The sequence below is a fragment of the Persicitalea jodogahamensis genome (genome assembly GCF_014651615.1).
Taxonomy (GTDB): Bacteria; Bacteroidota; Bacteroidia; order Cytophagales; family Spirosomataceae; genus Persicitalea; species Persicitalea jodogahamensis.
In genome coordinates this window covers 172,633-287,975 of the sequence record NZ_BMXF01000006.1, presented here as the reverse complement: position 1 = coordinate 287,975, position 115,343 = coordinate 172,633, and the positions used below count along the sequence as shown (strand labels likewise).

The 115,343-nt window shown below is 52.0% G+C and carries 86 protein-coding genes (2 of these 86 only partly in view); 55 read left to right on the top strand and 31 right to left on the bottom strand.

Annotated elements, in window-relative coordinates; all coding sequences use genetic code 11:
- From IE117_RS23695 to IE117_RS23675, 5 genes are all read right to left on the bottom strand, one after another.
- Positions 1–955, bottom strand: partial view of a SusD/RagB family nutrient-binding outer membrane lipoprotein gene (locus IE117_RS23695; RefSeq protein WP_189568072.1) — the 5' portion only. Its footprint begins 602 nt before the window's first position; the window shows 955 of its 1,557 coding nt (coding positions 1–955); the start codon lies at positions 953–955; the stop codon falls past the left edge of the window.
- An 89-nt stretch (positions 956–1,044) separates the two neighbouring features.
- Positions 1,045–4,149, bottom strand: coding sequence for a SusC/RagA family TonB-linked outer membrane protein (locus IE117_RS23690; protein ID WP_189568070.1), 3,105 nt, complete (start codon positions 4,147–4,149; stop codon positions 1,045–1,047).
- A gap of 286 nt (positions 4,150–4,435) precedes the next feature.
- Positions 4,436–5,188: a succinate dehydrogenase/fumarate reductase iron-sulfur subunit gene (locus IE117_RS23685; protein WP_229581383.1), complete on the bottom strand. Its 753-nt coding sequence runs from the start codon at positions 5,186–5,188 to the stop codon at positions 4,436–4,438.
- A gap of 86 nt (positions 5,189–5,274) precedes the next feature.
- Positions 5,275–7,260, bottom strand: a complete 1,986-nt coding sequence (locus IE117_RS23680; RefSeq protein ID WP_189568063.1) for a fumarate reductase/succinate dehydrogenase flavoprotein subunit — start codon at positions 7,258–7,260, stop codon at positions 5,275–5,277.
- Positions 7,261–7,346: 86 nt separating this feature from the next.
- Positions 7,347–8,132, bottom strand: coding sequence for a succinate dehydrogenase cytochrome b subunit (locus tag IE117_RS23675; protein WP_189568061.1), 786 nt, complete (start codon positions 8,130–8,132; stop codon positions 7,347–7,349).
- Positions 8,133–8,454: 322 nt separating this feature from the next.
- On the opposite strand from IE117_RS23675, the gene IE117_RS23670 reads away from it, so the two are divergent.
- The 5 genes from IE117_RS23670 (at position 8,455) to IE117_RS23650 (ending at position 18,237) form a co-directional block, all read left to right on the top strand.
- Positions 8,455–11,352 (top strand): T9SS type B sorting domain-containing protein, encoded by a 2,898-nt coding sequence (locus IE117_RS23670; RefSeq protein WP_189568059.1) that lies wholly within the window; start codon positions 8,455–8,457, stop codon positions 11,350–11,352.
- A gap of 190 nt (positions 11,353–11,542) precedes the next feature.
- Positions 11,543–13,012: an NADP-dependent isocitrate dehydrogenase gene (locus IE117_RS23665; protein WP_189568057.1), complete on the top strand. Its 1,470-nt coding sequence runs from the start codon at positions 11,543–11,545 to the stop codon at positions 13,010–13,012.
- A gap of 163 nt (positions 13,013–13,175) precedes the next feature.
- On the top strand, positions 13,176–15,203 hold the full coding sequence (locus IE117_RS23660) for a CHU_0125 family OmpA-like outer membrane integrity protein (protein ID WP_445482619.1): 2,028 nt from the start codon (positions 13,176–13,178) through the stop codon (positions 15,201–15,203).
- A 154-nt stretch (positions 15,204–15,357) separates the two neighbouring features.
- Entirely contained in the window at positions 15,358–16,719 is a 1,362-nt protein-coding gene (locus IE117_RS23655; protein ID WP_189568055.1) for a M23 family metallopeptidase, read from the top strand.
- A 75-nt stretch (positions 16,720–16,794) separates the two neighbouring features.
- Positions 16,795–18,237, top strand: a complete 1,443-nt coding sequence (locus IE117_RS23650) for a DASH family cryptochrome (protein ID WP_189568053.1) — start codon at positions 16,795–16,797, stop codon at positions 18,235–18,237.
- Positions 18,238–18,304: 67 nt separating this feature from the next.
- Here the strand turns inward: IE117_RS23650 and IE117_RS23645 are convergent, their stop codons facing one another.
- Positions 18,305–19,714 carry an SGNH/GDSL hydrolase family protein gene (locus IE117_RS23645; RefSeq protein ID WP_189568051.1) on the bottom strand — a complete coding sequence of 470 codons (1,410 nt, stop codon included), beginning with the start codon at positions 19,712–19,714 and terminating at the stop codon, positions 18,305–18,307.
- A 395-nt stretch (positions 19,715–20,109) separates the two neighbouring features.
- Between IE117_RS23645 and IE117_RS23640 the strand changes: the two genes are divergently transcribed.
- Together IE117_RS23640 and IE117_RS23635 are read left to right on the top strand one after the other, a co-directional pair.
- A complete protein-coding gene (locus tag IE117_RS23640; RefSeq protein ID WP_189568048.1) occupies positions 20,110–24,849 on the top strand; it encodes a YCF48-related protein in 4,740 nt (1,579 codons plus the stop codon).
- Positions 24,850–24,881: 32 nt separating this feature from the next.
- Entirely contained in the window at positions 24,882–28,229 is a 3,348-nt protein-coding gene (locus IE117_RS23635) for a M43 family zinc metalloprotease (RefSeq protein WP_189568046.1), read from the top strand.
- 178 nt (positions 28,230–28,407) lie between these two features.
- On the opposite strand, the gene IE117_RS26605 is transcribed toward IE117_RS23635, so the two are convergent.
- Both IE117_RS26605 and IE117_RS23625 read right to left on the bottom strand, forming a co-directional pair.
- Positions 28,408–28,911 (bottom strand): Riean_0653 family protein, encoded by a 504-nt coding sequence (locus IE117_RS26605; protein WP_374757976.1) that lies wholly within the window; start codon positions 28,909–28,911, stop codon positions 28,408–28,410.
- 165 nt (positions 28,912–29,076) lie between these two features.
- Entirely contained in the window at positions 29,077–29,538 is a 462-nt protein-coding gene (locus IE117_RS23625) for a peptidase associated/transthyretin-like domain-containing protein (RefSeq protein WP_189568042.1), read from the bottom strand.
- Between the two features lie 347 nt (positions 29,539–29,885).
- On the opposite strand from IE117_RS23625, the gene IE117_RS23620 reads away from it, so the two are divergent.
- The 12 genes from IE117_RS23620 to IE117_RS23565 all read left to right on the top strand — a co-directional run bounded on the left by IE117_RS23620 (position 29,886) and on the right by IE117_RS23565 (position 43,656).
- Positions 29,886–30,467 carry a LemA family protein gene (locus IE117_RS23620; protein ID WP_189568040.1) on the top strand — a complete coding sequence of 194 codons (582 nt, stop codon included), beginning with the start codon at positions 29,886–29,888 and terminating at the stop codon, positions 30,465–30,467.
- Positions 30,468–30,663: 196 nt separating this feature from the next.
- The gene (locus IE117_RS23615) at positions 30,664–31,104 is read left to right on the top strand and encodes a TPM domain-containing protein (RefSeq protein ID WP_189568037.1); all 441 of its coding nucleotides are present in this window, start codon (positions 30,664–30,666) and stop codon (positions 31,102–31,104) included.
- Between the two features lie 8 nt (positions 31,105–31,112).
- Complete coding sequence (locus IE117_RS23610; RefSeq protein ID WP_189568036.1) at positions 31,113–31,895, top strand: TPM domain-containing protein; 783 nt, start codon at positions 31,113–31,115, stop codon at positions 31,893–31,895.
- Positions 31,896–32,112: 217 nt separating this feature from the next.
- On the top strand, positions 32,113–32,898 hold the full coding sequence (locus IE117_RS23605) for a rhomboid family intramembrane serine protease (protein ID WP_189568034.1): 786 nt from the start codon (positions 32,113–32,115) through the stop codon (positions 32,896–32,898).
- Positions 32,899–32,980: 82 nt separating this feature from the next.
- Positions 32,981–33,898 carry a rhomboid family intramembrane serine protease gene (locus tag IE117_RS23600; RefSeq protein WP_189568032.1) on the top strand — a complete coding sequence of 306 codons (918 nt, stop codon included), beginning with the start codon at positions 32,981–32,983 and terminating at the stop codon, positions 33,896–33,898.
- Positions 33,899–33,924: 26 nt separating this feature from the next.
- Positions 33,925–34,269 carry a four helix bundle protein gene (locus IE117_RS23595; RefSeq protein ID WP_189568030.1) on the top strand — a complete coding sequence of 115 codons (345 nt, stop codon included), beginning with the start codon at positions 33,925–33,927 and terminating at the stop codon, positions 34,267–34,269.
- A 66-nt stretch (positions 34,270–34,335) separates the two neighbouring features.
- Positions 34,336–36,288 (top strand): 1-deoxy-D-xylulose-5-phosphate synthase, encoded by a 1,953-nt coding sequence (dxs, locus tag IE117_RS23590; protein WP_189568028.1) that lies wholly within the window; start codon positions 34,336–34,338, stop codon positions 36,286–36,288.
- Positions 36,289–36,649: 361 nt separating this feature from the next.
- Entirely contained in the window at positions 36,650–38,545 is a 1,896-nt protein-coding gene (locus IE117_RS23585; protein WP_189568026.1) for a coiled-coil domain-containing protein, read from the top strand.
- A 1,448-nt stretch (positions 38,546–39,993) separates the two neighbouring features.
- On the top strand, positions 39,994–40,626 hold the full coding sequence (locus IE117_RS23580; protein WP_189568024.1) for a tetratricopeptide repeat protein: 633 nt from the start codon (positions 39,994–39,996) through the stop codon (positions 40,624–40,626).
- A gap of 76 nt (positions 40,627–40,702) precedes the next feature.
- Positions 40,703–40,843 carry a hypothetical protein gene (locus IE117_RS23575; protein WP_189568022.1) on the top strand — a complete coding sequence of 47 codons (141 nt, stop codon included), beginning with the start codon at positions 40,703–40,705 and terminating at the stop codon, positions 40,841–40,843.
- Positions 40,844–40,994: 151 nt separating this feature from the next.
- Positions 40,995–42,722 carry a helix-turn-helix domain-containing protein gene (locus IE117_RS23570; RefSeq protein ID WP_229581374.1) on the top strand — a complete coding sequence of 576 codons (1,728 nt, stop codon included), beginning with the start codon at positions 40,995–40,997 and terminating at the stop codon, positions 42,720–42,722.
- Positions 42,723–42,924: 202 nt separating this feature from the next.
- Positions 42,925–43,656: a LytR/AlgR family response regulator transcription factor gene (locus IE117_RS23565; RefSeq protein WP_189568018.1), complete on the top strand. Its 732-nt coding sequence runs from the start codon at positions 42,925–42,927 to the stop codon at positions 43,654–43,656.
- A gap of 17 nt (positions 43,657–43,673) precedes the next feature.
- Here the strand turns inward: IE117_RS23565 and IE117_RS23560 are convergent, their stop codons facing one another.
- Positions 43,674–45,650, bottom strand: a complete 1,977-nt coding sequence (locus IE117_RS23560) for a sensor histidine kinase (protein ID WP_189568016.1) — start codon at positions 45,648–45,650, stop codon at positions 43,674–43,676.
- A 438-nt stretch (positions 45,651–46,088) separates the two neighbouring features.
- On the opposite strand from IE117_RS23560, the gene IE117_RS23555 reads away from it, so the two are divergent.
- The 13 genes from IE117_RS23555 to nuoK all read left to right on the top strand — a co-directional run bounded on the left by IE117_RS23555 (position 46,089) and on the right by nuoK (position 61,890).
- On the top strand, positions 46,089–46,562 hold the full coding sequence (locus tag IE117_RS23555) for a T9SS type A sorting domain-containing protein (RefSeq protein WP_189568014.1): 474 nt from the start codon (positions 46,089–46,091) through the stop codon (positions 46,560–46,562).
- Positions 46,563–46,963: 401 nt separating this feature from the next.
- Positions 46,964–47,470, top strand: coding sequence for a YybH family protein (locus IE117_RS23550; protein ID WP_189568012.1), 507 nt, complete (start codon positions 46,964–46,966; stop codon positions 47,468–47,470).
- A 387-nt stretch (positions 47,471–47,857) separates the two neighbouring features.
- Positions 47,858–50,008 carry a DUF8693 domain-containing protein gene (locus tag IE117_RS23545; protein ID WP_189568010.1) on the top strand — a complete coding sequence of 717 codons (2,151 nt, stop codon included), beginning with the start codon at positions 47,858–47,860 and terminating at the stop codon, positions 50,006–50,008.
- A 66-nt stretch (positions 50,009–50,074) separates the two neighbouring features.
- Complete coding sequence (locus IE117_RS23540) at positions 50,075–52,159, top strand: T9SS type A sorting domain-containing protein (protein ID WP_189568007.1); 2,085 nt, start codon at positions 50,075–50,077, stop codon at positions 52,157–52,159.
- 257 nt (positions 52,160–52,416) lie between these two features.
- Positions 52,417–52,800 carry a T9SS type A sorting domain-containing protein gene (locus IE117_RS23535; RefSeq protein WP_189568005.1) on the top strand — a complete coding sequence of 128 codons (384 nt, stop codon included), beginning with the start codon at positions 52,417–52,419 and terminating at the stop codon, positions 52,798–52,800.
- A gap of 255 nt (positions 52,801–53,055) precedes the next feature.
- Positions 53,056–55,167, top strand: a complete 2,112-nt coding sequence (locus IE117_RS23530) for a bi-domain-containing oxidoreductase (RefSeq protein ID WP_189568003.1) — start codon at positions 53,056–53,058, stop codon at positions 55,165–55,167.
- A 78-nt stretch (positions 55,168–55,245) separates the two neighbouring features.
- On the top strand, positions 55,246–57,087 hold the full coding sequence (locus IE117_RS23525; protein ID WP_189568001.1) for a heparinase II/III family protein: 1,842 nt from the start codon (positions 55,246–55,248) through the stop codon (positions 57,085–57,087).
- 7 nt (positions 57,088–57,094) lie between these two features.
- The gene (locus IE117_RS23520) at positions 57,095–58,318 is read left to right on the top strand and encodes a glycosyltransferase family 4 protein (RefSeq protein ID WP_189567999.1); all 1,224 of its coding nucleotides are present in this window, start codon (positions 57,095–57,097) and stop codon (positions 58,316–58,318) included.
- A 101-nt stretch (positions 58,319–58,419) separates the two neighbouring features.
- A complete protein-coding gene (locus tag IE117_RS23515) occupies positions 58,420–58,869 on the top strand; it encodes a methylglyoxal synthase (RefSeq protein WP_189567997.1) in 450 nt (149 codons plus the stop codon).
- Between the two features lie 44 nt (positions 58,870–58,913).
- Entirely contained in the window at positions 58,914–59,573 is a 660-nt protein-coding gene (locus IE117_RS23510) for a thioredoxin family protein (RefSeq protein ID WP_189567995.1), read from the top strand.
- A 101-nt stretch (positions 59,574–59,674) separates the two neighbouring features.
- A complete protein-coding gene (locus IE117_RS23505; protein WP_189567993.1) occupies positions 59,675–60,985 on the top strand; it encodes a 4Fe-4S binding protein in 1,311 nt (436 codons plus the stop codon).
- A gap of 60 nt (positions 60,986–61,045) precedes the next feature.
- Positions 61,046–61,579 (top strand): NADH-quinone oxidoreductase subunit J family protein, encoded by a 534-nt coding sequence (locus IE117_RS23500; protein ID WP_189567991.1) that lies wholly within the window; start codon positions 61,046–61,048, stop codon positions 61,577–61,579.
- Complete coding sequence (nuoK, locus tag IE117_RS23495; protein ID WP_189567989.1) at positions 61,576–61,890, top strand: NADH-quinone oxidoreductase subunit NuoK; 315 nt, start codon at positions 61,576–61,578, stop codon at positions 61,888–61,890. The genes IE117_RS23500 and nuoK overlap by 4 nt, the downstream gene beginning before the upstream one ends.
- 34 nt (positions 61,891–61,924) lie before the next feature.
- On the opposite strand, the gene IE117_RS23490 is transcribed toward nuoK, so the two are convergent.
- The 5 genes from IE117_RS23490 to IE117_RS23470 form a co-directional block, all read right to left on the bottom strand.
- The gene (locus tag IE117_RS23490) at positions 61,925–62,695 is read right to left on the bottom strand and encodes a hypothetical protein (RefSeq protein WP_189567987.1); all 771 of its coding nucleotides are present in this window, start codon (positions 62,693–62,695) and stop codon (positions 61,925–61,927) included.
- Positions 62,696–62,826: 131 nt separating this feature from the next.
- Positions 62,827–63,291: a c-type cytochrome gene (locus IE117_RS23485; protein WP_229581372.1), complete on the bottom strand. Its 465-nt coding sequence runs from the start codon at positions 63,289–63,291 to the stop codon at positions 62,827–62,829.
- A complete protein-coding gene (locus IE117_RS23480; protein ID WP_229581369.1) occupies positions 63,288–64,583 on the bottom strand; it encodes a PQQ-dependent sugar dehydrogenase in 1,296 nt (431 codons plus the stop codon). Before IE117_RS23480 ends, IE117_RS23485 begins: the two co-directional genes overlap by 4 nt.
- A 135-nt stretch (positions 64,584–64,718) precedes the next feature.
- The gene (locus IE117_RS23475) at positions 64,719–65,837 is read right to left on the bottom strand and encodes a carboxypeptidase-like regulatory domain-containing protein (protein ID WP_189567985.1); all 1,119 of its coding nucleotides are present in this window, start codon (positions 65,835–65,837) and stop codon (positions 64,719–64,721) included.
- A 3-nt stretch (positions 65,838–65,840) separates the two neighbouring features.
- A complete protein-coding gene (locus IE117_RS23470) occupies positions 65,841–67,301 on the bottom strand; it encodes a hypothetical protein (RefSeq protein ID WP_189567982.1) in 1,461 nt (486 codons plus the stop codon).
- Positions 67,302–67,740: 439 nt separating this feature from the next.
- On the opposite strand from IE117_RS23470, the gene IE117_RS23465 reads away from it, so the two are divergent.
- The 10 genes from IE117_RS23465 (at position 67,741) to IE117_RS23420 (ending at position 80,432) form a co-directional block, all read left to right on the top strand.
- Positions 67,741–69,099, top strand: coding sequence for a vanadium-dependent haloperoxidase (locus IE117_RS23465; protein ID WP_189567980.1), 1,359 nt, complete (start codon positions 67,741–67,743; stop codon positions 69,097–69,099).
- Between the two features lie 78 nt (positions 69,100–69,177).
- On the top strand, positions 69,178–70,398 hold the full coding sequence (locus tag IE117_RS23460; RefSeq protein WP_229581366.1) for a serine hydrolase domain-containing protein: 1,221 nt from the start codon (positions 69,178–69,180) through the stop codon (positions 70,396–70,398).
- Between the two features lie 63 nt (positions 70,399–70,461).
- Complete coding sequence (nuoL, locus tag IE117_RS23455) at positions 70,462–72,495, top strand: NADH-quinone oxidoreductase subunit L (RefSeq protein ID WP_189567978.1); 2,034 nt, start codon at positions 70,462–70,464, stop codon at positions 72,493–72,495.
- A 48-nt stretch (positions 72,496–72,543) separates the two neighbouring features.
- A complete protein-coding gene (locus tag IE117_RS23450; protein ID WP_189567976.1) occupies positions 72,544–74,214 on the top strand; it encodes a complex I subunit 4 family protein in 1,671 nt (556 codons plus the stop codon).
- A 347-nt stretch (positions 74,215–74,561) separates the two neighbouring features.
- Entirely contained in the window at positions 74,562–75,599 is a 1,038-nt protein-coding gene (locus IE117_RS23445; protein WP_189567974.1) for an alpha-E domain-containing protein, read from the top strand.
- 90 nt (positions 75,600–75,689) lie between these two features.
- Positions 75,690–76,424, top strand: a complete 735-nt coding sequence (locus IE117_RS23440) for a proteasome-type protease (RefSeq protein WP_189567973.1) — start codon at positions 75,690–75,692, stop codon at positions 76,422–76,424.
- Entirely contained in the window at positions 76,421–77,266 is an 846-nt protein-coding gene (locus IE117_RS23435) for a transglutaminase family protein (RefSeq protein WP_189567971.1), read from the top strand. The genes IE117_RS23440 and IE117_RS23435 overlap by 4 nt, the downstream gene beginning before the upstream one ends.
- A 60-nt stretch (positions 77,267–77,326) precedes the next feature.
- A complete protein-coding gene (gene glmM / locus IE117_RS23430; RefSeq protein WP_189567969.1) occupies positions 77,327–78,727 on the top strand; it encodes a phosphoglucosamine mutase in 1,401 nt (466 codons plus the stop codon).
- A 124-nt stretch (positions 78,728–78,851) separates the two neighbouring features.
- Positions 78,852–79,211 carry a hypothetical protein gene (locus IE117_RS23425; protein ID WP_189567967.1) on the top strand — a complete coding sequence of 120 codons (360 nt, stop codon included), beginning with the start codon at positions 78,852–78,854 and terminating at the stop codon, positions 79,209–79,211.
- Between the two features lie 72 nt (positions 79,212–79,283).
- A complete protein-coding gene (locus tag IE117_RS23420) occupies positions 79,284–80,432 on the top strand; it encodes a cysteine desulfurase family protein (protein WP_189567965.1) in 1,149 nt (382 codons plus the stop codon).
- Between the two features lie 5 nt (positions 80,433–80,437).
- Here IE117_RS23420 and IE117_RS23415 read toward each other — a convergent pair whose 3' ends face one another.
- Positions 80,438–81,019 carry an NADPH-dependent FMN reductase gene (locus tag IE117_RS23415; protein WP_189567963.1) on the bottom strand — a complete coding sequence of 194 codons (582 nt, stop codon included), beginning with the start codon at positions 81,017–81,019 and terminating at the stop codon, positions 80,438–80,440.
- A 342-nt stretch (positions 81,020–81,361) separates the two neighbouring features.
- Positions 81,362–82,717: a DUF1593 domain-containing protein gene (locus IE117_RS23410; protein WP_189567961.1), complete on the bottom strand. Its 1,356-nt coding sequence runs from the start codon at positions 82,715–82,717 to the stop codon at positions 81,362–81,364.
- 522 nt (positions 82,718–83,239) lie between these two features.
- On the opposite strand from IE117_RS23410, the gene IE117_RS23405 reads away from it, so the two are divergent.
- Positions 83,240–84,571: a DUF6973 domain-containing protein gene (locus IE117_RS23405; protein ID WP_189567959.1), complete on the top strand. Its 1,332-nt coding sequence runs from the start codon at positions 83,240–83,242 to the stop codon at positions 84,569–84,571.
- Between the two features lie 15 nt (positions 84,572–84,586).
- Positions 84,587–84,997, top strand: a complete 411-nt coding sequence (locus IE117_RS23400) for a hypothetical protein (RefSeq protein WP_189567957.1) — start codon at positions 84,587–84,589, stop codon at positions 84,995–84,997.
- A gap of 83 nt (positions 84,998–85,080) precedes the next feature.
- On the opposite strand, the gene IE117_RS23395 is transcribed toward IE117_RS23400, so the two are convergent.
- Complete coding sequence (locus IE117_RS23395; protein WP_189567955.1) at positions 85,081–85,695, bottom strand: IMPACT family protein; 615 nt, start codon at positions 85,693–85,695, stop codon at positions 85,081–85,083.
- Entirely contained in the window at positions 85,685–86,902 is a 1,218-nt protein-coding gene (locus IE117_RS23390; RefSeq protein ID WP_189567953.1) for an MFS transporter, read from the bottom strand. Before IE117_RS23390 ends, IE117_RS23395 begins: the two co-directional genes overlap by 11 nt.
- 69 nt (positions 86,903–86,971) lie before the next feature.
- On the opposite strand from IE117_RS23390, the gene IE117_RS23385 reads away from it, so the two are divergent.
- From IE117_RS23385 to hemC, 6 genes are all read left to right on the top strand, one after another.
- On the top strand, positions 86,972–87,415 hold the full coding sequence (locus IE117_RS23385; protein ID WP_189567951.1) for a hypothetical protein: 444 nt from the start codon (positions 86,972–86,974) through the stop codon (positions 87,413–87,415).
- Between the two features lie 155 nt (positions 87,416–87,570).
- A complete protein-coding gene (locus tag IE117_RS23380) occupies positions 87,571–88,677 on the top strand; it encodes a cytochrome-c peroxidase (RefSeq protein ID WP_189567949.1) in 1,107 nt (368 codons plus the stop codon).
- Between the two features lie 38 nt (positions 88,678–88,715).
- Positions 88,716–89,510 (top strand): MbnP family protein, encoded by a 795-nt coding sequence (locus IE117_RS23375; RefSeq protein WP_189567947.1) that lies wholly within the window; start codon positions 88,716–88,718, stop codon positions 89,508–89,510.
- A 47-nt stretch (positions 89,511–89,557) separates the two neighbouring features.
- Complete coding sequence (locus IE117_RS23370; protein WP_189567945.1) at positions 89,558–90,580, top strand: cytochrome-c peroxidase; 1,023 nt, start codon at positions 89,558–89,560, stop codon at positions 90,578–90,580.
- 2 nt (positions 90,581–90,582) lie between these two features.
- Positions 90,583–91,494 carry a hypothetical protein gene (locus tag IE117_RS23365; protein WP_189567943.1) on the top strand — a complete coding sequence of 304 codons (912 nt, stop codon included), beginning with the start codon at positions 90,583–90,585 and terminating at the stop codon, positions 91,492–91,494.
- A gap of 85 nt (positions 91,495–91,579) precedes the next feature.
- Positions 91,580–92,527, top strand: a complete 948-nt coding sequence (gene hemC, locus IE117_RS23360; RefSeq protein ID WP_189567941.1) for a hydroxymethylbilane synthase — start codon at positions 91,580–91,582, stop codon at positions 92,525–92,527.
- Between the two features lie 112 nt (positions 92,528–92,639).
- Here hemC and IE117_RS23355 read toward each other — a convergent pair whose 3' ends face one another.
- From IE117_RS23355 to IE117_RS23345, 3 genes are all read right to left on the bottom strand, one after another.
- Positions 92,640–93,947, bottom strand: a complete 1,308-nt coding sequence (locus IE117_RS23355) for a TolC family protein (protein WP_189567939.1) — start codon at positions 93,945–93,947, stop codon at positions 92,640–92,642.
- Positions 93,948–94,040: 93 nt separating this feature from the next.
- A complete protein-coding gene (locus IE117_RS23350; protein ID WP_189567937.1) occupies positions 94,041–95,648 on the bottom strand; it encodes a DHA2 family efflux MFS transporter permease subunit in 1,608 nt (535 codons plus the stop codon).
- 25 nt (positions 95,649–95,673) lie between these two features.
- Positions 95,674–96,720, bottom strand: a complete 1,047-nt coding sequence (locus IE117_RS23345) for an HlyD family secretion protein (protein WP_189567935.1) — start codon at positions 96,718–96,720, stop codon at positions 95,674–95,676.
- Positions 96,721–96,930: 210 nt separating this feature from the next.
- On the opposite strand from IE117_RS23345, the gene IE117_RS23340 reads away from it, so the two are divergent.
- The gene (locus tag IE117_RS23340) at positions 96,931–97,425 is read left to right on the top strand and encodes a MarR family winged helix-turn-helix transcriptional regulator (protein ID WP_189567933.1); all 495 of its coding nucleotides are present in this window, start codon (positions 96,931–96,933) and stop codon (positions 97,423–97,425) included.
- Between the two features lie 127 nt (positions 97,426–97,552).
- Entirely contained in the window at positions 97,553–99,022 is a 1,470-nt protein-coding gene (locus IE117_RS23335) for a M48 family metalloprotease (RefSeq protein ID WP_189568101.1), read from the top strand.
- Between the two features lie 83 nt (positions 99,023–99,105).
- Here IE117_RS23335 and IE117_RS23330 read toward each other — a convergent pair whose 3' ends face one another.
- The 4 genes from IE117_RS23330 to IE117_RS23315 form a co-directional block, all read right to left on the bottom strand.
- Entirely contained in the window at positions 99,106–99,579 is a 474-nt protein-coding gene (locus IE117_RS23330) for a hypothetical protein (protein ID WP_189567931.1), read from the bottom strand.
- A 176-nt stretch (positions 99,580–99,755) separates the two neighbouring features.
- Complete coding sequence (locus IE117_RS23325) at positions 99,756–100,910, bottom strand: 2-isopropylmalate synthase (RefSeq protein ID WP_189567929.1); 1,155 nt, start codon at positions 100,908–100,910, stop codon at positions 99,756–99,758.
- Between the two features lie 330 nt (positions 100,911–101,240).
- Complete coding sequence (locus IE117_RS23320; protein ID WP_189567927.1) at positions 101,241–102,308, bottom strand: mannose-1-phosphate guanylyltransferase; 1,068 nt, start codon at positions 102,306–102,308, stop codon at positions 101,241–101,243.
- Between the two features lie 44 nt (positions 102,309–102,352).
- Positions 102,353–103,390 carry a DUF3089 domain-containing protein gene (locus IE117_RS23315; protein ID WP_189567925.1) on the bottom strand — a complete coding sequence of 346 codons (1,038 nt, stop codon included), beginning with the start codon at positions 103,388–103,390 and terminating at the stop codon, positions 102,353–102,355.
- Between the two features lie 172 nt (positions 103,391–103,562).
- Between IE117_RS23315 and IE117_RS23310 the strand changes: the two genes are divergently transcribed.
- The gene (locus IE117_RS23310; RefSeq protein WP_189567923.1) at positions 103,563–106,616 is read left to right on the top strand and encodes a carboxypeptidase-like regulatory domain-containing protein; all 3,054 of its coding nucleotides are present in this window, start codon (positions 103,563–103,565) and stop codon (positions 106,614–106,616) included.
- A 201-nt stretch (positions 106,617–106,817) separates the two neighbouring features.
- Complete coding sequence (locus IE117_RS23305; protein ID WP_189567921.1) at positions 106,818–107,153, top strand: translation initiation factor; 336 nt, start codon at positions 106,818–106,820, stop codon at positions 107,151–107,153.
- Here the strand turns inward: IE117_RS23305 and IE117_RS23300 are convergent.
- Both IE117_RS23300 and IE117_RS23295 read right to left on the bottom strand, forming a co-directional pair.
- Complete coding sequence (locus tag IE117_RS23300; protein ID WP_189567919.1) at positions 107,150–107,629, bottom strand: hypothetical protein; 480 nt, start codon at positions 107,627–107,629, stop codon at positions 107,150–107,152. The genes IE117_RS23305 and IE117_RS23300 overlap by 4 nt on opposite strands.
- A 157-nt stretch (positions 107,630–107,786) precedes the next feature.
- Positions 107,787–109,031 (bottom strand): ABC transporter permease, encoded by a 1,245-nt coding sequence (locus IE117_RS23295; RefSeq protein WP_189567917.1) that lies wholly within the window; start codon positions 109,029–109,031, stop codon positions 107,787–107,789.
- Positions 109,032–109,201: 170 nt separating this feature from the next.
- On the opposite strand from IE117_RS23295, the gene IE117_RS23290 reads away from it, so the two are divergent.
- Positions 109,202–110,269 carry a TerC/Alx family metal homeostasis membrane protein gene (locus IE117_RS23290; RefSeq protein WP_189567915.1) on the top strand — a complete coding sequence of 356 codons (1,068 nt, stop codon included), beginning with the start codon at positions 109,202–109,204 and terminating at the stop codon, positions 110,267–110,269.
- An 82-nt stretch (positions 110,270–110,351) separates the two neighbouring features.
- Here IE117_RS23290 and IE117_RS23285 read toward each other — a convergent pair whose 3' ends face one another.
- The 4 genes from IE117_RS23285 to IE117_RS23270 all read right to left on the bottom strand — a co-directional run.
- Entirely contained in the window at positions 110,352–111,395 is a 1,044-nt protein-coding gene (locus IE117_RS23285) for an isoaspartyl peptidase/L-asparaginase family protein (protein WP_189567907.1), read from the bottom strand.
- Positions 111,396–111,527: 132 nt separating this feature from the next.
- Positions 111,528–113,201 (bottom strand): amidohydrolase, encoded by a 1,674-nt coding sequence (locus IE117_RS23280; RefSeq protein ID WP_189567905.1) that lies wholly within the window; start codon positions 113,199–113,201, stop codon positions 111,528–111,530.
- Between the two features lie 240 nt (positions 113,202–113,441).
- Positions 113,442–115,157 (bottom strand): GMC oxidoreductase, encoded by a 1,716-nt coding sequence (locus IE117_RS23275; protein ID WP_189567903.1) that lies wholly within the window; start codon positions 115,155–115,157, stop codon positions 113,442–113,444.
- An 11-nt stretch (positions 115,158–115,168) separates the two neighbouring features.
- Positions 115,169–115,343, bottom strand: partial view of a hypothetical protein gene (locus IE117_RS23270; protein ID WP_189567901.1) — the end only. Its footprint extends 530 nt past the window's final position; the window shows 175 of its 705 coding nt (coding positions 531–705); its start codon lies off the right edge, out of view; it ends in the stop codon at positions 115,169–115,171.

The following is a 115,343-nucleotide window of genomic DNA, read 5'->3' as shown; positions in this document are numbered from 1 at the left end:
TCACCCAGGTAGACTTATCGTAAGGATTACCCAGACCGCCTATGATAATCATCTTGCGGGGGTCATTGTACTTATCCATAAAATCTACGAGCGTCTTGCTCACTCGCGCATTGTTGTCGCCACCGCCACCAGCAGCATTAGACAGAGCCAGCGAAGTACCGTTGTAGTTGATTCCACCACCCGTGCCCAGCACCTGCTTCATGAACGCATTGGAAGCGTTGGAGTCGATCCCTCCTTTGCTGGCCGCTTCAGTAAACACGGTTTTGGCCGTAGCCGCATCCACGTTACTCATCCGCAGGGCGATGCGCATCAACAGCGAGTTGGCAAACTTGCGCCACTTGTCATAGTCGCCCTTGTAAAGTACATCCTGATCGCCCAAGGCTCTGGCCGAAGGCGAGAAAGCATCACGGGCTGTTTTGATATCAGCCACGAGCATCGTGTACACATCCTTCTGAGCATCGTATTTAGGGAACCAGTTTTCGGCACCCACCAGCCCGCGGCCCGCCTGAGTGTATGGAATATCGCCATAGATATCCGTCATACGGTGCAGCACGAATGATCGCATAATCGAAGCGGCGGCAAAAGTATTGGCCGATTCGGGCTTTCCTTTCGTCTGATCCACCACCTGTGTGAGCGTCTTGATGGAACCGGGATAATTGGCTTCCCAGAAAGCACCGCTGTACTGGGCGTTGTAATAGTACTTATCCCCGCTCCAGTAGCCTGCCAGTGTGGCGTTGTGCTGGATCATCGTAGAGCTGTAAATCAGGTTCGTGCGCCACGATTCGTAACGGTCGCCTGCCACCTGAAGCATTCCGAGCGAGAGCAGGTAACGCTGGTCTATATCGGTCGAAGCATTCTTGTTTACATTCAGGTCCAGCAACTTCTCATTGTCGCAGGAGTTGAGCGTCAGCACCGACAGGAGTGCCAAAACGGTTGTCTTTATATGTTTTTTCATAATCAATTTTTGATTAGAGTAAATGGCGTACTGAGTGTTTCAATGCAGCGTATTTTGTCTTCCGCCATTCACTGATTCAGGATTCAATACTAAAATGTTGCCGATAAGTTAAAGCCCAGATTCCGAGTGGTAGGCAGCGCAAAGTACTCCAGTCCCTGAGAGTTACCGCTGGCGGTGTAGCCGCTTTCGGGATCAACGTTCGGAACACTCGACCACAACAGCAACAGGTTGCGGCCTACCGCCGAAAACTTCAGGGTGCTGATGGGCGTTTTGTCCAGCCAACGCGCAGGAATGCTGTAGCCTACCGATAATTCCCTTAGTTTTCCAAACGAGCTATTGTAGACAAAGTTTTCCGTAATCTGCGTGTAGTAATTATAGTAGTTCTGCAGCTTGTCACGCTCAATCGTCCACGTATTGGCTTCCCCGGTTTCAGTCACTCCCGATACGGTCAATGGTGCATCCCGACCGGGCAGGGTCCCCTTGTGCAGACCAACACCATAGAGGCCGAGGTTGGTACCCGACATCATGCTGCCGCCCTGGCGCAGGTCGATCAGGAAACTTAGATTAAAGCCTTTATAGGTAAAGCTGTTGCTAAATCCTGCGCTGATCGGATGACGTCCCAGAGCGATTTGCTGGAAATCGCCGCGAACCGGAAATCCGTCTTTGTCGTAGACCTTCTGTCCATCGATTTCCTTTTGCTTATAACCCGCTATGACACCCAGCTGCTGGCCGACATAGTGACGGATACGCTCCTGCCGCGAACGAGCCTCGTCAAGGTTCAGGAATTCGATGGGGTCACCCGCTGCGTTGGTGCCCAGGCTTACTACATTTGAAATGTTCCGGGCAAAGTTCAGGGTCATGTCCCAGGTGAAGTCGGTTTTCTTTATGGGAGTACCTTTCAGCAGGATTTCAATACCCTTGTTGGTCAGCTCACCAATGTTGATTTGAGTGCTGCCATAGCCCGAAGTACCTGAAATCGAAGTGTTCAGAATATCATCGTTGGTGTTACGATTGTACAGGGCAAGGTCCAGTCCCAGGCGATTCTGGAAGAAGCGCAAATCGAAGCCAATTTCCGTTTCCGTGGAGATGTAAGGCTTGAGGTTGGCATTAGGGATTGAACCATTGTTGATCGCACCCAAAATAGCCCCGTCGTGCTGGTACCCCCGCAGACCATAAGTCAGGTTGTTGGAATACGGATCGGGTGCACCGCCGCCCACCTGGGCCCAGGAAGCGCGTACTTTACCAAAAGTGAGCCAGTTGGGCATTCCCTGAATGGCTTCCGAAAACACAAAGCTCAGACCAGCTGAGGGGTAAGTGACTTCGTTGTTGCCGCGCGAAAGCGTGGAGAAGTGGTCCTGGCGGGCCGTCACATTCAGGAAGAGGTAGTTATTGAAACCGATGTTGGCCGAGCCAAAGATTGAGTTGATCCCGTACTCAGACAGACCGTAACCATACGTTTGGTTAGCCACATTGTTGACACTACCAAAGAACGGTATATTCAATCCGTTACCGCCAATACGGGCATCTTCCGTAGAGCGCCGCATCCGGTTGCCTCCCAGAAGAATGTCCGCCGAGAACTTGCCGAAAGTTTTGTTGGCTCCAATAAAGAGGTCAAGGTTGTTTTCCTTCGTCGTCCGGTTGGTGATATTGTAGTCTCCCGTGGTCTTGTAGGCTGTGCCGTAAGGTTCCGACGACTCGAAGCGGCCTGAGATGTAGTCCGTTCCGATGCGCCCCTGCACATAAAGCCAGTCCGTAATATTGTATTTCAAAGAAGCGTTTCCGAAAAAACGGTTCTTGCTGTCAAGCCGCAGGAACTGGTAAGCCGCCCAATAAGGGTTCGTAGCGTACACATTGCTTTGGTATCGCCGTTCGGTACCGTCGTCGTTCGCTCCCAGTTTGTCTGTGGTACCTCTCATATCCGTAAAGCTGATATTGGGTGCCTTGGTGATAACCGTGTAGTTGGCGTTACCGGGCGAATCCGACAGGCGCGGCCGGTTCTTAGCACTTTCGGAGGTGTACTGGCCGGTAGCAATCAGTTCGAGTTTTCCGAATTTGCCATTCATACTCCCATTGAAAGTAGTGCGATCGAAACCGCTGTTTGGCAAAATGTCCTGGTTGCGGAGGTCGGAGGCAGAAAAGCGGAAACTACCCAGCTCATTGCTACCCGCCAGGGCCAGCGTGTTCGTCCAGGTGCTACCCGTACGGTAGAAATCGTTAAGCCCTTCGCCAGTGGCGCTGTATGGCCGCGTTTCACCATCAAACTGGATCACCGGAGATCCGTCGAGTTTAGCGCCCCAGGAGCTGTTGCCGTTTTCGAGGGCTTCCACTTGCGTGGTGGGCTTGACGCCCATAGTACCCGTGCCGTACTGCTGCTGCAGATCAGTAAGGTCAATGGCCCGGTTGGCTGTATAGTTGGAATTGAACGATACGCCCAATCCTTTCACGCCCTTGCCCGTCTTGGTGGTGATCAAAATCACACCGTTGGCCGCACGCGAACCGTACAGGGCCGAGGCAGTATTGCCTTTCAGAACGGAGATGGTAGCGATGTCATCAGGGTTAATGGATGAAAGGCCATCGCCGTTGTCATTGCCACCCCACATACCCGCGCTTCCCTGGTTGGAGTTATCCATAGGTACGCCATTGATCACGTATAGTGGCTGGTCATTTCCACCCAGCGAAGAGCCACCGCGAATAACTACCCGGCTTGTTCCTGCTGCGCCCGTAGTGGGTGAGGACACATTGACACCCGCAATCTTGCCCGTCAGGGCGTTACCGACGTTGATCGTCCGCGACTCAGTGAGTTGGTCACCACCGATCTGCGTGACCGAGTAACCAAGAGCCTTCTTCTCTTTTTCCATACCGAAGGCCGTCACAACTACTTCTCCGAGCAGATTATCGTCGGGAATCAATTCCACATTGATGACATTACTGTTGCCCACCGTGACATCTTTCGGCTGGTAGCCGATATAGCTGTAAGTAAGCGTCGTGCCCTTATTCGCCACGATGCTGTACTCGCCCTTATTATTGGTGGTAGTACCCCGAGTCGTGCCTTTTACAACGATGTTGACTCCGTAGAGTTCGCCGGCCCCCGACTCATTCACTTTGCCCGTAATCGTCATATCCTGTGCAGAAACAACGGTTGAACAAAAGGCCAGCAGCAACATGATTTTACAGTGCTGTAGTACTTTTTTCATAAAATAATTGATTGGTTGTAAAATATTTGTTAAAAAATCACATATTTCAAATATAACGTTTTTCTGTGAACGTACTACAATCAATTTTTAATAATTATTAATTAATAAATGAGTTAACCGTCAGTTACTTACCAAAAAAAGCCGCTCCAATGAGCGGCTTTTTTTGGTAAGAATAAGTATATCAGCAAGTACCAGGAAGCAATCGATACGACTACCCTAAGGCAGGAAAAAAGCTGGTCCGGATGATCAGCTCCCATACTAAAAGAGCACGTACCCTACCGCGTCACTATACCCGGCTGGAAGTCAACTTTGCTCCCAAGTACTCCCGGTTCATGCGGGCAATGTTTTCCATCGAAATCTCCTTAGGGCATTCGGCAGAACAAGCTCCTGTGTTGGTGCAGGCACCGAAACCCTCGGAATCCATTTGGGCTACCATTTTCTCGGCCCGAAGCTTACGCTCGGCCTGCCCCTGTGGCAAAAGGGCAAGCTGCGAAATTTTAGCCGAAGTGAAAAGCATGGCCGAAGCATTCTTACAAGCCGCTACGCAGGCACCACATCCAATGCAGGCCGCTGCCATGAAAGCCTCGTCGGCATTTTCCTTGGGAACGGGCAGGCTATTGGCGTCGCGGGCGTTGCCGGTATTAACCGACACGAAACCACCCGCCGAGATGATGCGGTCGAAGGACGAGCGGTCCACGACTAAATCCTTCATGACCGGAAAAGCCACTGCCCGCCACGGTTCCACCACAATGGTGTCGCCATCGCTGAATGAGCGCATGTGCAGCTGGCAGGTCGCCACACCCGTGAGCGGCCCGTGGGGACGCCCGTTGATGTGCATGGAACAGGAACCGCAGATCCCTTCGCGACAATCGTGATCGAAGGCGATGGGCTCCTTGTTTTCATGAATCAACTGCTCATTGAGGACATCGAACATTTCCAAAAAGGACATATCCGGCGAAATACCTTCCAAAGCATACGTTTCGAGGCTGCCCTCGCTGTCTTTATTTTTTTGCCGCCACACTTTCAGCGTGAGGCTCATATTTTCTGCTGACATTTATTTGGGGGGTTAAAAGGTTAAAGGTCAAACGACGTTTTCCGATATTCCGAGTCTAACCTTAAGCTCATTTACTTGTAGCTGCGCTGGGCAATTTTGATATTTTCGTATTCCAGTTCTTCCTTGTGAAGCTGCCAGTTGCTTTCGCCGTTGTATTCCCAGGCCGAAACATACATGTAGTTTTCGTCATCGCGGGTGGCTTCGCCTTCTTCGGTTTGGTACTCTTCGCGGAAGTGACCACCACAGGATTCGTTGCGATCAAGCGCATCCTGACACATAAGCTCACCCAGTTCCATGAAGTCGGAGACGCGGCTCGCCTTATCCAGTTCGGGATTCAACTCATCGGCACTGCCCATCACCCGCACATCTTCCCAGAACCTTTTCCGCAGAGCTCTGATTTCGAGAATGGCGCTCTGCAGATCCTTGGCGTTACGGGCCATGCCGCATTTGTCCCACATGATCTTACCCAATTCCCGGTGAAAATGCTCCGGAGAGGTTTGCCCTTTTACTGAAAGCAGTTTGGCGATTTTGTCCTTCACGTCTTTCTCCGCCTGTACAAAAGCCTCATGGTCGGTCGGTATTTCTCCGGTACGGATTTCTCCGGCCAGATAAGAACCTACCGTGTAAGGAATCACGAAATACCCATCAGCCAGTCCCTGCATCAGGGCCGAAGCGCCGAGACGATTGGCACCGTGATCGGAGAAATTAGCCTCGCCCAGAGCGTATAGACCCGGCACGGTAGTCATCAGGTTGTAATCTACCCACAGGCCGCCCATGGTGTAGTGGACAGCGGGATAAATCCGCATCGGCACTTCGTAGGGGTCCTCACCCGTGATTTGCTTGTACATGTCAAACAGGTTGCCGTATTTTTCTTTTACGACATCCTTCCCCATTTCCCGAACCTGCTCGTCTGTGGGGTTAATGATATTGTTTTTATTGGCCTCGCCTTTGCCATAGCGTTCGATGGCCGAGGCATAGTCGAGGTACACCGCCATCTTGGACGGGCCCACACCGTAGCCCGCATCACAACGCTCTTTGGCGGCACGCGATGCGATGTCGCGTGGTACGAGGTTACCAAAGGCCGGATAGCGGCGCTCCAGATAGTAATCGCGCTCGGCTTCGGGGATTTGGTTGGCCGGGCGGTTGTCGTCTTTCTTCTTAGGTACCCATATGCGACCGTCATTCCGCAATGACTCCGACATCAGCGTCAACTTCGACTGATGTTCGCCGGAAACGGGAATACAGGTAGGGTGAATTTGTGTGAAACAGGGGTTGCCAAAAAATGCGCCCCGTCGATGCGCCTTCCAGGCGGCGGTCACGTTGCAGCCCATCGCGTTAGTCGAAAGGTAGAATACATTGCCGTACCCTCCCGAGCAAAGCAGCACTGCATGGCCGGAATGTCGCTCGATTTCACCCGTAACCAGGTTGCGGGCAATTATCCCCCGGCACTTGCCGTCAATTTTGACGACGTCCAGCATTTCGTGGCGCGTGTACATCTGCACGGCCCCAATACCTACCTGACGCTGCAACGCCGAATACGCGCCCAGCAAAAGCTGCTGCCCGGTCTGTCCGGCCGCATAGAAAGTACGCTGCACCTGCACGCCACCGAAAGAGCGGTTGGAGAGCAGTCCGCCGTACTCGCGGGCAAAGGGTACGCCTTGCGCCACGCATTGGTCGATAATGCTGCCTGACACCTCGGACAAACGGTAAACGTTGGCCTCGCGTGAGCGGTAGTCGCCGCCTTTTACAGTGTCGTAGAAAAGCCGGTAGATCGAGTCACCGTCGTTTTGGTAGTTCTTGGCAGCGTTAATACCACCCTGAGCCGCAATAGAGTGCGCCCGGCGCGGTGAATCCTGAAAGCAGAAAGCTTTTACCTTGTAGCCCATCTCGGCCAGCGAAGCCGCTGCCGAAGCACCGGCTAAACCCGTACCGACCACGATTACCTCGATGCGGCGCTTATTGGAAGGGTTCACCAGCGGAACCGACGACTTGTACTTGGTCCATTTATCTTCTATCGGACCAGCGGGGATTTTAGAATCCAGTTGGGGAGAAGTCATATTTAATTTTGAATAAGTGAATGTCGGAATGTCGGAATGAGTGAATGTCGGAATATTATTATTCACCCATTCCGACATTCACTCGTTCACAATTGTTTCAGAAAAAAGTAAACCGGCATGGCGGCGAAGGCGATAGGGATAATGATGGCGAATAGCCACACGCCCAGGAAATTAAACAAGGGGTTGTACTTGGGGTGATTGGCACCAAGTGTTTGCCAGGCCGAGCGGAAGCCATGCACCAGGTGAAAGGACACCGCCGCCATTCCAAGGATGTAGAACAGCACCAGCAACGGATTGGCAAAGGATGACTCAGCTTCCTGGTACAGATCTTTCACGATTACCGTCTTGCTTTTGTTATCGTCGCTCAGTCGTTCCTCAATTTTACTATTGAGCATAAAACCGTCGGGCATCTGGCGGGTATCGATGATCGTGCCTTCCGACAAATCGATCGTATATTCCTTGAAAGGCAGGTGCCCGAACTTGTATTCATACCAGAAATCGCCCATGTGAACTACGAGATAGACCAGCAGAACCGTACCCAGTATGCCCATGTTGCGGCTCGCCCAGGTACTTTGATTATTGACTTTGGCGTACTTTTTTGCCCGTGCCTTCTGGTTAATGTAAGCCAGATACAGGCCATCGAAGGCATGGATCAGAATAAAAGCGTACAAGCCGTAAGAAATCGTTTTGATGAATGGATTCGTGGTCATGAACACCGTATAAGTGTTGAAGGCCAGCCCTTCGTCAGATTTGAACAGCTGTAGGTTCCCGATCATGTGAACAATCAGGAAAGTGCATAGAAAAAGGCCCGTAAGAGCCATAATCAATTTCTTGCCAATAGAACTAGATAACGTTTGGGTAAGCCACGACATAACAGAACGTGTTGGATTTTAGAGTAAATATTGGATACTGCCTTAACCTGCCAAAGGTACGCGACAAAGGATTGTGAGACAATAAAAGCGATTTCATTTTGTGGTAAAGGCAATTATTTATAATGATTTTAAGTTTTTTTGCCGCTGTCCATTTTCAACATTTTGTGCAAAAAAATGTTTGGCCTTAACTCAATATCGGCTATAAATCATTACCCGTCGTTCAAAAAGCTTACCTTCAAGCCTGAAAAAGGCAGGCAACACACCGTTTTTTCCATCTTTTTCGTTCAAGTCTATACTTAATCAGACCAAGCAGCCCTAATCCATGCGCTCAACAATACGCCCGATACTCTTTTTCTTTTTGCTCCTTCTCGCCGCAACCCAGGCTCACGCTACTCACGTGCGAGCGGGCGAGATTACCGCCAGGCGCATCTCCACAACTTCCCTGACCTACGAAATCACCTTCACGGGCTATTTTGATATGGAAAACGGTAAGGCTGCCGCTGATGCCCAGACCGACATCAAGGTATTTGTCGGTACGGTGGGGCCAATCAGTGTTCCCCGAAAACAGCCTATCACCAACATCGGTAATAACACGACTAAGAACGAATACTCTTTTATTTACACCTTTCCGGCACCTGGTCGCTTCAATATCTCGACTACACTCGATAATCGCAACAACAACGTTCTCAACATCGGCCCCAAGCCCACGCAGGAGCTTAATTTTTTCGTAAAAAGTACCTTGGTTATCAGCGCCGGCCTTGGCCAGAACCGGACGCCTGTCATGCTCAACGCACCCATCGACCTGGCTGCTGTGGGCCAGCGCTACATTCACAATCCGGGTGCTTTCGACGCCGACGGCGATAGTCTGGCCTATCGGCTCGTCACTCCCCAGGAAAGCGAGGGCAACAACGCTAATGGTAAGGATCTACTGTATGTAGATCCCAACAAAGTGCAGCCGCTGGGACCGACCGAGAACGGTGCTTTTCCTTCCACGTTCAGCATCGATGCCATCACGGGCGACCTGGTGTGGGACGCGCCCTTTGTGCCGGGCTTTTACAACGTGGCTTTTATTGTGGAAGAATGGCGTAATGGGGTCAAAATCGGGGAAATTACCCGAGACATGCAGATTATCGTGGTGGAAGCTAACAACGATCGTCCCAAACTCGACTCGATTCCCGACCTCTGCGTGGAGGCCGGAACGCTCATCCAGCAAGCCATCAGGGCTGTGGATAAAAATGGCGATCCCCTGACCCTCACGACCAGCGGCGGCGTGTATCGCAGCGACCTGATCGACCCTCAACTGGCGCAGTTTATTGCGGCCTCGCCCAACCCGGCGGGCCAGGCCAGCGGCGTGTTCCGCTGGCAAACGGGCTGCAACCATATCCGTCCGGAGGCTTACAGTGTACTGTTTAAAGTGGAGGATAGCCCCCGTGCGGGCTTTCCAAACCCCAGCCTGTTCCGCAAATTGGCGGATATCAGAACTTTCCGGATAAAGGTTTACGGACCACGTCCCAAGAATGTGCAAGCCACGCCCACGACCGACGCAGGCGGGCGGGCCTTCCGCGTGACCTGGGACCCTTACGCTTGTCAGGTACCGGGTGCCCAAATCGTGGTATACCGCAAAGAAGGATGTTCTGACTACCAGCCCGATCCGTGTAGTCCTGGGTTGCCCGCCACGCTGGGATACACAGAGGTAGGCCGCGTCCCCGTGACCGCAACCAGCTTCGTGGACAGCAGCAGCACCAACCCGCTACGGCGTGGTGTGAAGTACAGCTACCGACTGGTGGCGGAATTCCCGCGCCCCGGTGCACCTATCACTGAACCCGGCTACCTGAATGGCGGCGGCACGAGTATACCCTCCGACGAATTCTGTTTGGATTTGCCTCTTTTGATTCCGGTTATCACGAACGTAACGGTTGACTCGACCAGCACCACCAGTGGCCAGATTTCGGTAAAATGGACACGCCCGATCGGCCTGAATCCCAGCCAGATAAACGGTCCATCGCAGTACAGGCTTTCCCGTGCAACGGGTCTGAACGGTACTAACTTCACATTGATCACTACCATTAACACGCAGCTTCAGCCCGGCGTGGCAGATACGATTTTTGTAGATAAAAACCTTAATACGACGGCTAACGCCTACCGCTATCAGCTGGAATACTTCTTTACCAATGCCAACGGTACTCTCGAAAAACTGGACACTAGTGAGCCCGCCAGTAGCGTCCGGTTGACGCAGGGACAGGCTGAATCGAAAATTGTGCAGTTGGAGTGGGTAGCGAATGTTCCCTGGAGCAATAACAACCAACGGCACCGGATTTATCGTGAGGTGCGGGGCAGGCCCGGTACCTACAACCAGATTGCCGAGGTGGCGGTGCAGGATCCGCGCACCTTTATTTATCAGGACGACGGTACGGACAAATATGCCCTCGATGGCACCGTCAACGTTACGTTGTCTGCCGATTCGACTTATTGCTATCGGGTAGAGACGGTGGGTACTTACGGCAACGACCGCATCAAGCCCGCGATTTTGCTGAATTTCTCGCAGAAAATTTGCGCCACTCCCATCGATACCATTAAGCCCTGCCCGCCTGTGCTGAGTCTCGACACGCTGGACTGTAGTACGATTGCTCCCGACGCTTACTGCAACCAGACGACGTTTACCAACAACCTGTCGTGGACGTATCCTGCCAAGAATGCGCAGGGCGGCGATTGCGACCCGAACATCGTAGAGTACAGAATATATTACGCCCGCTTTGCCGACGAAACTCCGGCGTTGCTTGCGTCCGTCGTACCACCGCCTACACCACCTGCCACAAACTACGCTCATACCGGACTCAGCTCGTTTGCGGGATGCTATTACGTGACGGCTGTGAACCGATTTGGAAACGAAAGTGCGCCGAGCAATCTGGTCTGTAAGGATAACTGCCCGCAGTTCGTGATGCCCAATGTCTTCACGCCCAACAACGATGGCAAGAACGATACCTTCCAGCCCCTGAATTGCCCCAGTTTCGTTGAGAGTGTTACATTCCGGGTCTTTAACCGCTGGGGTGTGAAGGTATTCGAAACTACCAATGCCGATATTAACTGGGACGGCACGTCCAGCGATGGCCAGGGCTTACCCGCCGGACAGTACTTTTACGAAGCATCCGTCACTTTCCAGTCGGTAGTGCGGCCGGGCCAGCCAGTCGCGTTGAAAGGCTGGGTTCAGCTGCTGCGGTAGTAGTTTCAACCAATGAATGACGGAATGAATCCTTATCAAGAGGGTTTGTTCCGTCTTTCTTTGGTATACTAAGTACCTAATCTCAATTTTGAGAAATTGAATAGATGTAATGAAATCATAATTTTTCAGTGAGTCCCTCTTTCACTGTTTTCCCATAACCAATTGCCTTTATCACTTACCACAAATCCGAATGATCTCAACCAGTAACCCTATTTCAAATACAAAAGTAACCGTCGCTTATGGCGATGGCATCGGTCCCGAAATCATGGATGCCACCCTCCGCATCCTTGACGCTGCGGGCGCGAAAATTGAGCCGGAAGTCATCGAAATCGGCGAGAAAGTATATAAGAGCGGCAGTAAGGCGGGTATTCAGCCCAGCGACTGGGAATCACTTCGCCGGAATAAGGTTTTTCTGAAAGCCCCGATCACCACGCCACAGGGGGGCGGCTACAAGAGTTTGAATGTGACGGCCCGCACCACGCTGGGGTTATTTGCCAATGTACGGCCCTGCATGGCGTACTCGCCCTACGTCGAAACCAAGCACCCATTGCTGGATCTTGTCATCATCCGGGAGAACGAGGAAGACCTCTACACGGGCATCGAGCACCGGCAGACTAACCAGATGACCCAGTGCCTGAAACTGATTTCGCGGCCCGGCTGCGAGAAAATCATTCGCTACGCCTTCGAGTACGCCCGCGCCTACAACCGCCGGAAGGTCACCTGCCTTTCTAAGGACAATATCATGAAAATGACCGACGGGCTGTTCCATCGCGTATTCGACGAAATCGCTGCCGAATATCCCGACATCGAGAAAGAACACTGGATCATCGACATTGGCTCGGCCCTGCTGGCCGACGAGCCGGAGCGTTTCGGCGTAATCGTGACGCTGAACCTCTACGGCGACATTATTTCCGACATCGCGGCCCAAATCGCCGGATCGGTTGGTATGGGCGGTTCGGCCAACGTGGGAGACCAGTGCGCCATGTTCGAAGCCATCCACGGCTCGGCACCCGACATTGCCGGGCGCGGCATTGCCAACCCATCGGGACTGCTCAATGGAGCCATTATGATGCTCGTCCACATCGGCCAGGGCGAAGTAGCCGCTCAAGTTCATAACGCCTGGCTCAAAACCATTGAGGATGGCATTCACACGGGTGATGTGTATCAGGAAGGTGTGAGCAAGGAGCGTGTAGGCACCAAAGGCTTTGCCGACGCGGTCATCGCGCGCCTGGGCCAGACACCGGAGCATTTCAAAACCATCAGCTACGCTGCCGCCCCCAAGCCGATCCATATCAGCTCGGCCAGCCAGACCCCGCAAAAGAAAGAACTGGTAGGCGTGGATATCTTCCTGGATTGGAACGAAGGCACCGCCCGCCAATTGGGTGACGCAATTTCCGCCTTATCAGATTCACCCCTGGAATTGAAAATGATCACCAATCGTGGCGTAAAGGTCTACCCTGACGGCGTACCGGAAACCTTCTGCACCGACCATTGGCGTTGTCGTTTTAAGGGCAAAGCGGGTTTGGATGGAGCTCTTGATAAAACGACAATCTGGAAACAGCTCGCATTATTGAACGAAAAGGGTTTCGACACGATTAAAACCGAAAACCTCTATACTTTTGACGGAGAAGTGGGTTATTCTCTGATGCAGGGGGAATGACTTCAGGGGGCAGTTTGACGTGGAGCGTGCTTCTGACTGACTACCCGCTACACCATTGCTATGTTTCCGAAAAGCCGAAAGCTGTTAACCCGCAGCCGATGGCCTGTTTCAATTTTTCCCAAAAAAAATCGTTAGTTCAACGTAGAATTTCCTTAATGAACTTATGAATAAATATTTGAACAAATCCTTTTCGGGGATCGCATTGGTTTGCTTCTGCCTTCTGCTGCAAGCTTGCAACCCCACCATGCAGGCCTATAAAAACGGGGTCAAGCGGTTTGACAACGGAGAATATGACCTGGCCTTGAAGGATTTCCAGAGGGCTGCCGAAGGCAACTACGATCCCGCACAGACCAACTACTTCATCGCCGAATCGTATCGCCTTTCTAACCGTTATCAGGAGGCCATTCCCTACTATAAGAAAGCAATGGAAGCGGGCACTACCGACCCCAACGCCCGTTTTCAGTACGCCTACGCATTAAAAGCTTCCGGCCAGTACGACGAAGCCAGACAGGAATTTGCGCAGTTCACCGAAAACCAAACGGCCGACAAAACCCTGAAAGAGCGGGCCGCCCGTGAGGTGGAGACGTTGAAAATCACTGACCTGATCAAACAAAAAAAGGCGGAGGTGACAGTCCTGGATATGCCATTCAACACGCCCGGTGCCGAGTTTTCGCCAACCATATTAGGCAATGAACTGGTCATGTCGGCTTCCAAAAAAGAGAAGATTTACAAAAATAACGGTCAGGCCATGCTGGGCCTCTACAAAGTAAACATTGGCGAGCAACCCAGCGAAGCCAGCAGCAGCCCGACTCTGTTTAGTTCTACTATTTTTGCTGAGGAAGCCAACGAAGGCTCCCCGGCTTTCTCGCCCGACGGCAAGACACTCGTATTTGCCCGTGGCAACACCGGTAAGCGCAAAGGCGCCGTGGATGTGGATCTGTACATGAGCCGCCTCGTGAACGGTCAATGGACCGAACCCAACTACCTGCCCGTGAACGACTCACTAGCCTGGGATGGCTCCCCGGCTTTCTCGCGCGATGGCAAGACGCTGTACTTCGCCTCCAACCGCGCAGGCGGGGCCGGTGGCATCGACCTGTATCGTACCAATATGGATGCCTCAGGTCGTTTCAGCAAACCCGTGAATTTGGGCAAAGACATCAATACTGCCGGTGACGAAATGTTTCCTTATGTGTCGCCTGACAATAAATTGTACTTTGCCTCCGACGGACATCCCGGTCTGGGCAAACTCGACCTTTTTGTGGCTACGCGTTCGCAGGGAATCATTTCCATCGAGAACATGGGTATTCCTTTCAATACTCCCCAGGACGATTTCGGGCTGGTATTCATGGAAGATCAGGAAAATGGTTTCTTTGCTTCCAACCGCCCCGGCGGCAAAGGCGACGACGACATCTATTTCTTCTCTAATCCCGTGGTGGAAGAAGTCGATTCGACTATCCTGGCGCAGAACGATCCCACGAGTCCGCTGAATCCCAATAATCCGCTTTATATCAAGGGAGAACGCAAGGTAGTACGGTACTTCCTGGCGGGTACAGTGCTGACTAACAACGCCACGCCCGCCCCGATCGACTCTGCCAAAGTACGCATCCTGTCGGATAGTGCGGATGTGGAGCTGGCGCAGTTGACGACGGGCGACGCAGGAAATTTTGGCCGCTACAATTTGGAAGAGGGTAAAGACTACGTACTTCTGGTGGAGAAAAAGGGCTTCATTTCCAAGCGCGAGCCCTTTTCGATGGATGGCAAGAGTATCCCGCCGATTTTCCTCAACAAGGTACTTACCGACACGACTTACCGCGTCACGATCAAACTCGACGACCTGGAACTGAACAAGACGTTCACGCTGGAGAATATCTATTACGACCTGGATAAGTACGACATCCGGACTGATGCCGCCGTCGAGTTGGATAAATTGGTGCAAGTCCTGAAAGACAATCCGACCCTTAAAATCGAGCTTGCCTCCCACACCGATGCCCGTGCCACCGACGCTTACAACGACAGGCTCTCGCAACAACGGGCACAATCGGCCGTAAACTACCTGATTTCAAGGGGGATCGATGCCGACCGCCTTACCGCCAAAGGATACGGCGAACGGCAGCTCATCGTGCAGAATGCCAAGACTGAAGAAGAACACCAGCGCAACCGCCGGACAGAGTTCACGGTATTGAGTTACTAAGTCAGGATTCTTCGTTTTCCCGAAGCAAAAATGTCTTGTTTGAAACAGCCCTCGTCCCAAAAGGCGAGGGCTGTTCATTATTTATCATGCATGAAGGCACGAAGTTTTTTGGCAAAAAACGTACTCCTATTCGTCTTCAATCTACAACTGTCGAATGAAAAATTACTTTTTGAAACACCTTCTGCTGCTTCTCTTCGCCGCGCTGCTGACTTCCTGTGAAGTTTTCGGCCCCGGACAGGGAATTTTCACCTCTTCCTCGCCGCACGAGCAATACGAACGATCTCTGAAAGCGGCTAATCTGGACGAAACCGCGCTGGGATCGCAGTGGATCGCGGCTTCCGAACGGTCCTTACGGGACTCGCTGCTCATCACACTGCCCTATCGCGAGAGCGGGTACTTTCCGGCGCAGTCGCCGCTGGCCGTCGGCTACCGCATTCAGGCGGAGCGCGGCGATGTGTTGTCCATAGAAGTATCTGTGCAGGGCCGAGCAACTGGCGATACAACGGGCCGGAACCAGACGAAGGTTTTCGTGGATGTTTTTGAACTGGACGATCAGCGGAAACCATCGCGGGTACTTTCAGCCAAGGCCGATACAACGGGTTTGCGCTGGGAAGTCAAGCGCAGTCGCACGCACCTCATTCGCGTTCAGCCTGAGCTATTGAGGAGCGGGCGGTACACGCTTTCTGTTACGCGTGAGCCGCTGCTTGCTTTTCCGGTAGAGGGCCGCAACAGCAAGCAAATCAGCAGCTTTTGGGGAGCCAACCGCGACGGCGGACGGCGCAGCCACGAAGGAGTGGATATTTTTGCCTCACGCGGTACGCCCGCCCTGGCGGCTATCGACGGTTTCGTGTCGCGGGTAGGCACCAACGGCCTAGGTGGCAATGTCATCTTCCTTTCCGACCAATCTCACGGCCTGAACCTTTATTACGCGCATCTGGACAGCTTCAATGTCACATCGGGCAAACGGGTTAAATTAGGTGACACATTGGGCTTTGTGGGCAACACGGGCAATGCCCGCACTACCGGACCGCATTTGCACTTTGGTATTTATCAGTCGGGTGGTCGGGGAGCCATCGATCCGTTACCCTTTATCCGGTTGGGGTTGGGCGAACCGAAGCAAAAACTACCTGATGCTGACGAACTCGGCGACACCGCGCGCGTCGTTACCAATACGCGGCTGCGACTGACTCCCGAGAACAAATCTGAAACTGTCGAATCGCTGGACAGAAACCAGGTTGTTTTGGTTCTGGGGGGCTCCGGCGGCTGGTTGCGGGTCAGGACACCCGGCGAAACCGAAGGCTACTTGCCCGCATCGGCGGTTCGCGACATTGGTCCATCCATTCGCAAAGCGAAACTTGCCCCTGCCACGCCCATCTACGATGAAGCCTTCCCTGACGCGGCGGTATACCAGGTCCTGAACGAATCAGCCGTCCTTACTGTCCTGGGCACGAGCGGCGATTTTGAATTAGTGGAGCTGGACAAGGCCGGAACCAAAGGCTGGATCAGGAAGGAATGAAACGAATACTGTATGTTTGTGGCTTTTCCGGAAAAAGCCTGTTACTGCACACAACTTTCAACTGTACGCTTATAAATGAAACGCTTCATTTACTGGTTTCGAAACGACCTGCGCCTTCACGACAATGAGGGCTTGTTAAAAGCCACTCAAAAAGCCGACGAAGTACTTCCCGTTTTTGTTTTCGATCCAAGATTATTTGGCAAAAATTCGCTGGGCTTTCGCAAGACGGGCGTTTACCGCGCGCGGTTTATCATAGAAAGCGTAGCTGACCTCCGCGCTTCGCTGCGGAAAGCGGGCAGTGACTTGTTGGTGCGAGTCGGTGAACCGGAGCGGGTACTGGCCGAACTGGCTCAGAACTATGATGTAGACGAGCTGCACCTCAGCAAAGAAATAGCCCAGGAAGAGACCGATGTGGAGTCGTCGCTGAGTAAAAGGCTTAAACAGCTGAACGTGGACATGGCCTTTACCTGGATGTCCACGCTATACCACGTACGCGACTTACCTTTTGCGATCAACCGATTGCCCGACGTATTTACAGACTTTCGGAAGGTAGTTGAGAAGAACGCGACCGTGCGACCCACGGTGAGCACCCCCGAAGGGGTTGAACTACCTCGAGCCGACTATGAAGCGGGTGAGATTCCTACGCTCGAAGAACTCGGCTTTGCGGAAGAAGAAATAGTAGACCTGGATCCAAAAGGTGTGCTCGACTTCCAGGGCGGCGAAACGGCCGGTCTCCGGAGACTGCATGATTATTTATGGGAAAGCGATAATATTGCTTCTTACAAAGAAACTCGCAACGGGATGCTGGGGCCCGACTATTCCTCCAAATTTTCGGCTTGGCTGTCCCTGGGCTGCCTGTCGCCCCGGCGCATTTACGAGGAAGTGAAGAAGTACGAAGCCGAGCGCACGGCCAACGACTCGACTTACTGGCTGATTTTTGAACTACTCTGGCGGGATTTCTTCCACTTCGTGATGCTGCGCTGGGGGACACGTCTTTTCAAGCCCTCCGGCCTGAAACTGGAGAAAGACAAGCGCTGGCGGCACGACCGCGACCTTTTTGAAAAGTGGAAAACGGGCCAGACCGGCGTTCCCTTTGTAGATGCCAATATGCGTGAGATCGTCGCGACGGGCTTCATGTCCAACCGCGGGCGACAGAATGTGGCCAGCTTTCTGGCCCACGACCTGGGCCTCGACTGGACCTGGGGCGCGGCCTGGTTCGAAAGTCTTCTCATTGACTACGATGTGTGCAGCAACTGGGGCAACTGGAACTACGTAGCGGGTGTCGGTAACGACCCGCGTCAGGACCGCTACTTCAACCAATATTCCCAGGCCACGCGCTACGATGCCGAAGGCGAATACGTAAAGTACTGGCTACCCGAACTGGGTAAAGTACCCGCTGACAAAATTCACCGGGTTTGGCAACTCACGCCCGATGAGCAGCAGGAACACGGAGTTATTTTAGGGAGAGATTATCCGTTGCCAATCGTTGAGGCGGATAAGTGGTTGAAACAGAAATAAACTAGCTGTCTCTGGGTTCCTGGCGCTAGGCATACCAGCCGCAATGAACCGAGCTGCTTGCATTGGCTCAAAAACATTCTTCTGCATTTTCCAGCCCCATTGCCTCGCGGTAAACAGGATCGTTGAGTATTATATTGGCCACCAGCTTTTCGCCTTTGGCAGAGAAATGCCCATCACATGGGATATAAAAAGAAGACCACTCTTTTGGTCCCAACCTGTGAACAATGGGCAAAATATTGATATAGGTTGCCCCATATTTATGGCAGAGCGTCTGGATTTTCGGCGAAAAATCATCTTCGGGTACTTTTTCGTAAGCGTATACGTCGGATAAGACAGGCATACCCAACAGAATCACCTTTTTTCCCTGAGTAGCTTTAAGCAACTCTTCCAACGAATGGCCGAATGCTGCCCAGCGACTCACAAAGGATTTACTGGCGAAACTATTCATCGGTTCGAGGTGGCTATTTGCAGATTTTCTCACCCAGTTCATAGCATAGGCATATGCATAGGAATTCAAGGTAAGTTCCGCCGCAATTCTTTTGCCCCACGGCATGGAGTGAAACACCGAATCTACGGATTCCTGTACCTGGGCGGGTCGCTGTCTGTTGACTGGCGCTGCTACTGACTGATCAATATTTTTCAGTGAATATTTAAGATTCAGATCAGGCAGGTTACCTTCCCAGTAGGGACGATAGATCGGATAGCGCAGCAGCCCAGTTTTCGCAGCCTCCGAATAATCCTCAAAGTCATTAGCCGGAAGCAAGGCAACAATTACTACCTCATGCTCAAACTGCCGGGCCAGGTATTTATAAGTCAGGTAGTAGTTAATCGGGCTAGTGCCGTTGATTCCGAAATTGAGGTGTTCACGACCCGTTTTGGTTTCCAGCAAATTAGAATAGCGTAAAGGCGCATCGACCATGTAGCCTTCCATGAAAGAGTCGCCCAGCAATACGGCCCGCACGGTAGATCCGGGACTAGCGAGCTGTCGCTCGGCATCCCGCATCCCGTAGGAATTACTAGTCAATAAAACAGAATCGCCGTTGCAGATAGGCACCCGAATCGAACTGTTTGGTAAGCGCCAGCGGCCAAATTCGGGGCTGATATCCCCCCAAAATTGTTTTTCGTACGACACCCAGTTTTTGTTGAGCCTGACCCGAGAGTGAAAGGGCGGCGGGGCATCTGTAAGCCCCAGATTAATCAGGCCAAAGCAAATAGTCTCGGCCAGTACCCAGAAAAGCAACAGTCCGCAAACAGAGGCAGATCCATTGGCCAGCCAGCCGTGCCTGGAACGTGTCCCCAACGTAGCAGCAGCCAGCAGCCCGACACCCACCAGCAGGTACTTAAGCAATGTATCCAGATTGATGTCGCCTACTAGTGCGTCATCATTGCCAAATTGTGCATCATACCCACGAAACAGGGCCCAAATTACGATTAGACTACCCGCAAGGGTTGCCCAAAATTTCATCACTTTTTTCATAATGGGTGGATATAGTTAGTGAGTAATTTCTACTCCCGGGTTATAACCAGAACGTCGTCTGGCCCATTTTATCATGCTCAACACCTGGAAGTAAGTTGTGAGTGATGTATTTTTTGCGGTTCGCGTTCTGCACATTGAGCAACACCATCAACGCCATGTTGCACGTGAATGTGGGGATATACACAAACTAAAAACTACTGCCAGCGAAGCAGAAGGGCTGGGTTAGAAAATCATTTGGGGCAGTATGCATACTTCACCGACAGGCAAAGCAGGGAAGTATTAAAACGGGTGAAAAATAAAAACTTACCTTTTTAACCTTTCAACTATTAAGGGGGATATTGTATCTGTTGGGCATTGTATTATTTTTACTGCATCTATCCCTCAACTCCTTACCCATGAAGCACCTGCTACCCATCCTCTGCTTTGTACTCGCCAGTTTTGGCATTCAGAATGCACAGGCCCAATTCTCCGTTGACGGCCCCGAAACCATCTGCACGGGTAGTTCAGCTACCCTCACTACTACCAATTGCGGCGGCACAATAAAATGGTCCACGGGCGCGACCACAGCTAGCATCACAGTCAGCCCCACTGTCACGACTACCTACTACGTCACCTGCACGGTGGGCAATAGCATTACCACAGGTAGTCTCTCGCCCATCGTAGTGCCGGGACTGCAACTGAACTCCGATGTTGGCAGTTGCATTACCGATAAGGCTACGCTCAGCGTTACTGGCGTGCCTACGGGCAGCAATCTGCGTTGGGAGCGGGACGGGGTACCTATTCCCGGCGCAAGCAGCAGTACCTACATCGCCACCCAGCCCGGTACTTACACCGCTAAATCCGATACCCCAACCTCCGCCTGGTCGTGGCAGAACCTGCTGCCCGATGGTGAGGATTTCAACGATATATTCTTCCCTACCGATTTCATTGGCATAGCCGTGGGAGATTATGGCAAGATCGTGCGGACGACCGACGGCGGGCAGACGTGGAAGAAAATCGCCGCCAATGAAAGCTACAATTTCGTTTCGGTGCATTTTGTCAATGGCACCACGGGCTGGCTTATCGGGCAGGATGGGCAAATCCTCAAAACCACCGACGCAGGGCTCACCTGGACTGCATGGCACCAAGGCGGAACCTACTACGGACTGAACGATATTTTTTTCACAGACCCGAATCACGGCTGGATAGCCAATAATAACGACAATCGTATTCTCCGCACTACCGATGGCGGCGTGAGCTGGCAGCCCTACCCTGTCGGCATGTTCGGATTGAGGGGCGTGCATTTTACCGATAACAACAATGGGTGGGCGGCTGGTTTTAACCTAAGAAAAACTACGGATGGCGGCGTGACCTGGAACACCGTGAACTTCGGAAGCGGTAATGGTTTGTCCGACGTTTTCTTCCTGGATTCTTCCAGGGGCTGGATCGTCGGCATTAACAATGTGATTTATAGAACTACCGACGGCGGCAATAACTGGACTTCTCTGAGCAGTTCTTTTCCAGCGGCGACCAATTTCAACAGGGTATTCTTCACGGATGAAAACAATGGCATTCTGCTTGCCTGGAACGGCATTTATAAAACTACCAACGGTGGTAATTCCTGGACTCTGACCGACGCTCCCCCAATCGGTGCCCTGGCGGTTTATATGCGTAGTCCCAACCGGGCCTGGGTAGCGGGTCATTTGGGCCGCCTACTCACCGGCTCCTCCGGCTCCTCGGGCTACACCTGGAAAATTACGCGCGGCGAAGGCATAGGAACCGACCAAACCTACAGCGGGAATGTCCCGGCTATGGATTTCGTGAATGCTAATTTGGGCTGGACAGCCAATAGCAATGGTTTTCTGATGAAAACTACCAACGGCGGGAAAGTGTGGATGAACACTTCGTTGAAAAATGTCTATGACGTTGACTTTGTGGACATAAGTACGGGCTATGCTGCCGCCAAAAGAACCAATGGTACATCTTTGGCCATTTACAAAAGTCTCGACGGAGGAAATTCGTGGAATTCCATTTACAACCTCCCCAACGGCGATGCTGCCAGTATTCAGTTCGTGAACGGTAGCATGGGTTGGGCCATCGTTGGATATAATAGCGCTGACGTTTACCGCACGACAGATGGGGGAAGTACGTGGAGTGCGTCCTCTCCGGGGTTCAATGTGAGTAAAGTGTTCTTCGTCGATGCTTCCAACGGTTGGGCAGGTGGAGCCGACGGTAAGATAGCCAAAACAATCAACGGCGGACTGACTTGGACAGATGTGAACGCCGGAACGGAATTTGCAAATAATTACATTGATAAGATATATTTCAAAGACAGCAATGTCGGTTGGATCATGGGATCCAAGTGCCGAAAAACCACCAACGGTGGCCTGACCTGGTCGGATAATATCGTTGGTGGGTACAGCGTTGCTGTGCCCTTCAACAGCATCAGTTTCTATGATGCCGACCATGGCATTGCCTTAACGCGTTGGCGTAACCCCAGCGGGGGTATGTTCTACTTCAAAACGTCGGATGGCGGCCAAACCTGGACTCAGCAAGTACTGCCAAGCAGCATTAGCTTCGGGAAGCTCGTCATGATCGATGCCGCCAACGGCTGGGTAACCAACGGGCAGGGCGGCATTATACATTACGCTGCCCCCACGGCTACCTGCGCCGCCAGCGTCACGATCCGGCAGAATTTGCCAGGCCCAACGGTCACGGCCTCCACGCACAATGCGCTCTGCGAAGGCGAAAGTATTACCCTCGCTGCCACTGGCTGCCCGGACGCCCTGAGCTGGTCCGACGGCAGCATGGGTTCTTCCATTACCGTTACGCCTTATTCCTCCACAACTTACACCGCCTTTTGCGATGCAGGCAATGGCTGCAAAGGTGCGACCTTCACGGGCGTGGCGGTGATTCCGAAGATTCGATTGGATACAGCTTCTCTGGAGAGTTGCCACCGCACTACACTTATTCCAGATAATGTATGGCCAGGCATGGACATCAACTGGATGAAAGACGGACAATTCATCTACCGTTCCTACACATCCAGCCAAATAGCCAATGGTTTTGTAGCGCCGAGTGCCGGCGCCTACACCGCCGAGGCAATCGTAGCGGGGGCCTGGGCGTCGCAGACGGGGGTGTTCACCAACGCGGACTTACTCGACATCGCGTTTCCTTCCGCTTTGGTAGGTTTTGCCGTAGGCAAGCTAGGTACTATTCTTAAAACGACAGATGGAGGAACGAGTTGGAAAACGCTACCTAGCGGAACGACTGGACTTTTGCGGCGGATTCAGATGCTGAATCCTTCGACAGGCTGGGTGGTTGTTACCAATTCCTTAATCAAGACCACTGACGGCGGCAGCACCTGGTCGTCTCAAAAAATAAGCGGGATACCTAATGCTTACATTTACAGCGTTGCTTTTGCCAACGACAATCAAGGCTGGGTAAGCGGTAATTTTGGAAACTCCCCAATCGCCCATACCACCGATGGAGGAAGCACCTGGGTATTGCAGCACTCGGTGGGTAGTACTGTTCAGGATATATATGCCATAAGCGGAACGACAGCTGTGGCGGTCGGCAACCAGAATTTGATCTTGAAAACGACCGATGGCGGCACGACTTGGCGAAAGATCGAGTCAGGCCTTAGCAATCCTTCGAACATCGTGCTCCGCGATGTTCATTTTACCGACGCTGCCCACGGCTGGATCGTGGGAGACCAAAATACGATCTTGAGCACAGCCGACGGGGGAGAAACTTGGCAGGCGCAAGTTTCTCCCCCGCTCAACGGTGGTACTTTCGATCAGGTGCAGTTTGTGGACAATCAAAATGGCTGGATTCGTGATACTTATAATTATCGCAACATCATCACGACCAATGACGGGGGGCAAACGTGGGCAGTAAAGTCTAATTTAAGAGAACTGGGGTTCTCGAACGTGAACCGTATTTTTGCCAAAAGCCCTACCGAAGCACTTTTCGTGGGCAACGCGGGCCTGATTGCTCGTACGACTGATGCTGCAACAACCTGGCAGGAGGCAGGTAGCCCCTTATCCAAAAACAGTAATAGTGACGTATATTTCGTCAACGATACCCTTGGTTTTGTTACGGCTGGGGAAGGATTACTGCTCCGAACTACCAATGGTGGCAAGAACTGGCAGACCACTAAACTCGAATTCGGCAATTACTTTTCAGGTAATGACATCTTCTTTTTCAACACGACCCATGGCTGGATCGTAGGGAGCAACAAGCAGTTTTTGCGCACTACCGATGGCGGGATTACCTGGACAGGCCAGCAGCTACCGGACAATGTGTATCTCACCCAAGTTTTGTTCACCAGCACTACTACGGGCTGGGGGATAGGCTACAGTAACAATTTTTTCAAAACCAACGACGGCGGCTTGACCTGGCTAAAGCAGGAACTACCCATCCCCATCTCCCTTACGGGTATGTCCTTCATAAGCAATAGCCAGGGTTGGCTCTCGGGTGGTGAGCAACTGCTCACCACCAACGACGGCGGAGCTTCCTGGACTTCTCAACCGATAACGCCGAACTTCCGCGGCAGATCGGTATCGTTTGTCAGTCCCACGAAGGGATGGGTAGTGGCGGAAAATTCAGAAATCGCCTACCGTACCGCCGATGGCGGACAAACTTGGAATTCGTTTAAGATCGACTCCGCGAGTTACCTCGTCCCCCGGATGGTAAAATTTGTCGATGAAAACACGGGCTTTGTATTAACCGATCAGTACGTGTTTGTCACCCACGACGCTGGCACTACTTGGAAAAGAACCTATACGTACAACAATACCGTGAGCTACAACAGCGGAGTCGGAGCCTCCTTCCCGAATGCGACCCACGGCTGGGTGGTAGGGGTAGATGGTAGCATCCTTTCCTACCATCCGGCTGCTGCTCCCTGCCCGTCGAACCCTATACTGGTTCAGCCACAGAGTGCAGAACCATTGAGTACTCTCTCCTCCGGCGACTGGCGTACGCCCGTAGTGTGGTCTTGCGGTACGGTACCTACCGCTCTGGATGATGTGCGCATCAATAATGGTCACACTATCACGCTACCTTTCGGCTACTCCGCCAAAGCCAAAAGCGTAGAGTTACGCGGGCAACTGCAGTACAATACCAACGCAGGCTTGCAAATGGGCCAGGACTAATTTCTTTGCACAAACCTTTACTGACCCTCTCCATGAAATACTTCTCGCTCTTCCTGTTGGCTGGCTTCACCACAGTAGCCGCCGCCCAAACGCCTGTCGCCCCCGACTCCCTGCCGCGCTGCGGCGTAACGAGTTCCTTTCTGGAAAAGAACATCGACCCGCAGCTACTTCAGCAAATGAACACCCAATGGCAGGCCAATAGCAAAAAAAGCAAAGCAAACGGGCGACTTTCAGCCGACGACCCGGTGCTGGTCGTGCCCGTGATGTTCCACATTGCGCACCTAGGTGAGGCGGTGGGCGAGGGGTCTAATTTGTCGGAGGGAAGGATTCAGGCAGCTCTGGCGGCTTTGAACAACATCTACCGGGCGCGGGGACAGTACGCCGACGCCAACGACACGCGCATTGAGTTCGTTCTGGCCAATTGCTCCGGCATCGACCGTGCGAACGCTTCCAGCGTGCCTGATTTTATAAACAAAGGGGTGATTTACGGGGGGAGCAATCAGCAACAGGTCAAAGATATCTTCGGCCCTTATCAAAACAAGTTCATCAATATCTACGTGAGCCACATGATGACGGGTGCCGGGGGATATGCCTACTATGGCGGCGATATGTTCATAACGACGTATGGCTTACCGAATAAGGGCAATCAACCGGAAGGAGTGCGTCTTCTTGCTCACGAGCTGGGACATTCTCTTTTTCTCGACCATACCTTTTCTGGTGATAACTCTTGCCTGGGCTGCTCGAATGACAACGTGGCTTGCCCGGCCAACGGCAACCCATTCAATAATGGAGACCAGGTAGCCGATACTCCTCCTCACCGGGTCTATGACCTGAACTACTTTACACCCGCTTACGCCACAAATCCCTGCACTAACGAACCCTTTGGGCTTGATTTGGTCAAAAATCACATGGCTTACAATACCGACGCGAGGCGCTTCTCGCCCGGTCAAATCGCCCGGATGAGGTTTTTCCTGGAAAACTATTTGGGTTACTGGCGCAATTCGGACGCCGTTCCGACTCCCAACAATCAGATTGCCCTTTCGTCGGTGCCGGCCAACGTGTGTGTCGGCACTCCGGTGGCAATCAGCTACGACAACAATTCGGGTAGCAGTAGCCCCACTCTGCTAATCCAGAAAGGTGAGGACATCGTTTACTATGTCGATGCGACTTCCAGTCCGGCAAATTTTGAATTTCCGAAGTATCGAAACGGCTTCATAAGGGACGATTACAAATTGGAAAACGGTACTGATTACCGTGTACAGGTCGCGGCGGGCTGCAACAGTAGAACCTCAGACAGCTTCAAAGTCAAAAACCTTAGCCAATACACGGCTTTAATCGTGGGGGCAGACGGAAATAATTTTCCCAACTCCGGCTCCAATCTTTATCTCTATCCCTGTACATCCTCTTCGCTTACGCTCAAAGCTAAGTTCACCTTCACCGTTCAGGGAGTTACCCACACAGTTCCCGACTCCGAACTTTCGGCCTATAACTTTCAATGGACCTATAATGGAAACCCCATTCCCGGTGCTACCGGAAGTACCTTTGTTGTGACCAGCAATAGAAGCGGGGGAAGCTATCGCTATTCGGCTACCGGAGCCACCTGCCCCGGTCCGATCAACTCCTACACTACTGCCAATGTTTATCCCTCTACTTCTGCCTATAATTTCACGAGCGATTGGGACGGCAGCTATTCCCCACCGCGCAGCCAGTGCGAAGGTAGAGCGGTGATGCTTTACGCGGGCTACGTCAGTAATTCAGCTACCTATGACTGGTATCGGGATGGTGTTCTGCTGCCTGGCGAAACGTCCCGTACGCTCTCCGCCACCGCCACGGGAACCTACAAAGTCGTTGCCCGCGACGGGTCATGCAGCGTGAATTCATCCGCCCTGGATGGTATTAGCCTTCATTTCGGTACTTTGTTAGAAAATAGAATTATCATCAATAGCGGTGACAGCACAATTTGTAGTAGAACTGACCTGGCCTCCACTGCCACCCAGCCCAACCAAGGTTTTTCGTACCAATGGTTGCGTAATGGGAGCAATATTCCAAATGCCACTGAATCCTACCTTACAGCCTCGACAGCAGGAATTTACAGCCTCAGGCTTACGCAAGGCAACTGCCAGTCAGTGAGCAACGGCATCGACCTCAAAAAAGGGAGCAAGCAAGAGAAGCCAATAATTACGGGGCCGAAATCATTTGTGAATGGCCTTACGCACTACCTGTACGTTGAAAATATCAATAATGTCGGCATCGAATGGTTCAGGGACGGGCAGCCCTTGACAAATAATCTGTACACCCACCTGGCGGTTTCCAGTTCGGGAGTGTACACCGTCCGTAAAGGCTATAACGAATGCGTTATTGAATCCGACCCGTTCGTAGCGAATTTTGGATCGACGATCACCCCCCAAATTGAGTCAAACGATACCGTTTATGTCGCGTGTAATGACCAGTCTTCCTATTTGTACCTGCGTTTCAAGGATCGCTATTACGAGAATTCTGTGGGTTTGACTTTCCGATGGATAAAAGACGGGAACGATCTGCCGGCGGATCAGGCAACAGGTACATACTACTACCCAAAAGAACCTGGGGTGTATCGGCTGCGGGTCACCAAAGACGGAAATTCCGGACTTTCAAATCCAATCACCGTTACCACTACCAGTGACCGCACCGTTAAACTCACGGCTGAACAAGGTGTTTTATCGACTTGCAGCGGTAATGTGGTTAAACTGATTTTTCCAGAAGTTGGAAACTATAATATCCCCCTTGTCTGGAAAAGGGACGGGGTCGTCCTCGCAAACCAGTACAGATCGAAGTTAACGGCCTACGAGTCGGGTAGCTACACAGCCACCTACCAGGGCGACGGCTGCACCGTCACTACCGATCCGCTGCCCGTGACAATCGGCAGTGGAGCCACTTCGGCCACCCTCAGCGGCGACTACGCCATACGCACCGGAGAGACCGCCAACCTACTCTTGACCGCACCCGCCGGACTGAGTTACTTCTTCAAATTATCGGACGGCAGCGAATATAAAGGTCAAGGAGCTACTACACTGATCCCCAAAAGTCCCAACCTCTCCACAACCTACACGCTCACCGGCTTTGGAACATACTGCGGCCTGGGCAACGCCTCCGGCACTGCCCAAATCGATGTGACCAAATGCCCTGAAGGCACAGTCAATACCACACTTGCCACGGGTTACTGGGACACGCCCGCCAATTGGAGTTGCGGTTCGGTGCCGACGGTACTCGATCTGGTGCGCGTCAGTGCGCCGCACACGATTTATTTGCCGATGAATTATGGGGCAAAGTCCAAAAGTGTCGAGTTGCTGGGGAATATTTTGCAAGAAGCCAATACGATACTGCGGATGGGGCAGGAATAAATGCCAATAAATCAATCAGCAGGGCAGGTTAACCAAAAGATGGCGATCATTACAAACGGCTGCTTCATTTGCAGAATGCAGTCCCCTCTAGAAGATCACGTCCAACGGTGAACTTATCGACCACACCAACCCTACAAATAAGACCAATCCGTAGATAGTTTTCATTTGTCATCCAGAATTAGAGTGTAATAGAATTTATGTCAAACCTACCATCGGTGACCCTGACGGTGTCCCCCGTAGAACTGGCGGCTATGAACTCGAAGGTACCGGAGATTATCCCGGTGAGCGTGTCGGCCTTCGTGATTGTAACACGCCCCGTGTGGCGCGAGGAGGTGGAGTGAATCAAGTTGCCCACTTGGTACATACCGTAATCCTTGGCTAGGATCGTAACAGGCATAACTTGCGTGTCTAAGTTAAGCAGGTGTTCTCCAACCTCTATGTCCTCGAGGTGAACGTGTACCCGCTTTTTATCATTATCCCTGGTGCGAATCCATATGCCTACGCTCCTTGGGGTAGTTAAAACTCTGTAAAATCCACCTTCGATAGGCTTGACAGATGAGAAGAGCACTCCGCCTCTCTCTGGCACCCAAGGCTTGCCATTGATTTTGCAGCCAAAGGTATTCTTACCTTCCTGCGTGGCTTTGGGTAAGGGATCTTTATCCTCTTTAGTGCAGCAAGCCATCAGCAACCACAGGGCGGTCAACAGCCAGAGTCTCCACGAAATCGGTCTGCGCTTCATAGTAGTTTAGGGATTAAAGGGTAGTAAGTACGGTCATTACAAAAGACTGATTCATTCGAAGGACGCAGTCTTCTGCGCAAGGCTACGACTATGATGTTTTTTGAAAGCTTATTTTGGCAGCAACACGAAGTCATACTTGGTCTTTCCTCCCAGAGTTACTGTGCAGCAACTACCCTGCTGGACATCATTCATGAAGATCAACCGATTTTGAGAGCTGTACTTACTTCGAAGTGGTTCAAAGTTTAATGACGATACTATACTAGCATACAAGTACTTCCTAGGCACATCGACTACAAGTTCATATGCCCCGGTTGAATCGGTCAAGGTCTCATCGATAGGAATCCCGCCAGTTACTCCTTTATGGCCGGCAAAAAGTATGGTCACACTATCCACAGGTTGCCCGGCTTGGTCGGTTACCTTACCATATACTGTGGTTAGCCTGGCAATTTCCTTTGGTTTGCATCCTTGATTGAGGATTACCAGTGCAACTACAGACAGGCCAAAGCCTGTCTGAGCCAAAAATCTTAGGGCGGAGCGCCCTGGCCTCCACGGAATCGGTCTTCTTTTCATAAAGATTATTATTTGAAGGGTGGAAAAAAGCAATTCCCGTAAATCTCAATAAAGTAACCAATAAATGCAATCATTCAGAAAACCTTAGCTTTTTTAGCTATCACCCTCGCATCTGCGAATACCCTACTACATGAATCGCGTTAAAAGCGCGGGCTGATTCGACGGCCCTATCGCAGATAGAAGTATTGGAGCCACAGATAAGGCAGGAATAGACGGAGCAAGCATTTCGTTCGTACTAGCCACGGGGTACCAAAGGCCGCTCGCAGGACCAGCCATGTAGTTTTCTCCCCGGAAATCCCTAGTTTTGGGTAATTTTGAATCAAAATCAACCTCAAAACAGAACCATCATGTCCAAAAGTCTTATTGTCATAGTTATCCTTTTGCTGGTCGGCGGTATGTTCGGCTGCAGCTCCTACAACGGGCTGGTGCAGAAAGACGAGAACGTCAACGAGCAGTGGGCCAAGGTGCAGAGCCAGTATCAGCGCCGGGCCGACCTAATTCCGAACCTGGTCAACACCGTTAAAGGGGCCGCCGAATTCGAGCGGGGTACTTTGACCGACGTCATCGAAGCCCGTGCCAAAGCCACTTCGACACAAATCAGCGCCGATGACCTCACGCCCGAAAATATTCAGAAATTTCAGGCCGCACAGGATCAGTTGGGCGGCGCGCTGTCGCGGCTGCTGGTCTCCGTGGAACGCTATCCCGACCTGAAAGCCAACCAGAATTTTCTGGAATTGCAGGCACAGCTGGAAGGTACCGAGAACCGTATTACCGTGGCTCGTAACGACTTCAACGCCGTAGTGAATGAGTACAACCAATCGGTGCGAAGCTTCCCGAACACTATTTTCGCGAGCATTTTCGGATTTGAGCGGAAGGGCTTCTTCGAAGCTTCACAGGCCGCCCAAAACGCCCCGACCGTTACTTTTTAATTTCTGTTCCGACATAAAAAGACGCCATGCTGCCCGCCGTGGCGGTATGGCGTCTTTCTTTTTGGTAAAAAGGTCAAAGCGGGGCGACCCATGGCGGCCAATCGAACCCCTTACCCCCTCTCCATTGAATATTGCAAACTTGGGTTTTTCCGCACCCAAATGAGCCACTATCAACCATCCACTGTCTACGAATCAAATGGCTACCGAAAATCCTCTGTTTGGCAAAATAGAAACGCAGCGCATCGTCGCTACCATTCAGGAAGCCGAAAAGCGCACTTCCGGCGAAATCAAGGTGCACATCGAAGCCCGGTGTCCCGATGAGGACGTGATGGACCGCGCCAAAGTAGTCTTCGGTGAACTGAGCCTGCACAATACCAAGGACCGCAACGGCGTGCTGTTCTACCTGGCCCACGAAGACCGCAAGTTTGCAGTACTCGGCGACAAAGGAATCTACGAAAAAGTCCCGCATGATTTCTGGGAAAGTACCAAGGAAAAACTACGCGCTCACTTCAAGAAAAATGAATTTGTCGAAGGACTCTGCGAGGGCATCGAAGAGGCGGGTCAGCAATTGCTAACATACTTTCCGTACCAATCGGATGACATCAACGAACTACCCGATGACATATCGTTCGGGTAACCAAAGCCATGAAAATATATTCTCTTTTACTCTTTTGCCTGTTTCTGCTGGGTCAATCCGTCCAAGCGCAGGATATTCCGCCACGTCCGAGTCCGGCCCGTCTGGTCAACGACCTCGCCAATCAACTCAACCCTACCGAAGAGGCTGAGCTGGAGCAAAAACTGGTGGCCTACGACGACTCTACCTCCACCCAGATTACGGTAGTCATTGTTCCCACTGTGGAACCCTACGCCATCGCCGACTACGCCTTTGAACTGGGCCGCGCCTGGGGGGTAGGCCAAAAAGGCAAAAATAACGGCATTGTGCTGCTGTGGGCACCCGACGACCGCAAGGTGTTCATTGCCACGGGCTACGGCATGGAGGGAGCCATTCCCGACGCCATTGCCAAGCGTATCGTGTCGCAGGAAATCATCCCCGAGTTCAAAAACAAAATGTTTTATCGCGGCCTTGACCGGGGGGTGGATGCCATCATCCGCTACGCCTCCGGCGAATACAAAGCCGTCCCACAATCGGCAGACGGGGAAGAATTTCCGGCCGGCTTTATTATCATCATTTTTCTGATCATACTCTTCATCATCCTGCGCAACCGGGGCGGCGGCGGGGGCCGTGGGGGCAAACGCTTCCGTAATTCCGGTGGCCCGGTTTTCTTTCCGTACAGTACCCACTCGGGCTGGGGTAGTTCTTCCGGCAACTGGGGCGGTGGGGGCGGCTTCGGCGGAGGAGGTGGCGGTGGTTTTGGCGGCTTCGGCGGAGGTAGTTTCGGCGGCGGCGGCGCAGGAGGCAGCTATTGACCTGACCCGCAGTAAGTGCGGTGCTAGTTTACAGCAGCCCCGGCCAAACACTTCACAAATCATGACGTGCGCTTTGCGTTCAAAAATCCCTTTCGCGAAACGAAAAGGGGATTCGATCCGTTAGCTTTACTCATTCATAAGCACTTGAACAAATACGAATCATAAATTGCCAGGTCGTCCGTCACCTATCATCCACCTTCCATCCTTTCTTGAGTAAATGTTTCAGCTTACCCCGATTGTCCGTAATCTGCTGATTCTGAACATTGTGTTCTTTATCGTGGACTCTTACATTCTGCCCCTGACGCCGAATTTTGCCCTGTACTCTTTCATGTCGCCGCATTTTTTGCCGTTCCAGTTTGTCACGTATATGTTCCTGCACGCCAACATCGGGCACATTTTTAGTAACATGTTCGGTCTGATTATTTTTGGCCCCATGCTGGAAAGAATCTGGGGGCAAAAACGCTTTCTGATTTTTTACTTTGTGACGGGTATCGGGGCAGGGGCGCTTTTTTCGGCCATCGACTTCTTCGAAACCTCGCAGCTGCAGCAGGCGGCCAGCATTTATCTGGACTACCCGACACCCGAAGGATTCCTGGATTTCATGAGCCAGCATGCCGGACCGTTGTATCAGGCCAATCTGGATTTTATAAATAATTTTGAAGAACATCCGAGTGACCCGCGTTTCATCCAGGATAGTGTTAACTTTGTGAAAGGTTTTTTGCAGCAGCAAGTTAGCATCCCGATGGTGGGAGCCTCCGGGGCGATCTTCGGGATCCTGATGGCCTTCGGGTTACTGTTTCCCAATACTGAACTTTTTCTGTTATTTATTCCATTTCCGATCAAAGCGAAGTATTTTGTGGCTTTTTACGGATTGTATGAACTGTACTCGGGCATTCAGAATGCCCAAACCGACAACGTGGCTCACTTCGCTCACCTCGGCGGGATGCTGTTTGCTTTTATTATGTTGAAAGTGTGGGGATCAGAGAAGAATAAATTTTATTAAGGGATGCTGGATACTGAACACCGGGCGTTGGACTTAACAAAATCTGACGTCCGGTGTCCAACGTCCAAAATCTGGAAAAGCGATGAGTGGTATTTTTGACGATTTTAAGCGGGAATTCACCAAAACGGACAACACGTTAGTCAGGATCATTCTGATCAACGTGGTGGTGTTTCTCAGTCTGCTGCTGACGAAGGTGATCTTCACGCTCGGCCAATCGTCCGAGGCGTATGTGTGGCTGGTCGATATGCTGCGGCTGCCTGCCGCGCCGCGCGAATTCCTGTACAAGCCCTGGACAATCATCACCTATTTCTTCACCCACGAGGAGATTTTTCACATTCTCTTCAATATGCTGTTCCTGTATTGGTTCGGGCGATTGGTGGATGAGTACCTGGGTTCTAAGCGGCTGATCGCACTTTACATACTGGGTGGTATCGCCGGAGGGGTAGCCTACGTGGCGATTTACAATCTACTGCCCTACTTCCAGTCGCAGGTGGCGGGTTCGCAAATGCTGGGTGCTTCGGCAGCCGCCTTTTCAGTGGCCGTGGGCGCATCCACCCTGCTGCCCAACTACACCTTCAACCTGATATTCATCGGGCCGATTCGCATTAAGTACATTGCTTTCTTTTACATCATTCTTTCTCTAGCGCAGTCTATTGGCCCCAACGCAGGCGGTAACCTCGCACACCTGGGCGGCGCACTCACCGGTTTTTTGTTCATCAAGTTCTTGCAGAATGGTACCGACATGGGTAAGCCGCTGTACGTGCTGATGGCGATATGGAATAATCTATTCCGCCGGCGTCCTCCGATGCGGGTCACGCACCGGCAGAAGGAGGTGCAGCGCACGGCCTCCGCCTATTCGTCAGCCGCTTCTCCCGCATCCGTAGAAATGCCCGACCAGGACGAGATCGACTCTATACTGGATAAAATATCGAAGTCGGGTTATGAAAGTCTGACGAAAGAAGAGAAGCAGAAGCTTTTTAAAGCCAGTCAGCAGAAATAATGGAAAATGGATAGTGGACAATGTAGTTGGAGACAAAATCCTATAATTTTGCAAATAGGGTGATTAGACTTTACAAGCATTTGTCCGCAGAGAAGAAAGAATTCGTGCTGCCCAAGCAACTACTCAGGAGCAAAACCTCGATCGGCGCGCCTATTAGAGAATCAGAACACGCTCAGTCAAAAGCTGACTTTCTCAACAAGATGAGCACCGCGCTAAAAGAAACAAACGAGACAGAGTACTGGTTAATGCTACTGAAAGACACGGAATATATCAGTAAGGACGAATTTGATTCCCTGCAGAAAGACTGCGTCGAAATCCTTAGATTGCTCGTAAGTATCATAAAATCGACCAAAACAGCCTTAGGTCGTTAGGTAAATATTTCAGTACGATGGGTACTTTCACTATCCGTTGTCCACAATCCATTGTCCATTAGACAAATGCTTATCACTCCCGGAAAAATACTTGCTCAAATCAACTCACCCGAAGACCTGCGCAAGTTGGATCGTGCGCAATTGCCGCTGGTTTGTAACGAATTAAGGCAATTCATTATCGACAACGTATCGGTGTACGGCGGGCATTTCGGGGCGAGTCTGGGGGTAGTTGAGCTTACGGTGGCCCTGCACTACATATTCAACACGCCCGACGACCAACTGGTGTGGGATGTGGGACATCAGGCCTATGGTCACAAAATTCTGACCGGGCGGCGCGATAATTTTGCGACCAATCGATTGTACGGCGGCCTCTCGGGTTTTCCCAAACGGGCTGAAAGCGATTTTGACGCTTTTGGCGTCGGCCACTCTTCTACTTCCATTTCGGCTGCTTTGGGCATGGCGGTATCGTCGGTGCTGCAAAACAACCGCGAGCGGCATCACATCGCCGTTATTGGCGACGGAGCTATGACCGCCGGACTGGCCTTTGAAGGGATGAACCACGCGGGTACGGCCGACACCAATCTGTTGATTGTGCTGAACGACAACTGCATGGCCATCGATCCCAATGTAGGAGCTTTGAAAGCATACCTGACCGACATTACTACCTCGCATACTTATAATAAAGTCCGTGACGAGGTCTGGAACCTGCTCGGGAAGATGAGCAAATTTGGCAAAAGTGCTCAGGAGATCGTTTCCAAGGTTGAGAACACGCTTAAAGTCGGACTTTTGGAGCAAAGCAACCTTTTCGAGTCGCTGGGACTAAGGTACTTCGGTCCCATCGACGGCAACGACATCGAACACGTGACTGATGTGTTGAACGATTTAAAGGACATTCCCGGTCCTAAGTTGCTGCATTGCCTTACGGTAAAAGGCAAGGGCTATGGGCCCGCAGAGAAAGATCAGACCAAGTGGCACGCGCCGGGCCTGTTCGACAAAGTCACGGGCGAAATCAAGAAAAAAACCTACAATAAGCCGCAAGCGCCAAAGTACCAGGATGTCTTTGGCCATACGATCGTAGAATTGGCCGAGAAAAATCCGCAGATCGTGGGCATTACGCCCGCGATGCCGTCGGGTTCGTCTCTGAATATTATGATGCAGGCCATGCCCGACCGCGCCTTCGACGTAGGCATCGCCGAGCAACACGCGGTAACATTCTCAGCCGGAATGGTCACGCGGGGCAGTGTGGTGTATTGCAATATCTACAGCACCTTCATGCAACGGGCCTACGATCAGGTTGTGCACGACGTCTGCATTCAGGGCTTACCCGTCATTTTTTGTCTCGACCGGGCGGGCATCGCCGGGGCTGACGGACCTACGCACCACGGGGCCTACGACCTGGCCTATATGCGCTGCGTGCCGAACATGATCGTGTCGGCTCCCATGAACGAGGAGCAACTCCGTAACCTGATGTACACGGCGCAACTACCCAAAATTCAGCAAGGCAAGAGTGCTTTTACGATTCGCTACCCGCGCGGGCAGGGCGTAATGCCCGAATGGCGCACCCCACTGGAAGAAATTGAAGTAGGCAAAGGCCGCCAAATCCGCGAGGGCGAAGATATAGCAATCCTGACGCTGGGGCACGTGGGCAACTTTGCCGTGGAAGCCTGCGAAATTTTGGCGAAACAAGCTATTCAAGCCGCGCACTATGATCTGCGCTTTGCCAAGCCGCTGGACGAAGCATTACTACACGAAGTTTTCCAAAAACACGACCACATCCTGACCGTGGAAGATGGTTGCCTCCCCGGCGGGGTAGGCAGCGCCATTCTGGAATTCATGTCTGAACATGGCTACGCGGCCCGCGTCAAGCGGCTCGGCATCCCCGACCACATCATCGAACACGGCGAACCTCATGAACTTTACTACGAGTGTGGGTTCGATGCGGCTGGTATCGTGAAGGCGGTACAGGAGATGGTCGCGGAAGAGGATTTACGACCCCGTCATGAATTAGCAAAGATATAAGGGCAAAAGACAACTAAGTAAGCAATAAGCCTGACCGAAATTCGGTCAGGCTTATTGCTTTTTAGAATACGGTCATTTGCTTTTACCACTCGCTGTACTTTTTGAGAACGGCGAAAATTGAAAAAGGTGGAGTGAGTTAAGTATTTTCTTTATGCCTGAAAACACCTATAGCTCACCGAAAAACATCACAGACCGGTGACACAGCTGACGCTGAAAGTTTTGAGAATTTTAACAGGGTATGGTATTTTAGTAGCTTTTTCGTGTTTGCCCAGCGATCGAGACAAGACAATGGTAGTTCCAGAGACGAAGTTGGTCGGTTATCGGGCTGTTGAAGGAAGAATTGATTTTATAAATTCAGCAAATGTCCCCCACACCTTCATCGCTCTTCCCGATCCTTCCCGCTAGTCAGGCTGGGAAGCGCCGAATTTTTCATTTACTAATATGCTTTCTGGGTGTAACGCTTCTGCCACTTCCGGGATTAGCGAATCCGGTTGTTCAAAAGATCGAAAAAGCAACGCCGACATACCGCGTCATTCACCTGATCTACTACTTCGATACTTGCCGGGCCGTCACCCAAAATAAGGAATATGCCTTTGAGGTCTTGAACGAAATCGAGAACGTGGGCATCAGGTTACGGGACAAACACCTGCGTCGCTACGTCCGGTATACGCGCGACACCTACGGCCGCAATGGCGACGGCACCAACCAGCAAAAGGCCGAACTTTTTTTGAAGGTAGGGAAGCAGGCGACCAAAGATGGAGATCCGGAGATTGCGGCCGTTTGCCAACATTTCGCCGGGCAATATTACTTTATAGCCGAAGACTACGGCAAAGCTTTTCAGTTTTTGTTGATCGCAAACCGGGCCTTTCGTAGCATTGGACTGAAGAGTATACCACCCATCAGCCGTTTTCTGTACGAACTGGCCTTTAACTATTACCACTTCCACGAATTCGAAAAAGTGATTCCGTTGCTGCGCGAGGCAGAAAAGTTTCCGCCATTCAGCGAAAATCTGCACATTCAGACTTATAACACCATGGCGCTTTCCTATGCCCATTTGAGCTCCAAGGATAGCCTCAATCGGGATGAATATATCCGCGAAGCGGAACGCAACTATCTCAGGTCACAGCAGCTGGCTGCCCAATACCGCGATTCGGTGTGGATTGGGATCACGGCAGGTAATTTGGGGGGCCTTTACCAGAATCAGAAGCGCTGGGTTGACGCCCTGAAGGCATTTAAGTCAGACTACCATTTAGGGTTAAAATTCGGAAGGAATCGCTACTATCCCACCTCGGGCGCCCTAGGCGCAGCCCTAGCATTCGTGCATCTGGAACAACTGGATAGCTGCCGCTACTACCTCGATCGGGCCAAAGAGCTCTATCAGCTCAACCTCACTATGCCCGACTTTGCCCGAAATTTGAGAGATGAGGACTACCTGTGGGAGTACTACGAGATAATGCGCCAGTATTACAAGCTAGTCGACAACTCCCGGCGGGCCAGCCAGTATGCCGACAGTATGTTTCTGATGAGTGATCGCATTGCCGTGCGGTCGAGCGCGCGGCAATTATCCCTGGCCGAACAGAAACTACTCATTCAAAAATATGAATCAGAAGTCGAGGCAATTGATGCCGAGAAGAGCAACCAGCAAAGTATCTTCTGGTTGATTGCTATTGGGCTGGCTTCGCTGGCCGGACTGTTTTTTCGGCTATTATATCTAAGCCGCATCCGACGGCGGCAGGAGCAGGAAATCGAGGTGGCCAAAGAGAAATCGCTGCGATTGGAAAAGCAGATTGTGGAAGACGAACTTCAACAGGCTCAGATTGATCTGAATGGATTTGTTGAAAATCTTCACCAGAAAAATGCGCTCATTGATGCGCTCACTCTTCAACTGGAAAGCCTGGAATCCGGAAGTTTAGCCAAAGACGACACCCAGCTGAATGAGGCACGGCAAAAATTGATGCATTCCAATCTCCTGACCAAAAACGATTGGGATGAGTTTCAGCGTCGGTTTGAGCGGGTCCATCCCGGATTTTTCTGGCAACTCCGCACGCAGTTCCCCGACATCAGTCCCGCCGAAGAACGACTTCTGGCCCTTTCCCAGCTCCGTCTCGACACCTCACAAATGAGTCGCATGCTGGGTATCTCGCCCTCCTCCGTTCATAAAACCAAGTACCGCTTGCGCAAAAAACTGGGACTTTCCGCGAACTCTCCTCTCTCCGGACTAATGGACACCCCAGGAGGCGATCCAATAATATACTAACTATTAGTAAGTTATGTTTTTGTCCATACGTTTGTCCATGCCTTTATCTGGGGGATATGCGGGAAATAGCATTGTTTTGCTCCACTATATGGCAGCGCAGTCTGTCTTTTGAAAACTAACGTTATGAAAAACTTTTTAATGACAGTAGATGCTTCCTTGTCGCTTGCGTCAGAAGCCACGTCCTTTCATCCGGGGGCTATTTTGGCCCAACGGTGCAGATGCGGAATGGCACTCTCCAAACTAGGATTGACGGGGCTCCCTGAGTGATTTTATGCTGGATCCACCCGTTACAGCCTTCTGAGAAAAGCGGGGGCACACAGGAGGTAGCATTGAGCTAGTTTATGAAATGACAAAACCCCGGCCAAGCCAAAACAAAATCTCAATCCCGGTGAATTGGAGGATGGGCGCACTACCTGCTTATCTAACTATACACACACACCTACCCAGACTCTGCGAGTCCCTTTTACAGATTACTGGTAGTAAAATCCATCCTCCAGACCGGGAATAACAGTCTTTACTCTTTGCGTGCTTTTTAAGTATTGCATCATCCGCGACCCCTCCACTGATATCGCCGTGGAATAATGAGCTTTCAGCAATTGATTCGCTACCATTTGCGACGGTGAAATTGCCCCCCACCTCTTAATAGCCCGAGATACTAATTATCAACACTTCGATCTTTCGCTCCTATCTGATTATGAGCGTTTAGAGGTATTTGGATTTATTTTAGAAGCCCAGAGGCCTGACTGCCTCCGGGCTGAAAATACTTTCACACAACATTTTATCTCTGCTCCGAGTCAGTCGGATCGGCTGTCCATACTTGCGCGGGTGGATGCCCGACGGGCGAGATATGGTCTTACTTTCCCAGTCACAGGCCTATGTCTACTCAATGCTCGACCCGACGAGCCGGGCAGACTCGCACAGAAGAATTGGTCGAAGGACTTAGCGCAGTAGCATTGCGGCGGGTACTTTGCGGACGGGGCTCTACCTGATCAGGACTATACGCGCTAAATTGACAAGGCATCACGCGGGTGAACAAGTAGTAGCGTGATATGGATCCAGACAGGTGATGACCGGCTCACCAGACCGCGGTTTTCACTTAAACAATTAGCCAAAAAACAGTAAGCGCGAAGCGGAAGAGCCGGAAGGTTCTTCCGCTTTTTTTATGAATCACAGTATACGCAGCCTCCCAACATGAGGCGAAAATCTATTTTTTCGCACAAAACACAAAAGCTGCGTTTGGAGCAACTGGAAGGGGGCCCGTGCAACAATAGTACAAGTCTGCAACAATAGTGCAAGCCGGATATTTTTATTCTGACACAATAGTGCATGAGATTGAAACAATAGTGATAGTGCTTCTCCTACCAGGCCGATAGCTTTGCCCTTGTCTTAATTCGCTGCCCCTCTTACTCAACTTCTTGCAATCAATCTCAACGTAATTTATCTACGCTATGAAAACTTCTACTGCTTTTCTGCTTAGCCTTTGCCTCGCCGCAGCTTGTCAGCGCGGGCCGGGACAAGGCAGTTCCCTCCGGCTAGACCACGCCAACGCCCGGAACTTTCTCCAGAAGGCCAATGAGTTGTATCAGGTAAACGACTACCCCGCCGCCATCCAGAATTATGATCTGGCGCTGAGCTTGGACCCCAGCCTGACGGCGGGCTACTTCAACCGGGGCAACGCCCGGTTCAAAACCCGGGACCTGGTCGGAGCCATCGCCGACTATGATCAAACCCTGCGGCTGGATGCCGAATTTGCCGATGTGCATTACAACCGCGCCACGGCCCGCTTCGATGCCGCCGATTATGGTGAAGCCGTAGCCGACTACTCAGTCGCGCTGCGTCAGGACCCGTATCGTACCGACGCCCGCTACAACCGGGGCGCGGCGTACTACAAGCTGCACAACTATAAGAAAGCACTAGCCGATTTCGACCGCGTCATTGCTGCCCGGCCCGACTTTGCGACCGTATATAACTACCGCTCAAAGGTAAAGTACGCCCTGGGTGACCAACCGGGAGCATTGGTAGATTACCAAACTTCGCTGCACCTGACGTCTTCCCTGACTGCTTACGCCCTGCCAGATTGAGGGGTTTCCCTCAGTCAGTAGGCTGAAAACTACTTCAAAATCTAATTTCACTTCCACTATCTAACTCCATCACCCTATGAAATTCTTTCTTCTTTCCCTCACTGCCATCATTGGCGCCATTGGCCTGTTCGATTCCAAAAAGTACGATTACCTGGATATTTCCGGCAATAAATTCGATATCAGCTGGGATGACATCACGGGGGATCTGTGGCCTTAGATTTCATGTTTACGAAATCAATACACAGGTGGACCCGATAGCCCTTATACCCACTCGTTCCATTAGTCAGGGTACACGGCATCACTATGCCCCGCAGTAGGCGGTGATGCGCCGATTCCGTATCTTACGGGAATTTTTTCGCCCTCACGATATGGAAGTTTTTGAAAAGCTGAATGCCCTGCTGGACGAAAGCCTGGACAACCTGGGACTTTCGCCGGATGAAATCTGCCACGAAATCGGTATCAGTCGCGCCCAACTGCATCGTATCATTAAAGAGAAGTCGGGGCTCTCAACAACCCTCTTCATCCGACAGAAGAAGCTGGACAAAGCCCGGAGCTTTCTGGCCGAAACCGACCTGCGGATTTCTGAAATTGCCTACCTGATCGGCATCGAAAGTCCGCAGAATTTCAGCAAGTACTTCAATAATGCCTTCCAGATCAGCCCCACCGATTACCGCAAGCAGGCCGAGATCGACAAAATAGCTACCGAAAACACGGTCGAGGTGTCGATTGCCGTGCTGCCGTTTGTGAACATGAGCGGCGATGCCGGGCAGGAGTATTTCAGCGACGGCATCACGGAAGAAATCATCAATGTGCTAAGCCATGTCCCGAACCTCAAAGTCGCCGGGCGTACTTCTTCCTTTACTTTCAAAGGTCAGAACAAGGATCTGCGGCTGGTCGGCGAGCAATTGAACGTGGCGCATATTCTGGAAGGGAGTGTACGGCGGGCGGGCAATCGGCTCCGCATCACGGCGCAGTTGGTCAAAGTGGAAGACGGCTACCACCTCTGGTCGGAGCATTATGACCGGGAGCTGAAAGACGTTTTTGATATTCAGGACGAGATTGCCCTGGCTATTTTGCGGGAAATAAAAGTTCAGCTCCTCGGCGAAACCCAGCAGACCACGCTCAAACGCTACACCAATAACCCGGCCGCTTACCAACTCTACCTGCACGGAAAATTTTACCACAATAAATTCGCCGGGGCCGAAGAGTATAACAAGGCTATCAGCTACTACCGCGAAGCTATTGCTTTGGAACCTGCCTACGCCATCGCTTACGCAGGCATCGCTTCCTGCTACCTCAACATGTGGTTTTACAGGCACCTGCCCTCCGAACAAAGTCTGCCGCTGATGCGCCAGGCCACCGAGCAGGCCCTGCAACTCGATGACACCATCGCCGAAAGCTACCTGGCCCTGGCCCGCATGCAGATGCTTTACGAATGGAATTTCGACCAGGCGGCCAAATCTTTCAAGAAGGCGCTGGAATTCAACTGGAACACCGCCGAGCTGCGCGGGCAGTATGCATTGCTGCTCAGCATTCGGGGAAATCACGCTCAGGCCGAAAAGCAGGCCGAGCAGGCCTTATCGCTCGAACCTTTTTCCCTTATCAATAATTTTTACGCAGGCTATGTCTATTGGGTAGCGGGCAAAGCCGACGCAGCCATTGCACAGGGGCGGCGGCTGGTCGCGCTCGAACCCACTTTCTGGGGCGGACACAGCCTGGTAGGGATGAATCTGATTGTTCAGAAAAACTTTGATGTGGCGCGTCAACACCTGGAAAAAGCCTGCGAACTCAACCGAAACGGCATGACCCTGAGCGCTTGTGGCGCGCTGTACGGACGCGCAGGCGAAGCAGACAAGGCCCGGGACATCCTCGATCAGATGGTGGCCCTCAACCAGTCACAGCCCGTCGCCCGCTACGACCTGGGGATTGTCCATGCCTGCCTGGGCGACCTGAACACAGCCTGTACTTACTTCGAGGCGGCCATTGAGCAGCACGAGCCGCCAATGCTTTTTTTCAAATCCATCGTGCGCGACTGGCTCACGGGCTTTGAACAAGATCCACGATACGAAATCCTGTTGGGAGAAATCTTCGGCTAAGCAGCCCCTGCCCCTATTTACTGTTTCCGCTTCTTAAAAGTCAGGATGCGGAAATGGACTGCTCTTGTGGAGCGGTGTGTGCCGTTGGCACCACAGTGGAGGGAATATTAAATAAAGCGAACCAGATTAGACTGCACAGACTAGTGTATCTTTGGGTAATTTTATTTTTTCCCCCTACATTTATAGATTAATACACACATTTATGACTTTACCCTTAAAGATTCTGATTGTCGAGGATGAGATGCTCATTGCGGCTAATCTTGCCCTTCAGCTCGAAGGCCTGGGTTACGTAGTATGTGGCACGGTACCTCGGGGAGAAGAAGCATTGGTGCTGGCGCGGGAACATAAACCTGATCTGATACTGATGGACATTCAGCTCAAAGGAGTGCTGGACGGTATTCAGACCGTCGAGCGGCTGCAGCGCGAGCATAATCTGGCGGTGGTTTATCTCACCGCTAACGACGACGATGCACATTTTGATCGAGCGAAGGCATCCAACCCTTTCGCTTTTCTTTCCAAGCCCTTTAAGAAGCAGGAATTGCAGCGCGCCATTGAACTGGTGGCAAGCCATGTTCTGGCTTCCAAAAAAAATGGAACTGCGGATTTGGAATCGGCCGTGTTTGACGACCGGATTTTTGTCCGGCACAACGATGCCATGGTCAAAGTGATGATCGGGGACGTATTGTACATAGAAGCAGAGCGGAACTACTGCCGTATTTACACCAAGAGCGAAGAATACCTGCTGGTAGCCACTCTGAAAGAAATCGAGGAAAAACTGCCAACGGGCCACTTTCTGCGCGTCCATCGTTCTTTTCTCATCAACATTGCCCTGGTCGAGGAAGTAGGATCAACCCATGTCGTGGTGGTAGACAAGGTCATTCCGTTGAGCAAGTCGATGCGGGAAGAACTCCTCAGCAGAATCTATTCCATTTGAAGTACTACTACGACGGCTCAGGCTGCCAGCCTGAATGCAAATGAAACCCGGGTACCCGCACTAAAGTCTTCGGTGAGCTGTCCGTCTAGCTGGCGGGTGAGCAGCTTGACCATCTGCATCCCAAAACCCGTACCCTGTACTTCATCGCCGGCGACTTGCCCGACCCCGTCGTCGGCTATTGACAACGCAACCGTATTATCTTCCTGAAGTCGGGCATTGAGCCGAATGATTCCGCTTCGGTCCTTCGGAAAAGCATACTTGAGGGCATTGGAAAGTAGTTCGGTCACGATCAGGCCCAGCGGAATAGCCGTGTCGAGGTCGAGATCAATGGAGTCGAGCTGGTAATCGATCGTTACCGTTTCCTGCTTCCCATACGATTCCAGCAGGTGAACGCCCAGGTTCCTGAAATAGTCGTTCAGATTTATACGGACCATTTTTTTTCCCTGATAGAGTTGCTGGTGAACAAACCCCATGGAGTAAACGCGGTTCTGGATATCCAGCAGGGCCGCCACCGCCTGCTGATCTTTCAGGTGGGAAGACTGCAGCACCAATAGGCTCGAAATGATTTCCAGATTGTTTTTTACCCGATGGTGGACTTCCTTTAGCAATACCTCCTTTTCCTGATTTTGGCGCTGGAGCAGGATATTTTTACGGGTGTTCTGGTGGTAAAAAAAGTAGAGCAGAAGCAGAAAAAGCAAGAGCAGCAATGCCGCAATCGTGGTGAAAGTCTGCCGCTGCTGCTGTTGGAGTAGCTTCGCCTCCTGCAAACCGATGATATTTTCTTTCTGAGCCACCTCAAACTCCGTCTGCAACTGTAACATCCGTTGATCCGACCCGGCATTAAAAACCTTGTCTTTGAGTTTGTCGTAGCGGTAAAACGCCTCGATCGCTTCCTGATACTGGCCGGTTCCGGCCAACGCCTCCCCCAACGCCTGATAGGCCTGGCTGAGGAAATATTCGTCGCCGAAATCGTCGGTAGCGATAGCGATACTGCGACGCAAATCCGCCACCGCCGCCTCATGTAAGCCCTGCTTGTTGTGGAGCTTGCCTACCGAAAGCCAGGAACGCATCTCCATAAAATTGTTGTCGAGCAGTTCGGCGTATTTAATCGCATTTTTCCCGGCTTTTCCGGCCTCGCTGTATTTACCAAGATACGTGTTCAGGTCTACGAGCGAAATATACACGTCGCTCAGATTGTTGTAAAAACCGTAGCGCTCACCAATCACGATCGCGCGCTGGTAGTAGTACAGCGCATTCTGGTATTGTTTCAGTTCCAGGTAGTTGTTGCCCACTACGTAGAGCGTAAAATCGTAGTCCAGGTCGTTCAGTCCGCGCTCTTCAAAAATGGACAACGCCTCAAGGCCGTACTCTACTCCCTTCTTGTACTTCGCCTGTTTCCAGAAAATATTACTCAGATCGCTGTACGCCAGGGCAATCACTTTTTTGTCCTGAAACTTTCGGCCCAGCAGCAGCGCTTCCTGCGCGTAGTCGGTGGCCTTGTCGAGTTGTCCCCGGCGCTCGTATACATACCCCAGCTGAGTATTCAGGAAGGCCAGATTCTGTTCGGGTACTTTTGTACGGGCGTCTTCGAGTACCACTTCCGCGCTATCCAGCTTTTCGAGCCGGAGCAGAATGGCACCCAGGGTGATCTGGAACCGGCCCTCCCAGCGCGGTTCATTCCGCTGGCTCGTAAGCTGCAAGCCTCTGGCAGCCAGTTTCAGAGCTGTATTCAGGTTTCGCGTGTGCCAGTAGTAGGCCAGGTCATTCAGGATAGCGTAGTACAGCGAGTCGCTTCGTCCCGCCTTTTTAAGTGCCGGATCGTTCAGCGCCGCTTCGAGTGTTTGCAGATAATCCGCCCCGAACTCGTCGGTATCGACGAATACACGCTGATAAGGAATCGATCGGTTGAAATCGACAAGCTGCCCAAGTCCGTCCAGGGTACTTAGTACGAAAAACAGACTCGCGAAAACAAGCGTATGGATTGACTTCTTCAAGGCATGACGGGTGAAGGTCGGGGGTCTTAAAGATACAGACCTTTTTTTGCCCGGTGTATAAAACGGCACTTTCGAACATTTTTCAAACTACCCCGCCCCGGTTCGGCCGGTCGAAAGGAATGCCCAGATACCGCTCACTTTCTATATTTTTCTGCAATGACCTGCCGTCCGTCCCTGCAGGTCTGTTGCTCACAAAATCGCTCCTCTGAGAGCCTTAGATTCTGACTTGTAAGGTTTTACACGAATGATGGGTACTTACCAAAATCCGGAATGCAACAATAAACCAAATACATGCGACAATAGACCATTTCATTGAGCAAATAGGCTAACTGCAACACGCTGACACCCAATACCTTTGTCCTATCGGGATCGGCGAGGAATCAACTCTTCAAAGTACCGGCATCGCTTTTACTTTTTCACCTTATAAACTATACGATTATGAAAACCTTCAAAACTTCCGCAATTGTCCTGATGCTCTCTTTAGTTGCTGCCAACGCTCTGTACGCTCAGGATGAAAACTCCCCCGTCGATTTTGCTGCCCAGCAGATGGCGGTTTCAGTAGAGAGTGCTCCCGCCCATCAAAACCTGGCGAAGGCCCATTCGGAAGGCCGAACTTTCGACATCGCCATGTACCAGATCAAGGATTCGATGAAAATGCGCCTGCTGATTGAAAAGGCCAAAGACCAGAAATTGTCCATCGTTTTTCTCGATCAGAATGGCAAAACGCTTCACTTTGAGAAAGTCGACAAAGGCACCGAGAAATATGGCCGCAACTTCAATTTTTCTGAATTGAAAGATGGAGAGTACACCATACAGGTCAGAAACGGCAAGGAGATGGTCGGAAAAACGATAAGCCTGTCGACAGCCAATATTGTGAAGCAGCCCGACCGGGTACTTGTAGCAGTCAATTAACCATGCGAACTACTTAATTAGCCATGAAAGTACCGGACGGCACGGGCAAGGAACCGCCCGCCGTCCGGTTTTTATTTAGCCCGAATTCGTATATCAAGTACCGTTAGATAAATTCTAAAAGCCGACCACTGGATATCTTTGAATTTGATACATCGTATCCAGCAGAAGGGCGCCTCGCCAATTCGTAATCTTCGCCAGATAGCGCGCCATTCATACAATGCCTACAAATTGCTCCGGTAACTAATTCGGCACCTTCGGACATTTTCCGCCTACGTTCGTCCTTGATCGGTTGACCGGAAGACGCTTTTCCGGTACATTGTTTGGGTAGTGTGTTCGATTGTTTTTCAATCGTGCTTACTGCCTAAAAACTTTTTCCAACTCCCCCAAACCCTCTCATTAGTATGAAAATCAAGAACTACCTCAACATCGCCCTGATTTTAGTCGCTCTCCTGCCGTTGAGCTGCAACAATTCAACCGAAAATCAGGAAGCTGCCGAAACCACAGAAATAGCCGCCCCCGACCCGTCGCAGGCCCGAGCAGAAATAGAAGCCGTGGAGACCGCCTGGGCAGAGGCCATTAACACCAAAAACCTGGAGGCCATGATGGAGCTATATGCCGACGACGCCGTATCCATGCCCAATGACGCACCAACGTTGGTGGGGAAGGAGGCCATCCGGGCATATCAGGAAAAGGATTTCGCCAGCACCCAGAGAGAAGGAACGATTTCCTTCGAAACCATGGACGTTTTCCCAATGGGAGATCAGGTACTTGAAGTCGGTAAAAGTACCTTCCAACACGCCTCGGGCAACAAGTCGACTACGGGTAGCTACATGGCGCTTTTCGAGAAACGCGACGGTAAGTACGTCTGCATCCGGGAGATTTATAATGAGGATCAGAAGGAAGAATAAGGTCGCCACCGTGCGGTTCGCCGTACTCAAAAGGTAATTGGTTCTCTTCCCGTAGAGCTGTAAAAGATCGACACTTGTTACGAACCTGGCTGGGTACTTTGCCTACGAAAATTTATTTGGTCCAGGCCATTAATTCTCTGAATCAGCAGAGCGACGTGCGGGTGAAGAAGGAAGAAGAATCAGTAGTCGACAATACGGTAAAAAGGGGCTTTCATGGCCCCTTTTTCTTTGGATTGCGGCGTGCAGAAATTTCCTCCGGTAAATAAAACGGCACCTTCGGACAGTTTTCGCCTACGTTCGTCCTAGATCGGTTGTGCTATGAGGCGCAATTACTTTTATTGATCAATCTCGATACTTTCATTTTTTCAACATACACTCTTATCGATCATGAAAACAATTGTACTCAGAAACACCCACCTGAAAACTTTCTTGCTGGGACTGCTAATATTCCTCAGCGTAGCGGCTAAAGCCCAAACTACCTGGACGGGTGCCAGCAGCACCGACTGGAGCACGGCCACCAATTGGTCCACAAATGCTGTACCCACCGCCACCGACGATGTGAAGATTCCGGTAGAGCCCGCCAACCAGCCCGAAATCAGTGCTTCAGTCGTGGCCAAATCAGTGGAGTTGTACCAACAGGCTTCGCTGACGTTGACAGCGTCGGGGATACTCACCATCGACGGCTCATTTTCGGCCAACGGAATCACCACTTCTATTTACAATGCAGGTACCATCACAAACGATGGCCGGATTCAGGTCGGCACCTCCCCGGAAACCAGGGGTTTTGGCATCTGGAATTATTTTGGCACGAGTCAAGTCACCAATAGAGGTACTATTTCCATCGACAACATCGACAATGCAAATGTCGTAGCGCTGTACACACAGGCCGGAACTTTTACCAATTCGGGTACTGTCGCCATCGGTAGTGCGGGGAACATCGGCGGATGGGGTATATATAACGTTGCGCAGTTCGCGAATGAAGCGGGCGGCATTATTACTGTAGATCGTATCGTTGTGCGACCCAGCATCTCCGCGATTCGCAATCAACCTGGGGGAACTTTCACCAATGCAGGTAACATCACCACGGGCAGCGCGGTCAGTTCGGGTCAGGATGGGATAATAAATCTGCACACATTCACCAATGAGGCCAGCGGGGAAATCCATATCGACCGCTCCTGGGGCAACGGAATCTGGAATACGTCTAATGCCCAATCCTTCGAGAATTCCGGGTTGATCGCCATAGGGGCCAATGCCGCTACCGGAATAACCGGGATTCTCAACGACAAAACCTTTGTCAACCGCCCAGGCGGGGAGATTCGCATCGATCGGCCCTCCGGCGATGGGATCAACAATCGAGTGGGCCGGACATTCACCAACGAAGGGTTAATCAAAATAGGTACGGAGGGTAGCATTGGCGGCAACGGCATTACCAACGATGGTACTTTTGAGAACATGGCCTGCGCCGCGCTGACGGTAGTCGATAATATCGCCAACAGCAGCAGCTTCACCAACGCGGGTTTCTTTACGGTCAACACCACCCAGCCCCACACCAACAGCGGACTAACCAACGACGGTGTGATCGCCTATCCGCAGGGAAACCCCATTCCCGACGTAACCAACAACGACCTCATCGCCCTGCCCAGGGCCAGCCTGTGCGCCACTTTCAAGCCGGCCCTCATGCTGGGTGGTTCCAATAGCTTCACGGCCGCCGCCATTTGGTACAAAGACGAAGCCCTGACGATGCCCGCCGGAAATTACAACCCGGCCACCAATGAATTCACGGCCACCAACCTGGCCCCCGGCAGTACCACCCAGGTGTACCTGTCCGTCACCGACGATGCGAACGCCTGCGCGCGTGTCGTCTCGATTCCCCTGACCACTGCCACCGTCACGCCCGGCCCTGACCAGTCGGTTGTTTTCGGATTCGGCAGCAACTGCACCGACATCTCGGCTACGTCCAACAGCAGCGGGCCGCTTAGCTATTCGTGGGACGATGGCGCAGGAAACGGGGCCACGGTCAACGTTTGCCCGGAAGAAACTACGACCTACACCGTGACGGTGACCGACGGCAACGGCTGCCAGGCGCAGGGGCAAGTGACCGTCAACGTGCAGGACGTGCGCTGCGGCAACCGCCAGCAGAACGTGACGATCTGCTACTACGGCGTGACGCAGTGCGTCTCGGAGAAAATCGCCAGGAGGTACTTGCGGCTGGGCGCCACACTGGGCGGCTGCGGAACCGGGAATGCCCGTATAGGCGTACCGGAATCCGACGAACTACCTTTCAAACTTTCTTTGAAAGCCTTCCCCAACCCGGTGGCCGACGCCGTGACGGTGGAGGTACTTGCCCCCAATGCCGGACGGGGCACTTTCGAGGTACTTGACGTGACGGGCAGCGTGCGGCAGTCGCGCAAGCAGGATTTAGTAGAAGGGCTGAATGAAGTAGAGTTCCGGTTGGGTAGTTTGCCCACGGGGATTTACATGATAAAGGTAGTTGACGCGCTGAATCAACAGGGCGTGGTGCGGGTCAGCAAGCAGTAAATTTTCATCAGCCGGACGGGATGCCCGTCCGGCTTTTATCATACATAAACCAACCACTTTTAAATCATGAAAATCACTACCCATCAATCTCATAGAAACACTCAGCACCGTGCTATTCAGCTAATTGCAATACTGCTTACCCTCTGCTGGGAACTCCCCCTCGCCTACGGGCAAAATGCTATCGAAGTACTTAACATTTCTGCTCCTACCCCTAACCAGAATGGCACTATCGGCTCCTGGACGGTACCCGCTGGTGGGCCTTACAAGCTGCGAATCACGGCAAAGGGAGCGAAGGGTGGTACCGGAAATACTTCAACAAACGGGATATATTTCGCCGGAGGCGCAGGTGCCGTAATGTCGGCAGACTTTACGGCTTCTTCGGGACAAGTACTGGAAACAGTAGCGGGAGCACCCGGACAAGATTTTCCTTTTTCTACCGGTGCTGGCGGCGGCGGAGGGGCTTCAGGGGTTCGCTTTTCGGATGGAACAGTACTGATTGTCGCTGGCGGAGGCGGAGGCGGGGGAAGCAATAATAACACAGGTCCAGGGAAACCAGCTTTGCTTACCAACACGGGTACGCAGGGTGAGGTAGCAGGCGATGGCTCAGGCGGGGGAGGATTGACTACCCCCGGTGGTAATGGCAACAACAGTACCGGCGGTGGAGCAGGCTACAATGCCACGGGTGGGTCTTCTAATGGCTCGGGCGGTGGCGGATACGGCGCTGGCGGGGCGGGTAATTTTGGCGGCGGTGGCGGCGGCGGATACAACGGCGGGAACGGCGGTGGAGATCCTGGGAGCATTCCTAGCCAAATAAATGGCGAAGGCGGCAATGGTGGTGGTTCTTACCACATTGGCAGCAACCCAAGCAACTCTGTAGATAATAATGGCGGTGGGCAGGTCATTATCGAGGTTCTGGATGTCGGCGTTACGGCCACCGCCACGCAGCCCACCTGCGCCAATCCCACCCAGGGCAGCGTGAGCCTCGACCTGACGGGAGACTTCGATGGCAATATCACAGACTTCGAGTACGCCATCGTGGCAGGCAACTCCTTCACGGGAACCCCCGTCTTTGCCGACCTCACCGCCGATCCTTTGGACCTCAGCAGCGGTTTTGGCACTGCGGGTGACGCAGACGGGGAAGCCTACACCGTTCGGGTCAGGTCCAAGTCCGGCCCTACCCTATTCGTGGACAATACCTACACGCTGACGTCGCCACCAAAGCCCACGCTCACGCTGGGCAGCCTCCCGGCCCTCTGCCCCGGAGCCACGTCGTTTTCCATTCCTTACACTGCCAGTAGCCAGTCGCCAACTACTTACTCAATCTCGGGGACAGGCGTTACGACGGTCACCAACCAAACGCTTCCCAATTCGCCGATCATGGTGAGTTTGTCGTCGCCGGCTACGGTGGGCAACATCAATTTTACGCTGATGGTCAGGAATTCGGCGGGTTGTGTCTCAGATGATATCACGGGTACCGTGATGGTCAGCCCGCTGCCAGTTGTAACGCCCGGTCCCGACCAGTCGGTTACTCTGGGCTTCGGCAGCAACTGCACCGACATCTCAGCGACAGCCACAGGTGCGCCGACACTCAGCTATGCCTGGGACAATGGCGCAGGAAACGGGGCCACGGTCAACGTTTGCCCCGAAACTACCACGACCTACACCGTGACGGTGACCGACGGCAACGGCTGCCAGGCACAAGCCCAGACAACTGTCAATGTACAGGACGTGCGCTGCGGCAACCGCCAGCAGAACGTGACGATCTGCTACTACGGCGTCACGCAGTGCGTGTCGGAGAAAATCGCCAGGAGGTACTTGCGGCTGGGCGCCACACTGGGCGGCTGCGGAACCGGGAATGCTCGTATAGGCGTACCGGAATCCGACGAACTACCTTTCAAACTTTCTTTGAAAGCCTTCCCCAACCCGGTGGTCGACGCCGTGACGGTGGAGGTACTTTCACCCACCGCTGGGCGGGGTACTTTCGAGGTACTTGACCTGACGGGCCGCGTGCGGCAGTCGCAGAAGCAGGATTTAGTAGAAGGATTGAACGAGGTGGAGTACCGACTGGGTAGTTTGCCCACGGGGATTTACCTAATAAAGGTAGTTGACGCGCAGAACCGGCAGGGCGCGGTGCGGGTCAGTAAGGAGTAGCAGCAACCTGTGTTACTGAAAAAGGCCGCGTCGTGCGGCCTTTTTTTTGACTCTTTCGGGCCGATTTTATTCAAAAGCCTATCCCCAAAGCGAAATGCAACAATAAACCAACTCTCTGCAACAATGCACCACGCCTTTGATAGAATGAGCCAAGTCCGGTCAAGCGCAACCAGCGACCTTTGTAATGTTCGCTGCTGATCAACGCACGGACACTTTTAAATACTCATTCTATCATAAACCTTTTAAATACTACGATCATGAAAACGCTCAAAACTTCCGCTATCGCCTTTGCTCTTGCTCTTTTGTCTGCCGCTTCAACGCTGGCCCAGGACACCGCCAAAACCTTCGACACCAGTCTCTACCGCGTGCAGCAGTCAATGACCATACGCCTCAACGTCCAGAAAGAGGCAGGGGAATGGGTGAGCATCCGCCTGATTGACCAGGACGGTAAAGAACTGCACCGCGAATCGGTAGGCCGCAAGATTCAGAAATACGCCTGCAACTTCGACCTGTCCAAAGCACAGGACGGTGAGTATACGATCGAGATCGCCAATGGCACCGAAGTACAACGCAAATCTATCAATCTGAGTAGCGCCGAAGTAATGAAGGCTCCTGCCCGTACGCTGGTCGCGCTGAACTGACTCCATCCAAGACACTAATCCTCATACGATTAGATTAGGTTAATAATCCAAAGAGCTCTTTCCCGCTGGGTAGGAGCTTTTTCTTTGTCAGTCAGCATTGTTACATTGACTATAAAATGTTTAAATCGTCGGTCATACTGCTCAAACGTCATTTTAGGGCTGAAATTAAAGTTTTGGCAAAGAGCCGTAACTTGCGCTACGCTCACGCCAGCGGGAACACAGCCTATCGTCGCCAGTCGCTGACCACGATCAATCATGAAACAACTCACCCAAAATCTCAAAACCGGGCAAACTACCCTGACGGAAGTACCCGCACCACAAGTGCGGCCCGGCGCGGTGCTGATCCGCACGCGGCGCAGCCTGGTATCGCTGGGTACTGAACGGATGCTGGTGGAGTTTGGGAAGGCCAACTGGCTGGAAAAAGCCCGTCAGCAACCCGATAAGGTGCGGATGGTACTTGACAAAGTAAAATCCGACGGCTTGCAAACGACCGTGCGGTCCGTTTTTAATAAGCTGGAGCAGCCCCTGCCGCTGGGCTACTGCAACGTGGGCACCGTCATGGCGGTGGGAGCAGGCATCACCGACCTCCAGCTTGGTGACCGCGTAGCCAGTAACGGCCCTCACGCCGAGGTGGTCTGCGTACCGCGCAATCTGGTAGCCAAAATCCCCGACCAGGTCCCCGACGAAGCGGCGGCCTTCACCGTCATTGGTGCCATCGGTCTGCAGGGCATCCGGCTGCTCGATCCCACGCTGGGCGAAACGGTCGTGGTCATTGGCCTGGGACTGATCGGTTTACTGACCGCCGACCTGCTGCGACTCAATGGTTGCCGTGTGGTGGGCGTGGACCTGGACGAGGCCAAGCTCGACATCGCCCGCGCCAGGGGAATCATTGCCTGCAACCCAACAAAAGGCGACGACCCGGTAAATTTTGTTCAAAATACTACGGACGGCATCGGGGCGGACGGCGTGATTATCACCGCTTCGGCCAAAAACAATGACATTATTTCCCAGGCGGCGCGGATGTCGCGGCGGCGCGGCAAAATCGTGCTGATCGGTGTAGTGGGCCTCGACCTCAGCCGGGCGGAATTCTACGAAAAAGAATTGACCTTCCAGGTTTCGTGCTCCTACGGGCCGGGCCGTTATGACGACGACTACGAGCAAAAGGGGCGTGACTACCCCCTCCCCTTCGTCCGCTGGACCGAAAACCGCAACTTCCAGACGATCCTCCGACTCCTCGCCTCCGGGTCGCTGGATGTGCAGCCCCTCATCACCGAAGTAGTACCGCTAACTGAGTATGCCCGAATTTACGGCAGCATCGGTTCTTCAAAAGCCATTGCCTCCCTGCTGGAATACCCGGAAGCCGCCGCCCTGGAACCGACGGTTCGCCACCGGGCAGTTTCCTTTGCAGGACGCAAAGGCGTCGTGGGCATCATCGGGGCGGGAAATTTCACGAAAATGACCATGTTGCCCGCGCTGAAAGGCGCGGATATAAAGTACATCGCCAGCGCCAATGGCTTGTCGGGTACGGCTCTGGCGCAGAAGCACGGCATCGCCCACAGCACTACCGACTACCACAAAATCTTGCAGGACGACGAGGTGGATTTGGTCATTATCACTACCCGCCACGACCAGCACACCCGGCTCACCTTGGAAGCCCTGAAAGCGGGAAAGCACGTTTTTGTGGAAAAGCCGCTGGCAATTTTTCAGGACGAACTGGTTGAGATAGAAGATTTTTTTAGAAGAAACACTCCCGCCCTCTCGCTGACCGTTGGCTTCAACCGCCGCTTTTCGCCCCACGCCCAAAAGATGAAATCGCTGCTCGGCAGCGCCCCCATGAACATAGTAACCACGATGAACGCAGGCCATATTCCGGCCAGCTCGTGGGTACACGACCGCACCGTGGGCGGCGGGCGCATTCTGGGCGAAGCCTGTCACTTCATCGACCTCATTACCTTCCTGACGGGTAGTTTGGTGACAGACGTTTGCATGAACGCCATGGGCCAAAGCCCCGACGAAACGACCGACAACGCCAGTATTTTACTGAAATACGCTAACGGTTCCACGGGCGTCATCAACTATTTCAGTAACGGGAGCAAGGCCTATTCTAAGGAGCGCGTAGAGGTCTATTCGCAGGAACGGACGCTGATTCTCGATAACTTTCGCACGCTGAAAGGGTTCGGATTCAATAGTTTTTCAAAACAAAAGATCAGGCAGGATAAAGGCCACCGCGATCAGTTTCGTATTTTGCTGGAATCAGTAAAAACCGGCGGTGAGCCGATCATTCCTTTACCCGAAATCCTGAATACTACCAGGGCCACGCTGGCGGCAGTGGAGAGTTTGCAACGCAAAGAATGGATTTCTCTGTGAGAGAAAAACTATAAAGTGGCGTGCCGGACCACAAAAAGTGCTTTTCTGAGTTGACAATGAAAACACCAATTCACACACATGCTAAGAAACGCGATTGAACTAATCCAGAACATGGGGTTCCGTTACGTAGCCTATCGCACCCGGCACGAACTGGAAAAGCAAACGGGTGTATTGAAAAGGCGATTTCCCGCCAATCCTGAATACCAGGAATTCGTTTCACTCCACGATTGGAAAAATCTTCCGGTCAAATTTCCGCAATTCAATTTTGAGCCCTCCATTTCCGAAACTGAACGCATCAGCCTGCAAAACCGCGTTGAAGCTTTCAAAAAAGGTCGCCTTATCTTTTTCAGTTCAGAAGAATACGAGGTCAAAGATTGGCTCACCAATCCGCTGACGGGCTACCGCTACGACGCCACGAAACACTGGTCCGAAATCCCCGATTTTTCGTCCGATGCCGGCGACATCAAGTACGTCTGGGAGAAATCGCGGTTCACGTTTCTGTACGACCTTATCCGCTACGAGGTACATTTTCAGGAAGATCAGTCTGAACTGGTTTTTGGGGAAATAGATAGCTGGATTGCCGAAAACCCCGTGAATTGTGGCCCAAACTGGCGATGCAGTCAGGAAATCGCGCTACGGGTGCTGAACTGGACCTTTGCCCTCCAGTATTACAAAAACTACCCTGCCCTCACCGCCAAACGCTTTGCCGTTATTGTTCACAGCATTTATCAGCAAATGCACCACGTAGCGGCGAACATCCACTTTTCGCGGCGGACGGTGCGCAATAACCACGCCCTTACCGAGACACTCACGCTGTACCTGATCGGGCTGCTGTACCCTTTTTTCCCGGAAAGCAGCCGCTGGAAAAAGGACGGCAAGCGGTGGTTCGGGCAGGAAATCGCCTACCAGATTTATGAGGACGGGACTTTCCTGCAATTCTCGATGAACTACCACCGCACGGCGGTTCAACTTCTTACCCAGGCCATCCAAATCGCTCACCTCAACGGCGAGCGCTGGGACGAGGTGGTGTACGACCGCGCCCGCAAGTCCCTGAATTTTCTTCGTGCTTGCCAGGACGACACGACGGGCTGGCTGCCCAACTACGGCAACAACGATGGGGCGCTATTTTTTCCATTAAGTGAAAGTCATTTCCGCGATTTTCGACCTCAACTGGATGCATTGGCAGAATCATTAAATGCTTCGCCATCCTTGTCTGTGGGGGCAAAAACTACGGTGGCCGACGGTAGCTACACCTTTGACCAGGGCGGCTATTATATCCTGCGCGATGCGGACACGGTCACCTTTATACGTTGTGGTCATTACAAAGACCGCCCGTTTCAGGCCGATAACCTGCATCTGGACCTTTGGGTAGATGGCAAAAATATCCTGCGCGACGCGGGCAGTTATCTGTACAATACCGAAGCACGCTGGACACGCTACTTTGCGGGCACCGCCTCACACAATACCGTCATGCTCGGCGACTACGACCAAATGCGCAAGGGGCCGCGTTTTATATGGTACGACTGGATCAAACAAAGTCGCGCGGACTGGATGGGTTCCGAAGAGGATGAGTACGTTTTTGAAGGGCAGTTTGCAGGATTCAGGCATGTAGGCAAAGACATCGTACACCGCCGGCGCGTGACGAAAGGGGCGGGAGAATCGAGTTGGTTTGTCGAGGACTGGCTCGAAAATGCCCCAGTCGAATTGCCGATGCATCAAATCTGGCATCCGGGTGATGGCTTTTTCGAAAATTGCCTGATAAAGACTTTCGATCAGGACAACAATGAACTCATCCCGGCCCAAACCGAAGGCTGGTACTCCGAAAAATATGGCCAGAAAGCAACTACCCTGCGATTGGTATACACCACCCCGGGCCGGTACCTCAAAACAATTATAGAAATCAAAAAAGCTGATAGCTGACCGCTGCATGCGAATCCTTCTGGTTCACCAATTTTTCCTGAAAGATGACGAAGGCGGCGGCTCCCGCTGGAACGAAATGGCGCGCATCTGGACCGAAGCCGGACACGAGGTGACGGTGTTGGCGGGAATGGTGCACTATATGGCCGGAAAATCAGATCAGTACGCAGGCAGGTACTTTCACCAAAGTACCAATCGCGATGGCGTAAAGGTAATTCGCTGCCATGTCCCGGATAGCTACCACGCCAGTTTTCTGGGACGCCTTTGGGCGTATTTTTCCTTCACCTTTTCCAGCATTTGGGCCGGAATAAAATTAGCCAAAGGCAGCTATGATGTGATCGTCGTTACGTCACCGCCACTTTTTGTGGGTGCTACCGCATTGGTACTTTCGTGGTGGAAGCGAACTCCTTTTGTGTTCGAGGTGCGGGATTTGTGGCCCGAATCAGCCATCGATACGGGCGTTTTGACCAATAAATATATCATCAGGTTCGCCTACTGGTTCGAGGGCTTCGTGTATAAAAAGGCGAAGCTTATTAACGTTCTAACGCCCGCATTCCGCGAAGTGCTGATTTCCAAAAAGAAAATACCCGCCGATAAAATCATCTTTATACCCAATGCCGCCGACTTCGCGCTGTCGGAAGAGGTAATGGTCGACTTCGACGCCGAGGCTTTTCGCCATGAGCATGACCTGGTCGGCAAATTCGTGATTACTTACGTTGGCGCGCATGGCGTGGCCAATCACCTGGTGCAGGTACTCGACACCGCTGCGCTACTGCGCGACACGGAAGCACTTTTTCTGCTCATCGGCGACGGAATGCAGAAGAAAGACCTCATCGCCGAGGCACAAAGGAGAAACCTGACCCATGTGCGCTTTGTAGATTCAGTACCGAAGCGGGAGGTGTTCAGATATATTCTGGCGTCGGACATGGGTGCCTCGGTGTTGAAGAAAGTCGACACTTTCAAAACGATTTATTCCAACAAAACTTTCGACTACTTTTCCTGCCAGAAACCCGTGCTGATGGCCATAGACGGTGTGTCCCGCGCGCTGGTGGAAAAGGCCGACGCGGGCATTTTTGTGGAGCCGGAAAACCCGAAGGACTTTGCGGAGAAAATTCGTTTTTACCTGCAAAATCCTGAATTGATTAAAAGACAGGGCGAAAGCGGCTACCGCTACGCCCGCGAGCATTTCGACCGGGAAGAGTTAGCTTTGCGGTACTTGGCATTGATTTCGTAAGAAGTCTCTAGAATACCAAAGTTATCATTGTCAATCGAGCGTATCATGCCTCCGATGTCCTTCATCTTCTATCCTACTTTCACCCTTTCTTCTTTCAAAAAATGACTTCCCGCAACCTTCTCCCCCGCAAGCGCCTGGCCATCGTAGCCCATGATAACCGCAAAGCCGAGCTCATGGATTGGGCGCATGACAACATAGCAATGCTGGCACGGCACGAACTCTACGGCACAGGCACTACCGGAAAAATGCTGGAAGAGGCCCTGAACCTACCCGTGATCCGGCTCCTGAGCGGCCCGCTGGGCGGCGACCAGCAGATCGGCGCGATGATCGCCGAAGAACGGGTGGATATGCTGATTTTCTTTTGGGACCCGATGGCGGCCCAGCCGCATGACCCCGACATCAAGGCCCTGCTGCGGCTGAGTGTGGTCTGGAATATCCCGATGGCCTGCAACCGGGCCACCGCCGATTTTTTGCTCAGTTCGCCGTTTATGGCCGGGGATTATGAAGCCCGGCAGACCGACTACAGTACTTATATCAAGCGGAAAGTCTGAACCGAAAGCCGGAGGACAAGGTTTTGTGAGGAAAAAAGCATCCCATGAACGCAGCCAAAACCGTCTTTACACCCGAAAATATCAGGCAGACCTATACTTACGATGAGTACCTGGCCCTGACGGATCAGGTCGTAGCCGAGAAACGCACCACCGGATCCAGGCAGTCACCTGAGATGGCGGAGTATACCCGTCTCAACCAGTACCGGATGCACCGTCTGGACAAAACCGTGAAGCTGGATCTGGACTTACAGCAGCTGGCTTTTCAGCTTTCTACCCCGCAAACCTGGTACGTCCTCACCGAAGCCTGGTGTGGCGATTCGGCTCAAAACCTGCCCGTAATTGCCAAAGTGGCGGCACTTAACCCGAATATCACGCTGACCATGCTGCTGCGCGACGAGCATCCCGAAATCATGGATGCTCACCTGACCCGCGGTGGCAAAGCCATCCCGAAGCTGATCGCAATCGATGCCGACGGGAACGAGCTTTTTACCTGGGGACCGCGCCCGGCAGCCTTGCAGGAAATCGTCTGGGATTACAAAAAAAATCCAACGATCCCTTATGCCGAATTTCAGGAAGAGGAGCAACGCTGGTACAACACCGATAAGACGAAGTCGTTGCAGCGGGAGTTGGTCAACCTCCTTCAGATGGAGGGACAGATCATCAACGACACAGAGCGGCTTGGCGATAGCGCACAGGGAGGTTGAGCGATAAGACAACCTGTCAGCGATTTCGCAGCCTTTTCGATTAATCCGCTATTTTTGCAAAAGCCGACCTCCTTGTCAGGTTGAGCGTAGCCGAAACCCCGATGCCTTCTACTTACTTCCAAAATATTGCCGACGGAATACGTACCACCGCAAAGGGTATGAGCCTGACCTGGCGCCACCTGTGGGCGGCGCGGCACCGCCGTCGGGCGGGCGATGTACGGCGCGACGATTTCTTCGACCAGAGTGAGGGTATGGTCACGATCCAGTATCCGCTGGAAACGATTCCCATTCCCGATAACGGCCGCTACCGCCTGCACAACGAGATGGACGATTGTATTGTGTGTGACAAGTGCGCCAAAGTCTGCCCGGTGGACTGCATCGACATCGAACCCATTCGTGCTACCGAGGAAGTTGGAAAGGCCTCCGATGGCTCGCCCATTCGATTGTATGCAGCCAAGTTCGACATCGATATGGCCAAGTGCTGCTATTGTGGTTTGTGCACGACGGTATGCCCGACCGAATGCCTGACGATGACCAAGACTTTCGATTACAGCGAGCTCGATATCCGCGACATGGTCTATGAGTTTGGCAATCTTACACCCGCCGAAGCCGATGAGAAAAAGCGACTTCTTGAAATATTCCAGGCCGAAAAAGAAGCCCTGAAAGCGGCTGCCAAAAGTACTCCCAAAGTGGAGTCGGGCGACAAACCGGCGGCACCGCGTCCGGCGTTCAGACCGAGCCCTCAAATGAAGCCGAAAACAGCTGCTCCAGCGGAACCGGAAGTAACGAGGGAGGAGGGCGACGAGCTCGAAAAGTCCAAAGTACCCTTTCGGCCTGCGCGTCCGGCCCCTGTAATGAAGCGGCCTGTGATTCCTGCTAAAAAGGAAAAGCCGGTGTCGGCGGCTGAATCGGTACCAGAAGAAAAGCAAACAGAGCCGCCAAAGCCGAAACCCAGGGCACCCTTTCGGCCTACGATGAAACCACCGGGAAGTACCGCGAAAGCGGAAGTTTCTAACAAAGAGGGCAAGGTTGAGGAAGAACTGTCGAAAGAAAAACCAAAAGTACCCTTTCGGCCTACGATGAAGCCGCCCAAAGCCGCGCCATCGTCCGAGACTGCTCCATCCGCTTCTGAACCTGCCCCGGAAAAGCCGAAACCCAAGGTACCTTTTCGACCGACTATGAAACCGCCGGGAAGTACCGCGAAAGCGGAAGTTTCCAACAAAGAGGGCGAGATTAAGGAAGAATTGTCGAAAGAAAAGCCAAAAGTACCCTTTCGGCCTACGATGAAACCGCCCAAAGCCGCGCCATCGTCCGAGACAGATCCATCCGCTTCTGAACCTGCCCCGGAAAAGCCGAAACCCAAAGTACCCTTTCGGCCTACGATGAAACCACCGAAGCCGAAAGACGAATAGAAAAGCCAGCGAGGCTCCGTGCGGAGTTCGCATTATTCACTACCTGTCCCTTGAATTAAATTGTCAACTGAGCTACTTGCCTTTTACGCTTTCGCGGCTCTCGCCCTCGGTTCGGGCCTTTTTATCCTCCTGACCCGCAACCTGATGTACGCGGCCTTTTCGCTGTTTCTGGCCCTACTGGGTATAGCGGCGCTATTTGTACTGGCGGGGGCAGATTTTCTGGCCGTCGCTCAACTGATGGTGTATGTGGGCGGGATTCTGGTACTATTGATCTTCGGGATTATGCTCACAAGAGTCCCCGACCCGGAGGCAACTTCCCAAACGCCCAACCGTGTTCTGGTTGGTCTGGGACGAAAGTTTTGGGGATTGACGGTAGGCCTGGGATTGTTCGTGGTCTTGTTTTTGGTCGTTGTTCAGGCCAACTTTGCCCTGGATGGCGACACGCTCGACAGCCGCTCGACCATCCGGACCCTGGGCGTAGAATTAATGACTACCCACTTGTTACCCTTTGAAATCGCCGGTATCCTGCTGCTTGTAGCTCTGGTAGGTGCCGCATACCTGGCGATGCACCGCAACCCCGACCCGACCGAATGAATTCAGCCATTCCACTTTTCCATTTTCTGGTTGTCGCGGCGGCTTTGTTCAGCCTGGGGCTGGCCGTGGCTGTCACCAAGCGCAACGTGATTGGCATACTTATTGGCTTAGAACTGATGCTCAATGCGGTGAATCTTAACCTCATCGCGTTCAGTCGGCATGATCCGGTGCTATTGCGGGGACAGCTATTCGCACTGTTTGTGATCGTAGTCGCTGCCGCCGAAGTCACGGTGGCGCTGGCAATTGTATTGCGCGTCTATCACCACTACGGCAGCATCGATCCGGATGAAATGAAGGATTTGAAGCAGTAGTTGTTTCCACTCTTATCTGCCCAATTCAATCATTTCAAAAAGGGTACTTTACGTTCTCGGGCAAAGGCTCCACCGATACCTTCATCCACTGGCCGTCTAGCTTAATGACCATAATGTGGTTATCCTTGTCGTAGAAAATGGTACCATCCCCTCCTGTTTTCAGCGCCTGGAAGTTGACGTGTTTGGCGTCCTCGGCGTACTCTTTTTCGGCATCGCCCGGTACTTCAAGCTCCCGCAAATCTTCTTTTCCTACACTGCCCAGCGTAAGGGCGTTGGTCAGGCGCAGCGAACCATAAAAAATGGCCTTATCCCGACCAAAAAGGAAAGAATGCTGCCGTACATCGGAACCGATTCTGAACCAGTTGTAGGCGGGTTCCGAGTGGTTGTACACCGTGCTGTAATAATAAGCTTCAGCCACGGGCCGGCCTTCTTCCACGTGCTTGTTGACGAGCATCGTGATGCGCGACTTATCGTCGCGGGCGTAGCCTTCGAACACGTGGTAGCCCCAGCGCTTGCGGTTGCGTTCCTGGTCGTTGCCGCGCACCTGAACCATATAGGGCGTACTCAGGATACCATTCACGGTGGTGTACATCGGCGTGACTTTCGGGTCGAATCCAAAGCTGTAGCCCCGATCCTTCCAGCGATCCCAGGTAGTGTCGATGTCCGAGGATAGCTCGAGACGCCTGGCTGAGGCATTTTCCGGTCCGGCGATCAGACGGATGTAAGGTTCAGCCGAAGAATAGGGAATGGTTTGGGCCAGTGACGAAAAAGATACCAGCAAGAGACAGACAGTGAACAGCTTCATGGAAAACGATTTATTTGGGGAAAACAGGTAGATGAGCAATATATAGAAAAAGCTCCATTACCGTGATAACCATGGTAATGGAGCTATAAGGATATTCGGCCTTCCCGGCCTACTGCATTTCTATCGAAGGCTCATTTCTTCTTTGCCCGTTCAGCTTTTACTTCCGCCACCGAAACGGCCGAAGCCTTATTCTCGAAACTATTCCTGACAAATGTCAGCACATCGGCGATCTGCTGGTCGGTCAGGAAATTATGGGCGGGCATCACATTGCTGTACACCTCGTCGTTGATCGGTTCGTGGGCATCCAGCCCGTTCAGAACAACTCCGATTAACCGGGCCTTCTCGCCCAGTACATAATCGGTCTGACTCAAAGGCGGATTGAGGTGCGGTACGCCGCCGCCATCAGCCTGATGGCAGACGAGACAGTTTTGATTGTAGACCAACTTACCCGCCGCCATCGATACCTCCGTTGGACTGACTTTCGCAGCATCAGAAGTTGATTTCTGGGTAGCGTTTTTGGTCTGGGCGCAGGACTGGAAGGAGAAAACACTCACCATCACCCCTGCGACGAAACTACATCTGAGTACTCTGTTCATTTGGAATAAGAAATCTTATATAAAGTACCTTTCACGTCATCCGCGACATAGAGAGAACCATCGGGTCCCTGAGCCAGTCCACAAGGACGGTGCATGGCACTACCGGGCGACATCACTGTTTCCATTCCGGCAAAATTATCGGCGAATACTTCCCAGTCGCCGGAAGGCTTGCCATTCTTGAAGGGTTGGAATACTACAAAGTACCCGGCCTGGGGTTCAGGAGCGCGGTTCCAGGAGCCATGGAAGGCGATGAAGGCTCCATTCCGATATTTTTCGGGAAACTGGCTGCCCGTGTAAAACAATAAACCATTCGGGGCCAGATGGCCGGGATAGGCCGCCGCCGGGTCGATGTACTCACTCGAACCTTCTTTCTTACCGTCACCGCCGTACTCAGGTGCTACAATTTTCTTCTTCTGAATCTGATCGTAATACGTATAGGGCCAACCCGCATTCGCGCCTTTTTTCAGTTCGTACATAGCCTCAGCAGGCAGCACCGCCGACTGTTGATCGGTGTACATATCGGGAAAAAGCGTGTTGAGCTGATCGCGGCCGTGCTGCATGATGAACAGCGAATTAGTTTGACCGTTCCAATCCATGCCCACCATGTTACGGATGCCGGTAGCGTAATGGACGCCGTCCTTCAGGATCTGGTCGGGTTGATTGGTTTTAAATTGCCAGATTCCGCCTACGGAGTCCAGCATGGCGCAGGGCATCATACCGGGCGAGCCTTTGGTCCGGTCTTTTACCTGACAGGCGTTGGAAGGTGCACCAATGCCCACGTAAATATTTCCGCTTTTGTCCAGCACCACCGATTTGGAGGCGTGTGTGCCCTTATCAGTCAAACCCGTGACGATGCGCTCGGGCTTGTTGGGGTCAATGACCTCCTGGTTACCATTCAACTTATAACGGAAGATTTCGGTACTGGAAGTAGTGTAGAGGTAGCCATCCCCCAGCGCTATGCCTGTGCCGCCAAAATCCCCGAAGCTTTTTTGCTCATCCATCTTCCCGTCGCCGTCGGTATCGCGCAGAAACACGGTACCGCCACCACCGACGGGCTTGGCCAGCCGCACATACACGTCGCCCCGGTCGGTGACCGTCAGGTGCCGGGCCTTACCCAAGCCGTCGGCCACGATAGTGGTTTTGAAATTGGCCGGAACCTTAATGACAGGTTCGGCCACGGCGTTGTCGGCGATTTTATCCTTGGCCATTTGCGCCACGGCCTGGTTTGTCGGGACACTTGCCAGCGCGCTGATGAGCAGCGTGGCGTATAAGCTTGTTCTTTTTTTAAACACGGTGATATGGGTTTAAGTAAATATTGATTCAGAATCAGATAAACTGCATTTGGCAGGAAGAGTTATCTCATAAAGTAACGTAACCGGTTCTTTTACAAAAAAGGTGCCTGCATGAAGTTACGAATTACCATTTCCTTAGTCCCGTTTCCAGTCGGCGGGCAGAAGGTTGGCGAAACGGTCGTTGCCCAGATCGCCTCTGATATCGATTCCGTTGGGCATGATAAGCCAACCTTGCGGGGAAATAACAGAGTAGCCTTGCGGAAACGAAATGACCGAGTAGGCATAGGACATATCGCTGTAAGGAGAACTGCTGCGTTTGTTCAGGTTGAACACCTCCAGCTTTGTTCCTGAAACTACCAGTCGCTCGGTTTCTAACTCTCCCGGCCGGATCAGAGCCCTGCCCCTGACTTCCTCAATCCGGTTATGCAGATGGTTTTTGATAAAACTCATTCCGTTTTGGGTGCTGACGCGGCTGAACATACGCAATGAATCGGGTATCTCCTGAAAAACCCGGAATCCGTTTTCCCGCAAACTATCGGAAACCATACTAGTCAAGAGCTGTTTCAAAGAACCTTGATAAGCCGTCTTTTGATTGGCGCGCCAGCGGTTTTCCTCCTCTTCATTCGCGGGTTTCAACAACTCAAAGCGGGTATTGCCGCCGTAGTACACTTTGCCTTCATAAAAATCAAAGTCCGACAAATCCTGGTGAATCAGATAGCCCAATGCGCGGTTCTCTATCTTCAGAGGGCTGATCGTCTGCGCCGTAAGGTGTCCGTTGTCATCCAGCGATATTCTCAAAACCTCCGGATTCAGTAGTTTGCATAGCTTACTGAATCGGCCGGCACCCAGTAGTTCCCGCGTAATGATTTTGAGGCGCTGCTCTCGTTTTTTGCTCTTTTTGGAAAAAATGACCACACCTTCCAGCTCCACACCCTGCCGCATCTTGAACAGCACCTTCTTGAGTCCCGGCTGCTCGAAGCGCAGCGTTTGTTTGATGGGCGCATAGCCCAAATAAGAAACGGCCACGTCGATGTTGCCAATCGGCAGGTTGGCCAGCGTATAGGCCCCTTTCTCGTTGGTGGTGGTGCCAATGGACGAGTTGTTGATGTAGACATTGGCAAAAGGCAGCAGTTCGCCCGTTACTTCGTCGGTCACGGTACCCATTATCGTTACAGTGGTAGTTTGGGCGTGGCCAATCAGTTGCGCCAGACAGAAGACTGCAAGAAATAGTTTGCGAATTCTCCAGAATTCCATTTTTTATTGCTTTGAAATCCGCAAAGCTAATTCACCCGTCGGAATATCTACGCCAATCGTCAAAATACCTCCAACCGCTTTCACATCTCCCAGATTGGTATATTTGCCCGTGACAGTGTCGAGGGATTTTACCCCATAAGTACCATTATCGGCCGCCAGTTTCAGGGTCGATTGGGTAGTACCCGTAGCGCGCAGGAAAACAGCGAAGGCGTTGCTTTTGTCCGACAACATATAGGCTATCAGGCCGGGCGCGCTGAGGGTACTTACGTGGTTGGGATATAGCTTTTCCAGGTTAAAACTGCCGAGAAAGTCAGCAAGTACTTTCAACTGCGACCGCAGGGCCGTGCTTCCTCCGCCGGGTGCCTGGTAAGTACCTTTGCCGTCTTCATTGCCGACTGAAAACGAATAATCAAGACTGTTGAACAGCCCACCGCCGCTTAGCATGAATTGCCAGGCTTGCCGGCGGTACACATCATCGTCAGAACCCGCAAAACCCGATTCGTCGAAGCCAATCACTTTGTTGTAATGGTAGTTCCAGCGCACGGCCTCGGGCCAGGCGTAGTGAAAGTTGATGATGGAAACATTGGGTTCGACCTTCGGAATGGAAGCTTTGTAGTTGGTATAATTCTGGGCGATCAGGTGCTTTTTAGGTAGTTTTTGCTCCGTTTGGCTGATCGTATTGGCTACGGCGGCCTGCCACTCTAACGAAGCCTCGTCGGCAAAATCAGACTTGGTTTGCCAGTCGTTTTTCACCAATTCCTCTTTATTTATAATGTTATACACCGGAACATTGCGGTCAGACCAGGGTTCGTTCTGAACTTCGAAGAAAATATTGTCGAAACCATTCAGTTCTGTCGCCATTTTTTTCACGAAAGCCTCCTGATATTTCCAGAGACCGTTGTTGTTCAGCGTTTGGGCTTGCTGGCGGGAAATCTGGTCGGTCAGGTTCACGTTATTGACCGGGTTTTGCGGCGAGATGCCCCATGTTTTGTCCTGGTAAATGGACGAAAAAAGCGTGACCTCGACGATGATGCCGTGGTTTCCGGCTTCGGACAAAAAGTCTTTCAGGCGCACAAAGTAAGCTTCATTCCACTTTGACAAATCAAACTTCGACGTGTCTCCCTCGGCTTCCGGCCACGGGCCGATGTACCGTTCCCTTTTGGGAGCCAGATTGTTCTTCTCGATGTTGAAATCCCCCGCGATTTCGTAGTAAGTACCCGTGAAAATCCGGGTGTAGTTCATGCCCTCGTCGGCCAGGGTTTGCAGGTATCTTTTGTAGTCGAAGTCGAGATTAAGTACCGCGCCGTAATGCTCGGCAGAGGTAATCAGGGCGGTAGTTTTGCCTTTGTAAGTGAAATAGTGCGGGTTCTGGGGGTGGAGGGCGATGGGGGTAGTTTGGGCTTGTGCCGGGCGTACAAACGATACGATGCACAGGAATGGAAGTAAGAGAATTAACTTTGGCATATCAGTAAGCTAGGGAAAGCGTTCAAAACTAGGATGCAAATTTGCCTTTCATCGAAAAAAGGCATGAAACTCAAAGTTCGCCAATATATTCCCGACAATCCATCCCCCCCGTTTGCCACTGAGTCTGTAAAGGCCGGAATTTTTCAGAGTCCGCTTCTAAATAGGCCCGATTTTCTTTGATTAACAAAAAATATCCTTTTCTTTTTTATAAACCGTATGAGGATAAATCTTCACAAATTACGTCTTTTGATCCCCGATTTTCTGCCCAGACGTGAACTCTCATTTCTTGCAAAACGTTGGTCAAACAGCTACCTTTGCCGCCCATTTGAAATTATAGACTGTTGATTCGGAACGAATTACGCGGATCGCTTCTTCAATAAACCTCTGAACCCTGCGTTCTTGAACCAAAACGCAGTACCCTTGAAAATACCTATACACAATGAAAAAACTGTCTTTATTTCTGCTTGTACTGACTGCTGCTTCCCTTTCTGGCTGCCGTGAAACGACCTCACCCGAGATTTATAACAAAGCGGCTTCCGACCCCAAGCTTTATAACGACCTGGGTATACACCTGACCAACGTTATCATTCACGACATTTTTAAGCCGCCGGTCGCGAGCCGGATTTACGCCTACACCAATTTGGCGGGCTACGAGGCGCTGGTACCCGGGAACCCGGAATTCAGGTCGCTGGCCGGTCAGTTGAATGGGTTTGAGGCCACGCCGCAGCCGGAGGAAGGTAAAGAGTATTGCTTTCCTCTGGCGAGTGCCAAGGCATTTTCGATGGTGGGCAGGAAACTTACTTTTTCTGAAAATATGTGGGATGATTACGAGAAGGAGTTTTTTCAGAAATATAAAGACATGGGCATTCCCGATGACGTCATCGACCGGTCGATGGCTTACGGTGAAGCGGTTGCCAAGCATGTCATCGACTATTCAGGCGGCGACAACTATAAGCAAATAAGGGGATTTAGGTACACCGTAACCAATGAGCCCGGCACCTGGGTACCCACGCCTCCTGCTTACGCCGATGCCTGCGAGCCCATGTGGAACACGGTGCGCCCATTCACGATGGATTCGGTGAAGCAGTTTAAGTGCCCCGCTCCCGCCAAATATGACCTCAGTAAGAACAGCGAATTCATGAAGCTAACCCGCGAGGTTTACGATATCGGCAAAAACATGACCGAAGACCAGCGCACGACGGCTTATTTCTGGGACGACAATGCTTTCGTGACCAATGTCGTGGGCCACGTCATGTTTGCCAATAAGAAAATGACCCCGCCGGGCCATTGGCTCGCCATTACACGTACGGTGGCCGAGAATCAGAAGCTCGATCTGATGCAGACGACAGAATGCTACACGATGGGTTCCATCGCCATGTTCGACGCCTTTGTGTCTTGCTGGGATGAAAAGTACAGCAGTGTGCGCATTCGGCCCGAAACCGTAATTAACAATGGCTGGGATCCCGCCTGGCGGCCGTATCTTGAAACGCCCCCCTTCCCTGAATATGTAAGTGGACATAGTTCCATCTCGGCGGCCTGCGGAACAGTTCTGACTCATTTGCTCGGCGAAAATGTGGCCTTTACCGATACTACCGAAAAAAAGTACGGACACGGTGTCAAGTCTTTCAAATCTTTTGAGGATGCCTACTGGGATGCTTCCTACAGCCGCATGTACGGTGGCATCCACTACCGCGACGGCGTGGAAGAAGGAACGCACCTGGGCGAGACCGTCGGTAACTGGGTTTGGAAAAAACTCAACACCCGCAAGAAGGAGAAAGACGCCCTGGCGGTTCGGTAAGAAAAAATATTTTGACAAAACCTGTTTGCATAAGACACGCAAACAGGTTTTTTTCGTTGCTGGAAAAAACGTTTTTGCATGAATTGCGCAGGGAAGAAAGGAAAGTGGGCCGGATGGATGGCCATTTTGGGTTTGTTGGTCATTTCGGCCTGTGACCGCACACAGCACAGTAAGGTCAAACAGCCCAACGACTGGTACACCGAGTGTGTAGGCAAGCCGCTGACCGCTGAGCAGGAAGTCGAAGTAAGGCAGCAAATCGATGCCGAAAAGAAAGTGGCAGAGATCACGGAGATTTTTCGTAAAAAGCGTCTGGGTGGCTTCAACGGCAATGTCCTCATCGCCCAGAAAGGCGTGGTACTTTACAAACAATCTTTCGGCTACGCCCACCTTAAAGAAAAAGACACGTTGCGGGCCGACCACGCTTTCCAACTCGCATCGCTCTCCAAGCCATTCACTGCCGTGGCGGTCCTGAAACTTTATGAGGCCAACAAGCTTAGCCTGGACGATTCCATCCAGCATTTTTTCCCTGATTTCCCTTACCACCACATCACTATCCAAAATCTGCTCAGCCACCGTAGCGGACTACCCAACTATACGTATGCTTTCATGGATAGCGTCCGGCGCGGGCAGAAGTACCCGGCCAACGCTACGGTAATGCACTGGTTTGCCGCCGTAAAACCCACGCCCAAACTGTACAACCGCCCCAATCGCTCGTTTAGTTACAGTAATACCAACTACCTGGTGCTGGCGGCCATCGTGGAGAAAGTGGCAGGCGTACCCTTCGAGGACTATTTGCGCAAGCATATTCTGGACCCGCTTGGCATGAAACACACATTCCTAGTGTCGGACGCACCGGACTCTACGGCCGCGTATCGTACGGTCGGTCACCAATATGGCCGTATCGTACCGAAAGATTATTACGACGAAGTGTATGGCGACAAAGGGCTGTGTTCCACGACGGAAGATCTTTATCGCTTCTACAAAGGTCTGATGGCGGACTGTCTTTTGAGCAGGAAAACCATGCGGGAAGCGTTCTCGCCCCGCAGTTTTGAACGGCCCGGGATGAAAAACTACGGCTACGGCTTCCGGCTGCACCTCAACGAGCGGGAAACTCCCAAGTACATTTACCACGGCGGCTGGTGGAAAGGGTACAACACCATGCTGTGGATGAGCCCGGATGACGACTTCGTAATCATCATTCTCTCTAATTCGTATAACCGCTCCGTCTATCAGGTAAAGGAACTGCTGGACATCCTGCACGGGCAGGTACAACCCGACGATGTGGAGAAAGACCTCTGAGTAAGGTTTGAAATCGGGCCCGAATTGAGGATATTTGCCCGGCCAAACTACCTGACACCCCTCATGCCCGCTACCGACCTGCCAATTTCCGCCCTGCTGCTGCTGGTTATGCCCTTGCTGGCGGCCATCGGCCTGGGGGTAACCGGAAGGCGTGCCGGCAACGCGGCAGGTTGGATCGCAGCTGCAATCACACTGGCTGGATTGCTGCTGAGTATCAGCCTATTCTCCCAGAACGAGATCAGTCTCTTTCACTACGACTGGGCCAAACTGGGCACCTACACCCTGCGGCTTTCGCTGCGGCTCGATTACCTGGGCGGACTGATGCTGCTGCTGGTCCATTTCGTTGCTTTGCTGGTGCAGATTTACTCTATCGCCTACATGCGGACCGATGCCGCACGCGTTCGGTATTTCGCTTTTATCCAGCTCTTCATATTCTCGATGTTGGGTATCGTCATGGCCGGGAGTTTACTGATGATGTACGTTTTCTGGGAATTGGTTGGCCTCTCTTCCTACCTGCTCATCGGTTTCTGGTACCACAAGCCCCGCGCCGCCTGGGCCGCCAAAAAAGCATTTATCCTCAACCGCATCGGCGACGCCGCTTTTCTGACGGGCATCCTGCTGCTCCTCCACTATACCGGAACCACCGATTTCTCCGTCCTGCCCGCGGACCTGTCCTCTTTTCCGTATCAACAGACGGGCCCTGTCACCCTGAGCGTGGACGAATGGTTACTCACCGCCATTGGCCTCCTCCTTTTTGGCGGCTGCATCGGCAAATCCGCCCAGTTTCCGCTATCGGCCTGGCTGCCCGATGCCATGGAAGGCCCGACGCCTGTCTCGGCTTTGATCCACGCCGCCACGATGGTAGCGGCGGGTATTTTCCTGCTGGCCCGCATTGCGTTTTTACTGACCCCAACGGCGCAGTTGGTCATTGCGGTTATCGGTACCATCACTATGCTTCACGGCGCCTGGAAAGCCATGTACGAATGGGATATCAAGCGTTTGCTGGCGTATTCCACCATTTCGCAGCTGGGGCTGATGGTGCTGGCGGTGGGCATCGGTAGCTGGCAGGTAGCCATGTTCCATTTGTTCACCCATGCTTTTTTTAAAGCCGGGCTATTTTTATCAGCCGGTTCAGTCATTCACGCTTTAAGTCCGCATGACGTGAAAGCCCGCTTCGATCCCCAGGATATGCGCAACATGGGGGGATTGCGTACAGTCATGCCCTGGACGTTCATTTGCTACGTCATCTGCGCGGCGGCTTTGGCAGGCATACCGCTCTTTTCCGGCTTCTTATCCAAAGATGCCATATTTGCAATGGCCTTTGTCCGCGCCGCCGAAGCGGGTAGTTTCTGGTACCTTTTCCCAATAGTGGCGGTACTTGCCGCCGGCCTCACTGCTTTTTATATGGTACGGCAAGTGTGGTTGATTTTTATGGGCAAAGCGCGTTTTGCCAGAGTTGCCGGTATTCATCCGCACGAGTCACCTGCCCTGATGTGGGGGCCAATGGCTGTACTGGCTGCCGGGTCGCTGTTCTTCTGGTTTTCCGTCAACCCCCTGGACGGCTTTTCGGGATGGTTTCTCAATGGCATGGAGTATGCCCCTCTGGCTCACGCTACCTGGGTACCATTGCTGTCGGTGATCGTGACGGGCATTTTTCTGGGCCTGGTTTTTCGGCGGGCCAGGCGATACGGCGGATTTTTTCGCCCTTCCCGTCTGGAAAGAATTTCTGATCGCAACAGCCCCTGGCGAATACCGCTGCGACGGATCAACCCCTATGCCGATCACAACGAAGCCACGCAGCACCAGACTTTCTTCCTGATCTTTTTTCAAAAAGTCGCCAACTTTTGCGCCGGATTTGAAAGGAACATCATTGATTCTCTGGTCAATATAGTTGCGAGACTCACCGTCGTGCTGGCCCATATGATCAGATGGACGGATCGCCATATTACCGACGGAGGTGTGAAACTGATCGTCGGGACTGCCAGGGGCGCGGGTCAGGTTGTGCGGCTTTTTCAAAACGGCAAAATACAGTCTTATTTTCTCGTCACCTTTGTAAGCGTACTTTTGCTGCTTTTATGGCTGACGTTAATCAATTGATAATGGACCGCGCGGGCGGCTCCGAAAGGCTAATGGATAATTTTTGACATGAGTGACTACCTACTCAGTTTATTGATTTTTGTTCCGCTGGCGGGAGCTTTGCTGGCTCTGCTCTGGCCCGCGCGGCGCGTTCAGGATTTGCGGGTGCTGACTACGGCGATCTGTGGGCTGGAAGTGCTACTGAGCCTGTTCGTATATTTTGGCTTTGATAAAAGCTCGGCCGGATATCAATTTCGCGAAACGGTGGACTGGATCACCCTCTCGCTGGGCGGCCTGGGCACGGTGTCGGTCGATTATGCCCTGGCGGTGGATGGGATCAGCCTGCCGCTGGTACTACTGGCGGCAGTGGTTATGCTGGTGGGAGCGATTAGCTCGTGGCACATTACCAAACGGCAAAGAGCCTATTTTTCCCTGTATCTGTTGTTGAGTGGTACGGTGCTCGGCTGTTTTCTGGCTCAGGACTTTTTCCTGTTCTACCTTTTCTTCGAATTCATGCTGTTGCCGATGTACTTCCTCATCGGGCTGTGGGGAGGCCCGAGGCGCGAGTACGCGGCTATCAAGTTTTTTGTCTACACCTTTCTGGGTTCCCTGCTAATACTGATCGTGATGATCGGACTCTACCTGTCGGCCATTAATCCCGTCGAAACGGCACAGGCCGTAGGCCTGCTCGGACTGGGCGATGCGCCCAACGCGGGCGTCATTCTGCAGATCCAGCAAGCTTTGGCGCAGGGGTTTATCGAGCCGGGGCAACTGGTGCATACGTTTCGCTTCGAGTACCTGGCTGATGCCGCCAACTACCTCCCCGGCGCCTGGCTCAACCCAGCCTCCGGCATCTTTCTGGGCGACACCCCTGTCCGGATCTGGGCCTTCTGGTTGCTGTTCGCGGGTTTTGCGGTAAAACTCCCCGTGGTACCCGTCCATACCTGGTTACCCGATGCCCACGTGGAAGCGCCAACTGCCATTTCGGTAGTATTGGCGGGAATCCTTCTGAAAATTGGTGGCTACGGTTTTATCCGCATCGTGGACGGCTTCTTTCCGCAGGAAGCCTTTTTCAGCTCCGTACCGTTGGCCCTACTGGCGATGATTTCCATCGTCTATGGTGGCTTCAATGCTTTGGCTCAAAGCGATCTCAAAAAAATGATCGCTTATTCGTCAGTCTCGCATATGGGATTTGTGTTGCTGGGCATCGCGGCCTTTACGGCCGAAGGGATCAACGGAGCCATTTATCAAATGGTAAGCCATGGCGTGCTGTCAGCCATGCTGTTTTTGCTGGCGGGTGTTCTCTCTGACCGCACCCACGATCGCCAGATAGAACACTACCGGGGTCTGATCGGCCCCATGCCCCGCTATACCGTGCTCACGGGCGTGGCTTTCTTCGCCTCCCTCGGCTTGCCGGGTTTTTCAGGCTTTGTCGGCGAGTTGTTTACGCTTATGGGTGCTTTCCGCGCCGACCAGATTCCGGCCTGGATTCCGGCTCTCTCCACTCTTGGCATCATGCTGGCGGCGGCTTATTTTCTGTGGACGTTGCAGCGAATGTTTTTTGGCGGATTTTGGTACAGTAATTCAGCAGAAGTACCTGCTCTGACTGATCTCACAAGACGTGAAATTGGCCTTCTGATGGCATTAGCGGTTCTCACGCTGCTGCTGGGACTATTCCCCAATCTGCTTTTCTCAATGAGTGGTCCGACCGTGCAAGGGTGGTTTGAAGGGATGGGATAGGTTGGGTGAGCACGTAAGGTTCTGGTGGCCAGAAAATCTGGTAATTCGCTCGGCTCAAAATCCAGGCATTCCGCCCAATGGTTTGCTCGAACATGTTTCCAGATGACAGCATCAGGTGTACTATTGGCTTCCCACCGGAAATAAACAAATTTCTTGCTACCGGGTTTCAGCTAAACTACCTCTCCCATTTTGTACAGAAGATAAAATTGACTGATACTCTGTACTCTCCCTGTAAAAAATAGAACATTCTTTATCTATGCCATAATCCTGACTATTATTTATTCTATCAATCGCGTCGCTTAAAGAAATTTTCAGGATATTCGACACTTACAAAAAGATATGACCTTATGCTGAGCCGCGTTGCCAACTCGATATACTGGATGAACCGTTACATGGAGCGGGTAGAAAATTATGCTCGTTTCGTGGGCGTCAACTTCAATATGGCCCTCGACCTGCCGCCTGATGTAGACGAGCAATGGGAACCGCTGCTCACCGCTACGGCAGATAATTTTTTGTTTGAAGAGTACTTCGACAAACCTACCCGTGAGGACGTTATCTATTTCATGACCTTCGATAAGCGCAATCCTAATTCGGTAGTGAGTTGTCTGTACGAGGCCCGTGAAAACGCCCGCACGATCCGCGAAAGCATCTCGAAGGAAATGTGGGAAAGCATCAATGAATTTTATCTGTTCATCCGCAGTACCCCCACCGATAATTTCCGTAATCTCGACCTGATGCAGGATTTTTTCGCCGAAATTAAGCGCCGGTGCCAGCTGTTTCACGGAGTGGTAGACTCCACCATTACGCGAAATGAAGCCTGGCACTTCGGGCGGCTGGGGCGGCACCTGGAACGGGCCGACAAGTCGTCGCGGTTTCTGGATGTGAAGTACTTTACGTTGCTGCCTGAGATCGGGGGCGTCGGCACTACGCTCGACCTGATGATGTGGACCGCCGTGCTGAAATCCGTGAGTGCTTACAGCATGTACCGCCAGACCCACGCTGCCCTCACGCCCATGAATATCGTATCGTTTTTGATTTTGGATAAATTGTTTCCGCGTTCTATCGCCTATTGTGTGCGGCAGGCTGAGCTTTCGCTTTACGCCATTGCTGGTTCCACGCCCGAGCGGGGTTTTTCCAATCCGGCCGAAAAGGCGATAAGCAAACTACGTTCGGACATTGAGTTTACTGATGCTGAAGACATATTTAAAACCGGACTTCACCAGTATCTGGACAATTTCCAAAGCCTGAACAACGAAGTAGACAGCGCAATTTTTGAAATGTACTTCGACGCCAAGCCCATTCAATCCCAAAGCCAGACGATGGGCGTTATGGGCCAGTACCAAAGCCAAAACGGCCACCAGTTTCAGGCGTTTCGGCTAAATTAATTCTGAATTAGTGAATTGTGAATAAAAAATATTATTTGTTCCTCCAGTATAAGAGCTATTCACTAATTCTGTCATTGACAGTTTAAAAGCATGACCTACTGCCTGGGTATAAAAGTGGCTTCTGGCCTGGTGGCTATTGCCGACACGCGGTTGACTTCCGGCACCGAAGTCTCGACCAACAAGAAAATCTCGGTTCATCAATTCGAGCACCACTCGATGTTCATCATGACGTCGGGGCTGCGTTCGGTGCGGGATAAGACCATTACATATTTTAAAGAAGTACTGGAAGAGCAGGATCACAGCTTCAATAAACTCTACAAAGCGGTGAATGCCTTCGGGGCGCAGGTGCGGCGGGTCGCCAACGAAGACCAGGCAGCGCTCAGGCAGGCAGGACTGTCCTTTAATCTGTTTTCTATCGTCGGCGGGCAATTGGAAGACGACGACGAACATAAGCTTTTCTTACTATACCCTGAAGGCAACTGGGTGGAAGTCGGGCAGGGTTCGCCGTTTTTCATTATTGGCAATTCGGGATATGGCAAACCCTTGCTCTACCGTAGTTTACGCTACGATTCTACCTTACAGGACGCCCTCAAAATTGGATTTCTCTCCTTCGATTCCACGCGGGTGAGCTCCAATGATGTGGACTACCCCATCGATGTCATCATGTACGAAAAAGACGGTTTCCGCATGGTGGAGCATCGTTTTGAGAAAGACGACCTCGACTTCGTGGCCAAGCAGTGGAGTGTGCTGTTGCAGAACTCCGTCCAGAAACTTCCTACCGGATGGATGGAGCCCATATTATCCAAATCATTCGAAACCTCATGAATCTACGGGTCAAGCATTCCCTGAGCTACACTTACGATAAACCTGTGGCGCTCGGGCCACACGTGCTGTACCTGTATCCCAAAACCTACCCCCACCAGCAAATCCTGCACTACGCGCTGCGCATCGACCCACTCCCTTCCAAGGTAGTCCGTAATGTGGACGAAGAAGGGAATGTGCAGCAGGTGGCTTACTTTGCCTTCAATACCAGCCACCTTTCGGTAGAGGCCGATATGACGCTCCGTTCGGACCCTTTCAATGTTTTCGATTTCGTCCTTTTCCCCTTTGAAGCCAAAAACATCCCTTTTCGTTATCCTGAACGGGCGCAGAAGTACCTGGCTCCTTACCTCAGCCGTCACGAGATTACGCCCTACGTGGAGCAATTTGCCCGGCAAATCGCCACCCAGGTTAGCTGGGCTACAGTACCTTTCCTGACTTTACTGAGCCAGCATATCCACGATAATTTTTTCTATCAACACCGAATCGAGGGCCGGCCTTTTCCGCCCGAAACTACCCTGCGCGGACAAAGTGGCTCCTGTCGCGACTATTCGAGCCTGTTTATTGCGGCTTGCCGTTGTCTGGGCATCGCGGCCCGGTTCGTGAGCGGATACCTTTACGGCAATCCGGCTCAGGCCCACGAGCTGCACGCCTGGGTGGAGGTATATCTGCCCGGTGCGGGTTGGCGCGGCTTCGACCCTACCGAGGGCCGGGCGATGATCAACAACCACGTCTGTCTGGGTGCTTCTGCCGATGCCGACCAGCTGGCACCCGTAATGGGTACTTTTCAGGGCGCGACCTCCTCGCTGCTTACCGCTCACGTAGAAATCGAAGAAGTTGCGGGCTAAGTTGGCCCATTTAGCGGCAGAAATAGCTACTTTTGTTGTTTAACCAAGTAACGCAATCTAGTGACGCTTATCAAATCCATATCGGGAATCAGAGGTACCATCGGTGGCGAAATCGGTGACGCTTTGACGCCTGTCGACGTTGTGAAATTCACTGCTGCCTACGCTACCTGGCTGCGTCGCACCGCTCCCAAAAGCAATTCAATTGTGATTGGCCGCGACGCCCGCCTGTCGGGCGGCATGGTCAGCCGTTTGGTTGCTGCCACATTGCAGGGTGTGGGCTGGGATATAATCGATCTGGGGCTCTCAACCACCCCAACCGTCGAAATCGCCGTGACCTCGGAGCAGGCCGCCGGGGGAATTATTCTCACCGCGAGTCACAATCCCCTGCAATGGAATGCGCTCAAACTGCTCAATGGGGCCGGTGAATTTATTTCGGCCGAAGATGGCGCAGAACTGTTGCGTCTGGCCGAGGCCGAGGATTTTGATTTTGTAGAAGTAAAGAAACTTGGCTCCTACCGTACCGACGACACGTACCTGGGAAAGCACATCAGCCTCATTCTTAACCTTGATCTGGTGGATCGGGCAGCCATTACGGCCGCCAATTTCCGTATCGCGGTTGATGCCGTGAACTCTACGGGTGGCATCGTGATTCCCATGTTGCTCGAAGCGCTGGGTGTGAATTCGGAGAATATCCTCAAAATCAATTGTGATCCTTCGGGTAATTTTGCCCATAACCCAGAACCACTGCCCGAACACCTCCGTGAAATCCGGCAGGAAATCAAGAATGGCTCCTTCAACCTCGGTATTGTGGTGGACCCAGATGTAGATCGCCTGGCGCTTATCTCGGAAGACGGCTCACCCTTTGGCGAAGAATACACGCTGGTAGCGGTGGCGGATTATGTTTTGAAAAACAAAGTCGGCAATACCGTGTCCAACCTTTCCTCTACCGTCGCCCTGCGCGACGTGACTGAAAAGGCGGGTGGTAAGTACTTTGCCTCCGCCGTTGGGGAGGTGAATGTGGTGGAGATGATGAAGGCCAACGACGCCGTCATTGGCGGTGAGGGAAATGGCGGCATTATCTACCCAGAACTCCATTACGGGCGCGATGCATTGGTGGGTATAGCTCTGTTTCTGAGCCATCTGGCCAAGTTCGGCAAGCCTGCCTCTTTTCTGCGTGGCACCTATCCAAAGTACAATATTTCCAAAAATAAAATCGAGCTCACGCCTGATGTGGACGTAGATGCCATTCTGGAGCGAATCAAGGCGCGCTACCACAAGCAGCCTATCAATACCATCGACGGCGTTCGTATTGAGTTTGACCGGGAGTGGGTCCACCTTCGCAAGTCTAATACGGAGCCTATCATCCGCATTTATTCCGAGTCCGAAACCCTGGCCACGGCAGATAATCTGGCGAATAAGATCATTTCGGATATCAAGGAGGCAATGTCGGAAAGGGCTTAGTTTTTGAGGTACAGAGGTACAGAGGTACAGAGGTACAGAGTGAATGGACTGACGCAGGAGTGCGTTCCAACCTTTTTCCGTGAATGGTGCTCTTTTTCATAAATTTCACCAAGAATTTACGACTATGGAGAAGTACCTTGGGATTTTTGTTTTGGCTTTGTTGGTTTCAGTTTTTTCTTGTGATAAAGATATATCGCCTGACTGCCCGGAGTGTGGGAAGAAGGTAGGCAAAGTAGTCGAGCGCCAAGGCACGATTACCTACGACTCAACGGCAGGGCGCTATCTGATACATTCACACATTCCAGGTACGATCGATGCTTTCAGAGCAGGGTACCTTTGTGATTTGCCAACAGCATACCGGGAGACAGGAAAACGGGTAATAGTGAGTGGTACTTCATACGAAACTACCCTCCGTTTCCCGACCGGTATTTGTTGTGTAGACGAAAACTACTGTCTGACCCTGTCTTCAATCAAAGAGCAATAGAAATAAAGCGGCCAGGTGGGTTGATCGCCACAACTGAGGTCCTAAAAATCAATTACACAATTTTCCAATCTTGTGAAAGTTTACTTCGACAACGCCGCCACGACCCGCCTGGACCCCGAAGTCCTGGATGCAATGATGCCTTTTCTGACCGAGCAATTCGGGAATCCATCTTCCATTCACGCGCATGGGCGGTCGGTACGATCAGCCATCGAGCGGGCGCGGAAGACAGTGGCCGGACTGCTCAATGCAGCCCCGGCGGAGATATTCTTCACTTCCGGCGGTACCGAAGCGGATAATACCGCCATCAGGAGCAGCATCGAAACGCTGGGCCTGACCCATGCGATTACCTCGCCCGTCGAGCATCACGCCGTGCTGCACACTTTGGAGCATTTGCAAAAGCAGGGACAAGTAGTTTTGAATATGGTGCGCTTGGACGAAAAGGGCAACGTGGATCTGGCACATTTGGAAGAATTGTTACGCACCCAACCACGCACGCTGGTTTCGCTCATGCACGGCAACAACGAAATTGGCAACCTGCTGGATTTGCAAGCCGTCGGCGAACTTTGCGGCGAGTACGACGCCATTCTCCATAGCGACACCGTGCAGACAATGGGCCACTATCGCCACGATTTGCAGGAATTAAAAGCCCAGTTCATCGTTGGCGCGGCGCACAAATTTCATGGGCCGAAAGGAGTTGGATTTCTTTACGTGCGGCCCGGCACCAAAATCGACCCCTTCGTCTTTGGCGGGGCGCAAGAGCGTAATATGCGCGGCGGCACCGAGAATGTATACGGTATCGTGGGACTGGCCAAAGCCCTCGAAATTGCCTACCGCGACATGGACAGCCATCGGCAGCATATCGAGAATTTGAAAAAGTACCTGATTGCGCAGCTGCGGGCCAATATTGAAGGAGTAACCTTCAACGGCGCGTCGGCAGATTTGAAAAATAGCCTCTACACAGTTTTGAGCGTGAGCCTTCCTGCTTCTGAACTGAACGACATGCTGCTATTCAACCTGGACATTGCCGGAATTTCCGTATCGGGCGGCAGTGCTTGTTCGAGCGGCTCCAATGTCGGCTCTCACGTTTTGGGGGCCTTGAATGTCGACCCAGAGCGGGGAAACGTCCGTTTTTCCTTTGGGAAATACAACACCAAAGCGGAAGTGGATTACGCCGTTTCCACCCTGGCGGGCTTGTATGAAAAAGAAGGGGTATTCAAATAAATCCCTTACTTGTCACCATGCCACCGCCGGGCAACGCGGAGAGTATAGTCCACGAAATCGATAACCCCTTTGGTATAGACCTCATTGCCGGTAGGAGTTCCGTCTTCTTCCAGGTTCTTGCCTGTCTCGTGCGACTCGAAGTATAGCGGTGAAACCACGGAAACTTGTTTGTTGAAGCCGATAAGTTTATTGACAATCATCGCGACTTCCAGGCAAGGTTGCCGCCCGCCGCGCCCCGACGACACGCCAACCAAAGCAAAAACTTTATCATCGAAAAGGCGTAAAAACGGCTTTTTCCCCAACTGGTGCAACGCATTGATAAGCTCTCCGCTCGTGATCCAGTTGTATTCGGGAACAGCCATGACGACTAAATCGGCTTCGCCCCAAACTTGGATGAGCCCCTGCTGGAAAGCCGACAAATTCTGCGGGTCCAGACTGCCGCGTCCCACCATCGGAATGTCTATTTCCCGAAAATCAAAAAGCGAGGTGTCGCTTTCGTGGGCGCCGAAAAGAGATTTAAGGTACTTGGCTACTTTGAGAGAATTGCTGTCCTGACGGGGAGAGGTAGATATAATGGCGACTTTCACAATCTAGACTTTTTTGGATTCGTAAAATAAACTGGTAAAACCCTGCCTATCCGGGTTTGGTTTGATTAGCCCCACTGATTTTCCCAAAATAACGTCAATTTGCTCTTGGACCAGGGCCAGTTTTGTAGGTGGTTACAAGGCCTGAAATGTCCGGTAGCAAACCGCCAAAGTACCTTACGACGACCAAAATGCGAGCCCAATCTTAATAATGGAGCGTGTTTGGGTCGGGTAAAAACGTACAACTTACTATCCCCACCTTTGAAAAAACCCAGGTAGACGTATTTCAACGGCCATGTCAATATCCCGGTGCAGGCACTACAGAAATGAGGAATGTACTTCCACTCACTCGACCTCCACAACCACCCGGCGGAAGGAGGTCAGGGCCGGGTTGCCCGCATCTGTCACTTCCAAAATAACGTGCAGTATACTGCCTGAAGCGTCGGCAGGTATTGATAACTCCGCCTCTGCCCGATCAGCGTTCTTTAAAGAGAGGCGACCGGGGTAGTTACCCGCCTCCCAGTAGTTCCACCACTGGTACTTCAGAATGTCGCCATCGGGATCTGAACTGGCGGCAGAAAGCCGCAGTCGATCGCCTGCTCTGGATTTTATTTCCAGTACCCCCTTACCCTCTTTCTGATTGACAATGACCTGCGGTGGATGATTGGCGCTCGCATAATCCTTTACGCACCAGTCCATCCGGGCGGCAAAGTCGTTTTGGAAGTGCATTCGCCACCTCGAAACACTCAAACGCTCGTTCCTTACACCTTCCCGGAAATCGGCGGCATCGGTATACAAATTCTTTCTCAAAACCCGAAAACGCCCGCCAAATCCGCCCCAATCGGGACGTTCGGGTACATTGAGGCCATTGGGAAGTAAGGCCAGAAAAGAGGGGGAGTCCCCTTCCTTCATACCCTGCTTTCCCGAGGCATCGGCAGGATACTGCGCCCCGAGCGCACCGTGGTTCCGAACGACATGGGAAAGTACCCATTCGTTGGTGGTAAGGGATTCATCACCCGTCATGTACATGCCCCGGTAGGCTGCATATTCACGAACTTTCGGAATGTGCGGATAGCCGAAGTTCACGAAACCATCGCTCACAAAAAACAACCCGGGGAAGTGCTTCCAAATCCATCGCTGATGCCCGTCCTGGTTACCAATGGTATGAATTCTAAGCTTGCTTACGAAAGACTCTGTCTCTGCTTTGGAACGTGTTTCCCTTACTTTCCAGAGTGCCTGGGCCAGCTCGCGCTGACCGCCCCAGACGGTGACCCAGACGGGTCGCGGATCGGGTCGGCCCACCACCTCGATGAGCCAATCGGATGCCGGAGTATCGTGACCCTCGCCAATGTTATGCTGGTCTCCACTTCCCGTATGAACCAGTGAACACAGGTACTTAGGCGTCGGGAAAGCGGCGGAATGCTTGCGTAAGTTTTCGAACACCTGCCCGTAAGCATCGATTTGCTGATGAATCAGTTCGGGACGCGTGTCCTGTCCGTGCTCCAGTCGGCTGCTGGTCAGGAAACCTTCCAAATCAAATTGATCGCTGTGTACCAACAATCTCACCAAACTCTGCTGGTCATCGGGATCGCCACCGATATCGGTCATTACGATCAGTCGAGGTTTGTCGGGCGTTTGAGAGAAAGCGGTGTTTCCTGTAAGCAGTATGAGCAATAGCAAGAAAGGCACGGAGCGAGTCATGGTACTTATAGATAGATTGAGGTTAGCTTAAGATTCTAAACTGCTGCGGTGCACCGGTGATAAGCGGCACAACGTTTCTGTTTTTTCAAATTTACAAAAAGCAGCAGGAAGCAATCGTCGCGCTGGGTTTTACTCTGTGTCGCTACACTGTTCGCAGATACTTTAACCGTACTTGCTCAATTCCTTCCAGCGATGGAATTATCTGATTGAGCAACGTCTTCCGAACCAGTACTTTGAAAGTACACTCCATTTCGAATTTTTGCTCCCTGACTTCTAAATCATAGCTTTTGATAACCCGACTCACCTCGCTCGTTGCCTCGTAGGGAAAGCTGATTTTGTACTCGTCTCAGACGTGCTTTCCATTACCATAGCCTCTATCCACACTCGTAAGAACCTAACTGAGAGTACTGTATATTCTTTCATATCCTTCTTAGCAGCGGATAAATTTTACAATTAATTAATAGTGGTTTCAAAAAATATCCCCATATTTAGAAAATTTTATTAACCACAATTAACTTACAGTTGTCATGCAACTTCTCCCCCCCCCCACGCAAATCAAGTAGTCTCTCGGTTTCAATCCTGAAACGCACTCTTGTTCTGTTTCTTTTCGTATTCCCATTTAGCTGTAACCGCAGCCCTGACATCCTGCCCCAAGAATCCAGTAGCACTTCACTCACGATCGATGAAGCAAAGGATTGGTACGAAGAGAATCAAAAAGGTGCCCGGATAGCGGGGCATGATAAGAAAGTGATCTGGGAAGATGCCGTCGAAAAACAGGCAGACGAGCAGCAGAGCCTTGTGGTAGTACCCATCCTATCGCCCGAAACGCAGTTGAAATTTTCGATGAAGACCGATAAGAATGGGAAAAAGAAGAAAGCGGAGAATACGTATATCAGTGCCGACGTAAAAACCAGCCTTGTATTTTTGAAAAAGGGTGAAAAGATCGATGTGCTGGAAATGAGGCTGATCAGGGATGAAGACTACTACCTCAAAAAGAAAGAAAAGAAAATAGATAGTAAGGATTTTGACGGGTTACTGTATCTTTTCAATAGTGAAGAAAAGCTAATATCGGGTGCCCAGTTTAAGAATGGTAAGGTAGTTGGCACTATAGGCGCACCAAACAAGCGTGGGCGAACCAGCTATATGCTGTTGGAGGTTTGTACCGATTGGTACACCGTAGTGACGACTGTGAATGGAGAGGTGCTAGGCTATGACCTCGAGCCTTACGATACAACCTGCGAGAATGTAGTCATCGACACGGGTAGCCCGGATCCTTCGAACTCTTCTTTTTTTGTGACGGCCCTGGAAGGCACATCAGGTGGCGGGGGGAGCAACAACGGGTCTCTTAATCAGTTGTTGCAGTTGCCCTATATCTCAAATCTATGGAATAGTTTGAATAACTATGAAAAAGACTACTTCACAGACAATTACTGGCTTTTGCCAGGGGCGGCGTTAGCCAAGATGGAAGCGGTATTTTCCGTAAATCTGCTTTATTGCAGAGACGACGACAATGGAAACTGGAATGCTTTTAAACATGCCTTTTGGGCTGCCATGCTTTGTGAGCATGTAGGACCTTTTCAGGCTCTTATTATAACAGATCTTCATGAATTTAATAATGGTAATGTACCTTTTAATGACTCAAATTATATGGATTTTGACAATGATACGTTGGGTATCAATACGTACAAAGCAATAAAAAATGCTATGTATTTTTTAAATTATCCGGCTAGGCTGGCATATATTACTGGTGCAATTATTAGTAAGATTGATGCTGGGCTTGGAACTAGGCTAATATCTGAAAATAACGGTCCACTTACTTCTGTTCCAACTACCGATGAAGACCGTTGTAAATAAAATTAATCACGACTCATGAAAAACCTTTTTTTTTCAATTCTCATTTTTTGTTTTATTTCTTGTAGATCAGGCAATCCATATGAGTTTGCTGAGTTCTACGTAGACGATGTTTCCAAAGAACAGGAGTTCATTGATTCAACGTCTGCTTTAGCGGGTAAACTGCCCTTTACTAAGCATGAGAAAATGGAGCTTCGATTACAGGGGGAGTTAGATTCAGGGGCGTTGATTCGATTTTACACCTATCCAGACTATATGTTAATCAATGATTTCGATTTAGTAAAAGGGCAAAATTCAATAATTACCGAGTATGGAAAAATAGCTATCGAGACTAATCCTGACTATTATAACGGAGACACCTTGGTAATCCTCTATGTTCCCAAAGGAGCTACCCGAGGGCACCTGAAAATAAGTACTAACATTCTTTAAAAATCAGGACGAATATTAGTTGAAATAGAAAACGGCCTGCCTTTCCATGTAAGGGCAGGCCGTTTTCCTCTATGATGAGGACTTTAAGCCATTCTCAGGTAAACGACTTTTACCTTTTCAATATCTTCAAAGGCTGGCACCACCTGATTGAGCAGCGTCTTCCGAACCAGTACTTTGAAAGTACACTCCATTTCGAATTTTTGCTCCCTGACTTCCAAATCATAGCTTTTGATGACCCGACTGACCTCGCTGGTCACGTCGTAGGGAAACGTAACTTCGTACTCGTCGCAAACGAATCGCTGGACTACTACCGCTTGCTCCAGTGCGACTTCGGTGGCGGTTTTGTAGGCGTTGATGAGCCCCGGAATGCCCAGCAGCGAACCGCCAAAATATCTCACAACTACCACCAGAACATTGGTCAGATCGTGGGAATACAGCGTATTCAGGATAGGCCTCCCCGCAGACCCTGACGGTTCGCCATCGTCGTTGGCGCGGTATTGATTTCGGTCCAGACCCAGCCGATACGCATAGCAGTGGTGGACGGCTTTGGGGTGTTGCTCGCGCAGATTAGCCAGTATGGGCTTGGTATCCTCTTCCGATTTTATCGGATAAGCGAAGGCATAGAACTTGCTGCCCCGATCTTTAAAAAGTCCTTCGGCGGGCGCCTCAATGGTACGATAAAAATCATCAAACAGCATCGTTGGCCTTTCTTTTTATTCGTAAGATAATCACCGCGTAGATCAGCGCCACCAGACCAAACCCGGCCATCACTGAAAACGCTAGCGGTAGCCGAGCCACATCATTGGCGAATATTTCTGCCGACAGCAGGGCACCGAGGCCGATGCCCGCTTCCATCGAAATGTACATCGTCGCCATCGCCCGTCCTCGGCCATCCTCTTCGCTCAAATCTACCGTCCAGGCTGTGAGAATGGGCGAAAGAATCCCCGTTGCGAAGCCAAAAAACACGGCTCCAGTAAAAAATAAAGCCGACGACGCGGCGAAACCCGTGCAAAGCATGGCAATGATTAACATCGAGCAACCAACTACCACCACCTCCACCCGCCCGTAGCGATCCGAAACCCGGCCCGCCACCAGCCGGATGAACAGCGACGTGAGCGTATATACCAAGAAGAAAAGACCATGATTGTGCAGGTCCAGCGAATCGCTGAAATCAGGAATCAGGGTAAGTAACGCCCCAAAGCTGAAGTACGTCAGAAAGACAACCAGCGAAGGTGAGAACACGCGCGGCTCGAAAACGTCTTTTCGGGTAATCCTGAATGCCTCCCAGGAAAGTCGCGACGGATTCGGCAGCGTTTCTTTCATGTTTAGTAAAATGGCGATGGACAGGAAGGCAGCGAAGGAAGAAGTATAAAACAGCGTGTTCAGCGAGAAAGCGTTGGCCACCCAACTCCCGATGGCCGGACCCAACGCCGCACCGATGCTGACCGCCATACCGTAAATTCCCAGTGCTTCGCCCCGTCGGTGCGCGGGGACAATGTCGGCAATGTAAGCCGCTGTGCCGGTAGGTTTGAAACCCGTAGAGAATCCGTGTCCCAAACGCAGCAGCAGGAAAGGGACTACGGTAATAAAAATCGGATACAGAAAGCCGCAAACAACGCATACCAGCGAGCCGAACACCATGACGGGAATGCGCCCGATGCGGTCGGTCAGGCGACCGCTGAATGGGCGGGAAATGCCCGCAGTAAGTGTGAATAAGCTGATGATAAGCCCCTTGTATTCGGCGCCGCCCATACTGGTAAGGTAAGCGGGTAGTTCGGGGATAAGCATATTAAAACTACCAAAGAACAGGAAAGAACTCAAGCTGAGCAGCCAAAACTGGGTAGTGAAGATGCGCTGCGGTGCGGTATTGGGCGTACTGACGTCTGCCGTGACGGGTGGTTGCATGCTGCAAAGTTAGCGGAGATTTCGATGGACAGAGCCAAACCGCCTTCTAACAATTTTCGTTAACTTTGCGTGCTTAGTACGATTCAGTACCTACTGCGCGTTAGAATTATCGTGAAGCAATCGACAAAACAGAGGCTGGCTATTGGCTTATTGCTGCTCATGTGCATAAAAGCATGGGTGATGCCGCTGTTGTACCTCGACTATGAGCTTCGCAAGGAATTCATCATCGATAATTATTGCGTTAATAAAAACCGCCCCGAGCTGCACTGTGATGGCAAATGCTACCTGGCTACCCGCCTGGCCGCCGTACAGGAGCAGGAGCAAAAGCAAGCCGAGCGCAACTTTGTCTTTAAATTACTGGAAAACGTTACAGACTGCCGGACGTTCTTTGCCAACTTTTCTGCACCGGAGTACCTGACTGGTGACCTGGCAAAAACTTCTTTTTCTTACTCTCCCTCTTCTTTTGACGACGCGGCTTTGTCCGGCGTCTTCCATCCCCCGCAGTTAGGCTAATGGCTTGCTGGAAAATAGTTTTCGACGGAATTTTTCCGTGAATTCGATTTGTCGTGAAAGCAAACGCTGCTTTTTGACGATCTCTTTTTTTCCAGTACATCCAATTAAAGCGCGTCAGCCTTTCGGCATGGGGCACTACTTCCCTTTGATATCCAATGAAATATCTGATTTTACTACTTTTCGGACTACTAGTCCTGGCTTGCCAGCCCAAGGAGAATCCTCCCGCTCCGGCGGAGGAGAAACCTTTGTTTGCGCGCCCGGCAAATTTCCCGGAACCCGTCTATCAGATTGAACTCAACCAACCCACGGAGGCTGGTTTCACGTTAGGCAAGACACTCTTCTACGACGGCTTGCTCTCGCGGGACAGTACCATCGCCTGCGGCGAGTGCCACCGCCAGCCAAACGGGTTCACGCACCATTTGCACGACCTGAGTCACGGCATCGGCGGTCGCACAGGACTGCGCAATGCGCTGCCGCTGCAAAACCTGGCCTGGCTGCAACGCTTTCAGTGGGATGGCGGCATCGACAATCTGGACGAACAACCCATTTTTCCGATTGAGCATGCCGATGAAATGGATGATACAATGGACAACGTGGTGAAGAAACTCCGCGCCACCAAAAACTACCCCGGACTTTACGAAAAGGCTTTTGGCAGCGAAGAGATTACTTCCGAAAAAACGCTCAAAGCGCTATCGCAATTTATGCTCACGCTGGTTTCGGCAAACTCCAAGTACGACCAGGTAGTGCGGAAAGAGAACGCCGCGACGTTCACGGCCGAGGAACTGGCGGGCCAGAAGCTCTTTGCGAGCAAAGGCTGCCAAAACTGCCACGCGGGCGAGCTTTTTACCGACCAAAGTTTCCGTAATAACGGCCTTTCGCCTTTCCAACGGTCTAAGGTCGTGTACGAAAACGGCAAACCCACAGTGCAGGTTGTGGTGGACGAAGGGCGGTTCCGCATCACAGGCCAGTCTGAAGACCGCTACAAATTTTTGGTACCCAGCCTGCGCAATGTGACCGCCACGCTGCCCTATATGCACGATGGCCGCTTCAAGAACTTAAAGGAAGTCCTGGACTTCTACGACAGCGGCATGATCGACAGCCCTACCTTGGATCCCTTTTTCCGGCGGTCTGATGGTAAGCTGGGGATCGCTTTGAGCGAAGACGAAAAGACTAAGATCATCGCCTTCCTCAACACGCTGGCAGACACAGATTTTTTAACTAACAGAAAATTCGCCGAGCCGGAAGGGTTTCCGGTGCGGTAAAAATCAGTCAAATCCATATCAAAGATTTTAACCAAAAAATGAAAAAGACTTTCAATTACATTCTGGGCATTGTATTCGCCTCGGCCCTGGTAGTGGCATGTACCAACGACAACGTCGACCCTATCGACAACAGCACCAACGCTGTCACGCTGGAATTCGACAATCGTGTGGGAGCGCAGAAAATGACTTTGGGTACGGGTACTTACAAGAATGGTTCGGGCGAAGAATTCACATTGACAACCTTCAACTACTTCATCAGCAATGTGGCTTTGAAAAAAGCTGACGGAACTGTGGTGAAGTTCCCCGAGCAGTACTTTCTGATTCGCCAGGCTGACCCCAAAACCTGGATGTCTAAGTTGACAGATGTCCCTGCGGCAGACTACACCGAAATCAGTTTTCTGATTGGCGTAGACAGTACCCGCAGCGTTGCGGGTGTCGATAAACGGACGGGCGTCCTCGACGAGTTATCCTACGGAGACGATGGCATGGCGTGGAGCTGGAATTCAGGCTATATTTTTGTAAAACTGGAAGGAACGTCGCCCGTGGTACCGCTGAACTCAGCGGGCAAACGTGCCTTCGCCATGCATATAGGGGGCTACAAAGGCACAGCCAACAATCTCCGCACGGTCACGCTGCCCCTAAAAACCCAAGCCACCGTGCGCAAAAGCATTTCACCCACGGTTCATCTGGTGGCGGATTTTCTGAAAGTTTTCGACGGACCGAACACGATCAAACTCGCTGAAACCAACAGCGTACATAACCCTGCTGTAGCCGGACCAATTGCCGATAATTATGTGAAGATGTTCGTAGTGGACCACGTCCATAACGATTAAATAAACGGGGGGAGCGGCCAGTGGGCTGCTCCCCTTTTTTCATTCCTATGAAAAACTTTGTAATGATTGGCCTTTCGCTTTGGCTGGCGGCAGGATGTACCCCGACGGATACTGCCGAACCGGAAGTACTATTCAAAGTACCTGCCAATTTCCCCGAGCCACTCTATAATTTTGAGGCAAATCCCATCACCAACGACGGCTTTGAGCTGGGAAAAGCCCTTTTCTATGACCCTATCCTGTCGCGCGATGGTTCTATTTCCTGTGGCGAGTGCCATAGCCAACCTTCGGGCTTCACCCACCACGGCCACGACCTCAGTCACGGCATCGACAACCGCAAGGGGACACGTAATTCGCTGCCCGTCCAGAACCTCGCCTGGGAGTCGGAGTTTTTCTGGGATGGCGGCGTCATCGACCTGGACCGGGTTCCGATTGCGCCCATCGAGAATCCGGTGGAAATGGATGAGAAAGGGACAAATGTGCTGGAAAAACTACGTACTTCACCGCGTTATCCGGCGATGTTCAAGCGGGCCTATGGTTCGGAAGAAATTACCTCCGCCAAATTCCTGAAAGCCCTCTCGCAGTTTATGCTCACGCTGGTATCCGCAGATTCGCGCTACGACAAGTTCGTGCGTAATGAAGGCGAAACGCTCACGCCGGATGAGTCGGCGGGGCTGACCATTTTCAAACAAAAATGTGCCTCCTGCCACGCGGGCGAGCTTTTTACCGACCGCAGCTACCGCAACAACGGCATTGCCATTCAAGGTGATGACGAAGGTCGCTCACGGATAACCGCCAATGAAGCCGATCGAAACAAATTTCGGGTGCCGAGCCTGCGCAACGTAGCCGTCACCGGCCCGTATATGCACGATGGTCGTTTTTATACCCTCGATGCCGTGCTGGATCACTACGCCGAAGGGGTGCAAGACACCCCTAACCTTGATCTCTTATTGAATCAAAATGGCCAGCGCGGGATCGCGCTCACCAAAGATGAGCGGCGGCAGGTCGTAGCCTTTCTCCATACACTCACAGACGATACTTTCTTGAAAAACCGGAAATTCTCACAAAACTGAAAATGAAGAAAATACTTTTACTCTTACTCTTTTTGATTCTGAGAGCAAGTGCGCCCGCCTGGTCCTGCGATGCCTGTGGCTGTGCCAATAGCGGTTCGTACTTCGGGCTGATGCCCCAATCGCACAAGTCGATGCTGGGAGTCCGCTATTCGCTGCTGAATTTCGAAACCCATCCCGGCAGCGAGTACTTCCACACCAAGGAGACATTCCAGGTTACGGAGCTATATGCCCGATTTTATCCGGTCAAACGAGTGCAAGCGATGGTTTTCCTCCCCTATCGCAGCGACCGCCAGATTACCCCGGCGGAAACCAAACGACAGCACGGCCTCGGCGACGCCACGCTGCTGCTCAACTACAATCTGCTGAACACCTTTATGGACAGCGACAAGAACCACCATTTCAACCATAGTCTGCAACTCGGCGGAGGGATAAAAGTACCCACGGGCCGCTTCCACTACGACGAGAATAACCCGCTGGCCGTAGCCAACGCCAACTTCCAGCCCGGAACGGGAAGCACGGATTTTATCCTGAACGCTTTTTACACCCTCAACGCAGGGAAGTGGGGTACTTTCCTCACGCTGTCCCAAAAGCTGAATACAACCAACGTGCGTGGCTACCGTTTCGGTAACCAAACCTACGGCAGCGCGGATGTTTTCCGTACTTTCACGAAAGGTACTTTGTCAATAATGCCACATTTGGGCCTATACGTCGAGCATTCGGCTTTTGGTACGCAGGATGGCCGTACCGTCCGCGAGTCAGGCGGCGATCTGCTGAATGGCACAGCGGGCGTCTCGCTCTTCGCCAATCGCTGGACCGCCGGGATCAGCGTTCAAAACCCGCTGGCGCAAAATCTTTCGAGTGGAGAGGTAGTAAGCAAAGCGCGGGGAATGGTGCAGGTGGCGTGGCTGTTTTGAGGAAGAATTTAGATTTGGGGAATATTTTCGGAACTTCGCCGTAGAGATTTCACCCAAAAACGGTTACCAGACTAATCTCAAAACCATGCATATTAAAATCGGCACGCGCGGCAGTAAATTAGCCTTATGGCAAGCGTATTACGTAGAAAAACTCCTGCGGGACGGCGGCATTTCCACCGAAATTGTCATTATTGAAACCAAGGGTGATAAAATCCTGGACCGGGCATTGTCCAAAATTGGCAGCAAAGGAGTTTTTACCGAGGAGCTTGAAGAGCAACTTCGGAGTGGCGATATCGACATCGCTGTCCACAGCGCCAAAGATTTGCAATCGGATTTGGGGGAAGATTTTGAAATTCTGGCTTTTACGGAACGCGAAAAGGTCAACGACGTTCTGATTAGTCACAATACTGACCTTTCCCTGAGCCAGCAGGAACACTTCGTCATTGGTACTTCCTCCACCCGGCGTATCGCTACGCTCAAGCATTTTTATCCTCACCTGAAAACGGTGGATATGCGAGGCAACCTGCAAACCCGCCTCCGTAAATTGGAGGAAGGCCACTGCGACGCCTTGTTGCTGGCCTACGCGGGCGTTCACCGCATGGGCTACGACGATAAAATCGCCGAGTACCTTTCCCTTGAAGAATTTACACCCGCCGTGGGACAAGGTAGTGTGGCCATTGAATGTGCGGTATCACTGCCTACCGACAAAAAAGATGCTCTCGGCAAATTACTCAACCATGTCGAAACATCGCTTTGCCTCCGCGCCGAACGCGCTTTTCTGCACCGTTTACAGGGCGGTTGCAGCGTTCCGCTTTTCGCCCTGGGTACCTTGGTCGAGGGGAAAATTCATCTGAGGGGCGGCGTCGTGAGTCTCGATGGCAGCGAAATGCTCCGCCGCTCCATTCCCGAAGGTTCTCCGGCCCATCCCGAAAAAGTAGGACAGGCCTTGGCTGAAGAATTGCTGGGTGCCGGAGCCGACCGGATTTTGGAAGAAATTAAAAACGCACAAATAGACGTCACCGACTTGCGGTAATTCAGGCCGTTTGGCCTGTTATGTAAGCATTAGCCTTCGGGCGAACCTTATGGGTTCGCCCAAGCATTCTTATAATCCTGAGCGTACGGGGCCGCCCGAGCGGTCGAAGGGCTTACTTCCAAAACTCTACGCCCGCCAACCGCTGTAATTCCAGCCCATTCATAAAGATCTGGTACTGTAAATTTACCTGTCCGAGCCGCGCTTCCTCGATACCCGTTTGGGCGCTTTCCAGTTCCACGGCAGTGATAGTGCCATTCGCCAGGCGGTTTTCGGCAATAGCCAGAGCGCGGTCGGCCTGGGTGAGTTGGGCTTGCAGACTTTGCAACCGGGCCTCGTTGCTGCGGCGGTCGGCCAGAACGCTTTCCATGTCCTTGCGAAGGTTGGCGCTCACGGCTTCGAGATTATAATCGCTGGCCTGACGGCTGATTTCGGCGGCCTTACGCTGTAAGTCGTAACGCTTGCCTGCATACAGCGGAATCGTTACCGCGATACCCGCCGCCGTATTGGGCCGGAGGATGCTGATGTCCGGTACATAGCCGTTTTTAACTCCCGCCGAAGCATTGAGTAATAGGGTAGGCAGATGGGCCTTTTGGGCAATGGCGATTTCTGTTTCGGCGCTGCGAATCCGGTCCTGAGCCAACAGCAATTCCTTATTTTGCCCTTCAGCTTGCGTCATCAAACTACCCACAGGTGCTGGCATGGTGGTCGTCTCCGGCGTAGAGAATTCAGCAATTGTCAGGTCTTCGCGGGGAATCCCCGTCAGGTAGGCGAGCATGATCCTTTGCTTTTCGATTTGATTCTCAAAGTCAATTTTGCGGGTCTTGGCCGTTTCGAAACGTACTTTCTGCGTCACGATGTCAAATTCAAGCGCGTCGCCATTCTGGTAACGAACGGCAATTTGCTCAATGAGTTTGGCCGAAGTGGCGATCACGTCGTCCTGTACCTGAATGCTTTTTTGTAAAAAGCCGATGCTGTAGTACAATTGCGCGACTTGGTAAGCGAGATTCTGCTTGGTCAATTCCAGGCTGTGGCGCTGGGTTAGTACATTTTCCCGCGCCTGCCGGATGCTCAGATCCGTTTTGCCAAAATCATAAAGCGCATAGCCAGCCGACACATTGAAGTTATAGTTGTTGTGCGGGATAAATTGCAGCGTCTTCGGTCCGTCAGGCGTCGGCAGTGCCGCCTGCGCCACGGGTGTCAGGTAGGTATAGCTGAGATTGCCGTTTACAAATGGGAGCAGGGCAGTTTTGGCAATATCCACCCGCATTTCTCCACTCTGAATCAGCCGCTCGGCTTCTTTCAATTTGGGAAAATTCTGAAACGACGCCTGCACCAGATTATCCAGTTCGGCGGGACTCTGAGCGTGTGCTTTGCCCAACAATACGCTTAGCAGAGCGATGACAAAAAATGATCTTTTCATATTTTATTTCTTGATTTTCAAGTTTTTAGATAGATTTTCTGCGGAGTTTCTCAGATTGTAGAAATCTTTGACCTTTAAACCGGTAACCCAAAATCAGTGGGCTGCCTCCGCCGCCATCTTCGCCTGCGCGGCGGCCTCTTCGGCGGTTTTCTTTTTGGTACGCATAAAAAATAAGAGTGGCATGATGGCGATAAAGAAAATCGACACAATGCGGAAGGTATCCAGGTAAGCCAGTAAATAAGATTGCTTGTCCACCATCAGCCCAAGTTGGCGGTATGCCTGCGCCGTGGCCTGAACCGCATCACCCGAAACCGACATCATGCCCCGTTTGAGTGTTTCGAGGCGGTCGACGAACAGCGGGTTGGCCGGATCCATATTAACCATAAGATCGGAGCGGTGCTGGGCGTAGCGCTGCACTACGAAATTATTGGCCAACGCGATACCGAATGCCCCGCCAAGCTGTCGGATCATATTATTGATGGCGATTCCCGCCGGGTAGTCCTTCGGAGACAGTCCAGCCACCGCCTGGTTGATCAGGGGCAATTGGAGCATTGAAATTCCCGCCACCCTAAGCAGCTGCACCGGAAACCATTGCCACTGGCTGGCGTCGGCGGTGAAGTTACCGGCCTCGAAGCCGAAGACGATCATCAGGATCATGCCAATGGTAATGAACGGCAAAGGCGAGGCGCCCGCCGATAATCGCTTTCCCAGGATAGGCATCAGGATGACTCCGGCCATCGTCGGCCAGAGGAGCGAAAGACCCGTCATGGTGGCAGTATAGCCGCTGATACGCTGTACCAGAACCGGATACACGAATACCGACGTGAACAGACCGATGCCCGCAACAAAGCTCAAAATCGTCGTCAGGGCTAGTGTCCGGTCTTTCATCACCCGGATGTTCACCACGGGCTGGTCAGTAGTAAGTTCGCGCCAGATGAAGCCTATGATGCCGACGACCGCCGCCGCGACAAAGCCAATGATCATTCTGGAGTCGAACCAGTCCTCGGACTCGCCTTTTTCCAACACGAATTGCAATGAACCCACGCCTACCATCAATAGCAGAATCCCGAGGTAATCGATTTTAATTTGTGCTTTTCTCTTGCCTTCACCTGCCCTTTGGTCTATATACAGGTAGGTAGATGCCGCCGCCAGAATCCCGATGGGAATATTGACAAAAAAGATCGCCGACCAGTGGTAGTTGTCAATGATCAGCCCTCCGACGTAAGGGCCGAGCGTGGGCCCCAGGATGATGCCCATACCAAATAAGCCCGAAGCCACGCCGCGCTTCTGCGGCGGAAAGGCATCAAAAAGCAGGCTTTGCGAGGTAGACAGAAGCGCACCGCCTCCAATGCCCTGAATGAAGCGCCAGAACACCAGCGTTGGCAAGTCGCCCGAGGTACCGCAGAAATAGGACGCGATCGTGAAGATAACAATTGAGGTGAGGTAGTAGTTTTTACGACCAAAGTACTCGCCCAGAAATCCCGTCATCGGGATGATAATAACGTTGGCGATGGCGTAGGATGTAATAACCCAGGCCACGTCCTCGATCGTCGCACCCAGCGACCCGGCCATCTCATTCAAGGCTACGTTGACGATGGTCGTATCGATGAGTTCCATGACCGAAGCCAGAATCACCGTGATTACGATAATCGCCTGTTTGGAACCGGTGGGCGTCGCGTGAAGTGTTTGTGGATTGCTCATTTTGCTAATAATCCAGGTCTTACTCTTAATTGATCTTCACCACGGCCTCCACGCTCATGCCCACCCGCAGGCGGTCCTTGAACTGATCGCTATTTTCGATTTCAATCTTTACGGGAATCCGCTGCGTTACTTTCACGAAATTGCCGGAGGCGTTGTCGGGGGGTAGTAGTGAGAATTTCGCCCCGGTAGCTTCTGATATCTCGGCCACTTTGCCCCTGATTTCCAGGTCAGGAAAAGCATCTACCTTCACTTCGACGGGCTGCCCGACGCGGATATGGGTCAACTGCGTCTCCTTGAAATTGGCCGTCACCCAGATATTGTTCCCGTTCACGATCGTAAAGAGCGTCTGTCCGGGTTGCACGTACTGTCCCACCGACACATTATTGGTTCGGCCAGTCTTGCCATTGATCGGCGCGGTGATTTCGGTATATGAATTGCGTAGTTTGGCCTGATCAAGAGCAGCTTGCTTCACCTTTAGTACCGCTTCCATTTTGCGGATGTTGGCTTCTGCAGTGTTTTCTGCAACTTTGGCCTGGGTAGCCTGCGCTTGCAGGGCGGTGAGTTGACGGTTTTGAATTTCGTTGGCCGATTTGGAATCTTCCAGCGAGCGCTTGGTGATCGAGCCACCCGTGAACAGATTCTGGTCGCGTTGCAAATCGCTCTGCGCCTTGGTTTGGCGACTAGCCTGCACATCCACGTTGGCGCGGGCTACTTTAACCGATTCGCGTGAGTTGAGCAGGCTGGCTCTAGCCGTTTCAAGGTCAGCCATCGACTGAGCGTAATCGGCTTCCGCCTGCGCTACAGCCAGTCCGTACTCGGCGGGATCGATTTCAAGAAGCGGCTCCCCAGCTTTGACTTGCTGGTAGTCAGTCACGTTCAGCGTTTTTACATAACCCGCCACGCGGGCCAGTACCGGGGCCGTGCTGCCATCAATCTGGGCATTGTCCGTAGACTCTATCGTCTGATTGTAGCGATAGGACCGGAAGCCATACAGGGCACCGCACAGCAAAACAATACCGATGACGATACGGGGGGCAAATTTCTTGATAGGGTTAATTTTCGTGGTTGTCATGCTTATATAGTTATGGGTAAGTAGGTCAGGTTAATTATCTGGTAAAATCCGTTTCAGTGTTTGTTTTCCCTTTTCGCTCGTTATATAAAGTAAACTAGGTTGACTAACTTTGCATCCACAAAGGTAAACTAGGTTGACCATAAAAGTCAATTCAGTTGACCATTTTCAGGATTAAATTTGTATTAAAATTTGATTACTAGCATTTTAACCATGAAAATCACAAAAAATAAAATTGAGAAATTCGATTTTGAGCGCTTTCATTCCATCCGCCGTCGCTCATTAGGAAGGTTGTCGTGGCGGCTGAAACGTTACCTGGATCGTAACATGGAACCGTTGATGGCGGCACGAGGCTACGGAGATTTCAAGATGGGGTCTCTGGCTCTGCTGGCTAATTTGACGGAAGAGGGGATCACAAATACCGAATTGGCAAAAAAGGCTGGTATCAGCAAGCAGGCGATGAGCAAGGTGGTGAAAGAACTCGAGGAAAATGGCTATATCACTACCCAACCCCACGAGAGCGATGCCCGCTCGAGCGTAATTTTTCTGGACGAACGCGGTAAAGAGCTCTTCGTGGACCTCAATGAGGTAATGAACACCGTTCGTGCCCGCATGAACGAGGTGGTAGGGGAAGAACGCATGGAGGAGGTGATCGACGTTTTGTATGAGCTTTTGGAGGTACTTGAAAATGATGGCTCAACCGTTTGAACTGAAATTTTTTTGTGCTGAGAAATATACATGGCACAATTATTTCGTAGAAAAGTCGCGACGTTTATGAATGCCCGTTAATTAAACCCGCCCCCAAGTTGTTTACTCAAACCCCGAAAAAATCATGATGAAAATGCGTAAAGTTGTTTCTTACCTGTTCCTGATTGTAGGAATCTCCTCGTTTTACGGTTGCTCCCGCAACCCTGTGACGGGCAAACGTGAACTTATCCTGATGTCCAAAGAGCAGGAAATCGCGCTGGGCAAAGAGTCGCACCCATCGGTAGTAGCCTCGATGGGTCTCTATGAAGATCAGGGCCTGCAGGCATTTATCAACCAAAAAGGTAAAGCGATGGCTGCCATTTCGCACCGCCCCGACCTACCCTACCAGTTCTTTGTGGTAGATTCACCTGTGGTGAATGCCTTCGCAGTACCAGGAGGTTATGTCTATTTTACGCGCGGTATTATGGCGCATTTTAACAACGAAGCCGAATTCGCCGGGGTGCTGGGCCACGAAATCGGTCACATCACCGCCCGCCACTCGGCCCGACAGCAGACCAGCCAATTGCTCGGCCAGTTGGGTGCGATTGCGGGTACGATTGCCCTGCCCGAAATGGGCGAAGTAATTCAGGCGGGCGTTGGGTCCCTTATGCTTAGCTACAGCCGTGCCCACGAAACCGAATCGGATGAGATTGGCGTTGGGTATTCCAGCAAAATCGGCTATGACGCTCACGAAATGGCCGATTTCTTTGGTACTTTAAAAAAACTAAGTGATGCCAGCGGCCAGATTATTCCCACCTTCCAGTCTACGCACCCCGATCCGGGCAATCGTCAAAAGAAAGTGGATGCCCTGGCTACCAAGTACCAGCAGGAGAATCCTGGTACCTATGAGGTAGACCGCAACGAGTATCTCAAGCGCATCGACGGGATCATCTACGGCGAAGACCCCAAGCAGGGCTTCGTGGAAAACGATATGTTTTATCACCCTGTCCTGAAATTTCAGTTTCCGGTACCACGCAACTGGCAGCATCAGAACTCACCCACGCAGTTTCAGATGGCTCCAAAGAACGGCAAGGCAGTCATGATTTTTACGTTGGCGCAGGGAAATTCACTGGAAGAAGCCGCGCAGGCCACTTTGCAGGGTATGGGTCTGGAAGCGAAAGACAGCCAGAAAGCAACAATAAATGGCAATCCGGCCCTGGTCGTAGTGTCGCGGCAGGCTCCTCAGCAACAACAGCAAGGCCAGCCTCAGCAACAACAAACGGCCCAGAACACGGTGCAGGTAGCTACCTGGTTTATCCAGTATGCCGGCAATATTTATGCTATCCACGGTATGAGCTATGTCGCCGATTTCGACAAGTACGCAGCTGATTTCAAGCAGGTGGCCGAGGGTTTCCGTACGCTTACCGACCGCGACAAGCTCAACCGGCAACCCGAGCGCATTCAGATAAAAAGCGTACAGCGCGACGGTACTTTGCAGAGTGCTCTGGAAGCTTATAAAATGCCAAGCGATAAAATGAAAGAATTGGAGATCCTGAACGGAATGGATTTGAAAGATCCCGTAACGCGGGGAATGATGATAAAAACGCTGGGTAGATAATTGGCGCAGTAAACAAAAAGTACCCCGGCTCAGGTAGAGCCGGGGTACTTTTTTTATGCCTTGATAAATTACACCTCACCCCATCAGGCAAGTACCCCTTCTTCAATCTCTTCCAGGTTGGGTAGTTTGATTTTATTCAGAAGTTGTTCTTCCAGCAAATCGGCCCAGGCATTGATGTATAGTATCACATCATCACGGAAATTATGCCGGAGGTACCGCTTCTCCCTAGGCAGGCGCTCCAAGATCCGGCGATCGGTCAGCCTTTCCAGATGTTGCAAATCGCTGGAAGTAAGTCCGGCTTCGAGCATATCAGCGATAAGCAAATCCATTGGCAGACCGCTGGTAGGGCAATAGTCGTTCAACTGTTCCTGCCAGTCGCCACGGCCGACAGCCAGAGCATGTTCATGAATTTCAGCTTTGGTAAGCGTGGTAAGCTCCTGCGCGAGGTTGCCACAGTTACAGCTTCCCATGTGCCCCCACTGGTAGGGAGCCCCCTTTTGGAGCTTTGCTGCAGTGCGGCGGAGTGCGTCTATTAATGTCAGGTTAGGTTGAGCCATTTCAATTGATTGATAGTGGAAAGTTGACAATGGGCAGCTTATTTAACAAGCCGGAAACTACAATTCCATTGAGAATCGGTCTATCTTTAATACCTTTTTTCGCCAACAAATGTTTTCCACAAACAAGCAAAAAGGGCATCCCGGGGTGGCCTTTTGCCAAAAGCTGACGGCTGCTATCAGGCCGCGGCGTAGGCTTGAGCCAGCTCTACCAAATCTTTATCATTTACTTCTTTTTTAACATCAGCTACTGCCAGAAAGCGATCGTACACTTCGTTCAGGGCGTCTTGCTCGTAGTTGAAACCCAATAATTCCATGCGGTGCTTCAAAGCATGACGACCGGAGCGGGCAGTCAGCAGAATATCTGATTTATCCACACCCACGTCGTGTGGATTCATGATCTCGTAGTTGAGCGAATGCTTCAGAAAGCCGTCCTGATGAATGCCCGACGAATGCGCGAAGGCATTGCGGCCGACAATAGCCTTATTAGCCTGGATGGGCATCCGCATCATTTTGGATACCAGCTGGCTGGTCGGATAAATTTTCGTAGAGTCGATACCGGTGGTCAAGCCCAATTCCTTGTGTACCTGCAGCGCCATCACCACTTCTTCCAGTGAAGTGTTGCCCGCGCGTTCGCCGATGCCGTTCATGGTCACTTCCACCTGTCGTGCTCCTTCACGAATGCCGGACAGCGAATTGGCGGTAGCCAGCCCGAGGTCGTTATGGCAATGAATCGAGATCGTCGCCTTGTGCACATTCGTCACGTTTTCAAAAATATAGCGAATTTTCTCACCGTACTCTTCGGGCAGGCAATAGCCCGTCGTATCCGGAATATTCACTACCGTAGCACCCGCCTTAATGACCGCTTCTACGAGTTGGGCCAGGAAAACCAGATCGGCCCGGCCTGCGTCTTCGCAGTAAAACTCAACGTCGTCCACCAGATTACGGGCGTACTTGGTGGCGTCGATGGCCCGCTCAATGATTTTTTCGCGGGTGGTGTTGAACTTGTGCTGTATATGAATGTCAGATGAGCCGATTCCGGTGTGAATCCGGCCCCGCCGGGCAAATTTCAGGGCATCGGCGGCTACGTCGATGTCGCCCCGCACGGCGCGGGACAACGCACAGATCGTCGGTTCACGGACTGCTTTGGAAATCTCGACGACCGACTGGAAATCGCCCGGACTGGACAGAGGGAAACCCGCCTCGATCACATCCACGCCCAAAAGCTCCAGCTGTTTCGCTACGACAACTTTCTCTTCCGTAGTCAATTGGCAGCCGGGTACTTGTTCGCCGTCGCGCAGGGTGGTATCGAAGATATAAACTCGCTGACTCATTAGTATGGGGTAATTTTTAGATAAAGAAGTACGAAAATAGTGTTTTCTAATCAATTAAAAACCCTTCCTCTGGTGGGAGAAAGGGTTCCTGATATGCCAAACCAAACCTTTCCCATTCGCTAAAAAGCGATTAGCAGCAGGTCGATCAATAGGTTGGCTCGTTTGTTTTGCATGAATCTATACGTTGGCGAAATTTCGCTCACTGCGATTTTCCTCCGCAAAGTAAGACGAAGAATCGAGATGTGCAACCCCCTCCCCTGAAAAAATACCACTAGCGGTAGTTGCACGGTCGTGGCTAATCACCTTTTTCAACTACCCGAACAATCGTTTTTAAACGTACTTCCCATCTACATCCTTTGCCTCGGCAACCAATTCCTTTACCTTCTGCTCCTCGTCTTTACGGCAGATCAACAGCACACCGTCATACTCGGCTACTATAAAGCCCTCCAGGCCGTTGATAACTACCAATTTGTCTTTTGGGGTCTTTACGATGCAGTCTCGTGTTCCGTGCAGCAAAACCGTTCCTTCGACAACGTTTTCATTCTCGTCTTTCTCCGATATCTCGTACAGCGACTTCCAGGTACCCAGATCTGACCAGCCGAAACTCGACAATACAACGTGAACATTGTCGGCTTTCTCCATGATACCGTTGTCGATCGAAATGCTGCCGCAATGAGAATATATTTTGTTGATGAAAGGGATCTCGTCGGGCGTGTAATAATGGGGTTCACCTTCCTCAAAAAGCTCCGCTATGTCAGGAAGGTATTTTTTGACGGCCCTCTTCAATGTCTGAACATTCCAGACAAAAATTCCCGCGTTCCACACAAATTCCCCGCTTTCCAGAAACTGCTCAGCCAGTTCGAGATGCGGCTTTTCGGTAAATGTTTTCACCTTTTTCACCGTCATCTTGTCGGGTATGTACTGGATGTACCCATAGCCCGTATCGGGGCGGGTGGGCTGAATGCCCAGTGTTACCAGAACATCGTTCAGGTGAGTGGCCCCCAAAGCCACACGGATGGTGTCGCGAAAAATTTCTTCTTTCAGTATGATATGATCGGCGGGGGCCACAATGATATTAGCGTCGGGGTTGCGTGAGCCGATTTTATAGCTGGCGTAGGCGATGCACGGCGCGGTGTTGCGGCGGTGGGGTTCGAGCAGAATCTGATCGTCAGTCAGGAGCGGAAGTTGCGCTTTGACTAAATCTTTATACTCGCTGCTTGTAACTATGTATATATTTTCCATGGGACAAATCCCCTCGAATCGCTCGGCAGTCTGTTGCAGCAGTGATTTTCCGGTGCCAAGCACATCGTGAAACTGTTTGGGAAAGTTTGTGCGGCTGAAAGGCCAGAAGCGGGTTCCGACTCCGCCCGCCATAATAATTACATAAGTATTTTGCATGAAGTTGATAGCTTTGAGGATGACATTTTAAGTTTAAAACAAATCTACTGCTTTTCTTTACTGATAAAAGCGTCGATTCGGGTCTGTACGTTCTGCCGCACATTGGCCCAAAATAAATTGATGTCGGCGTTGTGCCAGTTTTTGTTGCTGATAAAGGCACGGCCCTTAATGTATGGTTTGCTGATCCACAAGAGTCCTTCGTGGCACTGCGCATCGGCAAGTTGAGGGTAGTAGGTGTACTTCAAACCTACCCCACCCAGATTTTCCTTTTGCGAAACATAGGCATCGTCGGTCTTCCAGGAAAGCGGATTGGTACAGACGGCGGTATTCACTTCCTTTTGGTACCAGTCGGGATAGTAGTTCTTGGCAAAAGTACGCCACGATACGAAACACCGGGTCTGGCCAGGCGCGCCACCCGGCGGAATTGTCCTGAATTCGTCGGGCTGAACGGGCATCCCAATGAGGTAGGCTACCACGAGCTGGTCACCCAGCGGCTTATTGTCGAAAAATTCCTTCATCAGCCTGACGGCATGGAGCGTCCCCTGACTGTGGGCGGCAATGACGATGGGGCGTCCCTGATTGTAATGCTGCAGATAATATTCAAAAGCAGTCCGAACGTCGGCGTAGGCAAAATTCAGCGCCTGGACCTTATCGTCATTATTTGGGGTCAGGAAAGCGTAAAAGTGCGCCTGCCGGTAGCGGGGCGCATACACCCGGCATGAGCCGTTGAATACGGAGGCCTGGTTGAGAATGGTACTTTCGTCAGTGGCGAGATTCAGAGCGGAGTCGGCCAGGCTGGCGTTCCAGGGAAACCGGCCGTCGGGAGACTGAACGTAGGTAGTGGGATAAATGAAAAAGACATCAGCGCGTGCGCTGGCTTGCTGATCCTCAAAATCGGAGCGCAACGGTACACGATCGGCAGCGTCCGCCACCTCAGGCAAGGCGGCCCAAGTACTTGTCAGCGCATAATCGGGTAATGGATTCGGAATTGGTTTCGCATAGGGCACCGTAATCACCGACTGGCCACAAGCATCTTTTTCCGGTCCAAGAGCCAGGCATATCAGGGAGATGAAGGTAAGCACCAAGCGCAAAGCAGAATTAAGGATGATTCGTTGGATGCAAGAAAGGCACAAATTGTAATTTTTTGATAATAAAAAGAAAAAATTGGACGGAGACGTTACTATTCGATATTATTACGTTCAAATTAGTATAAAATCATCAGCCCATTAAAAAACACCATCCAATTTGAAAAAGATGAACAAACTATTTACAAAAAATGCACGGCTTGCCACCACACTCCTACTCGTGCTCACACTTGGTTCGCTGGCCTTTGGCCAGGATGCATCCACAAAAGTAACCGGAAAAGTAACGGATGCCGCTACCAAAGAAGGCCTGATTGGCGTCAGCGTTCAGGTGAAAGGAAAAGTGATCGGGACCATCACCGACGGCGACGGCAAATTCGAATTCAACACGACTACCACGCCACCCTTCACGCTGGTGATCACCTCGGTAGGCTACGAAACCCAGGAGGTTGCCGTGGGCAACAACCAAACCAACATCGCCGTAAGCCTGGCCGAGCAGGCCATTATGGGTCAGGAAGTGATAGTGTCGGCCTCGCGGGTGGAAGAGAGCATTCTGCAGTCGCCCGTAGCGGTAGAGCGCATGGATATCAGAGCTATTCAAAACACACCTGCGGCCAGTTTCTACGATGGCCTGGCCAACCTTAAAGGTATCGACATGACTACCCAGGGGCTGCTGTTCAAATCCATTAACATGCGTGGCTTCGGCGCCACGGGCAATCCCCGCACGGTGCAGATGATCGATGGCATGGATAACTCCGCGCCTGGCCTGAATTTCCCGATTGACAACATCGTGGGCATTCCCGAACTGGATCTGGAAAGCGTGGATGTACTGCCGGGCGCGGCCTCGGCCCTTTATGGACCCAATGCCATCAATGGTTTGGTACTTATGAACAGCAAGAGCCCATTTCTGTATCAGGGGCTGAGCGCGGCGGTGAAGACGGGCGTCATGAGCGCCAGCAATCGCGATGTGGTCACGACTCCCTTTTATGACGGCAGCATCCGCTACGCTAAGGCTTTCAATAACAAATTCGCCTTCAAGGTAAATCTCTCTTACATTCAGGCCCAGGACTGGCAGGCCACCGACTACACCAATCTAAACGTGGGCGGCGTCCAGGATGGCACACGAGGCGCGGGGGTTGACAATGACTACGACGGGATGAATATCTACGGCGATGAGGTGCAGGCCAATCTCCGCACGGTAGGACAGTCACTGGTTACCCGGAACCTGATTCCTGCGGCGGCGCTGGGACTACTGCCGGATGTGAATGTAAGCCGGACGGGATATTATGAAAGGGACCTGGTTGACTACAACACCAAATCTTTCAAATCGAATCTGGCCCTGCATTACCGCATCAATGACAAAATCGAGGCTGTGGCGCAGGTCAACTACGGCTCGGGGACTACGGTTTATACGGGAACCGGCCGCTACTCCCTGCGAAACTTCAATATCACTCAGGGCAAACTGGAACTTCGAGGTGATAATTTCACCCTCCGTGCCTACACTACGCAGGAGCGCTCAGGTGGCTCCTACCTGGCCGGCCTGGCGGCCATCTCCATGCTCAACGAAGCTACGGACCACGCTACCTGGTTTGGAACGTACGCGGTCGCATTCCTGCAAGCCCGGCAAGCTGGGGTAGCCCAGGATCAGGCACTTATCGCCGCCCGCAACTTTTCTGACCAAAGCATGCCAGCGCCAGGGTCAGAAGCCTTCGCCGCTTCACTCGACAAATGGCGCAGCACCCCGATTTCGCAAGGAGGTAGTAACTTCACCGACAAGACGAACCTGTATCACGCCGAAGGACTTTATAACTTCAAAAACCAGATTAAAGTCGTCGACTTACTTGTCGGGGCGAACGTACGGCAGTACCAGTTGCGCTCCAACGGCACACTCTTCGCCGACACCAAGGATGGTCGCAACGGAACTATTGGTATCACGGAGTACGGCGCTTTTGCGCAGGCCAGCAAATCTGTTTTCCAGGACCACCTGAAACTCACGGGTTCGCTGCGCTACGACAAAAACCAGAACTTCGACGGCCAGTTTACCCCCCGCATGTCGGCGGTGACGACTTTCGGCAACAACAACATCCGGCTATCGTACCAGTCGGGCTTCCGCATTCCCACCACCCAGAATCAGTACATCGACCTGCAGACGCCCAATGCCATCCTGATCGGTGGCTTACCCGAATTCAATCAGCGCTATAATCTGGGAAATGGAATTCTGCGCCAGAACCTAGACCCGGACTATCTTAAAAGCCTGATTGCCAGCGATCCCAGCATTATTCAGGCTGCCACGCAATACGCCACAGCGGCCATAACCCAGCAAGTAACGGCCGGCGTTACGGCGCAAGTCAACGCCGGGGTTGCTGCCGGACAAATCCCCAATAATCCGCAGGCGATCGCAGCGGCCATTCAGCAGGGGGTGGCAGGAGCGTTACCAGGAGCATTACAACAGAACTTACAGGCCACCGTAACGCAGGTCGCCCCTGCTTTTGCCCTCGCCAAAGCTCCCAAGTACCAAGCTCCGGCGCTCAAACCCGAGCGGATTGCTTCCTACGAGATTGGCTACAAGGGAATCATCGCCAAGAAGCTATTTGTAGACGCCTACTATTATTTCAGCCAATACACCAATTTCATTGGAGGAACGATCATTGTAGTACCGACCGCACCCGCCGCACCGGGCCTACCGATCGAGTCGGGCGTGAGCAGCGCCAGTACCCGCGTAGCTTACTCGCGCCCCGCCAACACCAACGAGAAAATCAACGTGCAGGGCTTTGCCATCAGCGCGGACTACTCGCTGGCGAAGGGGTACTTTGTGGGAGCCAATATGGCCAATAACGAACTGCAAAATTTCGTAATAACGCCTGAGCAGCAGTATGCGGGCTTCAACACGCCCAAGTACCGCTACAACTTGAAAATTGGCCGCCGCATCGGTAGTTCCAACCGCGTCGGATTCAACGCTTCCTTCCGCCACCAGGATGCCTTCGTGTGGGAATCAGGCTTTGTGCAGCCCACCAGCGCCGATGTAGTCGACCTCTTCACTAACACGACGGTAAAGGCCATCAACAACCTGGATGCGCAGGTAAGTCTCAAAATGCCCGGCATAAAATCTATCGTGAAGGTGGGTGGCACCAACCTCTTTGGTAAGCCTTACGTACAGGCCTACGGCAGCGCGTCGGTGGGCTCGATGTACTACATCTCGCTGACGTTCGACGAATTATTGAACTAGGGGCTGGTTTTTACGGTAGGCTTGGTTACGGTCTGTACCTGAGGTTTCCTTTTACTAAAAAAGCGCGGGCATCTCTCTATCGGGGAAGCCCGCGCTTTTTTGCTTTTGGGCAGCTATTCCTTCACCAAAAAGAATTTTTGATTTGTCGGGAAATTATCAGATTTTGACGCTCAGCTTTTTTTGTAAAAAAACCGAGATAGTATGTCCAAAAAGAACCGCGCCGGGATTGTCTATTCCACCGACCCGAATTTTGAGTTTCAAACCAACGACGGCGATGAACCCGAGACGTTACCTCCGGCGCAGCAAGACCTGCGCGTGTGGCTCGACCGAAAAGGCGGGGGCAAAGTTGTGACTGCGGTAAAAGGATTTGTGGGAACGATGGCCGACATGGAAGCCCTTGGCAAGCAATTGAAAACGGCCTGCGGCAGCGGCGGTACCGCTAAGGATTACGAAATTCTCATCCAGGGCGATCACCGCGACAAAGTGGTTACTTGGTTGCAGAACAAAGGCTACAAAGCCAAGAAGGCAGGGGGTTAAAATACCGCCGTACTATCCGCGCGCTGTTGCTCAACGGGCGCCGGGGGCGGCAACTGCTGTTGCTGAGGCTGCTGCTGGTACATGGGATTTTGCTGCGGCATGACGGGAGTATCCAGCAGTTCTACATTGGTTATGAAGTACTTGGTGTCGCCATTCCAGGGTAATATAAAGAATTTCTCTTCGTAGGTAAGCGAAACCCGGCGCCCGGTTTTGATGCCTTCTTCAAGTTTGGAAACCGCCGCTTCATTATCCGCATCGACCGAAAAATCCCACTGGTTGGCACTGAGCGTCCCCCCTCCTTCAAACAAACCGCCGACGTTCAATACGCCTTCGTGGGTTTTGAAGACAAAGCCACGTTTGCTGAGCTTTATGACAAATCCTCCGCGCTTCCCTTCGCTATAATAGCCGAAGGTGAGATAGTAGAATATACCGAATACGATCAGCAGAAAGATTCCAAGTATGACCCATTTACGCATGGTGGTGCTGTTTTGAGGAGTTTAGACATTAAGCGACAAAGTAACAAAGCGACAAAGTTTCGTATGGGTTCTAAAAAACATTGTGGGTTTGTCGTTTTGCAGCTTTGTGCCTTCAAAAAAAACAAAACTCCACATTTGCCCCCATTATTCCAAGTAATCACTTCGCCCGGATCGCTTCCACGGGATCCATGCGGGCGGCGAGCATGGCGGGCACAATTCCCGACAGAATACCGATGACACTGGAAACACCCAAACCCAGAGCAACATTTTTGGGCAACAAAACGACCTCTAAACTACCCAGAGGCATAAAAGTGAGCAAATACACAATGAAAATTCCCACGAGTCCACCCACCAGACTCAGCATTACTGCCTCAAACAAAAACTGGCAAAGGATGAAGTAATTCTTGGCTCCCAGCGATTTCTGGATTCCGATAAGATTGGTGCGCTCTTTCACCGATACAAACATAATATTGGCGATACCAAAGCCCCCCACCAGAATCGAGAAACTACCAATGACCCAGCCCGCTAATGTCAACACGCCAAACAAGCCCGAAATGGCCTGAGCAGCAGCTTCGGGGCGGTTGATCGAAAAATTATTATCGTCGCGGGGCTTAATGCCCCGAATGGTACGCATCAGTCCCGTAACCTCGGCCTCCACTTCGTACAGGCCCTCGTCCGACTCGTAACCCTTCACCACGATATCGGGGTTGGGTCGGCCCGACTGGAAAAGTTTGGCGAACGCATTGTAAGGGATAAAGCACTTGGTGTCGGGTGGTCCGCCAAACTCGATCAGGCTTTCTCCTTTCTTTTCCTGCACGCCCGCTACCACAAAACGGTTGCCCGCCAGTTTGAACTCTTTGCCCAGGGGATTGCCACCGGGAAATAAGGTCTCGGCGATGTCGGCACCAATGATAGCTACCTGCCGACCGGCATCAGTTTCGATGGGTGAAAAGTAACGTCCGTCGGCGATGGTTATATCCGAGATTTCGTTGTAGTTGTAGGAAATCCCCTGAATCAGCGCGTTCATACTGTTAGAGCCATTCTTGACAGTGGCATTCCCCTTGAAATCCATAATGGCCACCGCACTGGCGTTTTCCAGGTTGTCGTACAGGTACTTGTACTCACGGTAACTGGGGTCAGGCCACTGAAAATATCGCCACCAGGCGTACTCGCCATTGCCGAACCCCCACGGCCATTTCTGCACATAGATCACTTTGTCGCCGATAAAGCTCATGCTTTCCTTAATGTTGCGTTCGAGCGAATCGACAATGGTAAACACAGCCACAATGGCAAAAATACCCACCGTGACGCCCAACAAAGACAGGATGGTGCGCGTGAGGTTCCCCCGCAAAGCCTGCCAGGCGAAGCGAAAGCTTTCAAGGATTTGTCGGATGAATTTCATAGGGTTGATTTCTGACGGAAAAGTATAGGGCTAACCAAAATGATATAGCAAAAGTTAAAAACCCAGCGCAAAGCCGCAAAACAAAAAGGATAAGTGGCAAGCTGGGCGGTTGTATGTGGGAATTAATCACTTATTTTGTTGTTTAGTATCATTCATCACTGCACGAATTCATGTCAAGCGAAGTCATATTTTTTGCCGGATTTACGGTTTTTGTCATTCTGGTCATGATGCTCGACCTGGGAGCATTCAACCGTAAGTCAACCAGCCACATTGTCAAGTTTAAAGAGGCCGCCTCGTGGAGTGCTGTGTGGGTGGCTCTTGCGCTGGGCTTTTACATTTTTCTGCGCTTTTACGGACATTGGGTACATGACATCAGCGACCCGTCCCACCTGGCCGCCGTAAAAAGCATCTATTATCCCAACCTGGTTTTGCCTACCGATTTCGAATCTGCCCTGACTGTTTTTCAGAACAACATGGCCCTGGAATATCTTACGGGATATTTGGTGGAGTACTCCCTTTCGGTGGATAATATCTTTGTATTTATCCTAATTTTCAACTCTTTTGGCGTCCGGGAGATTTATTACAAGAAAGTACTGGTATGGGGAATCCTGGGGTCAATCGTCCTGCGCTTCATCTTTATTTTCCTCGGCTCAGCATTGATTCAGGAATTCAGCTGGGTACTTTACATTTTTGGGGCCTTCCTGGTGTACACCGGCATCAAAATCCTTATCACCAAAGACGAAGAAGAGGGGATCGACGTGCAGAAACACCCTGCCGTCCGGTTATCTTCCCGCTATCTCAACGTGTTCGAGCGCTACGTAGTGGACCATTTCTTCGTGCGGCGAAAGCGCGATAAAAAGCTCTACGTCACGCCACTCTTTGTGGTTATGATCGTCATCGCTTTTACTGATGTGGTATTTGCCGTCGATTCCATCCCCGCCATTTTCTCGATCACCAAAGATCCTTACATCGTCTTCTTTTCCAATGTATTCGCCATCATGGGGCTGCGCTCGATGTTCTTCTTCCTCGTTAATATCATCGATATGTTCAGCTACCTTAAATACGGCCTGGGCGTGTTGTTGACCTTTATCGGCCTGAAAATGCTTTTTGAACACCAACTCCACGAGTGGGGCTTCAGCAACATGTATTCCCTGATCGTAATTGTGGCCATCCTGGCGATCAGTATCATTGCTTCCCTGTTGTTTCCCCCCAAGGAAGAAGTGGTAAAAGAGGGTTAACGGTTAAAGGGTCAAAAGGTGCGTTTAAGCGACAGAGTGAGTCTAACTGGTCGAGCGTTCCCGTCAGCCCATCAATCACTCCTTATGCAAAGTGGCTCTTGGCGTTGATCACCTGAGGTGTCCCCCCTTTCTCGGTTACGGTGTAGTTGAAGCCTTTCTGAATGGAATAAGCTCCTACTTCACCCTGCTTGTTGACTGCTATGAAACCCACCTGAAAAGTCTTGGCGCGTTCCGGGTCGGGCTTGATGATTCTTTCCACGGCTTTTTTGCAAGCCTCGTAGGGAGATAAACCTGAGCGCATGAACTCAACGACCAAGTGCGTGCCACACACCCGGATCACTTCCTCGCCCTGACCGGAGGAGGTAGCCGCGCCTACTTCGTTATCTACGAACAGTCCGGCCCCGATGATGGGTGAGTCGCCTACGCGGCCCCGCATCTTGAAGCCCATCCCGCTGGTCGTGCACATCCCCGATACGTCGCCGCTGGCGTCCAGGGCCAGGGTCCCCATGGTGTCGTGGTTGAACGAGCCGTCGTCGAATCGCGCCGGGGCAAAGGGGCCGTGGCCTTTTTCCTTGCCACTGCTATCTTTATTCTGTTGGAGTTCAATATTGATAACGGGTTTGTACTCCTCTTTCTTCAACCAATTTTCGTAAGTCTTTTTCGCACCCGCCGAAAGTTCTTCTGGTTCCAGCTTGAAACCATTTTCGATGGCAAATTGCTGAGCTCCCACGCCCGCCAGAAACACGTGCGGCGTGTTTTCCATCACCTTGCGGGCCACCGAAACAGGATGCTTGATTCGCTCCAAAAAAGCCACTGCACCGCAGTTGGACTTCTCATCCATGATGCAGGAATCCAGCGTGACGTAACCGTCACGGTCGGGATTGCCACCCAGCCCTACGCAGCAGTTGATATCGTTTTCGATAGCAATGCCCGCCTGTTCCACAGCATCGATCGCCTTCCCCCCTTTTTCCAGGATAGGCCAGGCCGCGCCGTTCGCAATTTTGCCGCTATCCCAGGTTGAGATCACGATGGGTTTATTCAGGGCGCTTTTGGCAAAAAGACGATTGGTTTTGAGAAATGGCAATGCCAGAGCTGAAAGACGGAGAAAGGAACGACGATTGTTCATTATTTGATAGTGGAGAGTTGGTAATTGAAAGTGAGTATTGCGGCAAAGTTAATTCACAAATATACTTTTGAGCGGACATTTTGTTTGAGATGACGTGACCAGCGTCACAACCGACGCCTCCCTTGAAAAGGACTACTTCCCTTTCGCTTCCAATTCCCTGATCTTCGTCCGCTGCGCGTCGTTGACCGTCGGATAGGTGATGCCCAATTGCTCAAGATAGGTCTTGTATTTGCCCGGTTCGTAGTAATATTTCTCCAAAGAAGGCTTGAATTCGGCCATGATTTCTTTGTTCAGATACGTGGCCGGGAAATCCTTCGGGCCGACCAGCGGCGTGTATTGAAGCTCTTTCGTCTGCTCGTCGCGGTAGTAGTCCCAGGCTTTTTTCAGGACTTCGGGCTTGGTGAGCATGTCGATGAGCGTCATGGCCTCAGCTTTGGCCCCGGCCACAATGCCTTTGTGGGCGATGGGGGTAGCCATCGAAATCGCATTGGACCAGTGGTGGCCCGGCAGGTTGGGAATATTCGACGGATAGCGCAGAACTACCGTCGGCAAGGCCCATGAAATATCGGCGATATCGTCGGAGCCGCCGCCCATCGAGCGCATGATTTGCCCTCCCATCGATGCCACGGGCATATCGGCGGGCAAGCCGATGGTGTCGAGTTTGGTCGCCAACCCTTCAATCTTGCTGGCTTCCATTTCTATTTGGGAGGCTTTGGCAAGTAGTTGGTCATTTTCGTCCCAGGTGGGCAACCCTACTTTTTTAATATTCTCATAGAGTGTTTCGGCAATGGGCTGGTTGAAATGCCCCGGCCAGGCCGAGCCAAGCACCTCATAGGTAAATTTTGTATCGGTCATCAGGGATGCCCCCTCGGCCATTTTCATGCCGATGTCGTAAAGTTTCTTGATTTTTGGGTAGCTGCGGTCGCGGAAGTAGTACCAAACCGATGCCTTTGACGGAACCACGTTGGGCTGGTCGCCTCCATCAGAGATCACGTAGTGCGAGCGTTGGGTGAGTTCGAGGTGTTCGCGGCGGAAGTTCCAGCCGACGTTCATCAGCTCCACGGCATCCAGCGCGCTTTTACCGCGCCAGGGGGCTCCGGCCGCGTGGGCGGCCTGTCCTTCAAACATGAATTTTACCGAGATCAGACCGTTGTTGCCCGCATCCCCATAGCCAACGCTCAGATTGCTGCTCACATGGGTGAAAATGCAGGCGTCCACATCCTTAAAATAACCGTCGCGCACGAAGTACGCCTTCGCACCGACCAGCTCCTCGGCTACACCGGGCCACAGCATCAAAGTACCCGGAATCTTGTCGCGCTCCATGATTTTCTTGACCGCCAGGGCTGAAATGATATTCAACGCCTGTCCCGAGTTGTGCCCTTCGCCGTGGCCGGGGGCGCCCGCCACCAACGGATCGTGGTAGGCGACGCCGGGTTTTTGGCTGGCCTTGGGAATGCAGTCTACGTCGGAACCGAGGGCAATGACGGGCTTACCGCTTCCCCAGGTAGCGATCCAGGCCGTGGGCATCTGGGCAATACCGCGCTGAATGGTGAAGCCTTCCTTTTCCAAAAGCGTGGTCAGGTACTTTGCCGACTCTTCCTCCTGAAAGCCCAGTTCGGCAAAACTGAAAAGCATATCGTTAATTTCCTGGCCCAGCTTGGCGTTTTGCTCCACGCTCAGCGCGACCTCCTGTTTCAGCTTGGCGGCGGGATCGACGGGGGTACTTTTGGAGTTACGCCTGGATTGGGCATGTGCAGCAGTCAGGGCCAAAATGGTCCACACCAGAGAAAGTAGCATTTTCTTCATGCAAGAGGATAATTGCGTAAAAATGATAGAATCAAAAACAAAAGGTGTGTCAAATTGCGGAATTTCCCAACAAACTCCAAGTAGTTTTCCAGTATGGATAGCAAGCGGTGCTAGGAAATAGTACAGAATATCGCTTCCGTGATACTTCTACCCGGATCAATACAACCCGTCGGATCGCAGACGGTACATGAGTTTATAAGTAGATCGTGTGCCTGGTAAAAAGGTGATAGGAAACCGTAGTTACAGATTCCCCTTCCGCATTTCGGCCACAGCGTAGTCGGCGGCGCGGGCAGTGATGGCCATGTAGGTTAATGAGGGGTTTTGCGTGGCAGTAGACACCATGCAGCCGCCATCGGTCACAAAGACGTTGGGAACGGTATGAAGTTGGTTCCATTTGTTCAACATCGAAGCCTTGGGATCATGGCCCATGCGGATGCCGCCCATTTCGTGATTTTCGCTGCCGGGGACACGGCCCGTGTCGGCAGTTTTGATATTGGTAAAACCCGCTTTGGTGAACATTTCCGTGAACTGCTCGTAGAAGTCCTGCACCATTTTGCGGTCGTTGTCGTCGAAGTCTACCGACATGCGCAGCAGCGGAATGCCCCAGTCATCTTTCAGGATAGGGTCAAGCCGGATGAAATTGCTCTCCTTCGTCAGCGTCTCGCCCATCATCTGTGCGCCGATACCCCAGCCACCCCGGTCAGGGGCAAACAGGCTTTGTTTCAGCTCCTCACCTACCATTCCGGCAGTAGAGTTACTCTTTTTACTGGTATTGAAAGATGTCGCATAACCGCGCAGAAAGTCGGTTTCCTGCTTGAACACATTACGGAAGCGCGGTACGTAGCCGCCCGTGGGTCGCCGTCCGTCGGTCGTGGAATCGTGGAAGCCGTCGTAGTCGGCGCTTACCCGGCCCCGGTAGTTGTGGAAGCCGATGAACTTGCCCAGCACGCCGCTGTCGTTGCCCAGGCCATTGGGAAAACGCCGGGAAGTCGAATTCAGCAATACCAGATTGGAGTTGATCGCCGAGGCGTTCAGGAAAATAACTTTGGCGTAGTACTCCATCATTTCCTTCGTATTGGCGTCTACCACCCGCACGCCCACGGCGCGTTGCTTTTTCTCGTCATAAATAATCGAATGCACCACCGAATGGGGGCGCAAAGTCATTTTTCCGGTTTTCATCGCCCAGGGCAAGGTGGACGAATTGGTACTAAAGTACCCTCCGAACGGACAGCCCCGCTGGCACATAACCCGATGCTGACACTTGGCGCGCCCCTGGTCGTAATGAATTTGCTGCGGCTCGGTAATGTGGGCGCAGCGACCGACGATGACGGGCCGGGTACCCTTATAATGCTTCGCCATCTGCTCGCTGAAATGCTTCTCGATGCAGGTCATTTCGAGGGCGGGCAAAAACTCACCGTCGGGTAGTTGTGGTATTCCATCGCGATTGCCCGAAATGCCCGCAAATTTCTCTACGTAACTATACCAGGGCGCAAGGTCGGCGTAGCGGATGGGCCAGTCGATGGCGAAGCCATCGCGGGCGGGGCCTTCAAAGTCGTAGTCCGACCAGCGCTGCACCTGCCGCGCCCACAGCAGCGACCGCCCCCCCACCTGGTAGCCGCGCATCCAGTCGAAGGGCTTGTCCTGTACGTAGGGATGCACTTTGTCCTTCATTACGAAGTGCATGGCGTCTTCCTTGAAAATATAGTGCTTGCTGGCAATGGGATTGTCCTGCCGCTCGGCCAGGGTTGGCTGTCCCAGATGTTCGAACTCCCACGGCTGCATGTTGGTGGTGGGGTAATCCACATTATGCTTCACGTCGCGGCCACGCTCAAGTACCAGGGTTTTCAGCCCTTTTCCGGTAAGTTCTTTGGCGGCCCAGCCGCCGCTGATGCCTGTACCGACTACGATGGCGTCGTACGTGCGGGCTTTGATAGAGTCGAGATTTAAGTAGGACACAGGAAATAAGGTTACTTGCTTGCAAACATGAACATAAACAATCCAATTATAATAAACGGCACTACCAGCAACAGCATCAAGCCCAGGATAACGAAGATAGCCACGCGGTAGGGGTGTTTCAGCACGTAGTTTTCGGTGGATGTCAAGCTCAGTTTTTCTTCGGGCTCTCTGGCTTCCTTTACCTTT

Coding starts and splice junctions, on each gene's coding strand:
- IE117_RS23690 (WP_189568070.1), bottom strand. CDS start 4,149: ATGAAAAAAGTACTACAGCACTGTAAAATCATGTTGCTGCTGGCCTTT.
- IE117_RS23685 (WP_229581383.1), bottom strand. CDS start 5,188: ATGAGCCTCACGCTGAAAGTGTGGCGGCAAAAAAATAAAGACAGCGAG.
- IE117_RS23680 (WP_189568063.1), bottom strand. CDS start 7,260: ATGACTTCTCCCCAACTGGATTCTAAAATCCCCGCTGGTCCGATAGAA.
- IE117_RS23675 (WP_189568061.1), bottom strand. CDS start 8,132: ATGTCGTGGCTTACCCAAACGTTATCTAGTTCTATTGGCAAGAAATTG.
- IE117_RS23670 (WP_189568059.1), top strand. CDS start 8,455: ATGCGCTCAACAATACGCCCGATACTCTTTTTCTTTTTGCTCCTTCTC.
- IE117_RS23665 (WP_189568057.1), top strand. CDS start 11,543: ATGATCTCAACCAGTAACCCTATTTCAAATACAAAAGTAACCGTCGCT.
- IE117_RS23660 (WP_445482619.1), top strand. CDS start 13,176: ATGAATAAATATTTGAACAAATCCTTTTCGGGGATCGCATTGGTTTGC.
- IE117_RS23655 (WP_189568055.1), top strand. CDS start 15,358: ATGAAAAATTACTTTTTGAAACACCTTCTGCTGCTTCTCTTCGCCGCG.
- IE117_RS23650 (WP_189568053.1), top strand. CDS start 16,795: ATGAAACGCTTCATTTACTGGTTTCGAAACGACCTGCGCCTTCACGAC.
- IE117_RS23645 (WP_189568051.1), bottom strand. CDS start 19,714: ATGAAAAAAGTGATGAAATTTTGGGCAACCCTTGCGGGTAGTCTAATC.
- IE117_RS23640 (WP_189568048.1), top strand. CDS start 20,110: ATGAAGCACCTGCTACCCATCCTCTGCTTTGTACTCGCCAGTTTTGGC.
- IE117_RS23635 (WP_189568046.1), top strand. CDS start 24,882: ATGAAATACTTCTCGCTCTTCCTGTTGGCTGGCTTCACCACAGTAGCC.
- IE117_RS26605 (WP_374757976.1), bottom strand. CDS start 28,911: ATGGCTTGCTGCACTAAAGAGGATAAAGATCCCTTACCCAAAGCCACG.
- IE117_RS23625 (WP_189568042.1), bottom strand. CDS start 29,538: ATGAAAAGAAGACCGATTCCGTGGAGGCCAGGGCGCTCCGCCCTAAGA.
- IE117_RS23620 (WP_189568040.1), top strand. CDS start 29,886: ATGTCCAAAAGTCTTATTGTCATAGTTATCCTTTTGCTGGTCGGCGGT.
- IE117_RS23615 (WP_189568037.1), top strand. CDS start 30,664: ATGGCTACCGAAAATCCTCTGTTTGGCAAAATAGAAACGCAGCGCATC.
- IE117_RS23610 (WP_189568036.1), top strand. CDS start 31,113: ATGAAAATATATTCTCTTTTACTCTTTTGCCTGTTTCTGCTGGGTCAA.
- IE117_RS23605 (WP_189568034.1), top strand. CDS start 32,113: ATGTTTCAGCTTACCCCGATTGTCCGTAATCTGCTGATTCTGAACATT.
- IE117_RS23600 (WP_189568032.1), top strand. CDS start 32,981: ATGAGTGGTATTTTTGACGATTTTAAGCGGGAATTCACCAAAACGGAC.
- dxs (WP_189568028.1), top strand. CDS start 34,336: ATGCTTATCACTCCCGGAAAAATACTTGCTCAAATCAACTCACCCGAA.
- IE117_RS23585 (WP_189568026.1), top strand. CDS start 36,650: ATGTCCCCCACACCTTCATCGCTCTTCCCGATCCTTCCCGCTAGTCAG.
- IE117_RS23580 (WP_189568024.1), top strand. CDS start 39,994: ATGAAAACTTCTACTGCTTTTCTGCTTAGCCTTTGCCTCGCCGCAGCT.
- IE117_RS23575 (WP_189568022.1), top strand. CDS start 40,703: ATGAAATTCTTTCTTCTTTCCCTCACTGCCATCATTGGCGCCATTGGC.
- IE117_RS23570 (WP_229581374.1), top strand. CDS start 40,995: ATGGAAGTTTTTGAAAAGCTGAATGCCCTGCTGGACGAAAGCCTGGAC.
- IE117_RS23565 (WP_189568018.1), top strand. CDS start 42,925: ATGACTTTACCCTTAAAGATTCTGATTGTCGAGGATGAGATGCTCATT.
- IE117_RS23555 (WP_189568014.1), top strand. CDS start 46,089: ATGAAAACCTTCAAAACTTCCGCAATTGTCCTGATGCTCTCTTTAGTT.
- IE117_RS23550 (WP_189568012.1), top strand. CDS start 46,964: ATGAAAATCAAGAACTACCTCAACATCGCCCTGATTTTAGTCGCTCTC.
- IE117_RS23545 (WP_189568010.1), top strand. CDS start 47,858: ATGAAAACAATTGTACTCAGAAACACCCACCTGAAAACTTTCTTGCTG.
- IE117_RS23540 (WP_189568007.1), top strand. CDS start 50,075: ATGAAAATCACTACCCATCAATCTCATAGAAACACTCAGCACCGTGCT.
- IE117_RS23535 (WP_189568005.1), top strand. CDS start 52,417: ATGAAAACGCTCAAAACTTCCGCTATCGCCTTTGCTCTTGCTCTTTTG.
- IE117_RS23530 (WP_189568003.1), top strand. CDS start 53,056: ATGAAACAACTCACCCAAAATCTCAAAACCGGGCAAACTACCCTGACG.
- IE117_RS23525 (WP_189568001.1), top strand. CDS start 55,246: ATGCTAAGAAACGCGATTGAACTAATCCAGAACATGGGGTTCCGTTAC.
- IE117_RS23520 (WP_189567999.1), top strand. CDS start 57,095: ATGCGAATCCTTCTGGTTCACCAATTTTTCCTGAAAGATGACGAAGGC.
- IE117_RS23515 (WP_189567997.1), top strand. CDS start 58,420: ATGACTTCCCGCAACCTTCTCCCCCGCAAGCGCCTGGCCATCGTAGCC.
- IE117_RS23510 (WP_189567995.1), top strand. CDS start 58,914: ATGAACGCAGCCAAAACCGTCTTTACACCCGAAAATATCAGGCAGACC.
- IE117_RS23505 (WP_189567993.1), top strand. CDS start 59,675: ATGCCTTCTACTTACTTCCAAAATATTGCCGACGGAATACGTACCACC.
- nuoK (WP_189567989.1), top strand. CDS start 61,576: ATGAATTCAGCCATTCCACTTTTCCATTTTCTGGTTGTCGCGGCGGCT.
- IE117_RS23490 (WP_189567987.1), bottom strand. CDS start 62,695: ATGAAGCTGTTCACTGTCTGTCTCTTGCTGGTATCTTTTTCGTCACTG.
- IE117_RS23485 (WP_229581372.1), bottom strand. CDS start 63,291: ATGAACAGAGTACTCAGATGTAGTTTCGTCGCAGGGGTGATGGTGAGT.
- IE117_RS23475 (WP_189567985.1), bottom strand. CDS start 65,837: ATGGAATTCTGGAGAATTCGCAAACTATTTCTTGCAGTCTTCTGTCTG.
- IE117_RS23470 (WP_189567982.1), bottom strand. CDS start 67,301: ATGCCAAAGTTAATTCTCTTACTTCCATTCCTGTGCATCGTATCGTTT.
- IE117_RS23465 (WP_189567980.1), top strand. CDS start 67,741: ATGAAAAAACTGTCTTTATTTCTGCTTGTACTGACTGCTGCTTCCCTT.
- IE117_RS23460 (WP_229581366.1), top strand. CDS start 69,178: ATGAATTGCGCAGGGAAGAAAGGAAAGTGGGCCGGATGGATGGCCATT.
- nuoL (WP_189567978.1), top strand. CDS start 70,462: ATGCCCGCTACCGACCTGCCAATTTCCGCCCTGCTGCTGCTGGTTATG.
- IE117_RS23450 (WP_189567976.1), top strand. CDS start 72,544: ATGAGTGACTACCTACTCAGTTTATTGATTTTTGTTCCGCTGGCGGGA.
- IE117_RS23445 (WP_189567974.1), top strand. CDS start 74,562: ATGCTGAGCCGCGTTGCCAACTCGATATACTGGATGAACCGTTACATG.
- IE117_RS23440 (WP_189567973.1), top strand. CDS start 75,690: ATGACCTACTGCCTGGGTATAAAAGTGGCTTCTGGCCTGGTGGCTATT.
- IE117_RS23435 (WP_189567971.1), top strand. CDS start 76,421: ATGAATCTACGGGTCAAGCATTCCCTGAGCTACACTTACGATAAACCT.
- IE117_RS23425 (WP_189567967.1), top strand. CDS start 78,852: ATGGAGAAGTACCTTGGGATTTTTGTTTTGGCTTTGTTGGTTTCAGTT.
- IE117_RS23410 (WP_189567961.1), bottom strand. CDS start 82,717: ATGACTCGCTCCGTGCCTTTCTTGCTATTGCTCATACTGCTTACAGGA.
- IE117_RS23400 (WP_189567957.1), top strand. CDS start 84,587: ATGAAAAACCTTTTTTTTTCAATTCTCATTTTTTGTTTTATTTCTTGT.
- IE117_RS23395 (WP_189567955.1), bottom strand. CDS start 85,695: ATGCTGTTTGATGATTTTTATCGTACCATTGAGGCGCCCGCCGAAGGA.
- IE117_RS23390 (WP_189567953.1), bottom strand. CDS start 86,902: ATGCAACCACCCGTCACGGCAGACGTCAGTACGCCCAATACCGCACCG.
- IE117_RS23380 (WP_189567949.1), top strand. CDS start 87,571: ATGAAATATCTGATTTTACTACTTTTCGGACTACTAGTCCTGGCTTGC.
- IE117_RS23375 (WP_189567947.1), top strand. CDS start 88,716: ATGAAAAAGACTTTCAATTACATTCTGGGCATTGTATTCGCCTCGGCC.
- IE117_RS23370 (WP_189567945.1), top strand. CDS start 89,558: ATGAAAAACTTTGTAATGATTGGCCTTTCGCTTTGGCTGGCGGCAGGA.
- IE117_RS23365 (WP_189567943.1), top strand. CDS start 90,583: ATGAAGAAAATACTTTTACTCTTACTCTTTTTGATTCTGAGAGCAAGT.
- hemC (WP_189567941.1), top strand. CDS start 91,580: ATGCATATTAAAATCGGCACGCGCGGCAGTAAATTAGCCTTATGGCAA.
- IE117_RS23355 (WP_189567939.1), bottom strand. CDS start 93,947: ATGAAAAGATCATTTTTTGTCATCGCTCTGCTAAGCGTATTGTTGGGC.
- IE117_RS23350 (WP_189567937.1), bottom strand. CDS start 95,648: ATGAGCAATCCACAAACACTTCACGCGACGCCCACCGGTTCCAAACAG.
- IE117_RS23345 (WP_189567935.1), bottom strand. CDS start 96,720: ATGACAACCACGAAAATTAACCCTATCAAGAAATTTGCCCCCCGTATC.
- IE117_RS23340 (WP_189567933.1), top strand. CDS start 96,931: ATGAAAATCACAAAAAATAAAATTGAGAAATTCGATTTTGAGCGCTTT.
- IE117_RS23335 (WP_189568101.1), top strand. CDS start 97,553: ATGAAAATGCGTAAAGTTGTTTCTTACCTGTTCCTGATTGTAGGAATC.
- IE117_RS23330 (WP_189567931.1), bottom strand. CDS start 99,579: ATGGCTCAACCTAACCTGACATTAATAGACGCACTCCGCCGCACTGCA.
- IE117_RS23325 (WP_189567929.1), bottom strand. CDS start 100,910: ATGAGTCAGCGAGTTTATATCTTCGATACCACCCTGCGCGACGGCGAA.
- IE117_RS23320 (WP_189567927.1), bottom strand. CDS start 102,308: ATGCAAAATACTTATGTAATTATTATGGCGGGCGGAGTCGGAACCCGC.
- IE117_RS23310 (WP_189567923.1), top strand. CDS start 103,563: ATGAACAAACTATTTACAAAAAATGCACGGCTTGCCACCACACTCCTA.
- IE117_RS23305 (WP_189567921.1), top strand. CDS start 106,818: ATGTCCAAAAAGAACCGCGCCGGGATTGTCTATTCCACCGACCCGAAT.
- IE117_RS23300 (WP_189567919.1), bottom strand. CDS start 107,629: ATGCGTAAATGGGTCATACTTGGAATCTTTCTGCTGATCGTATTCGGT.
- IE117_RS23295 (WP_189567917.1), bottom strand. CDS start 109,031: ATGAAATTCATCCGACAAATCCTTGAAAGCTTTCGCTTCGCCTGGCAG.
- IE117_RS23290 (WP_189567915.1), top strand. CDS start 109,202: ATGTCAAGCGAAGTCATATTTTTTGCCGGATTTACGGTTTTTGTCATT.
- IE117_RS23285 (WP_189567907.1), bottom strand. CDS start 111,395: ATGAACAATCGTCGTTCCTTTCTCCGTCTTTCAGCTCTGGCATTGCCA.
- IE117_RS23280 (WP_189567905.1), bottom strand. CDS start 113,201: ATGAAGAAAATGCTACTTTCTCTGGTGTGGACCATTTTGGCCCTGACT.